General features: G+C 73.5%; 105 protein-coding genes, 3 tRNA genes and 1 pseudogene (2 of these 109 running past the window's edge). 38 read left to right on the top strand and 71 right to left on the bottom strand.

Features of this window, described 5'->3' with window-relative positions:
* Positions 1-942, top strand: partial view of a heavy metal translocating P-type ATPase gene (locus tag D1781_RS04010; RefSeq protein ID WP_119480953.1) — the final stretch only. 1,329 nt of this gene lie to the left of the window's left edge; 942 of the gene's 2,271 nt are visible here — the last part of the coding sequence; its start codon lies beyond the left edge, outside the window; its stop codon occupies positions 940-942.
* A 22-nt stretch (positions 943-964) separates the two neighbouring features.
* Here the strand turns inward: D1781_RS04010 and D1781_RS04005 are convergent, their stop codons facing one another.
* Genes D1781_RS04005 through D1781_RS03985 form a run of 5 tightly spaced genes read right to left on the bottom strand, consistent with a single transcriptional unit; the run spans position 965 to position 5,140 of the window.
* Entirely contained in the window at positions 965-2,554 is a 1,590-nt protein-coding gene (locus D1781_RS04005) for a copper resistance CopC/CopD family protein (RefSeq protein WP_119480952.1), read from the bottom strand.
* The gene (locus D1781_RS04000; protein WP_119480951.1) at positions 2,551-3,276 is read right to left on the bottom strand and encodes a YcnI family protein; all 726 of its coding nucleotides are present in this window, start codon (positions 3,274-3,276) and stop codon (positions 2,551-2,553) included. Before D1781_RS04000 ends, D1781_RS04005 begins: the two co-directional genes overlap by 4 nt.
* 41 nt (positions 3,277-3,317) lie before the next feature.
* Positions 3,318-3,944 carry a DUF5134 domain-containing protein gene (locus D1781_RS03995; protein ID WP_233551129.1) on the bottom strand — a complete coding sequence of 209 codons (627 nt, stop codon included), beginning with the start codon at positions 3,942-3,944 and terminating at the stop codon, positions 3,318-3,320.
* 15 nt (positions 3,945-3,959) lie between these two features.
* Positions 3,960-4,778 carry a M56 family metallopeptidase gene (locus tag D1781_RS03990; protein ID WP_119480949.1) on the bottom strand — a complete coding sequence of 273 codons (819 nt, stop codon included), beginning with the start codon at positions 4,776-4,778 and terminating at the stop codon, positions 3,960-3,962.
* Positions 4,775-5,140, bottom strand: coding sequence for a BlaI/MecI/CopY family transcriptional regulator (locus D1781_RS03985; protein ID WP_158589989.1), 366 nt, complete (start codon positions 5,138-5,140; stop codon positions 4,775-4,777). Before D1781_RS03985 ends, D1781_RS03990 begins: the two co-directional genes overlap by 4 nt.
* Positions 5,141-5,314: 174 nt before the next feature.
* Here D1781_RS03985 and D1781_RS03980 point away from each other — a divergent pair, with 174 nt between their 5' ends.
* Positions 5,315-6,238 (top strand): S1C family serine protease, encoded by a 924-nt coding sequence (locus D1781_RS03980; protein ID WP_119480947.1) that lies wholly within the window; start codon positions 5,315-5,317, stop codon positions 6,236-6,238.
* A gap of 10 nt (positions 6,239-6,248) precedes the next feature.
* Here the strand turns inward: D1781_RS03980 and D1781_RS03975 are convergent, their stop codons facing one another.
* Positions 6,249-6,674 carry a MarR family winged helix-turn-helix transcriptional regulator gene (locus tag D1781_RS03975; RefSeq protein WP_119480946.1) on the bottom strand — a complete coding sequence of 142 codons (426 nt, stop codon included), beginning with the start codon at positions 6,672-6,674 and terminating at the stop codon, positions 6,249-6,251.
* Between the two features lie 56 nt (positions 6,675-6,730).
* Between D1781_RS03975 and D1781_RS03970 the strand changes: the two genes are divergently transcribed.
* Complete coding sequence (locus tag D1781_RS03970; protein WP_119480945.1) at positions 6,731-7,681, top strand: quinone oxidoreductase family protein; 951 nt, start codon at positions 6,731-6,733, stop codon at positions 7,679-7,681.
* Here D1781_RS03970 and D1781_RS03965 read toward each other — a convergent pair whose 3' ends face one another.
* From D1781_RS03965 to D1781_RS03945, 5 genes are all read right to left on the bottom strand, one after another.
* On the bottom strand, positions 7,682-8,986 hold the full coding sequence (locus D1781_RS03965) for a D-arabinono-1,4-lactone oxidase (RefSeq protein WP_119480944.1): 1,305 nt from the start codon (positions 8,984-8,986) through the stop codon (positions 7,682-7,684).
* On the bottom strand, positions 8,983-10,203 hold the full coding sequence (locus tag D1781_RS03960) for a type III PLP-dependent enzyme domain-containing protein (RefSeq protein WP_119480943.1): 1,221 nt from the start codon (positions 10,201-10,203) through the stop codon (positions 8,983-8,985). The genes D1781_RS03965 and D1781_RS03960 overlap by 4 nt, the downstream gene beginning before the upstream one ends.
* On the bottom strand, positions 10,200-11,435 hold the full coding sequence (locus D1781_RS03955; protein ID WP_233550970.1) for an MFS transporter: 1,236 nt from the start codon (positions 11,433-11,435) through the stop codon (positions 10,200-10,202). The genes D1781_RS03960 and D1781_RS03955 overlap by 4 nt, the downstream gene beginning before the upstream one ends.
* Entirely contained in the window at positions 11,432-12,034 is a 603-nt protein-coding gene (locus D1781_RS03950; RefSeq protein WP_158589988.1) for a TetR/AcrR family transcriptional regulator, read from the bottom strand. Before D1781_RS03950 ends, D1781_RS03955 begins: the two co-directional genes overlap by 4 nt.
* Before the next feature lie 136 nt (positions 12,035-12,170).
* Complete coding sequence (locus tag D1781_RS03945; RefSeq protein ID WP_119480941.1) at positions 12,171-13,838, bottom strand: FAD-binding dehydrogenase; 1,668 nt, start codon at positions 13,836-13,838, stop codon at positions 12,171-12,173.
* 156 nt (positions 13,839-13,994) lie between these two features.
* Between D1781_RS03945 and D1781_RS03940 the strand changes: the two genes are divergently transcribed.
* Positions 13,995-15,377, top strand: coding sequence for a serine/threonine-protein kinase (locus D1781_RS03940; protein WP_147392031.1), 1,383 nt, complete (start codon positions 13,995-13,997; stop codon positions 15,375-15,377).
* A gap of 5 nt (positions 15,378-15,382) precedes the next feature.
* Here the strand turns inward: D1781_RS03940 and D1781_RS03935 are convergent, their stop codons facing one another.
* The gene (locus D1781_RS03935) at positions 15,383-16,291 is read right to left on the bottom strand and encodes a carbohydrate ABC transporter permease (RefSeq protein ID WP_119480939.1); all 909 of its coding nucleotides are present in this window, start codon (positions 16,289-16,291) and stop codon (positions 15,383-15,385) included.
* A 78-nt stretch (positions 16,292-16,369) separates the two neighbouring features.
* Between D1781_RS03935 and D1781_RS03930 the strand changes: the two genes are divergently transcribed.
* Positions 16,370-16,801, top strand: coding sequence for a TlpA family protein disulfide reductase (locus tag D1781_RS03930; protein ID WP_119480938.1), 432 nt, complete (start codon positions 16,370-16,372; stop codon positions 16,799-16,801).
* Positions 16,798-17,253: a DUF4395 domain-containing protein gene (locus D1781_RS03925; RefSeq protein ID WP_119480937.1), complete on the top strand. Its 456-nt coding sequence runs from the start codon at positions 16,798-16,800 to the stop codon at positions 17,251-17,253. Before D1781_RS03930 ends, D1781_RS03925 begins: the two co-directional genes overlap by 4 nt.
* On the opposite strand, the gene D1781_RS03920 is transcribed toward D1781_RS03925, so the two are convergent.
* Positions 17,237-18,445, bottom strand: coding sequence for an MFS transporter (locus D1781_RS03920; RefSeq protein ID WP_119480936.1), 1,209 nt, complete (start codon positions 18,443-18,445; stop codon positions 17,237-17,239). The two genes, D1781_RS03925 and D1781_RS03920, sit on opposite strands and share 17 nt — an antisense overlap.
* Before the next feature lie 66 nt (positions 18,446-18,511).
* Between D1781_RS03920 and D1781_RS03915 the strand changes: the two genes are divergently transcribed.
* On the top strand, positions 18,512-19,066 hold the full coding sequence (locus D1781_RS03915) for an LOG family protein (RefSeq protein ID WP_233550968.1): 555 nt from the start codon (positions 18,512-18,514) through the stop codon (positions 19,064-19,066).
* Positions 19,063-19,458, top strand: coding sequence for an NUDIX hydrolase (locus tag D1781_RS03910; protein ID WP_119480935.1), 396 nt, complete (start codon positions 19,063-19,065; stop codon positions 19,456-19,458). The genes D1781_RS03915 and D1781_RS03910 overlap by 4 nt, the downstream gene beginning before the upstream one ends.
* Before the next feature lie 61 nt (positions 19,459-19,519).
* Here D1781_RS03910 and D1781_RS17430 read toward each other — a convergent pair whose 3' ends face one another.
* A complete protein-coding gene (locus tag D1781_RS17430; RefSeq protein WP_158589987.1) occupies positions 19,520-20,395 on the bottom strand; it encodes an endonuclease domain-containing protein in 876 nt (291 codons plus the stop codon).
* 195 nt (positions 20,396-20,590) lie between these two features.
* Between D1781_RS17430 and D1781_RS17425 the strand changes: the two genes are divergently transcribed.
* Both D1781_RS17425 and D1781_RS03900 read left to right on the top strand, forming a co-directional pair.
* Positions 20,591-21,961 (top strand): sensor histidine kinase, encoded by a 1,371-nt coding sequence (locus D1781_RS17425; RefSeq protein WP_158589986.1) that lies wholly within the window; start codon positions 20,591-20,593, stop codon positions 21,959-21,961.
* Complete coding sequence (locus D1781_RS03900; protein WP_119480933.1) at positions 21,958-22,602, top strand: response regulator transcription factor; 645 nt, start codon at positions 21,958-21,960, stop codon at positions 22,600-22,602. The genes D1781_RS17425 and D1781_RS03900 overlap by 4 nt, the downstream gene beginning before the upstream one ends.
* Positions 22,603-22,684: 82 nt before the next feature.
* On the opposite strand, the gene D1781_RS03895 is transcribed toward D1781_RS03900, so the two are convergent.
* Positions 22,685-24,064 (bottom strand): GH1 family beta-glucosidase, encoded by a 1,380-nt coding sequence (locus tag D1781_RS03895; RefSeq protein ID WP_119480932.1) that lies wholly within the window; start codon positions 24,062-24,064, stop codon positions 22,685-22,687.
* Positions 24,065-24,165: 101 nt separating this feature from the next.
* On the opposite strand from D1781_RS03895, the gene D1781_RS18050 reads away from it, so the two are divergent.
* Together D1781_RS18050 and D1781_RS03885 are read left to right on the top strand one after the other, a co-directional pair.
* Positions 24,166-26,223, top strand: coding sequence for a TPM domain-containing protein (locus D1781_RS18050; RefSeq protein WP_119480931.1), 2,058 nt, complete (start codon positions 24,166-24,168; stop codon positions 26,221-26,223).
* Positions 26,224-26,297: 74 nt separating this feature from the next.
* Positions 26,298-27,047 carry a PspA/IM30 family protein gene (locus tag D1781_RS03885; protein WP_119480930.1) on the top strand — a complete coding sequence of 250 codons (750 nt, stop codon included), beginning with the start codon at positions 26,298-26,300 and terminating at the stop codon, positions 27,045-27,047.
* A gap of 179 nt (positions 27,048-27,226) precedes the next feature.
* Here the strand turns inward: D1781_RS03885 and D1781_RS03880 are convergent, their stop codons facing one another.
* The 5 genes from D1781_RS03880 to D1781_RS03860 form a co-directional block, all read right to left on the bottom strand.
* Positions 27,227-27,565, bottom strand: a complete 339-nt coding sequence (locus D1781_RS03880; protein ID WP_119480929.1) for a DUF3140 domain-containing protein — start codon at positions 27,563-27,565, stop codon at positions 27,227-27,229.
* Positions 27,565-28,392, bottom strand: a complete 828-nt coding sequence (locus tag D1781_RS03875; protein ID WP_119480928.1) for an aldo/keto reductase — start codon at positions 28,390-28,392, stop codon at positions 27,565-27,567. Before D1781_RS03875 ends, D1781_RS03880 begins: the two co-directional genes overlap by 1 nt.
* Positions 28,393-28,427: 35 nt before the next feature.
* Positions 28,428-30,254: a thioredoxin domain-containing protein gene (locus D1781_RS03870; protein ID WP_119480927.1), complete on the bottom strand. Its 1,827-nt coding sequence runs from the start codon at positions 30,252-30,254 to the stop codon at positions 28,428-28,430.
* Between the two features lie 14 nt (positions 30,255-30,268).
* The gene (locus D1781_RS03865; protein ID WP_119480926.1) at positions 30,269-30,466 is read right to left on the bottom strand and encodes a hypothetical protein; all 198 of its coding nucleotides are present in this window, start codon (positions 30,464-30,466) and stop codon (positions 30,269-30,271) included.
* Between the two features lie 108 nt (positions 30,467-30,574).
* Positions 30,575-30,892: a GlsB/YeaQ/YmgE family stress response membrane protein gene (locus tag D1781_RS03860; protein WP_407641654.1), complete on the bottom strand. Its 318-nt coding sequence runs from the start codon at positions 30,890-30,892 to the stop codon at positions 30,575-30,577.
* A gap of 110 nt (positions 30,893-31,002) precedes the next feature.
* On the opposite strand from D1781_RS03860, the gene D1781_RS03855 reads away from it, so the two are divergent.
* Complete coding sequence (locus D1781_RS03855; protein WP_233550966.1) at positions 31,003-32,097, top strand: NADH:flavin oxidoreductase/NADH oxidase; 1,095 nt, start codon at positions 31,003-31,005, stop codon at positions 32,095-32,097.
* A gap of 47 nt (positions 32,098-32,144) precedes the next feature.
* The gene (gene hrpA, locus D1781_RS03850) at positions 32,145-36,098 is read left to right on the top strand and encodes an ATP-dependent RNA helicase HrpA (protein WP_199706371.1); all 3,954 of its coding nucleotides are present in this window, start codon (positions 32,145-32,147) and stop codon (positions 36,096-36,098) included.
* A gap of 64 nt (positions 36,099-36,162) precedes the next feature.
* Here the strand turns inward: hrpA and D1781_RS03845 are convergent, their stop codons facing one another.
* The 8 genes from D1781_RS03845 to D1781_RS03810 form a co-directional block, all read right to left on the bottom strand.
* Complete coding sequence (locus D1781_RS03845; RefSeq protein ID WP_119480923.1) at positions 36,163-36,741, bottom strand: GNAT family N-acetyltransferase; 579 nt, start codon at positions 36,739-36,741, stop codon at positions 36,163-36,165.
* Between the two features lie 34 nt (positions 36,742-36,775).
* Positions 36,776-37,921: a GAF domain-containing protein gene (locus D1781_RS03840; RefSeq protein ID WP_119480922.1), complete on the bottom strand. Its 1,146-nt coding sequence runs from the start codon at positions 37,919-37,921 to the stop codon at positions 36,776-36,778.
* Positions 37,922-38,075: 154 nt separating this feature from the next.
* Complete coding sequence (locus D1781_RS03835) at positions 38,076-39,554, bottom strand: MDR family MFS transporter (RefSeq protein WP_119480921.1); 1,479 nt, start codon at positions 39,552-39,554, stop codon at positions 38,076-38,078.
* 197 nt (positions 39,555-39,751) lie between these two features.
* Positions 39,752-40,369 carry a TMEM175 family protein gene (locus tag D1781_RS03830; RefSeq protein ID WP_119480920.1) on the bottom strand — a complete coding sequence of 206 codons (618 nt, stop codon included), beginning with the start codon at positions 40,367-40,369 and terminating at the stop codon, positions 39,752-39,754.
* Between the two features lie 22 nt (positions 40,370-40,391).
* Entirely contained in the window at positions 40,392-40,919 is a 528-nt protein-coding gene (locus tag D1781_RS03825; protein ID WP_199706369.1) for a DUF1697 domain-containing protein, read from the bottom strand.
* 202 nt (positions 40,920-41,121) lie between these two features.
* Complete coding sequence (locus D1781_RS03820; RefSeq protein ID WP_119480918.1) at positions 41,122-42,582, bottom strand: peptide MFS transporter; 1,461 nt, start codon at positions 42,580-42,582, stop codon at positions 41,122-41,124.
* A 120-nt stretch (positions 42,583-42,702) separates the two neighbouring features.
* On the bottom strand, positions 42,703-43,392 hold the full coding sequence (locus D1781_RS03815; protein WP_119480917.1) for an esterase/lipase family protein: 690 nt from the start codon (positions 43,390-43,392) through the stop codon (positions 42,703-42,705).
* A complete protein-coding gene (locus tag D1781_RS03810; protein WP_147392029.1) occupies positions 43,389-44,132 on the bottom strand; it encodes an alpha/beta fold hydrolase in 744 nt (247 codons plus the stop codon). Before D1781_RS03810 ends, D1781_RS03815 begins: the two co-directional genes overlap by 4 nt.
* Before the next feature lie 82 nt (positions 44,133-44,214).
* Here D1781_RS03810 and D1781_RS03805 point away from each other — a divergent pair, with 82 nt between their 5' ends.
* Positions 44,215-45,543, top strand: coding sequence for an MFS transporter (locus D1781_RS03805; protein ID WP_119480915.1), 1,329 nt, complete (start codon positions 44,215-44,217; stop codon positions 45,541-45,543).
* Here D1781_RS03805 and D1781_RS03800 read toward each other — a convergent pair.
* The 4 genes from D1781_RS03800 to D1781_RS03775 all read right to left on the bottom strand — a co-directional run bounded on the left by D1781_RS03800 (position 45,533) and on the right by D1781_RS03775 (position 50,851).
* The gene (locus tag D1781_RS03800) at positions 45,533-46,030 is read right to left on the bottom strand and encodes a GNAT family N-acetyltransferase (protein WP_119480914.1); all 498 of its coding nucleotides are present in this window, start codon (positions 46,028-46,030) and stop codon (positions 45,533-45,535) included. The genes D1781_RS03805 and D1781_RS03800 overlap by 11 nt on opposite strands.
* A gap of 1,132 nt (positions 46,031-47,162) precedes the next feature.
* A complete protein-coding gene (locus tag D1781_RS03785) occupies positions 47,163-48,155 on the bottom strand; it encodes a ribonucleotide-diphosphate reductase subunit beta (RefSeq protein ID WP_119480911.1) in 993 nt (330 codons plus the stop codon).
* Positions 48,156-48,242: 87 nt separating this feature from the next.
* Positions 48,243-48,347, bottom strand: coding sequence for a ribonucleotide-diphosphate reductase subunit beta (locus D1781_RS03780; protein ID WP_119481719.1), 105 nt, complete (start codon positions 48,345-48,347; stop codon positions 48,243-48,245).
* Positions 48,348-48,352: 5 nt separating this feature from the next.
* Positions 48,353-50,851, bottom strand: a complete 2,499-nt coding sequence (locus D1781_RS03775; RefSeq protein WP_119480910.1) for a ribonucleoside-diphosphate reductase subunit alpha — start codon at positions 50,849-50,851, stop codon at positions 48,353-48,355.
* Between the two features lie 294 nt (positions 50,852-51,145).
* On the opposite strand from D1781_RS03775, the gene D1781_RS03770 reads away from it, so the two are divergent.
* Complete coding sequence (locus D1781_RS03770; protein ID WP_119480909.1) at positions 51,146-52,339, top strand: MFS transporter; 1,194 nt, start codon at positions 51,146-51,148, stop codon at positions 52,337-52,339.
* Positions 52,340-52,351: 12 nt separating this feature from the next.
* On the opposite strand, the gene D1781_RS03765 is transcribed toward D1781_RS03770, so the two are convergent.
* The 4 genes from D1781_RS03765 to D1781_RS03750 form a co-directional block, all read right to left on the bottom strand.
* The gene (locus D1781_RS03765; RefSeq protein ID WP_119481718.1) at positions 52,352-52,771 is read right to left on the bottom strand and encodes a pilus assembly protein CpaE; all 420 of its coding nucleotides are present in this window, start codon (positions 52,769-52,771) and stop codon (positions 52,352-52,354) included.
* A 75-nt stretch (positions 52,772-52,846) separates the two neighbouring features.
* Positions 52,847-53,191 (bottom strand): histone-like nucleoid-structuring protein Lsr2, encoded by a 345-nt coding sequence (locus tag D1781_RS03760; protein ID WP_119480908.1) that lies wholly within the window; start codon positions 53,189-53,191, stop codon positions 52,847-52,849.
* 200 nt (positions 53,192-53,391) lie between these two features.
* Complete coding sequence (locus tag D1781_RS03755; RefSeq protein WP_119480907.1) at positions 53,392-54,417, bottom strand: NAD-dependent epimerase/dehydratase family protein; 1,026 nt, start codon at positions 54,415-54,417, stop codon at positions 53,392-53,394.
* A 146-nt stretch (positions 54,418-54,563) separates the two neighbouring features.
* Positions 54,564-54,639: transfer RNA gene (locus tag D1781_RS03750), tRNA-Ala, on the bottom strand.
* Positions 54,640-54,729: 90 nt separating this feature from the next.
* On the opposite strand from D1781_RS03750, the gene D1781_RS03745 reads away from it, so the two are divergent.
* Positions 54,730-57,102 carry a glycoside hydrolase family 31 protein gene (locus D1781_RS03745; protein WP_119480906.1) on the top strand — a complete coding sequence of 791 codons (2,373 nt, stop codon included), beginning with the start codon at positions 54,730-54,732 and terminating at the stop codon, positions 57,100-57,102.
* 4 nt (positions 57,103-57,106) lie between these two features.
* Here the strand turns inward: D1781_RS03745 and D1781_RS03740 are convergent, their stop codons facing one another.
* From D1781_RS03740 to galU, 3 genes are all read right to left on the bottom strand, one after another.
* Positions 57,107-58,009 carry a hypothetical protein gene (locus tag D1781_RS03740; protein ID WP_119480905.1) on the bottom strand — a complete coding sequence of 301 codons (903 nt, stop codon included), beginning with the start codon at positions 58,007-58,009 and terminating at the stop codon, positions 57,107-57,109.
* An 86-nt stretch (positions 58,010-58,095) separates the two neighbouring features.
* Entirely contained in the window at positions 58,096-58,668 is a 573-nt protein-coding gene (locus D1781_RS03735) for a GNAT family N-acetyltransferase (protein WP_407641661.1), read from the bottom strand.
* Between the two features lie 84 nt (positions 58,669-58,752).
* Positions 58,753-59,643: a UTP--glucose-1-phosphate uridylyltransferase GalU gene (galU, locus tag D1781_RS03730; RefSeq protein WP_119480903.1), complete on the bottom strand. Its 891-nt coding sequence runs from the start codon at positions 59,641-59,643 to the stop codon at positions 58,753-58,755.
* A gap of 39 nt (positions 59,644-59,682) precedes the next feature.
* Between galU and D1781_RS03725 the strand changes: the two genes are divergently transcribed.
* From D1781_RS03725 to mscL, 3 genes are read left to right on the top strand one after another with little or no spacing between them, the layout of a single operon-like run.
* The gene (locus D1781_RS03725) at positions 59,683-60,294 is read left to right on the top strand and encodes a 5-formyltetrahydrofolate cyclo-ligase (RefSeq protein ID WP_119480902.1); all 612 of its coding nucleotides are present in this window, start codon (positions 59,683-59,685) and stop codon (positions 60,292-60,294) included.
* Positions 60,295-60,301: 7 nt separating this feature from the next.
* Positions 60,302-60,643: an FmdB family zinc ribbon protein gene (locus D1781_RS03720; protein ID WP_119480901.1), complete on the top strand. Its 342-nt coding sequence runs from the start codon at positions 60,302-60,304 to the stop codon at positions 60,641-60,643.
* A gap of 51 nt (positions 60,644-60,694) precedes the next feature.
* Complete coding sequence (gene mscL / locus D1781_RS03715; RefSeq protein ID WP_119480900.1) at positions 60,695-61,135, top strand: large conductance mechanosensitive channel protein MscL; 441 nt, start codon at positions 60,695-60,697, stop codon at positions 61,133-61,135.
* Between the two features lie 81 nt (positions 61,136-61,216).
* Here mscL and D1781_RS17420 read toward each other — a convergent pair whose 3' ends face one another.
* The 3 genes from D1781_RS17420 to D1781_RS17325 form a co-directional block, all read right to left on the bottom strand.
* Entirely contained in the window at positions 61,217-61,360 is a 144-nt protein-coding gene (locus D1781_RS17420) for a hypothetical protein (protein ID WP_158589985.1), read from the bottom strand.
* Positions 61,361-61,386: 26 nt separating this feature from the next.
* Entirely contained in the window at positions 61,387-65,133 is a 3,747-nt protein-coding gene (locus tag D1781_RS03710) for an AAA family ATPase (RefSeq protein ID WP_233550964.1), read from the bottom strand.
* A gap of 128 nt (positions 65,134-65,261) precedes the next feature.
* Positions 65,262-66,341, bottom strand: a complete 1,080-nt coding sequence (locus D1781_RS17325) for a ScyD/ScyE family protein (RefSeq protein WP_233550961.1) — start codon at positions 66,339-66,341, stop codon at positions 65,262-65,264.
* 198 nt (positions 66,342-66,539) lie between these two features.
* Here D1781_RS17325 and D1781_RS17855 point away from each other — a divergent pair, with 198 nt between their 5' ends.
* The gene (locus D1781_RS17855) at positions 66,540-67,118 is read left to right on the top strand and encodes a helix-turn-helix transcriptional regulator (protein WP_233550959.1); all 579 of its coding nucleotides are present in this window, start codon (positions 66,540-66,542) and stop codon (positions 67,116-67,118) included.
* A gap of 114 nt (positions 67,119-67,232) precedes the next feature.
* Here the strand turns inward: D1781_RS17855 and D1781_RS03700 are convergent, their stop codons facing one another.
* Entirely contained in the window at positions 67,233-67,598 is a 366-nt protein-coding gene (locus tag D1781_RS03700; protein ID WP_158589983.1) for a nuclear transport factor 2 family protein, read from the bottom strand.
* A 23-nt stretch (positions 67,599-67,621) separates the two neighbouring features.
* On the opposite strand from D1781_RS03700, the gene D1781_RS03695 reads away from it, so the two are divergent.
* Positions 67,622-67,696, top strand: a tRNA-Arg gene (locus D1781_RS03695).
* Positions 67,697-67,857: 161 nt separating this feature from the next.
* Here the strand turns inward: D1781_RS03695 and D1781_RS03690 are convergent.
* Positions 67,858-68,799: pseudogene (locus tag D1781_RS03690) on the bottom strand (tyrosine-type recombinase/integrase); the annotation flags it as partial.
* A 553-nt stretch (positions 68,800-69,352) separates the two neighbouring features.
* Between D1781_RS03690 and D1781_RS03685 the strand changes: the two are divergent.
* On the top strand, positions 69,353-70,693 hold the full coding sequence (locus tag D1781_RS03685; RefSeq protein WP_119480897.1) for a hypothetical protein: 1,341 nt from the start codon (positions 69,353-69,355) through the stop codon (positions 70,691-70,693).
* Positions 70,694-71,337: 644 nt separating this feature from the next.
* On the opposite strand, the gene D1781_RS03680 is transcribed toward D1781_RS03685, so the two are convergent.
* The 4 genes from D1781_RS03680 to D1781_RS03665 form a co-directional block, all read right to left on the bottom strand.
* Entirely contained in the window at positions 71,338-72,699 is a 1,362-nt protein-coding gene (locus D1781_RS03680; protein ID WP_119480896.1) for an L-fuconate dehydratase, read from the bottom strand.
* Between the two features lie 86 nt (positions 72,700-72,785).
* Positions 72,786-74,018: an ABC transporter substrate-binding protein gene (locus D1781_RS03675; RefSeq protein WP_119480895.1), complete on the bottom strand. Its 1,233-nt coding sequence runs from the start codon at positions 74,016-74,018 to the stop codon at positions 72,786-72,788.
* A 48-nt stretch (positions 74,019-74,066) separates the two neighbouring features.
* Positions 74,067-74,858 (bottom strand): carbohydrate ABC transporter permease, encoded by a 792-nt coding sequence (locus D1781_RS03670; protein ID WP_233550957.1) that lies wholly within the window; start codon positions 74,856-74,858, stop codon positions 74,067-74,069.
* A gap of 94 nt (positions 74,859-74,952) precedes the next feature.
* Positions 74,953-75,870 (bottom strand): carbohydrate ABC transporter permease, encoded by a 918-nt coding sequence (locus D1781_RS03665; RefSeq protein WP_119480893.1) that lies wholly within the window; start codon positions 75,868-75,870, stop codon positions 74,953-74,955.
* Positions 75,871-76,041: 171 nt separating this feature from the next.
* Here D1781_RS03665 and D1781_RS03660 point away from each other — a divergent pair, with 171 nt between their 5' ends.
* The gene (locus D1781_RS03660; protein WP_158589982.1) at positions 76,042-78,480 is read left to right on the top strand and encodes a glycoside hydrolase family 2 TIM barrel-domain containing protein; all 2,439 of its coding nucleotides are present in this window, start codon (positions 76,042-76,044) and stop codon (positions 78,478-78,480) included.
* Positions 78,477-80,741: a glycosyl hydrolase family 95 catalytic domain-containing protein gene (locus D1781_RS03655; protein WP_233551127.1), complete on the top strand. Its 2,265-nt coding sequence runs from the start codon at positions 78,477-78,479 to the stop codon at positions 80,739-80,741. Before D1781_RS03660 ends, D1781_RS03655 begins: the two co-directional genes overlap by 4 nt.
* Position 80,742: 1 nt before the next feature.
* Here the strand turns inward: D1781_RS03655 and D1781_RS03650 are convergent, their stop codons facing one another.
* The 4 genes from D1781_RS03650 to D1781_RS03635 form a co-directional block, all read right to left on the bottom strand.
* Positions 80,743-81,477 (bottom strand): FadR/GntR family transcriptional regulator, encoded by a 735-nt coding sequence (locus D1781_RS03650; RefSeq protein WP_119480890.1) that lies wholly within the window; start codon positions 81,475-81,477, stop codon positions 80,743-80,745.
* Positions 81,478-81,835: 358 nt separating this feature from the next.
* Positions 81,836-82,897 (bottom strand): hypothetical protein, encoded by a 1,062-nt coding sequence (locus tag D1781_RS03645; RefSeq protein ID WP_119480889.1) that lies wholly within the window; start codon positions 82,895-82,897, stop codon positions 81,836-81,838.
* Between the two features lie 194 nt (positions 82,898-83,091).
* A complete protein-coding gene (locus D1781_RS03640) occupies positions 83,092-84,333 on the bottom strand; it encodes an MFS transporter (protein WP_199706367.1) in 1,242 nt (413 codons plus the stop codon).
* 126 nt (positions 84,334-84,459) lie between these two features.
* Positions 84,460-85,140, bottom strand: a complete 681-nt coding sequence (locus D1781_RS03635; RefSeq protein WP_119480888.1) for an SDR family NAD(P)-dependent oxidoreductase — start codon at positions 85,138-85,140, stop codon at positions 84,460-84,462.
* An 86-nt stretch (positions 85,141-85,226) separates the two neighbouring features.
* Between D1781_RS03635 and D1781_RS03630 the strand changes: the two genes are divergently transcribed.
* The gene (locus D1781_RS03630; RefSeq protein WP_119480887.1) at positions 85,227-86,057 is read left to right on the top strand and encodes a helix-turn-helix transcriptional regulator; all 831 of its coding nucleotides are present in this window, start codon (positions 85,227-85,229) and stop codon (positions 86,055-86,057) included.
* A gap of 27 nt (positions 86,058-86,084) precedes the next feature.
* Here D1781_RS03630 and D1781_RS03625 read toward each other — a convergent pair whose 3' ends face one another.
* On the bottom strand, positions 86,085-86,312 hold the full coding sequence (locus D1781_RS03625; protein ID WP_119480886.1) for a hypothetical protein: 228 nt from the start codon (positions 86,310-86,312) through the stop codon (positions 86,085-86,087).
* Between the two features lie 49 nt (positions 86,313-86,361).
* Here D1781_RS03625 and D1781_RS03620 point away from each other — a divergent pair, with 49 nt between their 5' ends.
* Positions 86,362-87,234: an LLM class flavin-dependent oxidoreductase gene (locus D1781_RS03620; protein ID WP_119480885.1), complete on the top strand. Its 873-nt coding sequence runs from the start codon at positions 86,362-86,364 to the stop codon at positions 87,232-87,234.
* A gap of 6 nt (positions 87,235-87,240) precedes the next feature.
* On the opposite strand, the gene D1781_RS03615 is transcribed toward D1781_RS03620, so the two are convergent.
* A complete protein-coding gene (locus tag D1781_RS03615; protein WP_119480884.1) occupies positions 87,241-88,053 on the bottom strand; it encodes an alpha/beta fold hydrolase in 813 nt (270 codons plus the stop codon).
* A gap of 45 nt (positions 88,054-88,098) precedes the next feature.
* Here D1781_RS03615 and D1781_RS03610 point away from each other — a divergent pair, with 45 nt between their 5' ends.
* The gene (locus D1781_RS03610) at positions 88,099-88,785 is read left to right on the top strand and encodes a TetR family transcriptional regulator (RefSeq protein WP_119480883.1); all 687 of its coding nucleotides are present in this window, start codon (positions 88,099-88,101) and stop codon (positions 88,783-88,785) included.
* 275 nt (positions 88,786-89,060) lie between these two features.
* Complete coding sequence (locus D1781_RS03605; protein ID WP_147392026.1) at positions 89,061-90,083, top strand: GAF domain-containing protein; 1,023 nt, start codon at positions 89,061-89,063, stop codon at positions 90,081-90,083.
* Positions 90,084-90,108: 25 nt separating this feature from the next.
* Here D1781_RS03605 and D1781_RS03600 read toward each other — a convergent pair whose 3' ends face one another.
* The 4 genes from D1781_RS03600 to D1781_RS03585 form a co-directional block, all read right to left on the bottom strand.
* Entirely contained in the window at positions 90,109-91,056 is a 948-nt protein-coding gene (locus D1781_RS03600) for a nucleoside hydrolase (RefSeq protein ID WP_233550955.1), read from the bottom strand.
* On the bottom strand, positions 91,053-91,550 hold the full coding sequence (locus D1781_RS03595; RefSeq protein ID WP_119480880.1) for an HNH endonuclease: 498 nt from the start codon (positions 91,548-91,550) through the stop codon (positions 91,053-91,055). Before D1781_RS03595 ends, D1781_RS03600 begins: the two co-directional genes overlap by 4 nt.
* A 365-nt stretch (positions 91,551-91,915) precedes the next feature.
* A complete protein-coding gene (locus D1781_RS03590) occupies positions 91,916-92,545 on the bottom strand; it encodes a C40 family peptidase (protein ID WP_158589980.1) in 630 nt (209 codons plus the stop codon).
* Between the two features lie 346 nt (positions 92,546-92,891).
* Positions 92,892-93,584, bottom strand: coding sequence for a metal-dependent transcriptional regulator (locus tag D1781_RS03585; RefSeq protein WP_119480878.1), 693 nt, complete (start codon positions 93,582-93,584; stop codon positions 92,892-92,894).
* Between the two features lie 95 nt (positions 93,585-93,679).
* Between D1781_RS03585 and serC the strand changes: the two genes are divergently transcribed.
* Positions 93,680-94,804: a phosphoserine transaminase gene (serC, locus tag D1781_RS03580; protein WP_119481715.1), complete on the top strand. Its 1,125-nt coding sequence runs from the start codon at positions 93,680-93,682 to the stop codon at positions 94,802-94,804.
* Between the two features lie 50 nt (positions 94,805-94,854).
* Here the strand turns inward: serC and D1781_RS03575 are convergent, their stop codons facing one another.
* Both D1781_RS03575 and D1781_RS03570 read right to left on the bottom strand, forming a co-directional pair.
* A complete protein-coding gene (locus D1781_RS03575; RefSeq protein WP_199706365.1) occupies positions 94,855-95,433 on the bottom strand; it encodes a DUF3027 domain-containing protein in 579 nt (192 codons plus the stop codon).
* Positions 95,434-95,435: 2 nt separating this feature from the next.
* The gene (locus tag D1781_RS03570; RefSeq protein ID WP_119480876.1) at positions 95,436-95,816 is read right to left on the bottom strand and encodes a cold-shock protein; all 381 of its coding nucleotides are present in this window, start codon (positions 95,814-95,816) and stop codon (positions 95,436-95,438) included.
* A 114-nt stretch (positions 95,817-95,930) separates the two neighbouring features.
* On the opposite strand from D1781_RS03570, the gene D1781_RS03565 reads away from it, so the two are divergent.
* From D1781_RS03565 to D1781_RS03550, 4 genes are all read left to right on the top strand, one after another.
* Entirely contained in the window at positions 95,931-96,203 is a 273-nt protein-coding gene (locus D1781_RS03565; protein WP_119480875.1) for a hypothetical protein, read from the top strand.
* Between the two features lie 74 nt (positions 96,204-96,277).
* Positions 96,278-96,973 carry a response regulator transcription factor gene (locus D1781_RS03560; RefSeq protein WP_119480874.1) on the top strand — a complete coding sequence of 232 codons (696 nt, stop codon included), beginning with the start codon at positions 96,278-96,280 and terminating at the stop codon, positions 96,971-96,973.
* A gap of 64 nt (positions 96,974-97,037) precedes the next feature.
* Positions 97,038-98,726: a sensor histidine kinase gene (locus D1781_RS03555; protein ID WP_119480873.1), complete on the top strand. Its 1,689-nt coding sequence runs from the start codon at positions 97,038-97,040 to the stop codon at positions 98,724-98,726.
* 46 nt (positions 98,727-98,772) lie between these two features.
* Positions 98,773-99,060, top strand: coding sequence for a WXG100 family type VII secretion target (locus tag D1781_RS03550; protein WP_119480872.1), 288 nt, complete (start codon positions 98,773-98,775; stop codon positions 99,058-99,060).
* 133 nt (positions 99,061-99,193) lie between these two features.
* On the opposite strand, the gene groL is transcribed toward D1781_RS03550, so the two are convergent.
* The 4 genes from groL to D1781_RS03530 all read right to left on the bottom strand — a co-directional run bounded on the left by groL (position 99,194) and on the right by D1781_RS03530 (position 102,284).
* Positions 99,194-100,816, bottom strand: a complete 1,623-nt coding sequence (gene groL, locus D1781_RS03545; RefSeq protein ID WP_119480871.1) for a chaperonin GroEL — start codon at positions 100,814-100,816, stop codon at positions 99,194-99,196.
* Between the two features lie 195 nt (positions 100,817-101,011).
* On the bottom strand, positions 101,012-101,215 hold the full coding sequence (locus D1781_RS03540) for a cold-shock protein (protein WP_119480870.1): 204 nt from the start codon (positions 101,213-101,215) through the stop codon (positions 101,012-101,014).
* A 164-nt stretch (positions 101,216-101,379) separates the two neighbouring features.
* Positions 101,380-101,925, bottom strand: a complete 546-nt coding sequence (locus D1781_RS03535) for a LytR C-terminal domain-containing protein (protein WP_119480869.1) — start codon at positions 101,923-101,925, stop codon at positions 101,380-101,382.
* Between the two features lie 74 nt (positions 101,926-101,999).
* Positions 102,000-102,284: a DUF3263 domain-containing protein gene (locus tag D1781_RS03530; RefSeq protein ID WP_233550953.1), complete on the bottom strand. Its 285-nt coding sequence runs from the start codon at positions 102,282-102,284 to the stop codon at positions 102,000-102,002.
* A 140-nt stretch (positions 102,285-102,424) separates the two neighbouring features.
* Here D1781_RS03530 and msrB point away from each other — a divergent pair, with 140 nt between their 5' ends.
* On the top strand, positions 102,425-102,832 hold the full coding sequence (msrB, locus tag D1781_RS03525; RefSeq protein ID WP_119480867.1) for a peptide-methionine (R)-S-oxide reductase MsrB: 408 nt from the start codon (positions 102,425-102,427) through the stop codon (positions 102,830-102,832).
* A 210-nt stretch (positions 102,833-103,042) separates the two neighbouring features.
* Here the strand turns inward: msrB and D1781_RS03520 are convergent.
* Both D1781_RS03520 and D1781_RS03515 read right to left on the bottom strand, forming a co-directional pair.
* Positions 103,043-103,115: transfer RNA gene (locus D1781_RS03520), tRNA-Thr, on the bottom strand.
* A gap of 70 nt (positions 103,116-103,185) precedes the next feature.
* Positions 103,186-104,106: a DsbA family protein gene (locus tag D1781_RS03515; RefSeq protein WP_158589979.1), complete on the bottom strand. Its 921-nt coding sequence runs from the start codon at positions 104,104-104,106 to the stop codon at positions 103,186-103,188.
* A 229-nt stretch (positions 104,107-104,335) separates the two neighbouring features.
* On the opposite strand from D1781_RS03515, the gene D1781_RS03510 reads away from it, so the two are divergent.
* Complete coding sequence (locus tag D1781_RS03510) at positions 104,336-105,433, top strand: ABC transporter ATP-binding protein (RefSeq protein WP_119480865.1); 1,098 nt, start codon at positions 104,336-104,338, stop codon at positions 105,431-105,433.
* A complete protein-coding gene (locus D1781_RS03505) occupies positions 105,430-106,725 on the top strand; it encodes a DUF4032 domain-containing protein (RefSeq protein ID WP_119480864.1) in 1,296 nt (431 codons plus the stop codon). Before D1781_RS03510 ends, D1781_RS03505 begins: the two co-directional genes overlap by 4 nt.
* Positions 106,726-106,808: 83 nt before the next feature.
* Here D1781_RS03505 and D1781_RS03500 read toward each other — a convergent pair whose 3' ends face one another.
* The 5 genes from D1781_RS03500 to D1781_RS03480 form a co-directional block, all read right to left on the bottom strand.
* The gene (locus D1781_RS03500) at positions 106,809-107,648 is read right to left on the bottom strand and encodes an endonuclease domain-containing protein (protein ID WP_119480863.1); all 840 of its coding nucleotides are present in this window, start codon (positions 107,646-107,648) and stop codon (positions 106,809-106,811) included.
* A 199-nt stretch (positions 107,649-107,847) separates the two neighbouring features.
* A complete protein-coding gene (rlmB, locus tag D1781_RS03495) occupies positions 107,848-108,804 on the bottom strand; it encodes a 23S rRNA (guanosine(2251)-2'-O)-methyltransferase RlmB (RefSeq protein WP_119480862.1) in 957 nt (318 codons plus the stop codon).
* Positions 108,794-110,200: a cysteine--tRNA ligase gene (cysS, locus tag D1781_RS03490; protein ID WP_119480861.1), complete on the bottom strand. Its 1,407-nt coding sequence runs from the start codon at positions 110,198-110,200 to the stop codon at positions 108,794-108,796. The genes rlmB and cysS overlap by 11 nt, the downstream gene beginning before the upstream one ends.
* 10 nt (positions 110,201-110,210) lie before the next feature.
* Positions 110,211-111,350 carry a 2-C-methyl-D-erythritol 2,4-cyclodiphosphate synthase gene (gene ispF / locus D1781_RS03485; protein ID WP_233551125.1) on the bottom strand — a complete coding sequence of 380 codons (1,140 nt, stop codon included), beginning with the start codon at positions 111,348-111,350 and terminating at the stop codon, positions 110,211-110,213.
* On the bottom strand, positions 111,347-111,829 hold the full coding sequence (locus D1781_RS03480) for a CarD family transcriptional regulator (RefSeq protein ID WP_119480860.1): 483 nt from the start codon (positions 111,827-111,829) through the stop codon (positions 111,347-111,349). The genes ispF and D1781_RS03480 overlap by 4 nt, the downstream gene beginning before the upstream one ends.
* 165 nt (positions 111,830-111,994) lie before the next feature.
* On the opposite strand from D1781_RS03480, the gene D1781_RS03475 reads away from it, so the two are divergent.
* Positions 111,995-112,581, top strand: the 5' portion of a protein-coding gene (locus tag D1781_RS03475; RefSeq protein WP_119480859.1) for a hypothetical protein. The gene runs 25 nt beyond the window's last position; only the first 587 of its 612 coding nucleotides appear in the window; its start codon is at positions 111,995-111,997; its stop codon lies beyond the right edge, outside the window.

The raw sequence follows: 112,581 nt of genomic DNA, 5'->3' as shown, positions 1-112,581 counted from the left end.
GACAAGACCGGCACGGTCACGACCGGCGCCTTCACGGTCGCGGACGTCCGCCCCGTCGGCGACCTCGACCGGCACGGGCTGCTGCGCCTCGCCGGGGCGCTCGAGCAGGACTCGGAGCACGCCATCGGCCGCGCGATCTCCGGCGCCGCCGCGGCCGAGCTCGGCCGCCCGGAGCCCGTCGAGGGCTTCGAGGCGCTCAGCGGGCTCGGCGCCGCGGGCGTCGTCGGCGGCCGCCGCGTCGTCGCCGGCAACCGCCGCCTGCTCGTCGAGCAGGGCGTCGCCGTCCCCGCCGCGCTCGACGAGGCGGTGCTCGAGCTCGAGACCGCCGGGCGCACCCTCGTGCTCGTCGCGGTCGACGGCGTCGCCGCCGGCGTGCTCGGCCTCGCGGACGACGTGAAGCCGACGGCCCGGGAGGCCGTCGCGCAGCTGAAGGCGATGGGGCTGCGCACCGTGCTGCTCACCGGCGACTCGGCCCGCGCGGCCGCCGCGGTGGGCGCGGAGCTCGGCTTCGACGAGACGATCGCCGAGGTGCTGCCCGCCGACAAGGCGGCCGTCGTCGCCGACCTGCAGCGGCAGGGCCGGAAGGTCGCGATGGTCGGTGACGGGATCAACGACGCCGCGGCGCTCGCCTCCGCGGACCTCGGGATGGCGATCGTGACCGGCACCGACGTCGCGATGAAGTCGGCCGACGTGATCCTCGTCCGCGACGACCTGCGGGCCGTGCCCGACGCGGTCGCGCTGGCGCGGAAGATGCTCGGCACGATCCGCGGCAACCTCGTGTGGGCCTTCGGCTACAACATCGCGGCGATCCCGCTCGCGGCGTCCGGGCTGCTGAACCCGCTCATCGCCGCGGCCGCGATGGCGCTGTCCTCGGTGCTCGTGGTGACGAACAGCCTCCGCCTCCGCAACTTCACCCCGCACCAGGCGCAGCCCGAGGCCTGACGCCCGAGCGATTCCGCAGGGGCTACCAGACGGGCCAGGACACCGCCGCGGCGGTGCCCGCGGTGGTGCTGACCTCGGTCTGCAGGGTGAGGGTCCACTCCCCCGCGATCGGCAGGCCGGCGCCGGTGCTGCGCCAGCCGTCGCCGTCGCGACGGAAGGCGACGTCGAGGGCCGCGACCCCCTCCGTGCCGAGCGCCCCCTCGAGCGACCGGAGGCGGATCGGCCGGCCGCCCGCGTCGAGGGCGCGGACCCGGATCACGGCGGGCCCGCGGCGGGTGCGGTCGACCTGGACGACGAGGCGGTCGCTCCCCGCGGCGACCGTGCGGGTGACGGCCGGACCGTAGGTCTCCGCGGCCGTCGCCGTGGTGCTGAGCGCCCCGGTGACGGCGAGGATCGCGACGAGCCCCGCCACCTCGACCACCGCGGTCCGGCACAGGCGGGCGCGCGGCGGCACCCTCGCTCCGGCGACGACCCGCTGCGCGGCCGCCGCGAGCACGAGCACGAGCACGAGCAGCCCGAGCTTCGCGAGCAGCAGCACGCCGTACCCGGTCGACCAGAGCGCGTCGAGGGGCACCACGGTCGGGAAGGCCTGGACCTCCCCCGTCACGACGAGCACGGCGACGCACGTGTAGGCGACCAGCGACCAGCGCCTCAGGAGGCGGACGCCGGCGGCGGGCGCGCGGCGCACCCGCGGCAGCACCGCGGTCACGAGCACGACGAGGCCGCCGAGCCAGAGCGCCATCGCCGCCAGGTGCACCACCGCCGCGGGCACGAGCAGGGAGGCCGCGCCGTCCGTGGCGTGGCCGAGCAGCGCGATGGTCGTGAGCACGCCGACGCCGAGCACCCCCGCGATGCGCGGCCGCGGGGCGCGGGCGAGGGAGAGGCCGGCGAGCGCGCCGACGAGCAGCAGCCGCACGAGCAGCACCGCCCCGGCCGGGCTCGTGACCGTGTAGCCGAGGTCCTCGACGCGGAGCACGCCGGCCCAGCCGCCGCCCGACGCGCGGGGGCCGCGCAGCAGCAGGTCCGCGAGCGTCGCGAGGGCGAGCACGAGCAGCCCGGCCTGCGCGAGCCGCAGCACGCGCCGTCGCCGCTGCACGGCCGGCCAGAGGACCGCCGCCGCGGCCGGCGCGCCGACGCCGAGCGCCGCGCCGAGGTAGCCCGCGCCGATCGCGGCGCCGAGCGCGGGGTCGAGCGGCGACCCGAGGGAGACCGGGCCCTCCACCGCCTGTGCGTCGCGCCGCACCCCGAAGCGGAGCGAGCCCGAGACGACGTGGCTGTCCGCGGACACGACGCGGTAGGCGACCGTGTAGACCCCCTCCGGCACGGCGGCCTCGAGCGGCACCACGACGGTCCGCCCCTCGAGCCGCGCGCGGCCCGCGTCGACGCGCGCACCGGTCGAGGAGAGCACCGTCGTCGCCGCGGGCGGCAGCGCGATGCCCTCGTCGAACGTCAGCCGCACCGCGGCGGGCGCCTGCTCGAGCCGCGAGCCGTCCGCGGGGTCGCTCGACACGAGCACGGCGTGCGCGGACGCCGGGGCGGCGGGCAGGAGCAGCAGGGCGACGACCGCGAGCAGCAGTCCCCCGAGGACCCGCGCCGCCCGCGCGCCGATCACGCGCCGGATGCGCCCCTCCGGGACCGCAGCAGGCCGACGAGCCCGACGAGCAGCGCGGCCGCCGCGAGCACCACGGCGACGATGCCGACGGCGAGCGCCGCGGTGCTCGAGCCGGTCGCCTGCGAGGCCGACGCGGCCTCGGTCGCGGCGGGCGCGGGCTCGTCGTCCGCGGCGGCGAGCTGCAGCACGGGCGCCGGGTGCTCCGGCTCGGCGGAGCCGGTCGCGGTCTGGTTCCAGTCGACGACGCTGCCGTCGCTGTAGGTCTGCCGGGTCGGGAACTCGAGCCGTGCGACGTCCGGCAGCGGCCCCGCGGACACGGCGAACCGCTGGAACTGCCCGGGGCGGATGCCCTTGCCGGCCTCCGCCTTCCAGACGATGCGGGAGACGAAGGAGGTCAGCTGCCCGTCGTCCGTCTCGATCGGCTTCTCGAGCCTCGCCGTGCTGACGGTCGCGGTCCAGCCGGCGACGGGCTCGACGCTCGCGGACGCGATCGGCGTCCTCGTCGGCATCGTCACGGTCACCTCGGTGGTCGACGCGGTGTCCGACTCGGTCGGGACGCGGAAGGTGAGCACACCGTACCCGCCCCGCGTCGCGTCCTCCCCGTCGACGTGCACGTGCGCGGAGGCGGCGGTCGCCCCGACGAGCACGGCGCCCGCGGCGACGGCGAGCCCGGCGACGAGGCGCACGGCCGTGCGGCGGGCGGAGGTGCGGGGACGGGGCATGCGGGACTCCTCGGTTCGGGGACGGGGACGGGGACGGGGACTCAGGTGGCGAGCACGAGCAGGACGTAGGCCATGCCCGCGGCCATGGCGGTGGACGCGGCGAGGTCGGCGACCTCGAGCCGCCGCGCGGGACCGGCGGCCTCCCGGACGAGCAGCCCGGCCAGCCAGACCGCCGCGCCGACGAACAGCGTGCCGAGCGCGATCGACACGGCGAGCGCCCACGGCACGTCGCCGGTCATGACTGCGCCGGCGCCGTGGCTCATGCCGGCCATGCCGCCCATGCCGGCCATGTCCTCGTGGGCCGAGGGCGCGCCGGGGATCATCGCGACGGCCATCCAGACCATCGCCAGCATCATCCCGGCGTGGTACCAGAGGCCCGCGATGCGGCCGTGGGCGCCGTGCCCGACGCCGAGGCCGGCGTCCGCGGCGGGCCGGAACAGCGCGGCGCCGGCGTACCAGAACGCGCCCGCGGAGAACACGACGACCTGCGGCAGCGCGGGCGCGGCCCACGACCACGGCATGGCGACCATCGCGCCGCTCATCGCGAGGTGGAGGAGGTTCGAGACGCGGTCCGGCACGTCGCGGTTGGCCACGACGCGGCCGGCGAACCAGAGGGCGAGGACGCCGAAGAGGGTGGTGGCGACGGTCGCGGTCAGCGGCGTTCCCATCGTCACGCCGTCACTCTACAGTTTGTAGAGCAGACCTCCACCCGCGCGGGCACGACGGCGCGAGGCGTCCGGCCGCTGCTCGAGCCGGGCCGCGCGGATCTCGGCCCACTCGTTCGCCTCGAGGGCCGCCGTGCGTCGGAGCGCGCTCGCCAGCGTCCGCTCGCCGCAGACCCGCGCCGCGGCGTCGTCGGCCGCGAGCTCGACGAGCAGGTGGACGGCCTGGTCGAACGCCCGGGCGCCGAACAGGGCCGGGAGGCACATGCGGTTGAGCGCCGCGGTCCGCAGCAGCACGTCGTGCCGTCCGGCGAGGTGCGCCCGCTCGTGCTCGAGCACCGCGCGCAGCTCGCCCGCCGTCAGCGCGTCCGCGAGCGCGGTGGAGACCACGATGCGTCCCCCGTCCGCCGTCGAGCTGAAGGCGATCGGACGGTCGGCGCGGATGTGCAGCACCGGCACCGCGCCGAGCCGGTCGACCCGCTTCGTGCAGGCGGCGGCGAGGAGGTCGAGGTCGCGGATCGCCGCCTCCCGGCCCGAACGCAGCGGCTCCGCGCGGGTGAGCACGAGCGCGCCGGCGGCGCCGACGACCGCGAGCGCGCTCCACGCGAGCACGCCGGCGAGCCAGCCCGCGTCGAGCGGCTCCGCGTGCGCGGCGATCGCCAGCATCACGCTCCAGAGGACGGACGCGGCGATCGCCGCCGCGCCCGTCAGGAACGCGGTGCACCAGGCGACGAGCAGCAGGCGCGGCCGGCGCACGGCGGGGCCGCGGAGGCGGAGGAGGCGGGGCGCGCCGAGCACGCAGGCGGCGGCGACCGCGAGCAGGACCGCGAGGACGATCACGGCGCGCTCCCGCCGACCGCCCGCCGCAGCACGTCGAGGTCGGTCGCGTCGAGCTGCTCCGCGAAGGACATGAGGGCCGCGCCGCGGTCCGCGGACTCGAGCAGCGCCGCGAGCATCGACTCGGCCGCGACGCCGCCGGCGACGGCGCGCACGCGGAAGCGCGCCTCCCCGCCGTCGAGGCGCTCGACCGCGCCGGCCTGCTGCAGCCGCGTCAGCACGGTGATCACGGTCGTGAACGCCGGCTTCGGCTCGGCGTCGGGCCAGCGCTCGAGCAGCATGCGCGCGCTCACCGGCTCGCCCGCCTCGCGCAGCAGCGCGAGCACCGTCGTCTTCAGCTGCCCGTGCGCCCGTCGACCGACCACCCCGCACCTCCCGTGCTCTACGACTTGTCTAGCAGAGCCCGGGCACCCCGAGGCCCGCTGGTCGAGGTGCGAGCGCAGCGAGCCTCGAGACCGTCCCGCGCGAGCACCGGGCAGGAGCATCCGCCGTCGGCGAACCCGCGCAGGGGCGCTGGGCGGCGGGTCCATCCCCCCTGCATGACCGATGCGGAGGCGCTCGACGCCTACTCCGAGACGGTGATCCGGGTCGCGGACGCCGTCGCCCCCTCCGTCGCCGCGGTGACCGTCCGGACGGCACGCGGCACCGGCGCCGGCAGCGCGACCGTGATCGCGCCGGCCGGCCACCTGCTGACCAGCGCCCACGTCGTCGAGGGCGCCGACCGCGTGGAGCTCGCGTTCGGCGACGGCACCGAGGCGCACGCCCGCGTGATCGGGCGCGACCCGCTGTCCGACCTCGCGGTCCTCCGCTCCGACGACCCGACCCCATCGCCCGTCCCGTTCGGCGACGCCGCGCGGCTGCGGGTCGGCCAGCTCGTCGTGGCGCTCGGCAACCCGCACGGCCTCGCGGGCAGCGTGACGGCCGGGATCGTCTCCGCGCTCGGCCGCTCGCTGCCCACCCGGGCGGGCCGGGTCGTGGACGAGGTCGTGCAGACCGACGCGGCGCTCAACCCGGGCAGCAGCGGCGGCGCGCTCGCGGACAGCGCCGGGCGGCTCGTGGGGGTGAGCACCGCGGTCGCCGGGGTCGGCCTCGGGCTCGCCGTCCCGATCTCCGCGACGACGCTCGAGATCATCGAGGCGCTGCGGACCCGCGGCCGGGTGCGGCGGGCCTGGCTCGGCATCGCGGGCGCGCGGGTCCGCCTCCGCCCCGAGATCGCGGCCCGGGTCGGCGCCCCGCACGGCGTGCAGGTCGCGTCCGTCGTCGCCGGCAGCCCGGCCGCCGCCGCGGGCGCGCGGCCGGGGGACGTCGTCGTGTCGCTCGGCGGCAGCCCGGTCGCGACCGTGACGGACATCACCCGGCTCATGGTCGAGCGGACGATCGGCACGCGGCTGGAGATGACGGTCTGGCGCAACGGCGCCCTCGTCGACGTGGTGGTCGAGCCGCAGGAGCTCCGCGCGGCCTGACCGGACCGTCTCAGAACGAGACGGGGAAGGCCTCCTCGAGCGCCGCGCTCAGCGACGCCTTGGCGTCCGCGGACAGCGGGACGACGGCGTCCGCGAGCAGCCCGGACACGCGCTCGGCGATGCGCTCGGCCTCCCGCAGGCCCTCGGCGGTCAGCCCGACGCGCACGACCCGGGCGTCCCCCTCCTCGGCCGTCCGCTCGACGAGCCCGCGCTGCTGCGCACGGTCGACGAGGCCGGTGACGCTCGACCGGTCGAGCCCGAGCCCGGCCGCCAGCTCGGCCATCCGCGGCCGGCGGTCGCGCAGCGCGCCGAGGACGCGGAGCTGGCTGAGGGAGATCCCCTCCTCCGCGGCGACGCGCGTCAGGCGGCTCATGACCTCGAACGACATGCGCACGAGCGCGTCGCGCAGCGCGGCGTCCTCCTCGGAGGTTGACATGGTTGGGACTCCAAACTACTTTGATTGGGAATCCCAATCATACCCGAGAGGATCCCATGCACGCCGCCGTCGTCGACGACTTCCGCACCCCGCCCGCCTACCGCGAGGTGACGCTCCCCGAGCCGCAGGAGGGGCAGGTGCCCGTCGACGTCGTGGCCGCGGCCCTCCATCCCCGCGTCCGGTCCCAGGCCGACGGGTCGCACTACACGAGCACCGACGCGCTGCCGCTCGTGCCCGGCGTGGACGGCGTCGGCCGCGACCCCGAGGGCGTGCTGCGGTACTTCGTCCTCCCCGGCACGGCGTGGGGGTCGATGGCGGAGCGCACGCTCGTCGACCCCGCCCGCAGCGCGCCGCTCCCCGACGGCGTGGACCCCGTCGTCGTCGCCGCGGCGATGAACCCGGCGATGTCCTCCTGGCTCGCCCTGACCCGCCGGGTCGAGCGGACCGCCGGCGCCCGCGTCCTCGTGCTCGGCGCGACCGGCAGCGCGGGCCGGCTGGCGGTGCAGGTCGCGAAGCGGCTCGGCGCCGCGCACGTGACGGCCGCCGGCCGGAACCGGGAGGAGCTCGAGCGGCTTCCCGCGCTCGGCGCGGACGCGGTCATCGCGCTGTCCGACGAGCCGGACGCGGTCCGCGCCGGCCTCGCGGCCGCGGGCCGCGACCTCGACGTCGTCCTCGACTACGTCTGGGGCGGCACCACCGCGACCGCGCTGCGTGCGGTCGTGCCCGCGCGCCGGGAGGACGACCGGCTGCTCACCTGGGTCCAGATCGGCTCGGTCGGCGGCCTGGAGTCGCCGATCCCCTCCGCGGCGCTGCGGGCGATGAACCTCCGCCTCGTCGGCAGCGGGCAGGGGTCGGTCGCCCCGAGCGACGTCGTCGCCGAGCTGCCCGCGATCGCGACGGAGATCACGACCGGCGGGTACGACGTCCGGGCTCGAGCGGTGCCGCTCCGCGACGTGCGGGCCGCGTGGACCGCGAGCACGGACGACCGCCTCGTGCTCGTCCCCTGACTACAGCGGGCCGAGCACGTGGTCGAGGTGCCGGTTCCGCAGCAGCCCGCCCGGGTCGAGGCGGCGGCGCACGGCGACGAAGTCGTCGAAGCGCGGGTAGCGCTCCCGCAGCTGCTCGGCGCCCCGCGTGTGCAGCTTGCCCCAGTGCGGCCGGCCCTCGAAGCCCGCGAAGACCCGCTCCGCGATGCGGAAGTACTCGCGGCGCACGTCACGGGCGTAGCAGTGCACCGCCACGTAGCCGGTCGCACGGCCGGCGGAGGTGCTGAGCCAGGCGCTGTCGTCCGCGGCGGCCGCGCGCACCTCGACCGGGAAGGAGATCCGCAGCCGGCTGCGCCGCAGGGCCGACCGGAAGGCCTCGAACGCCTCCGGCAGCCGCTCGAGCGGGACGGCCCACTCGGACTCCGCGAACCGCACCCGGCGCGGGGAGGTGAACACCTCGTGCGACGGCGCCGACCAGTCCCGCTCGGCGACGGTCCGCGCGGCGAGCCGGTTGATCGCCGGCACGAGCACCGGCGCGCGCCGCCCGACCCGGCAGGTCAGCTCGAACACGCCGTTCGACAGCACCTCGTCGTCGACGAACCGCCGGAGCCGGGAGGCGCTCGGTCCGACGGCGTCGAGCGGCACCCGGGTGTTCGTCTTCGTCAGCGCGAGGTCGGTGCCGGGGAACCAGTAGAACTCGAAGTGGTCCGCCGCGGCGACGCGGTCGAGGAGGCCGTCGACGACGGCGTCGAGCGGCTCCGCCCGCTCCTCCGCCGCGAGCCCGAAGGCGGGCACGCACTGCAGGGTCACCGCGGTGACGACGCCGAGCGCGCCGAGCGAGACGCGGGCGGCGGGCAGCAGCGGGTCGTCGCCGGCGAGGTCGAGCACGTCGCCGCCCGGCGTCACCAGCTGCAGGGCGACGACCTGCGACGCGATCGGGCCGAAGCCGGCGCCCGTGCCGTGGGTGCCCGTGCCGATCGCGCCGGCGATCGTCTGCCGGTCGATGTCCCCGAGGTTCGACAGGGCGAGCCCGAACCGGCCGGCGAGCCGCGCCGTCTGCGCGATGGTCGTGCCGCCGCCGACCGTGATCCGGCCGGCGTCGCGGTCGACGCCGCGCAGGCCGGCCAGCCCGGTCGTCTCGAGCAGCACCCCCTCGGTCCTGGCCAGCGCGGTGAAGCTGTGGGCGGAGCCGACCGGGCGCACCGTCAGCCCGTCGCGGGACGCCTGCTGGAACGCCCGGGCGACGGCCTCCGCGGACCTCGGCCGCACCGTGCGCGCCGGGGTCGACCGGCTCGTGCGGCCCCAGTTCGTCCAGGTGCCCGTCATGTGAACGTCATCCCCTCGCCGCGGTAGGTCGGCCACTCACCCTGCCGGACCCCGCCGCGGACGAGCCGGTACGCCGCGAGCCGCTCCGCGGGCTCTCCCGACTTCGCGTGCCGGAGGACGACGCGGTCGCCGGTCCGCAGCGCGCCGCCGCGCAGCGGCGTCTGCACCTCCCCGGCCTGCTCCCGCGCCTCGTAGGCCAGCCGCGGCGGCCAGACCGGCAGCGGCCGCCGGTCGGGCCCGATCGGGCCGGACGCGATCCACCCGCCGCCCTCGACCGTCGCGAGCCCCGTCTGCGGCGTGCGCACGACCGACAGGAGGAAGGAGGCGGCGGGCGCCGGGCGGAACGTGCGGTACCGGTCGAACAGGTGCCCGGCGAAGAGGCCGCTGCCCGCGGTGAGCTCGGTGACGGACGAGTCGGTGATCGTCGACTCGATCGAGCCGGTGCCGCCGCCGTTCACGAACTCGAGCTCGGCGATCTCGCTCAGGCCGGCGACCGCCGCCTCGCGGCGCGCGAAGGCCTGGGCGGCGGAGCGCCGCTTCACCTCGGCGATCACCCGCTCGTGCGCGAGGTTCGCGCCGTAGCGGTCCACGACGCCCGCGATCTGCGCCTCGTAGCCCATGAGGCCGACGAGCCGGAAGCCCGCGCGGCGGGCGACCTCCCGGCCGAGCGCGACGGCCGAGGCGGCGTCGCGGAGCGGGGAGCGCCGCACGCCGAGGTGGCCGAGCACGGGCAGGTCGATCGACATGTCGAGGTCGATCGCGACCCGCAGCTCGGGCCGGCGGTCGGGCGGGACGACCGCGTCGACGACGTCGAGCTGGTCGACCGAGTCGACCATGAGGGTGATGCGCCGGGCCGCCTCCTCGTCGCGGGCGAGAGCCGCGATCGCGCCGCGGTCGACGGTCGGGTAGCCGAGCACCACGTCGTCGATCCGCGTCGCGAGCCGGAGGGCCTCGCGCAGGGAGTAGGCCAGCACGCCGTGCCAGCCCGGCAGCGCGAGGACCGCCTCGATCGCCTCCCGGACGCGGAGGGACTTGGAGGCGAGCCGGATCGGCGTGCCGCCCGCACGCCGCACGAGGTCGGCCGCGTTCCAGGCCAGCGCGTCGAGCTCGAGCACGCCGACCGGGGCGTCGAGGTCCGCCGTGGCGGCGATCACGCCCGGCCAGAAGCGGTCGGGGGCGAGCCACGGGGTCGCGGCCGACGGTGCGAGGAGCGTCATGCGACGCTCCGCACCCGCGCCACGGCGACCGCGCCGAGCAGGGACAGTACCCCGGCGCCGAGGAACAGCGCCGGGAAGCCGCCGAACCCGACGATGAGGGCGGCGCCGAGCAGCGGCCCGAAGGCCTGCGGCACCGCGAGGGCGACGTTCATGATCCCCAGGTCCTTCCCGCGGTCGGCCGGGTCCGGCAGCACCTGCGTCGCGAGCGCCTGGTCCACCGCGAGGAAGACGCCGTAGCCCGCTCCGAGCAGCGCCGCGCCGACGAGCGCGGTGCCGTAGGCGGGTACGGCGGCGAGCAGCACCGCGGCCGCCGCCTGCAGCACGGCCGCCGCCGCGACGAACACCCGCCGCCGGCCCGTCCGGTCGCTGGCCCGCCCGGCGACCAGGCTCGCCACGACGAGCGCGACCAGGTAGACGAGCACGAGCGGCACCAGGTCGTCCTCCGCGTGCCGGTCGCCGAGACCCTCCGAGAGGAAGTAGAGGAGCAGGCTGGTCCCGAGGGCGTTGCCGAGGTTCACGAGCAGCCGGCCGGCCAGCGTCCACGCGAAGTCCGGGTGCGTCCGGGGGTCGATCCAGAGCGACCCGGTGATCTGCGCGAGCCGGAGGCGGGGCCGCGCGTCCCGGGCCGGGGCGTCGGGCACCGTGACGAGCAGCGGCAGCACCAGCGCGACCAGGACGACCGCGACGACGGCGTAGGACCCCGCGCGGGGCAGCGCGAGCGCCTCGATCAGCAGCAGCCCGAGGATCGTGCCGACCGCCTGGGGCACCGACACCCAGGCCGACACGACGCCGCGCTGGGCGACCGGCACCTGGTCGGCGATCAGCGCGGTGAGCGCGGAGGAGACGGCGGCGAACCCGGCGAGGGCGACCGCCCACGCGAGCGCGACGCCGGCGAGGGAGTCCTGCACGCCGAGCAGCAGCAGGCCCGCGGCGAACATCGCGGTGCCGATCGCGATCCAGGGGCGGCGACGCCCGAACCGCGAGACCGTCGCGTCCGACAGCGCGCCGACGACCGGGAACGCGATCAGCGCGGCGACGCCCGCCACGGCGGAGACCCAGCCGAACCGCACGACGGTGTCGACGAAGCCGCGCTCGGCCCCGGTGTCCGCGACCTGCGTCGGCAGCAGCAGCTGGATCACGGTGAGCTGCCCGAGCCACACGCCGAGCCACGCGATCGCGAACCCGGCCATCCAGCGGGCGCCGACGCGCGCGGTCGGCTCGACCGCGATCACGGGCGCTGCTCCTGCACGAGCGCGAGCAGCGCGCGGGTGCCCAGCGCGAGGGCGCGGCGGGCGGCCGCCTCGTCGCGGTCGACGAGCCAGCGGGCGGCGACGCCGTCCGTCAGCACGAGCACGAAGCGCGCGACGTCCGCCGACGGCACCGTCCAGCGCACGCCGAACCGCTCCTCCGCGGCCGCGACGAAGCCGGCGACGGAGGCCGCGTAGTGCTCGTAGACGGTCGCGGCCAGGTGGTGCAGGTCGGGGGACGCCCGGCTGAACGCGACGACGTCCTGCAGGGCGATCTCGACCGCGGGCTCGGCCGCAGCGCGGTCGAGCCAGCCCTGCAGCGCGCCGCCCGCGAACTCGTGGAGCGTGCCCGCCTCGCCGACGGCCTCGGCGACGGCCGCGGCCTGCGCCTCGAGGATCCCGGCGACGAGCTCCTCGAGCATCGCGGCGTGCGAGGCGAAGACGTAGTGGAAGCTCGCGGTCGGCATGCCGGCCTCGGCCGCGATGACGCGGGTGGAGGCGCGGGCGACGCCGTCCCGGGCGATCACGCGCAGCGCGGCGGCGAGCAGCGAGGCTCGCCGGTCCGCCACCGCGATCCGCTGCACGGCGCCTCCTCCGCGTCGAGTTGGACACCCGTCCAAGTCGATGCACCGTACCGCCGGGATCCGTTTTGAAGGACTTCTCGGCGGCGCGCGCGAAGAACTCCTTCAGAACGGAATCGCTGCATCCGCGGAGCGCGGGTCAGAGCGCGGCGGCGAGGCTCCTGCCGACGGTCCGGCCGGTGAAGAGGCAGCCGCCGAGGAAGGTGCCCTCGAGCGCGTTGTATCCGTGGGCGCCGCCGCCGCCGAAGCCCGCGGCCTCCCCCGCGGCCCACAGGCCCGGCAGGGGCGCCCCGTCCGCGCCGAGCGCGCGCCCGTCGAGGTCGGTCTGGATCCCGCCGAGCGTCTTCCGCGTCAGCACGTGGAGCTTGACTGCCACGAGCGGCCCGTTCGCCGGATCGAGGATGCGGTGCGGGGTCGCGACGCGGGTGAACCGGTCGCTGCGCGCCCGCCGCCCGTTGTGGATCGCCTGCACCTGCGCGTCCTTCGAGTACGGGTTCGTGAGCTCCGCGTCCCGCTCCCGGATCTGCCGCTCGATGAGGGCGCCGTCGAGCGGGGCGTCCGGCGCGATCCCGTTCATCCCGGCGACGAGGGCGGCCAGGTCGTCCGCGACCACCCAGTCCGCGCCGTGCTGCTCGAACGCGGCGACCGGCGGCGTCGGCCCCTTCCCGAGCCGGGTGCGGATCAGCAGCGGCCAGTCGTGGTCCGTGAGGTCCGGGTTCTGCTCCGAGCCCGACAGCGCGAACTCCTTCTCCACGATCCGCTGCGACGCGACGAACCAGGAGTGGTCGTAGGGCTGCAGCGCCGGGTCGGTCCGCAGCAGGCGGAGCGTGCCGAGCGTGTCGTGCCCCGGCAGCCCCGGCGCGGGCAGCCGGCGCCCCAGCGCGTCGAACCACATCGACGAGGGGCCGGGGAGGATTCGAATGCCGTGGCCGGCCCAGATCGGGTCCCAGTTCGCGACGCCCTCCGTGTAGTGCCACATGCGGTCCTTGTTCACGACCGCGGCGCCGGACGCCTCCGCGATCGCGAGCATCCGGCCGTCCACGTGCGCGGGCACGCCGGTCAGCATGGTCGCGGGCGGCGTCCCGAGCCGCTCGGGCCACATCGCCCGCACCAGGTCGTGGTCCGCGCCGATGCCGCCGGAGGCGATGACGACGGCCTGCGCGGTCAGCGCGAACTCCCCGACCTCGCGCCGGTTCGTCGCGACGCCGCGGGGCGCGTCGTCGGCGGCGAGCACCGCGCCGCGCACGCCGACGACCCGGCCGCCCTCGACGACCAGGCCGTCGACCCGGTGGCGGAACCGGAACCCGAGGCGCCCGGCCGCGGCCGCGGCGGTCGCCTTCGCCGCGAACGGCCCCGAGACGCCGGTTCCGGTGCCCCACGGGAGGTGGAAGCGGGGCACCGAGTTGCCGTGCCCGCCGGCGCGACCGTCGCCGCGCTCCGCCCAGCCGACGAGCGGCGTGAGCCGCACGCCCTGCTCGAGCAGCCAGGCGCGCTCCTCCCCCGCCGCGAAGTCGACGAACGCCTCGCCCCAGCGCGCGGCCCACCGGTCCTCCCCGTCGAGGCGGTCCCACTGCGCGCTGCCGCGCCAGTCCTGCCAGGCGAGCTCGCGGGAGTCGCGGATGCCCCACCGCCGCTGCTCGGGGGTGTCGACGAGGAACAGGCCGCCGAACGACCAGAAGGCCTGCCCGCCCAGGTTCGCCGCGCCCTCCTGCTCCACGAGCAGCACGCGGCGGCCGGCCGCCGTCAGCTCCGCGCAGGCGACGAGCCCCGCGAGCCCGCCCCCGACCACCAGCACATCGGCGTCCATCCCGCCTCCTCGTCGACGCAGTGAGCGCAAGGCTGCCACGCATCGCGTGCACCCGGTGCGGATCGCGCGCGCGAAGGCCGGAACCGGCCGGGAAGGGGCTGGGGACCGCCTGCATGCGGGCCGCCCGGCGACACGCCGGACCGTACGGTGAGCGCGATGCGGGGAGCGGAGATGCCGGAGGTCGCGCAGGCGCGGGCGCTGCCGGCCGTGCTCCACGACCGCTACCGGCTCGGGGAGCCGATCGGCCGCGGCGGCGCCTCCGTCGTCCTCCGCGCCCGCGACGAGCTGCTCGGCCGCGACGTCGCCGTGAAGGTGTTCACGGCGCGCGCGACGGAGCCGGGCGACCTGCGCGCGCAGGAGGCCGAGGCGCGGATGCTCGCCGCGATGAACCACCACGGGCTCGTCACCCTGCTCGATGCGGGCATCGACCTCACCGTGCCCGAGGCGCCGCAGGTCTACCTCGTGCTCGAGCTCGTCGAGGGCGCGGACCTGCGGACCGCGCTCCGCTCGGGGCCGCTGCGCCCGCTCGACGTCGCCTACCTCGGCTTCGACCTCGCCGGCGCGATCGGGTACGTGCACGAGCACGGCATCATCCACCGCGACGTGAAGCCGGCGAACGTGCTCGTCTCGGGGCTCGGCACCGACCGGCCGCGGGGGAAGCTCGCCGACTTCGGCATCGCCCTGCTCCGGGCCGCGTCGACCCGGCCGCAGGAGCAGACGACCGGCACCGCCGCCTACCTCAGCCCCGAGCAGGTCGAGGGCGCGCCGCTGGGGCCCGCGACGGACGTCTACTCGCTCGGCCTCGTGCTGCTCGAGTGCCTGACCGGGCACCCCGCCTACACGGGCGCGATCGTGGAGGCCGCGCTGGCCCGCCTCGAGCACGCGCCCGGCATCCCGGACGCCGTGCCGGCCGACCTGGCCGCGCTCATCCGCGCGATGACGGCGAACGACCCCACCGCCCGGCCGACGCCCGGCGAGGTCGAGCTCGCGTTCCGGCGGATGGTCATCGACCGGCTCGAGGAGGAGGGCGGCGGCCGCGCCCGGATCCCGGAGGCGGAGCGCCTCGCCGCGCTGCGCCGCTACGACCTGCTCGACACCCCGCCCGACGGCGGCTTCGACCGCATCGTCTCGGTCGCCGCCCGCACCGCCGGCATGCCGGTCGCGGCCGTCGCGCTCGCCGACTCGGGGCGGCTCTGGTTCAAGTCCCGCATCGGGATCGCGTGCGCCGAGCTGGCCCTGCCGCTCGACGGCGTGCCGTCGGGCGGCCTCCTGCCGAGGCCGACGGTGCTGCAGGACGGCGGCGGCGCGGCGCACCCGCTCCCGCCCGTCGCGCGGGACGCGGGTCTCGCGACCGTCGTCGGCGTGCCCCTGCTCACCACGGACGGCGTGAACCTCGGCGTGCTCCTCGTCGCCGACCGGCGGCCCGCCGCCGTGGACCGCGCCGTGCTCGCGACGCTCGAGGACCTCGCCGCGCTCGTCGTGCACGAGATGGAGCTGCGGCTCGCGGTCCGGCGCGCGGTCCGCCTCCACCGGGACTGAGCCGCTCAGCCCTTCAGCGAGCCCGCGGTGAGCCCGGCGGTGATGCGCCGCTGGAAGACGAGCACGAGCAGCACGAGCGGCGCCGACGCCACGACGCCCGCCGCCATCGTCGCCGCGCCGCCCGCGAGCTGGCCGCTGAAGTTCGCGACGACGACCGTGACGGTGATCGTCGGCTGCACCGCGAGCACCGCGGCGACGATGTACTCGTTCCAGGTCGCGATGAAGGTGAGCAGCGCGACCGTGACGACCGCGGGGCCGAGGAGCGGCAGCAGGACGCGCCGCACCGCCTGCGCGCGGGTGCAGCCGTCGACCCGGGCCGCGTCCTCCAGCTCCCAGGGCGCGTCGCTGAAGAAGATGCTCAGCGTCACGACCGCGAACGGCATCGCGAGGGCGACGTCCGGCACGATCAGCGCCTGGAAGGTGCTCGCCCAGCCGATCGTCGAGAAGAACGCGAACAGCGGGGTCAGCAGCGTCACCTGCGGCAGCATCGACGCCGCGAGCACGGCGCCGACCACGACCCCGCGGCCGCGGAAGCGGAACCGCGCGATCGCGTAGGCGCCGGAGACGGCGAGCAGCATCACGATCCCGGTCGTGGCGGCCGCGATCCCGAGGCTGTGGACCAGGCCGGGCACCAGCAGGTTCCCGGGCCGGAACGCCTCCCGGTAGTTCGCGAGGGTCGGCGACGTCGGCCAGAGCGTGGTGGCGTAGTAGGACGCGGGCTGCCGGATCGACGCGACGACCAGCCAGTAGACGGGCAGGAGGCACCAGAGCGCGATCACCGCCGCCTGGAGCGCGGTGCGCACGTCCCGCGCCCGGCCGCGCCGCCGGCGCGCACGCGACCGCCCGAGCACGGCGCGCTCCGCGCCCGCGACGACGGGTCCCGCGGTCGCGCTCATCGCGGCGACCCCGGGCACGGCATCAGGCCGGTATAGCAGCGCGTCACGGACGGTCACACAGGCCGTGCCCCGCGCCGCGCTGCCTACGCTCGCCGCATGTCCCCCTGGGCGGCCGGTGCGGTGCTCCTCGCCGTCGTGCTGCTCGCGACCGGCCTCGGGCTGCTGTCCCGGGCGCGCGCCGGCCGGGCGAGCACGGGCTCCGGGCGCGTGCTCGCGCCGGAGGACGTCGGCGCCGCTGCCGCGTTCGGCGCCCGCGCGACGCTCGTCCAGCTCTCCACCCCGACCTGCGCGCAGTGCCCCGGCACGGCACGCCTGCTCCGCGACGTCGCGGCGCAGCACCCGGGCGTCGTCCACCTCGAGGTCGACCTCGCCCGCCACCCCGAGGTCGCCGACCGCTTCGGCGTCCTCCAGACCCCGACCACCCTGCTCGTGGACGGCGACCGCCGCCTCCGCGCCCGCATCGGCGGCGCGCCGCGGCCCGACCACCTCGACCGCGAGCTCGAGACGCTCCTGAGGAGGACCCCGTGACCGCCGACCGCCCCCGCATCGACCCGCGCGGCCCGCGCTTCGGCGCCGGCATCACCGCCGTGCTCCTGCTCGTCGACCTGTTCCTCGCCCTCACCGGTGCGCGCGTCGCGGCGACCGTGCTGCTCGCGGCGATCGCGGCCGTCTTCGCGTGGGGCGCGTTCGCCGGGATCGAGCGGCACCCCTATGGCGCGCTGTTCCGCCGCCTCGTGCGCCCGCGGCTCGCCCCGCCCGCCGAGCTCGAGGAGGCCGCACCGCCGACCTTCGCGCAGGGCGTCGGCTTCGTGATCACGCTCGTCGGCGTCCTGCTCGGCGCGTTCGGGCTCGGAGCCGGCGTCGCGGTCGCCGCCGCGCTCGCCTTCGTCGCCGCGTTCCTCAACGCGGTGTTCGGCACCTGCCTGGGCTGCCGCCTGTACGTGCTGCTGCTCCGGGCGCGGGTCATCCGGCCGGCGTAGGCGCGCCCGCGGCCCGCGGTCGGCGGAGGCGGAGCAGCAGGATCGGGAACGCCGCGAGCCACGGCACGGCCACGAGCCCCAGCAGCAGCGACGGGTCGAGCCCCGCGATCGCTCCGGCGACTGCTGCGCCGATCGCGGCGGTGACCGCGCGGGTGCCGGCCGCGACGACGAAGACCTGCGCCCGCACGTCGGCCGGGCTCTCCTCCTGCCGCAGCCGGAGCATCGCGGCGACGCCCGTCGCGTCGGGCAGCCCGGACAGCCCCAGCGCCACGGCCGTGAGCACGAAGGAGGGGCTGACGGCGGCCAGCAGCGTCAGCACGCCGGTCGCGGCGAAGCTGCCCGCCATCATCAGCCGCGGCGGCACCGCCGCGACACGGCGGGTGATCGCGGGCACGGCGACGAGCAGCGCGCCGGTCACGCCGCCGATCGAGAACGCGGTGAGCAGCAGGCCGCCCGCGCTCTCCGGCAGGCCGCGGTGCACCGCCACCAGCACCGCGACGACCGGCATCATGCCGCCGCCGAGCTGCACGATCGCGCCCGCGAGCACGACCCGGGCGAGCGGGCCGTGGGTCACGAGGTGCCGGGTCGCCCGCGCGACGCCGCGCGCGAGCGAGCGGGGGTCGGCCGCGCCGCCGCGTCCCGCGATCGGCAGCAGCTGGAGCAGCAGGCCGCCGGCGAGCATGATCCCGGCGAGCGCGAGCAGCGCGCCGGTCGCGGTGAGCAGCGCGCTCATGCCCGCGACGATCGCCGGGCCCGCGATGCCGGCGAGGTTGTAGCTGAGGGCGTCGACGGCGAACCCGCGCGCGTGGTCGCCGGGCATCGCCTCGTCCACCCATGCGGAGAGGCCGCCGATGAACACGGGCACCACGCAGCCGCCGGCGAGCAGCCCCACGACCACCATCGGCAGGGGCACCTCGCCGACGAAGGCCGCGAGCGCGAGCGCGGCCGCCATGACCGCGCTCGCGCCGAGCATGAAGCGCTTCGGGAAGGCGACCGCGTCCGTGAGGGCGCCGATCACCGGCGCCGCGACGACGCTCGGCGCGTTCAGGACGGCGATCAGCAGACCGCCGATCGCGACGCTGTCGAGGCGGGAGGCCGCCGCGAGCGCCAGCGCGACGCCCGCGCCGTTCGTCACGAGCCGGACGGGGATCGCCCCCGCGAGGTACACCGCCTCCGCCCGCCTGCCCGACATCCCTCCAGCCTTCCAGCGGGCACCGACGGACGGCCTGTGGAGCGTTCCTCGCCTACGATGCGCCGGGTGACGGAACGGTCGATCTCCGCGGTGGCGGTGTTCTGCGGGGCGCGCGACGGCGTCGACCCGCGACACCTGGAGGCGGCGTCCGCCGTCGGCCGGACCCTCGCGGAACGCGGCATCACGGTCGTCTACGGCGGCGGCGGCACGGGCCTGATGGGCGCCGTCGCGAACGGCGCGCTCGGCGCGGGCGGCACCGTGATCGGCGTGATCCCGGAGGCGCTGGTCGGGCCGGAGCTCGCCCACCCGGACCTCGCCGAGCTGCACGTCGTGTCCACGATGGCCGAGCGGAAGGCGATGATGGCCGACCTCGCGGACGTGTTCGTCGCCCTTCCGGGCGGCGCCGGCACGCTCGAGGAGATCGTCGAGCAGTGGTCGTGGGCCATGCTCGGCTACCACTCGAAGCCCGTCGGGTTCCTCGACGTGGTCGGCTACTGGTCGCCGATGCAGGAGCTCGTGGCGCACATGCACGAGCAGGGCTTCCTGTCCGACCACGGCGCGTCGATGATCCGCTTCGAGACCTCCCTGGAGCCGCTCCTCTCCGCGCTCGAGGGCGCGTGACCGCTCCCGTCATCCGCGTCGTGGCGGCGCTGATCTCGGACGCCGACGGCCGGCTGCTGCTCGTGCGCAAGCGCGGCACGGACCGGTTCATGCAGGCGGGCGGCAAGCCGGAGGCGGGCGAGACGCCGCGCGCCGCGCTGGTCCGGGAGCTCGAGGAGGAGCTCGGCCTCCGCGTCCCCGAGGCCGCGCTCGCCCCGCTCGGCGCGTTCACGACCGAGGCGGCGAACGAGGCCGGCCACCGCCTCGAGGCGGACGTGTTCCGGCTCGAGGTCGCCGAGCCCGTTGCGCCGCAGGCCGAGATCGAGGAGCTCGTCTGGCTCGCCCCCGAGGACGCCCGCGCCCTCGGCCCGCGCCTGGCCCCGCTGGCCCACCTCCTCCTCCCCTCCCCCTGAACCTTGCTCACGCTTCTGGACGCCGGATCGGCGCTCCGGCGTCCAGAAGCGTGAGCGAAGTTCAGCCGACGAGGGACTTCACGCGGCGGATCAGCGCCGCCGCCTTCGGGCCCCGGAGCTGGTCGGCCGTCACCCGGATCACGGTCCAGCCCTGCTCGCGCATCCGCTCGTAGCGCTGGATGTCGTACTGGAACTGCTCGCGCTCGAGGTGGTCGCCGCCCTCGTACTCGACCGCGATGCGTCGGTCGCGCCAGACGAGGTCCGGATGCACGACCTCGCCCGGCAGCGCGACGTCGGCGTTCAGCTCCGGCTGCCGGATCCCCGCGCGGGTGAGCAGGAGGCGGACCCGCGTCTCGCCCGGGCTCGCGCACCCGGGTCGGATCTCGCGCAGCGCCTTCCGCAGCCGCTCGCCTGCGGGCCGATAGGGCGTCTCCGCCGCGGCGCGCATCGCGTCGAGCAGCCCCGGGTTTCGCCAGAGCACCGCGTCGCCGAGCTCGATCAGCTCGTCCACGGTCAGCAGCGGCGCCATCTGCGCCCACGCCTCGTCCATCCGGACCACCGGCAGCCCGGCGACGTCCACCACGGGCGGTGCGATGCGGATGCGGTGCCCGGCCACGCCCCGCGTCGTCGGCGCGCGCCCCGGCATCACGACGGACACGTGGAGGTCGAGCTCCTCCTCGAACACGCGGGCCAGCGGCAGCCCGTGCAGCAGGCAGGCGGTCTGGTGGCTGAACGCCTGACCGGGCTTCATGCGGACGCGGTAGGCGGTGCAGCGCTCGCGGAGGGATCCGAAGGCGCTGACGATCTGCACCCCGTGGAAGGGCCGGAGGATGTCGCGGCGTCGGAGGCGGCCGGGTCCGACGCCCATCCGCTCGGCGTCCTCGCGGCTGAAAGCGCGGCGCTGCAGGTCATCCGGGAGGGATCGGGGCTCGGCCATGGCCCCGCATGGTGCCCGCACCGCGTCCTCGAGCGCCCGCGTTCTCCACACCCACCACTTTGCTCACGCTTCTGGACGGCGGTTCGGCGAAGCGGCGTCCAGAAGCGTGAGCAAGGTAGGGGTGGGGAGAACCCCACCACGAAGACGGTTGCGGGCAGGATGGGCCCAGGACGCGCCCGACGCGACGCTCGAGTCATGACCACCGCCACCATCCCCGCCCCCGTGCCGCCGACGCCCGTGCGCTCCTCCCCCTCCTCCCCCGGCCGCCGCTACGGCCGGATGTGGGCGCGGACGCCGCGCGAGCTCGGCTACCTCGCGCTCACCGCCGTGATCGGGCTCGTCGTGTCCGTCGTCGCCTGGGGCGTCGTCGGCGCCGGATCCGCCTTCATCGTGCTCGGCGTCGCGCTGCTGATCGCGCTGATGCTCGGATCCCGCTACCTCGGGATCTGGGACCTCCGCCGCCTCCGCTGGGCGGGCACCGCCCCGATCGCCGAGCCGACCTGGGACCGGCCGTTCGCCGGCAAGCGCCCGCTCCGCGCGATCGGCGACGTGATCGCGAACCCGCACTACTGGCTCTACGCGCTGCACGCCTCGGTCGTCACGCCGGTGCTCGCGCTCATCACCTTCGTGATCTGGTCGACCTGGCTCGGCACCGCCCTCGTCGCCGTCACGTCGCCCGCCTGGGCCACGATCCGGGTCGCGCAGGGCGTGCCGCTCTGGCGGGGCGAGGAGGGCGGCGGGAACGTCGTCGCCTACCTGCTCTCGGCCGCCGGCGCCGACCGCGGGGCGGCGGGCTGGGCGATCGCCGGCGTCACCGCGCTCGGCCTGCTCATGCTCGCCCTGCTCCCCTTCATCACGCGCGGCCTCGTGCTCGCCCACCGGGGCGCTGCCCGCCTGCTGCTCGCGCGCTTCGCCTCGGAGGACCTGCGCGGCGAGGTCGCCCGGGCCGACGCGGCCCGCCTCGCGGCCGTGACCGCGGAGGACTCGGCGCTGCGCCGCCTCGAGCGCGACATCCACGACGGCCCGCAGCAGCACCTGCTCCGCCTGCAGATGGAGCTCGCGACCGCGGAGCGACGCCTCGACGGCGCGAGCCCGGAGGCGGCGGAGTCCCTCGCCACCGCCCGCCGGCTCGCGGGCGAGACGCTCGACGAGCTCCGCGCCCTCGCGCAGGGCTTCGCCCCGCCGCTGCTGCAGGACCGCGGCCTGTCCGCCGCCCTCGGCGCGCTCGGCCGTCGCGGCGCCGTGCCCGTGGAGACCGCGATCGCGGTGCGGGGCGAGCTGCCCGACGCCGTCGAGCGGAGCGTCTACTTCATCGCCGCGGAGCTGACGACGAACGCGATCAAGCACGCGGGCGCCTCCCGCATCCGGCTCGAGGCCCGCACGGAGGAGGAGCCCCGCGTGCTCCGCCTCGTCGTCACCGACGACGGCCGCGGCGGCGCCGCGACCGTGCCCGACCACGGCCTCGCCGGCATCGCCGACCGGGTCGCCGGGCTCGGCGGCACCCTCGCCGTGGTCAGCCCCGTCGGCGGTCCGACCGTCGCCGAGGTGCGGGTGCCCCTCTCGTGACCGCGCCGCTCCGCGTCGTCGTGGTGGAGGACTCGACGCTCCTCCGGGAGGGGCTGGTCCGCCTCCTGGAGGAGGACGGGATCGAGGTCCTCGCCGCCGTCGGCGACGCGGAGCGGCTGCCCGCGATCGTCAACGAGCGCCGGCCCGACGTGGTCCTGCTCGACATCCGCCTGCCGCCCACGCACCGCGACGAGGGCGTGCAGGCGGCCGTCGCGCTCCGCCGCACCCGGCCGGACGTCGGCGTGCTGCTGCTCAGCCAGTACGTCGAGTCGACCTACGCGGGCGAGCTGCTCGCCTCCGGCGCCCGCGGCGTCGGGTACCTGCTGAAGGACCGCGTGACGGACCTCGCGCAGCTGCACGACGCGGTCGAGCGGGTCGCGGCCGGCGGCACGGTGCTCGACCCGACGCTGGTGGAGCGCCTGCTCCGGGCGCGCAGCGACCCGCGTCTCACCCCGCGCGAGCGCGAGGTGCTCGCGCTCATGGCGGAGGGCCGCAGCAACGCCGCCATCGCCGCCCGGCTGGTCGTCGGTCAGGGCGCCGTCGAGAAGCACGTGACGAGCATCTTCGGCAAGCTCGGGCTCGAGGAGTCGCCGGAGGCGCACCGCCGCGTGCTCGCCGTCCTCCGCTACCTCGACGCCTAGACCGGCGCTTTGCTCACGCTTCTGGACGCCGCATCGTCGACGCGGCGTCCAGAAGCGTGAGCAAATTGGGTGTCGCGGAGGGCTAGCCCAGCTCGCCCGTGCGGATGACCTCCGCGTACCACTTGGCGCTGTCCTTCGGGATGCGCTCCTGGGTGTCGTAGTCGACGCGCACGATGCCGAACCGCTTCGAGTAGCCGTAGCCCCACTCGAAGTTGTCCATCAGCGACCAGACGAAGTAGCCCCGCAGGTCGACGCCCTGCGCGATCGCGTCCTGCGCCGCGGCGAAGTGCCGGCGGAGGTAGTCGGTGCGCTCGACGTCGTGCACCGCGCCGTCCTCGACGACGTCGGGGAACGCGGCGCCGTTCTCGGTCACCATCTGCGGCAGGTCCGGGTAGCGCTCGTGCACCGACACGAGCAGGTCCGTGAGCCCCTGCGGGTCGATGTTCCAGCCCATGTCGGTGAGCGGCCCCTCGAGCGGCAGGAACTCGACGGCCTCCGACCCGGGCCACGGGTTCGCGTCGCCGCCGCCGTGCCCGTCGTTGCGGGCGGCGACCCCGTCGCCCTCGTGCAGCCGCACGCGGGAGGTGGAGTAGTAGTTGATGCCGATCACGTCGATCGGCTGGTTGATCGCCTCGAGGTCGCCCTCCTGCACGAAGGACCAGTCGGTGATCGCCGCGGTGTCGCCGAACAGGTCGGGCGGGTACGCGCCCTCGAGCATCGGGCCGAGGAAGATCCGGTTGCCGACGGCGTCGACGCGGCGCACCGCCTCCGGCCCCGTCGGGCCCTCCGGCCGGAACACGTGGAGGTTCAGGGTGATCGAGATCTTCGCGTCGGGCAGCACCGAGCGGATCGCCTGCGCGCCGAGCCCGTGCGCGAGGTTGAGGTGGTGCGCGGCCTGGAGGGCCGCGAGCGGCTCCGTCCGCCCGGGCGCGTGCACGCCGGCGCCGTAGCCGAGGAACGCGGCGCACCACGGCTCGTTCAGCGTCGTCCAGGTGTCGACCCGGTCGCCGAGCGCCTCCGCGACGACGCGGGCGTAGTCCGCGAACGCCTCCGCGGTCGAGCGGACCGTCCAGCCGCCCTCGTCCTCGAGCACCTGCGGCAGGTCCCAGTGGTACAGCGTCACGATCGGCGTGATGTCCCGGGCGATCAGCCCGTCGACGAGCCGCGAGTAGAAGTCGAGCCCCGCCTGGTTCACGGCGCCGCGGCCGTCGGGCACGATCCGCGGCCAGGCGACGGAGAAGCGGTAGGCGTGCAGCCCGAGGGACTGCATGAGGTCGAGGTCCTCGTCCATCCGGTGGTAGTGGTCGTCCGCCACGTCGCCGGTGTCACCGCCCAGCGTCTTGCCGGGCGTGTGGCTGAACACGTCCCAGATCGACGGCTTCCTGCCGTCCTCGTCCACCGCCCCTTCGATCTGGTACGACGCCGTCGCACTGCCGAACACGAACCCGTCCGGGAACCCCATCGATCGACCTCCTCGTCGTGGCCGATCCTTCCACCCTCCGCACGTGCGGAGCACATCGCCCGCTTGGAGGCGCCCACTACGATCCGGCAGCGGGAGGACGGATGCGACTGCACCGCGTGACGCTCGGCCTCGCCGTGGCGGCCCTGCTGACGGCGGGAGGCGCTTCGGCGGCGTGGGCGGAGGCGCCCGTCGACCTCGGGGCCCAGCAGCTCGTCGACGAGGCGGGCGTGCTCTCGGCGAGTCAGGAGACCCAGGTCCGGGACGCCATCGAGACCTACGACGACCGGACCGGCGCGGACCTCCGCGTGGTCTTCGTCAAGACGTTCGAGGACCCGACGGACCGCGACGCCTGGGCGGTCTCCACCGCGCGGCAGGGCGACTCGTCGAGCGAGGTCCTCGTGCTCGCCGTGGCGACGGAGGGCCGGCAGTACGGCCTCGCCCGCTCGAACGACTTCCCGCTCGACCGGTCCGAGATCCAGGGCGCGGCGCAGCAGTACCTCGAGCCCGCGTTCGGGCGCCAGGCCTGGGCCGACGGGGTGGAGGCGTTCGCCGGCGGCCTGAGCGGCGCCTCGGGCGGGACCGGCGACGGCGGCACGACCGACGGGGGCACGACCGGCTCGTCGACGGGCAGCGGCTTCGGCGGCGTGCTCGTCACCCTCTTCCTCCTCGCCGCGCTGGTCGTGGTCGTGATCGTCCTCGTCGGCATCGTGCGACGGCGGCGCCGCGCGGCCGTCGGGGCGGGCGGAGCCGGCTCCCCCTCGCCGCTCGGCCCGCCGCCGGTCGACCAGAAGGAGCTCGACCAGCGCGCGAGCCGGGCGCTGATCGCCCTCGACGACGACCTGACGACGAGCGAGCAGGAGCTCGGGTTCGCCGTGGCGGAGTTCGGCGAGCAGGCCGCGAAGCCGTTCTCGGACGCCCTCGGCACCGCGAAGCAGCGCGCCCGCGACGCGTTCGCGATCCGGCAGCAGCTCGACGACGAGATCCCGGAGACGCCGGAGCAGCGCCGCGAGATGACCGAGCGGATCCTCGCGCTCTGCGAGGACGCGGAGCACACCCTCTCCTCCCAGACCGCGGCGTTCGACGACCTCCGGAAGCTCGAGCAGCAGCTGCCGACCGCCGTGCCGGCCGCGTCCCAGCAGCAGCAGGCGCTGCGGGCGCGCAGCGCCGAGGCCGCGAAGGCGGTCGACGTCATCCGGACGCGCTTCGGCGAGGACGCGGTGCGGGGTGCGGCGGACGACCTGCAGCAGGCCGACGACCTGCTCGAGCTCGCCGGCGACGCGCTCGCGGAGGCGGGTCGCGCGGGCTCGGCCGCGGGCGGCGGCGCGGTAGCGCTCCGCAGCGCCCAGCAGGCGCTCGGCCAGGCGGGCACGCTGCTCGACGGGATCGTCGCGGCGCCGAACGAGTTCATGACGGTGAAGCGGCAGCTCGACGCGGCCGTGGAGGACACCCGGAACGACATCGCGGAGGCGGAGCGCGCCGGCTCGCGAGACAAGGAGCTCGTCGCGGCCGTCGCGGGCGCCCGCGCCGCGATCGAGACGGCGGACCTGCAGGCGCCGCCCGCAGGGCTCGCGACCGTCGAGCAGGCGAACGGCCGGCTCGAGCGGGCGATGGCGCCCATCCGCGACGTGCAGCAGCGCCGCGACCGCGCGGTCGCGACGCTCCCCCGCGCGATCGAGTCGGCGGACCAGGCCGTGCGCGACGCCCGCCGCTACATCGGCAACCGGCGAGGCGGCGTGGGCAGCGAGGCGCGCACGCGGCTGAGCGAGGCGGAGCGGGAGCTCGACCGCGCGATCGCGCTGCAGGCCTCTGACCCCGTCGACGCGCTCGGCTCCGCGCAGCACGCGCTCGAGCTCGCGAACACCGCTGCCGACCTCGCCCAGCGCGACATCGACGACTTCCGCGGCGGCGGGGGCTGGGGCGGCGGAGGCGGCTTCGGCGGCGGCCGCGGCGGCGACGTCGTCACCGGCGCCGTGATCGCCGGCGTGCTCGGCGGCATCCTCTCCGGCGGCCACGGCGGCGGCGGGAGCTGGGCCGGCGGCGGCTGGGGCGGCGGAGGCGGCTTCGGCGGCGGCGGCGGCTTCGGCAGCGGTGGCGGCGGCGGCTTCGGCGGTGGAGGCGGCGGGGGCGGCTTCAGCGGCGGAGGCGGCGGCTCCTTCTAGCCGCACGGCCCTGCGCCCGCCCGCGGGCGCCTTCCGGACGACATCACCCGAGAACACCGAGGAAAGGAACCCGAATGGTGAAGCAGTCGATCTTCGGCCGCATCTCGACCCTGGTCCGCGCGAACATCAACTCGCTGATCGACCAGGCCGAGGACCCGGAGAAGATGCTGGACCAGCTGGTCCGCGACTACACGAACAGCATCGCCGAGGCGGAGGACGCGGTCGCCGTCACGATCGGCAACCTCCGCATGCTCGAGCAGGACCACAGGGAGGACGTCGACGCGGCGGCCGACTGGGGACGCAAGGCGCTCGCGGCGTCGGCGAAGGCGGACCAGCTCCGCTCCTCCGGCAGCACCGCCGACGCGGACAAGTTCGACAACCTCGCCAAGGTCGCGATCGGCAAGCAGCTGCAGAGCGAGAAGGAGGCGAAGGACGCCGAGCCGACCATCGCCAGCCAGACCGAGGTCGTGAACAAGCTGAAGGACGGCCTGAACGGCATGCGCCAGAAGCTCGACCAGCTGCGGGCGAAGCGCAACGAGCTCGTCGCCCGCTCGAAGACGGCGGCGGCGCAGTCGCAGGTGCTCGGCGCGATGAAGTCGATCGACATCCAGGACCCGACGAGCGAGCTCGGCCGCTTCGACGAGAAGGTGCGGCGCGAGGAGGCGAAGGTGATGGGCCAGCAGGAGCTCGCCGCCTCCAGCCTCGACAAGCAGTTCGAGAGCCTCGAGGACCTCGGCACCCAGACCGAGATCGAGGCCCGGCTCGCGGCCCTGAAGCAGCCGGTCGAGCTCACGGCGACGCCGCTCCGCACGAACGACCAGTAGCCCGATCCCGTTTTGAAGGAGTTCTCGGACAGCGCGTCCGAGAACTCCTTCAAAACGGATCTAGCGTGGAGGGATGAAGCGCCTGCTCCTCCGCCTCCTGATCGTCGCGGCCGCCTTCGTGGTCGTCGGGCGGCTGCGCGCCGCCGAGGAGCGCGTGTTCGGCTGACCGCGCCCCGCCGCTACTTCAGCGGATCGTTGCCCCAGTTCATGAGCGAGTAGCGCCACTTCGAGTGCGCCTTGTCGTCGTCCGGGCCGCCCTGCGCCGCGTGGCGGTGCACGTAGCCGACGACCTTGCGCATGTGGGCGACGTCGTCGTCGGTCAGGTCGGCCTTCTTCGTCCGCAGGATCTCGACGATCCGCCGGCCGGAGGCGTGCCCGGTCGACTCCCCGTCCCCGCCGGTGTCGCCCACGGACTGCGACTCGTCGGTCGCGAGCCAGTCCTCGAGTTCCTTCGGCGTCATGTTGACGGCCTGCTGCCAGTCGTCCCAGACGTCGTCCAGGCCCTCCGCGGTCGCCATCAGAGCTCCTCGTGGGTGTCGGGGTCGGCGCCGCCGCCGCGCGAGAGCGCGGCCAGCCGGCCGAGCTCGTCGTCGGTCAGCTCGACGTCGAACACGTCGAGGTTCTCGGCCTGCCGGGCGGCGTCTCCGGACTTCGGCAGCGGGATGACGCCGATCGCGACGGACCAGGCGAGCAGCAGCCGGGACGTGCTCACCCCGTGGTCGGCGGCGATCGCGGTGACGACCGGGTCCTCCGCGAGGTCGGTGCCCTTGCCGAGCGGCGTGTAGCCCTCGGTGAGTACGCCGCGCTCCGCGTTGGCGGCACGCCACTCGTCGTGCGGCGTGTACGGGTTCACGAGGATCTGGTTGAGGACCGGCGTGACGCCGGTGTCGCCGATGATGCGGTGGAGGTGCTCCGGCGTGAAGTTCGAGACGCCGATCATCGACACGAGCCCGTCGGCGCGCGCCTCGACGAGCGCGCGCCAGGCCTCGGCGTAGAGGCCGCGCCGCGGGTTGGGCCAGTGGATCAGCACGAGGTCGAGGCGGTCCAGCCCGCTGCGGAACAGGCTCTCCTCGATCGCCTTCCGCGCGAGGTCGTGCCGGTGGTAGCGGCCCGGCAGCTTCGTCGAGTAGACGAAGGACTCGCGGGGCACGCCGGACTCGGCGATCGCCCGGCCGACGACCCCCTCGTTGTCGTAGTTGAAGGCGGTGTCGAGCAGGCGGTAGCCGGCGTCGATGGCGGTGCGCACCTGGCGCACGCCCTCGGCGCCGCGGAGGTCGTAGGTGCCGAGGCCGATCGCGGGCAGTCGCGCACCGTCCTGGCCGGTGAGGAGCGGGATGTCGGGCATGCCGCCAGCCTCGCAGCCCCGCCTCCGAGCCGGGTTCAGGCGTCGAGGTCCGCGGGGTCGGTGACCGGCAGCCGGCAGACGAAGTCGCGGCAGACGTAGGCGGTCGCGGCGCCGCGGGTGCTCGCGCGCCCCTCGAGCAGCTCGAACCCCGCGTCGGCGAACGCCGCCGCCGTCGCGTCGTCGACCCGGACGAAGACGGAGGAGGGCAGGCGGTGCGCGGCGTCGGCGAGCGGCCCGGGCTCCCCCACGACGACGACCTGGCGGATCGGCTCGGCCATCGCGATCCCGAGGCCGAGCGCGGCGCCGTAGCCGATCGGCCGGTCCAGCCCTGCGGCGGCGAGGGGGCCAGCGGTCGCGGCGGCGGCCTCGCGGTAGGCGGGGTCGGCGGTGAGCAGGTGGAGCCGCCACGCCGCCGACGCGATCGCGGTCGGACCGGACGGCGCCGCCCCCTCCGAGACGTCGGAGCCGCCCGCGATGCCGAGCGCGGCGAGCACCGGGTCGCCCTCCGGCGCCCGGAAGCGCCCGTCGTGCAGGCAGGCGTCGACCAGCTCGCGCGCGACGACCCCGAGGTCGGGGCGCCCGGCGGCCAGCGCGAGCTCGAGCAGCCCGTCGGCGAGGTCGCCGTGGTCCTCGAGGGTCGCGACCGCGGTGGAGGGGCGGCCGTCGAGGCTCGCGCGCAGCAGGCGCCCGTCCCGCCGGTTGGCGGCGAGCAGCGCCTCCGCCGCCTCGACCGCCAGCGCGATCCAGGAGGGCTCGCCGAGCCGGTCTCCCGCGGCGGCGAGCGCGCCGATGGCGAGGCCGTTCCAGCCCGTCAGCACCTTGGCGTCGACGGCGGGCGGCGGCTGCGCGGCCCGGGCAGCGGCGTCGAGCGCGTAGTAGCCGCCCTCGCTGCGGCGCCCGTCGACGTCGCTCTCCGAGTCCTGCGCCGAGCCGAACGTGCCGTCGGGCTGCCGGAGCACGCCCTCGAGGAAGCGGACGACCCCCGCCGCGGTCTCGCGGTCCCCGATCTCGGCGTAGGCGCGCAGGAGCAGCGCGTTGTCGGTGAGCATCCGCTCGTAGTGCGGCTCGGTCCAGTCCCGGCGCACGGCGTAGCGGAAGAAGCCGCCCTCGACCGGGTCGCGCAGCGCGGAGTCGCGCATCCCGGCGAGCGCCCGCTCGGCGACGCCGCGGGCGCGGTCCCGCACCGCCGCGTCGACGAGCGGCGACCGCCCGACGGCGAGGAGGGCGAGCAGCAGCGGCGCCACGGGGAACTTCGGGGCGCCGCCGAAGCCGCCGTGCTGCCGGTCCTCGTAGCCGGCGAGCTCGTCGACGGCCCGCTCCAGCCCCTCGGCCGTCACCGGGGACGCGGCCGGCTCGGCCGCGACGGCCTGCGCGAGCGCCGCGGCGAGGCCGGCCGCGGACGCCTCGACCTCGCCGCGCCGGTCCGTCCAGGCCTCCCGCACGGCGTCGAGCACCTGCCGGAAGGAGGGGTGCCCCGGGACGGGCCGAGGCGGCGAGTAGGTGCCGGCGTGGAACACGCGGCCCTCCGGCGTCATGAAGACGTTCAGCGGCCAGCCGAGGTTCGGCGTGAAGGCTCCGGCGGCGGCGAGGCACGCGGCGTCGACCTCGGGATGCTCCTCCCGGTCGACCTTGATCGACACGAACCCCGCGTCCATCACCGCGGCGACGTCGGGGTCGCTGAACGTCTCCCGCGCCATGACGTGGCACCAGTGGCAGGTGGCGTACCCGATGGAGACGACCACGGGCACGTCCCGCTCGCGAGCGGCGGCGAACGCCGCGTCGCCCCACGGGTACCAGTCGACGGGGTTGTCGGCGTGCGACCGCAGGTACGGGCTGACGGCGTCGCGGAGGCGCTCAGCCATCGGCCCGCCCCCGCCTACTCGACGTCGTCGCCGCCGGAGATCTCCGGTCCGGCGGGGTCGCTGATGTCGATCGGGCCCCCGTCGTCCTGCGCGTCGACCGCGGCGGACTCCTCGTCGAGCTCGGACTCCAGCTCGGCCTGCGCGTCGATCGGGGTGGCGTCGGGGTTCGAGCCGAACTCGGGGCCGGGCCCCTGCGGGGTGCTGTTGCTCATGCCACTGGTCTACCGGGCCCGGATGGGAGGGCGCCCGCCGCGGCCGCAGGCTGCGACGACGAAGGGCTCCGATCCGTCCGGATCGAAGCCCTTCGTCGTGCGTGCGCGTCAGACCGTGCGGCCCGACCGCCCCTTGACCGCGCCCCAGATCAGCAGCGCGATGATCGCGCCGATGATCGAGCCGATGATCCCCGACGGCTGGAAGAAGCCGTCCTGGAGGTCCTTGCCGAAGATCAGTGCGCCGAGGAAGCCGCCGATGAAGGAGCCGATGATGCCGAGCAGGATCGTTGCGCCGATGCCCATGCTCTGTCGACCGGGGACGACAGCGCGTGCGATGAAACCGGCGATGAGGCCGACGACGATGGCGGCGATGATGGTTCCGAGGATGCCCATTGCGTTTTCCGTCCTTTCGAGACGGTTAACCATCCCGAAGGTTGCTGAACTGTTCCTGAGTGCCGACCGGACGCCTTCTTGGAGACGGGTCGACTACATGAACGAATCGGAATAGTGGAATGCGGTCCACTGTCGGTTTCCGGGTGACCGATGCCGCGCTCTTCCACCCCGTCCGAATCCGCGACCTCACGGTGCCGAACCGCATCTGGGTCTCGCCGATGTGCCAGTACTCGGCTGACGGGCGCGACGGGCTGCCGACCGACTGGCACCTCGTGCACCTCGGCTCCCTCGCCCGCGGCGGCGCCGGTCTAGTGATGACGGAGGCGACCGCGGTCAGCCCGGAGGGCCGGATCACGTCGTGGGACCTCGGGATCTGGGACGACGCGCAGCGGGACGCGCTCGCGCCGATCGTCGACTTCGTGCACGCGCAGGGCGCGCTCGCCGCGGTCCAGCTCGCCCACGCGGGGCGCAAGGCGTCGACGTACCCGGAATGGCTCGGCCACGGGTCCGAGCCGGTGGAGGAGGGCGGCTGGGTCCCGGTGGCCCCCTCCGCGCTCGCGTTCCCGGGCTACGCCGAGCCGCAGGCGCTCGACGAGGCGGGCATCGCGGGGGTCGTCGCGGACTTCGCGGCCGCGGCGCGGCGGTCGGTCGAGGCCGGCTTCGACGTGATCGAGCTGCACGCCGCGCACGGCTACCTGCTGCACCAGTTCCTCTCCCCGCTCGCCAACCGGCGCACGGATGCCTGGGGCGGCTCGCTCGAGAACCGGGCCCGCCTCCTGCTCGACGTCGTCCGCGCGGTCCGCGACGCCGTCGGCGAGGCCGTCCCCCTGCTCGTCCGCTTCTCCGGCACGGACTGGGCCGACGGCGGCTGGACGATCGAGGAGACGCAGACCGTCGCCGGCTGGGCGGCGGCCGCCGGCGCGGACTGGTTCGACGTCTCGAGCGGCGGCACGACCCCCGACGCCCGGATCCCGGTCGGTCCCGGGTACCAGGTGCACCTCGCGACCGCGGTGCGCGACGCGACCGGGCTGCCGGTGAACGCGGTGGGCCTGATCGAGACCGCCGAGCAGGCGGAGGAGATCGTCGCCTCGGGCCGCGCCGACGCCGTGATGCTCGCGCGCCCGCTGCTGCGCGACCCGCACCTGCCGCTCGCATGGGCCCACGAGCTCGGCGCGGACGCGCCGTGGCCGGTGCAGTACCGCCGCGCCCGGCCCCGCCGCGCGGCCTCCCGGGTCTGAGCCGCGCGGCCGACCGCGCGGGAGGGAGCCGTCAGACTGGTCTCCCCATGTCTGACACGACCGCACGCCCCGCGACGCCGGTCCTGCCGACGATCGCCTTCCCGCCCGAGCTGCCCGTCAGCGCGATGCGGGGCGAGATCGCCGAGGCGATCGCGGGCCACCAGGTCGTGATCGTCGCCGGCGAGACCGGGTCGGGCAAGACGACGCAGCTGCCGAAGATCGCCCTCGAGCTCGGACGCACCTCCATCGCGCACACGCAGCCGCGGCGGATCGCCGCGCGCACCATCGCGGAGCGCATCGCGGAGGAGCTCGACGTGCCCCTCGGCGGGCTCGTCGGCTACTCGGTCCGGTTCACCGACACCTCGGGACCCGACACCCGGATCCGGCTGATGACCGACGGCATCCTGCTCGCGGAGATCCGTCGCGACCGGGAGCTGCGGCGCTACGACACGATCGTGCTCGACGAGGCGCACGAGCGCAGCCTCAACATCGACTTCCTGCTCGGCTACCTGAAGCGCCTGCTCCCCCGCCGCCCGGACCTCAAGGTGATCGTGACGTCGGCGACGATCGACGTCGAGCGGTTCGCGGAGCACTTCGCGGAGGCGGACGGCACGCCGGCGCCGATCGTCGAGGTGTCCGGCCGCACGTACCCGGTCGAGGTCCGCTACCGCCCGCTCGTGATCGAGGACGCGGGAGACGACGAAGAGGACCCGGACGTCGGGACGACCGAGGACCGCGACCTCGCCACCGGGATCCAGGAGGCGCTCGACGAGCTCGAGCGGGACCTGCCGGGCGGCGACGTGCTCGTGTTCCTCTCCGGCGAGAGCGAGATCCGCGACGTCGCCGACGTGCTCCGGGGGAAGTACGCGGGGCGCGCCCGGCCCGTCGAGGTGCTCCCGCTGTACGGCCGCCTCTCCGCCGCCGAGCAGCACCGCGTCTTCGAGCGCAGCACGGTCGCCGGTGTCGACCGCCGCATCGTGCTCGCCACGAACGTCGCCGAGACGAGCCTCACGGTCCCCGGCATCCGCGCGGTGATCGACGGCGGGACGGCCCGCATCTCCCGGTACTCGGCGCGCTCGAAGGTGCAGCGCCTCCCGATCGAGGCGGTGTCGCAGGCGTCGGCGAACCAGCGGTCCGGCCGCGCGGGCCGCACGAGCGCCGGGATCGCGGTCCGGCTCTACTCGGAGGAGGACTACGGCAAGCGCCCCGAGTACACCGACCCGGAGATCCTCCGAACGAACCTCGCCGCGGTCATCCTGCAGATGCTCTCGCTCGGGCTCGGGGAGATCGAGGCGTTCCCCTTCCTCACCCCGCCGGACTCCCGCGGGGTGCGGGCCGGCCTCGACCTGCTGCGCGAGCTCGGCGCGGTGCAGGAGGCGCGAGGCGGCCAGCCCGCGACGCTCACGCGGACGGGTCGGGACCTCGCGCGCATCCCGATCGACCCGCGGTTCGGCCGGATGCTGCTCGAGTCGAAGCGCCACCGCGTCACGCGCGAGGTGATCGTCGTCGTCGCCGGCCTCACGGTGCAGGACCCGCGCGAGCGCCCGGTGGAGCAGCGCGCGCAGGCCGACCAGCTCCACGCCCGGTTCACGGACCCGACGAGCGACCTGCTCGGGCTGCTGAACCTCTGGAACCACCTCGAGGAGCAGCAGCAGGAGCTGTCCTCCTCCGCGTTCCGCCGCCGCTGCCGGGCCGAGTTCCTCAACTTCGTGCGGATCCGCGAGTGGCAGGACCTCGTCCGCCAGCTCTCCGGCATCGCGCGCGACGTCGGCCTCGAGGTCGCGCCCGCGCCGAAGAAGGCGGAGCGGGCGGGCGACGCCGCCCCGGCCCGTCCGGCCCTGCCGGGGGACGCGATCCACAAGAGCCTCCTCGCCGGCCTGCTCTCGCAGATCGGCGTGCGCGACGAGCGGACCGCGCAGCCGCAGAAGGGCCGCGACGGGCGCCCGGTGCCGCGTCGCGGGTCGAACGAGTTCATCGGCGCGCGCCAGCTGCGCTTCGTCGTGTTCCCGGGCTCCTCGCTCGCCAAGCGGCCGCCGCGGGCCCTCATGTCGGCCGAGCTCGTCGAGACCTCCCGGCTGTTCGCCCGGATGAACGCGGCGATCGACCCGGCGTGGGCGGAGCCGATCGCCGGCGACCTCGTGAAGCGCACCTACGGCGAGCCCCGCTGGGAGCAGCGGCAGGGCTCGGCGGTGGCCGATGAGCGGGTGACGCTGTTCGGCGTCCCGATCGTCGAGAAGCGCCGGGTGCAGTACGCCCGGCTGAACCCGGCGCACGCCCGCGACCTCTTCCTCGAGCACGCGCTGCTCGGCGGCGAGTGGGCGCCGCCGCCCGGCGCGCTGTCCGAGTTCGACCGGGCGAACCGCCGCCTCCGCGCGGAGCTCGACGAGGAGGCCGAGCGGACGCGCAGCCGCCCGGTCGACGACCAGCGGATCGTCGACTTCTACGACGACCGCGTGCCCGCCGACGTCACGGACGTCCGCCGGTTCGAGACCTGGTGGCGCGCGACGCGGCAGGAGGCGCCCGACCTCCTCACGATGCGGCGCTCCGACCTGCTCGACGAGGAGGCGCAGCCCGAGGTCGACGAGCGCGACTTCCCGCCGACCTGGCAGCAGGGCGACCAGCGGCTGCGGCTCGCCTACCGCTTCGCGCCGGGCGCCGCGGACGACGGCCTCACCGTGCGGGTGCCGCTGCCGCTGCTCGCGACGCTCTCCCCCGCCGGCTTCGACTGGCTCGTGCCCGGGTTCCGGGAGGAGCTCGTCGCGGCGCTGCTGAAGACCCTGCCGAAGGCGATCCGGCGGCACGTCGTGCCGGCCGCGGACTGGGCGAGGCGCCTGCTGCCGGAGCTGCCGGCCGGGCCGGAGACCGGCGCGGAGCCGGGCCCGCTCGTCGACGCCCTGGTCCCCGTCATCCGCCGCGTCGCGGGCGTCGCCGTGACGCCGGCCGACTTCGACCTCGACCGGCTACCCGCGCACCTGAAGCCCGCGTTCGCGGTCACGGAGGCGCCGCGCGGCCGTCGCGGCGCACCGCGCGAGGTCGGCCGCGACACCGACCTCGCCGCGCTGCAGGCGCGCTTCGCCGACCGCGCCCGCACCTCCGCCGCCCGCGTCGTGGCCCGCCCGGCACCCGGCACCGCGCCCATCGAGCGCACCGGCATGACGACGTGGGACCTCGACGAGCTGCCGCGTGTGCTCGACACCCGCGCGGCCGGCGGCGTCGTCCGCGCCTACCCCGCGCTCGTCGACACCGGGTCCGCGGTCGACGTGCGGCTGCTGGCGACCCCGGAGGAGCAGCTCGCGTCGACGCGCGCCGGTGTGCACCGCCTCCTCGTGCTCGCGACGCCCTCCCCCGCCGCGTACGTCCGCGACCACCTGTCGGGCGCGGAGAAGCTGGCGCTCGGCGCGAGCCCGTACCGCAGCACCGACGCGCTGTTCCAGGACTGCTTCGACGCGGTCGTCGACCGGATCCAGGCCCGGGTCGCGGAGGACGGCGCGGCGTGGGACCGGGCGACGTTCGAGCGGATGCGCGCGACGCTGGCGGCGCGGGTCGTGGACGACCTCTTCCAGGTCGTCGGCGCCGCGGCCGCCGCGCTCGCGGGCGCCCGGGAGGCGGACCGCGCGATCCGGCAGGCGACGAGCCTCGCGCTGGTGCCCGCGCTGACCGATGCGCGCGCCCAGCTCGACGCCCTGATCCATCCAGGCTTCGTCCGCGTCGACGGCGCGGACCGGCTGCCGCGCCTCGCCGTCTACACGGCGGGCATCGTGCACCGGGTCGAGCGGCTGCCCGAGCAGGCGAACCGCGACCGGGTGTGGATGACGGAGGCGCAGACCGCGCAGGCGCTCTACCTCGAGGCGGGCGGCGCGCTGCCGCTCCGCCCGGGCCTGCGCCCCGGGCTGGTGCACGCGCGCTGGCTGCTCGAGGAGCTGCGGCTCAGCCTGTTCGCGCAGCACCTCCCGACCGCCGAGCCCGTCTCCCTGCAGCGCATCCGCAAGGCCCTCGCCTGAGTCCGTGAATTCCGTTTTGAAGGAGTTCTCGCGCGAAGCGCGCGAGAACTCCTTCAAAACGGAATCAGGGGAGGAGGGTGAGCCAGCGCTCCGTCACGGCGTAGCCGAGGCGCGCGTTCATCGCGAGGCTCGCCGCGTTCTCGTCCGCCCCGCCGGTGCCGAACACCTGCGCGCCCTCCGCCGCGAGCGCCAGCACCGATGCGGCCTTGACCGCCTCCGCGAGCCCGCGCCGGCGGTGCGACCGCGCGACGGCGGTGAAGTCGGTCTCGGCGTGCTCCCCGTCCCGATGGATCGCGGTGATGGCGACGACCTCGTCGCCGTCCCTCGCGATGAAGAAGCGGGTGCCCCGGGCCCGGAGCGCGGCGAGCGCCGCGGCGTCGTGGAGGGCGGGCGCCGTGGCCGGGCCGCCCGGGTAGTCGTCGCGGACCGCCGCCTCCAGCGCGGCGATCCCGGCATCCGCGTCGGGCCCGGCCTCCGCGACGCGCAGCCCGGCGCCCTCGGCGGCCGCGACCAGCCCGGACAGCAGCGCGGTGTCGACGGCTCGCAGCCGGGCGCCCCACGACCGGTGCGCGACCCGCCAGCCCTGCTCGAGCAGCGCCGAGGCCCTCGAGTCGTCCTCGCGCAGCACCGCCGGTTCCGTCACCCGACGATGCTCGCAGGCCGGGCGCTGCCGACCCTCAGTGCGCCGCGAGCTCGGGCGGGATCCCGGTCGGCGGCGCGTCCGCGCCCGTGATCTCGGCCTGCGCGAGCAGCGCGAGGTCGCGGAGCACCGAGAGGTCCAGCCCGCGGACGTCGCGCGGCTCCGGGTCGTAGACGCAGAAGGAGCCGATCCGGTACCCGTCCGCGGACTCGATCGGGTGGGCGATGTAGAACCGGATCGGGTGCGGGCCCTGCACGAGCGGGCTCTCCCGCAGCACCGGGTCGAGCCGGGCGTCGCTCACCACGGTGGGCTCCGCGCGCGTGATGGTCTGGTTGCAGAAGGAGTGCGCCCGCGGGTTCTCGCCGCGCTCGGCGCCCGCGACCGCCATCTTCCACTGGCGGTCGTGGTCGATGAAGTTGATCTCCGCGCTCTCGGTGCCGAACGCCGTCCGCGCCAGCTCGACGAGGTCGTCGAGGCGCGGGTCGGGTCCCCGCCCCACGATCCGGAGGTCGTCGAGGGCCCGCTGGCGCTCGGCCTCGTCGTCGGGCCGGTCGCGGAGCGCCGCCGCGGTCCCGGCGGCGCCCTGCGCGTCGAGGCGCCCGACCGAGTCCGCGACCTCCTCCCCGAGGGCGGTCGCCCACGCGCGGTCGTGCGCCAGCGGGTCCTCGGCCGGCTCGACCGTGCGGAAGCGGACGCGCGTGGAGCCGAGCCGCCCGACCGCGGACCGCAGCCGGTCCTCCGGCGCCGCGGAGTGCCGGCTCCGCGCGGGGGCGGCCACCGGCGGCGCGACGACGACGACCTCGGTCGCGGCGGCCGCGTCCTCGATCACCTCCTCGAGCAGGTCCCCGACCCGGGCGAGGGTCCGCGGGCGGCGCGCGCTGTCGAGGTCCTCGCCGAGGGCGACGAGGACGACGTCGTACCGCCAGAGCCGCCAGGTGCGGAACACGCCCTGCACGGCCCGGAGCACGGGCGCGAGGTCGGAGAGCACGTCGAGGTCGACGCCGTGCCGCGTCGTCAGCCACATGCGGTCCGCGGCCCGCTCCGCGAGCGTGCGGCCCTCGACCTCGCCGAGGAGGTGGTCGCGGTCCCCGATCAGCAGCACCTTGACCGGTCGCGCGCCGTTGTGGTGCAGGCGCTGCATCGCCAGCCGCGTGCTGCGGCCGGTCGGCGGGTTGCGGTCCACGGCACCTCCGCGGTCATGATGCCGGGTCGACCCGCCGCGGGCCTGAGGAGTTCACCCCTTGCCGCGGGAACCGGCCCCTCCCTGCACGAAGTGCTCACGCTTCGGGACGCCGGATCGGCGATCCGGCGTCCAGAAGCGTGAGCACTTCGGGGGGTCAGTGGCCGACGGGGACCGGGCCCTCGGAGGGGACGCGCTTCACCATCGTGGCGACCGCGATCGCGATGACGAAGACGCCCGCGCTGACGAGGAACGCGAGGCGCGTGCCCGCCGCCTCGGCAGCACCCGCACCGCCCGCGCCGTCGAAGCCGGCAGCGCCGATCGCGAGCAGCGTCACCGCGAGCGCCGTGCCCGCCGCACCGCCGACCTGCTGCACGGTCGCGAAGATCGCGCTGCCGTAGGAGGTGAACCGGCGCGGCACCGCGGAGAGGCCCGCGGTGAAGACCGACGGGAGTACCGCGGCGAGGCCGAGGCTCAGCACCACGTGACAGATCAGCACCCGCCAGGCGGCCGTCGTCTCGGTCACCGTGCCGAGCGCGATCAGGCCGACCATCGCGATCGCGAGGCCCGGCAGCAGCAGCGGCCGCGGGCCGAACCGGTCGTACATGCGGCCGACGACCGGGCCGAGCAGCCCCATGGTGAGACCGCCGGGCAGCACGAGCAGCCCGGTCTGCAGGGCGCTCAGGCCGAGCACCTGCTGCAGGTAGATGGGCAACAGGATGGCGCTGCCGAGCAGGCCGAGGAACGCGAGCGCCCCGGAGACGACGGAGGCGGTGAACACCCGCGAGCGGAAGACGCGCAGGTCGAGCAGCGCGTTGTCGGTGCGCTGCAGCGCGCGCTGCCGCAGGAGGAACAGCCCGAGCGAGACGAGGCCGGTCGCGACGGGCACGAGCACGGCGACGAGCGAGATGCCGTCCTTGGAGGACGCGCCCTCGCCGACCGCGTTCAGGCCGTAGACCAGGCCGCCGAAGCCGATGGCCGAGAGCGGGATCGACACCCAGTCGATCGGCACGCGGCGGGTCTCGCCGAGGTTGCCGATGAGCCGCAGGCCGATGACGAGCCCGGCGGCCGCGATTGGCAGCACGCACCAGAAGATGAAGGGCCACGGCAGCGCGCTGAGGATCAGGCCGGACACGGTCGGGCCGATCGCGGGCGCGACCGAGATCACGATCGAGATGTTGCCCATCATCGCGCCGCGGCGCGACTCGGGGACGATCGTCATGACCGTCGTCATGAGCAGCGGCGTGATGATCGCCGCGCCGACGCCCTGGATCACGCGGGCGACGAGCAGCACCGAGAACGTCGGCGAGAGGGCCGCGAGCAGCGTGCCCGCGACGAACGAGCCGAGCGCGATGGCGAACAGCGTGCGCGTCGTGAGCCGCTGGATCAGGAAGCCGCTGACGGGGATGACGACCGCCATCGTGAGGATGAACGCGGTCGACAGCCACTGGCCCGTGCTGGCGTTGACGTCCAGGTCCTTGATGAGCACCGGGATGGCGACGCTCATGATCGTCTCGTTCAGGATCACGACGAACGCGGAGACGAGCAGCACGGCGATCGCGGTGGCGTCGCGCCGGCTGAGGCGGTCGGTGCGGTCGGCGGCCGCGGTGGAGGGACGGTCGACGGTCTCGGTCATGCAGACCTCCGGGGAGCTCGGGGGCGGCGTCCTTGACGGGCTCCCCACGGGAGCCGGGACGACAGGGGCGGTGCACGATGCACCGGCCCCCGACGAGTCACCGGGTCGTCAACCTCAGCGACCGCATCAGCATTCCATCCCCCTCCGACAGCGGGCAATCGGTTGCGGCGCGCCGGGCGGCGATCGTCACCGGATGTTCAGCGTCGCCGGAGCCGTCGTTCCACGAGGTCGCCGAGGCGCCCGGTGAGCACGAGGACGAGCAGCGCGAAGTAGTTCACCTGCGGCAGGAGCGTCCCGATGACGAGCGCCAGCACGAACCCGATCAAGCTGCTGACGGAGCCGGCGAGCCGCTGGCGCGACGCCGTGTCCCGGCCGTCCGTGAGCTCGGGGTGCCGGTGCACGCGCCACGACAGCGCGGTGAGGAACACGCCGCTGACGGCCATGACGCCGATGTAGGCCGCGATGACCCCGGGCTGCTCCCGCGGATCGGTCTGGTTCGTGAGCGCCGTCGCGGGCGGCAGGAGCACGACCGTGAAGAGCCAGAAGACGGTGAGCACCACGAGCGGCCGGTCCCAGCGGACGACGTGCTCGAAGATCCGGTGGTGCCCCCACCACAGGCGCGCGATGACGAAGAAGCTGATGGTGAACCCGACGAGCACCGCGACCTTGTCGTCGAGGTAGCCCTCGAGCCCCTTCTCCGCCACCTCCCGCGTGATCTCGGTCAGCGGCAGGGCCAGCAGCGTGATCGCGATCGCGACGACCGCGTCGACGAAGGTGACGAGCCGGTCGACGCTGCGCCCCCGCTCCGCCTCCACGCCCCCAGCATGGCGGAGCGGGTCAGCCCGCCGCGACGATCTTGTCGAGCGTGTTGACGTTCCGCGTCGTCACGACGCCCGACTTCTGCCAGCGGCCGAAGCGCTTCCCGAACGGGCTGTCGAGCGTGCGGCCCTTCGGCACGTCCCAGTAGAGGACGCCGTCGCCGCGCGCCACCTGCTCCTCGGCGGGGTCGAGCCCAGCGGCCGCGTCGCCGAGGTCGGCGAGCGCGCGGTCGTCCCCCGCGAAGACGACGTAGGCGTGCCGGTCGTCGGTGCGGGCGAACGGGTAGCCGTCGACCGCGGCGCGCACGACCGGCAGGCCCACGACGATGACCGCGACGTCGAACCCGAAGCGCTCGCGGATCACCGCCGAGACACCGTCGGCGATGCGCTGCGGCTCGTCCTCCGCCGCGGTGAGCAGCACGTTGCCCGACGCGAGCACGGTCCGGACGTCGGTGGAGCCCGCGGCCTCGAGCGCCGCGCGCAGGTCCGCCATCGCGAACCGGACGCCGCCGACGTTCACGCCGCGCAGCAGCGCCACTGCCCGCATCACGCCGCCTCTCGAAGAAGGCCGGGCCGGTCGTCCAGGTGGACGCCGGCCCGGCTCGACGCGCGGCCTTGCCCCGCTCGGTCGATGACTAGATCGAGACGACCGAGGTGGAAGGCGCGTCGATGGTCATGGATGAATCTGCCATGCGCATCACCTCCTCGGCACCAACACTGCGCCTCGATCGCCGCGGAAGCAAGCGCCCTCACCGCACGCCGCGCATCAGCCGGACGACGGGGCGCGCGATCGCGAGCAGCACGGCGCCGGCGACGACGGCGACGAGGCCGAGCACCAGGAAGTACGGCACCTCGTTCTCCGGGTCGTAGAAGGTCGCGAGCAGCCCGGAGGCGGAGGTGCCGAGCGCGACGGAGAGGAAGAACAGGGCGACCATCTGCGTCTGGAAGCGCTCCGGGGCGAGCTTCGTGGTCACGGACTGCCCGACGGGCGACAGCAGCAGCTCCGCGAGCGTGAACACGAGCAGGATCGCGACCAGCGCGAGCAGCGGCGTCCCGTTCCGGCCCGTGCCCGCGAAGGGCAGGAACAGGAGGAACGCGAGCCCCATGATCGCCGTGCCGAGCGCGAACTTCACAGGCGTCGACGGCTGCCGGTCGCCGAGCCGGGTCCAGAGGGCCGCGAAGACGCCGGACAGCAGGATGATCATGATCGGGTTGATCGACTGCGACCACGAGACCGGCATCTCCCAGCCGAACAGGCTCCGGTCCAGCCGCTGATCCGTGTAGATCGTGACGACCGTGAACTGCTGCTGGTACAGCGACCAGAAGACCGTGCTCGCGAGGAACAGCGGGATGAAGGCGACCACCCGCGACCGCTCGTGCGCCTCGAGCGGGCTCGCGAGGATCACCGCGAAGTAGCCGACGGCCGCGATCAGCGTGACGACGATGACGACCGTCGGCAGGTTCGCGGGCGTGATCGCGCCGACCAGCACGGCGACGACGACCGCGATCACGACCACCGCCGCGATCGCGCCGACGATCGGGAGCCGGCCGGCCGGGAGGGGGTTCGGCACGTCCTGGGCGCGCTCGGGGAGGCGCTTCCGGCGGATCACGTACTGGACGAGGCCGGCCGCCATGCCGACCGCGGCGAGCCCGAACCCGAAGTGGAAGCCGAGGGAGGTCTGCAGCAGCCCGGTGAGCAGCGGGCCGAAGAACGCCCCGAGGTTCACGCCCAGGTAGTAGAGCGAGAAGCCCGCGTCGCGCCGCGGGTCCTCGCGGCTGTACAGCGTGCCGACGATCGTCGTCGCGGTCGCCTTCAGCCCGCCGGAGCCGAGCGCGATCAGCACCAGGCCGACGCCGACGCCCGCGACGCCGGGGATCAGGGCGAGCGAGACGTGCCCGAGCATGACGACCGTGGCGCTGATGAAGAGGGTGCGCTCCGCGCCGAGCAGCCGGTCCGCCACCCACGCCCCGAGGATCGTGGCGAGGTAGACGCTGCCGCCGTACGCCCCGACGACGCCCGCCGCCACGGACTGCGGCACCCCCAGGCCGCCCTGCGCCGCGGAGTAGTAGAGGTAGATGAGCAGGATGCCCTGCATCCCGTAGAAGGAGAACCGCTCCCAGAGCTCGACGCCGAACAGCGTCGAGAGCTCGAACGGCTGGCCGAAGAAGGTCCGGCCGCTCGGCCCGCGCCGCCCGGTGTCCGTGGTCATCCCGGCATGGTGGCGCCCCGACCTCCCCGTCCGCTGGTCGGGCGTCTGCCGGTCCGCCCGCCGCGCCCTCCGCTGGTCGAGGTGCGAGCGCAGCGAGCCTCGAGACCACGCCGCCGCGAGTCAGGGCGTGGCGGCGAACCGGTCGAGCGCGGCGAGCACCGCGGGGTTCCGGAGGATGCGGAAGTGGCCGCCGTCGTCGATGCGGCGGTTCTCCGCGGCGCCGGGCAGGCGCGAGCCGCCGGGGATGTGCGGGTCGAAGCGGGCCCACACGGAGGTGATCCGGTCGTTCACCCGCAGCTCGGCGGCGAGCCGCAGCGTCGTCGGGTCCTTCGGCGAGAACGCGTGCAGGCTCGGCAGCGGCAGGTACCTCGCGTACACCGACCCCGAGAACGGCGTCGAGATCGCGAACATCTTCCGCACGCGCCCGCCCGCGGCGTGCTCGAGCATCACGTCCTTGCCGATCAGGCCGCCCTTGCTGTGGGCGACGATCAGGACGTCCTCGAGGTCGTGGTCGGCGAGGTACGACGCGACGACGTCCGCGCTCGCGTCGACGGTCGCACCGTTCGTCCGCAGCGCCGTCACGGCGTGCACCGGGTGCCCGGCGGCGTGGAGGCGCTCGATGAGCGGCAGCAGGAACCGCCACGTCTCCCAGATCCCGGGCAGCACGACGACGGGCCGCATCCCGGGCCGCCCGTCGAGGTAGTCCGCCGGGTCGTGGTGGCGCAGGAGCGGCCCGACCTGCCAGCGCACCGCGGCGACGTAGTCGAGCGCCCACCAGGTCAGGATCGTCCGGACGCGCAGCGGCCTCATCGTCGCGCCCCGAGCGGCGCGGTGAGGATCGCGGAGGCGACGGCGCGGGGGTGCGTGTACTGCGCGTTGTGCACGGCGCGGGGCACCTCCACGAGGCGGCCGACGGCGAGCCGCGCGGCGAGGCGGCGGGCCCACGGGCGCCGGCAGATCGGGTCGTCCGCGCCCCGCAGGATCATCGTCGGCACCGTGATCGCGGCCGCGGCGGCGTCCGTGTCGTACTCGAGCATCGACGGGAGGGTCGCGAGGTAGCGGCGCGGGCCGCACTTCAGGTACTCCGAGAACACGGCCCGGTTCGCGCCGGGCGTCTCCCCCAGCACGTCCTGCGCGAGGCGGAGGCCCTGCATCAGCACGCTCCGCTCGTCGGGGTCGGTGACGGCGCCGATCACGACGACCCGCTCGACGAGGGCCGGTACGCGGAGGGCGGCCTCCAGCACGACCTGCGTACCCATCGACTGCCCGACGAGCACGACCGGGCGGCCGATCCGCTCGAGCAGCGCAGCGACGTGCCCGGCGTGCTCCTCCACGCTCAGCACCTGCGCGGGCTTCGGCGCGTTCCCGAAGCCCGGCAGCTCGACCGCGTGGACCGGCCCGTGCTCGGCGAGCAGCGGGATGAGCCGGAGCCAGTACGAGAGCCCGACGCCGATCCCGTGCACCAGCACGAACGGGCGGCCCTCGTCAGGGCCGAAGCGGTAGCGGAGCATGGTCGCGCCGTCCCGCTCGAGGCGGTCGGGGTCGGGCACGGGCGGCACGGTGGACGAGCGTAGGTGGGCGCTGCGGCGCTCCCTGCGAGTCCGCCCATCCGGGGCTTCCTAGGCTCGGACGGTGAGTGACGGCGCCTTCTCCCCGAGGTACCGCACCGCGACCACCGGCGTCTTCGCCCTCGGCTTCCTGATCGCCTTCGAGGCGCTCGCGGTCACCACTGCGATGCCGCTCGCCGCGCGGGACCTCGACGGGAGGTCGCTCTACGCGCTGACCTTCTCGGCGTTCGCCGCCGCGGGCGTGATCGGCAACGTCGCCGGCGGCGCCTGGAGCGACCGCAGCGGCCCGCGGCGCCCCCTGCTCGCCGGCGTGGGCCTGTTCGCGGTGGGGCTGCTGGTCGCCGGCACCGCCCTCACCATGCCGGTGCTGATCGTGGGGCGGACGCTGCAGGGCCTCGGGGCGGGCGCGATCGGCGTCGCGCTCTACGTGCTCGTCGCCCGCGTGTACCCGGAGGCGCTGCACCCGCGCGTCTTCGCGCTGCTCGCCGCGGCCTGGGTGCTGCCGTCGCTGGTCGGGCCGTTCGCGGCGGGCGCGGTCGCGACGTTCCTCACCTGGCACTGGGTGTTCCTCGGCATCGTCCCGCTCGTCGCCGCCGCGACCCTGCTGCTGCTCCCGCAGCTGCGCGCGGATGCGATGCCCGGCACCGGCGCCCCGCTCCCGCTGGCACGGATCGGCTGGTCCGCCGTCGCCGCGGCCGCGCTGCTCGCGATGCGGCCCCTGCTCGACGTGCCCGTCGCGGGACCGGTGCTCGCGGTCGCCGCCGCGGTGGCCGCCGTGCTCGCGCTCCGTCCCCTGCTGCCGCGGGGCGCGCTCGTCGCGGCCCGCGGGCTGCCGGCGGTGATCCTCGCCCGGGGCGGCTTCAGCGCCGGGTTCGCCGCGGCCGACGCGTACCTGCCCTACTCGCTGATCGCGCTGCGGGACGTCTCCCCGGTCGTCGCGGGCGGCATCACCACCGTCGGCGCGGTCTCCTGGGCGGCGGGCTCCGAGCTGCAGAGCCGGCTGAGCGGCCGCCTCTCCGACCGCCGCTGCATCGGGCTCGGCGCGGTCTCGTTCTTCACCGGAGCCGTGCTGGTCGGGGCGGGCACCGCCGCCGGCCTCGTCCCCGTCCTGGTCGTCGGCTGGCTGCTCGCCGGGCTCGGGATCGGCACCGCCTACCCGCGGCTCAGCACGTCGACGCTCGCCCTGTCCTCCCCCGAGGAGCGGGGCCGCAACAGCGCCGCCCTGCAGATCGGCGACGGCTTCGGCAACGGGCTCGCGCTGACGGTCGTCGGCGTCGTCACCGCGTTCGCGCCGGACGCGCAGTTCGCCGGCGCCTTCGGCCTCGCCGCGCTGCTCGGGCTGCTCGTCCTCGTCGTCGCGCCCCGGACCGCGGCGGGGCCGCTCAGCCGCTGACGCGCCGGAGGTCGAGCTTCATCCCGACGTGGGAGGGGACGAAGCCGAGCCCCTCGTAGAACCGCCGCGCGTCCTCGCGGCGGGCGTCGGTCGTCAGCTGGACGAGGCCGGCGCCGCGGGCGCGCGCCTCGTCGACCGCCCAGCGCACCATCGTCGAGCCGAGCGCCGAGCCGCGGGAGCCGGCCGCGACGCGCACGGCCTCGATCTGCGCCCGCAGCAGGCCGCCGCGGGAGAGCCCGGGCAGCAGCGTGAGCTGCAGCGTCGCGGCGACCGGACCGTCGACCTCCTGGACGACGAGCAGCAGGTGCGCGGGGTCGGCGTCGATCGCGGCGAACGCGCGGAGGTACGGCTCGGGATCGGCCGGGTCCTCGCGGTCGCGGCCGATCACGTCGTCGGCGAGCAGGGCCGCGAGCGCGGGCACGTCGTCCACGACGGCGTCCCGGAACACGAACGTCCGGTCGCCCAGGAAGACCTCGACCGCGCGCATCGGGTCGATCCGATCACAGCGAAGGATGGGATCCGCCGGGGATGCACGGAGTGCGCGCCCCCAGTCCGCGGGACGTCCGGAGACGGCAGCGCCGCCGCCATGCGGCGTCCGCACGCCTCATGCCGAGCGGGATTGGGGAGGGCAAGCCCGCAGGACTCCAAGTTGCACGCCACGCGACGAAAAAGTTGCAATATTGGGCGGGCAGGCGTCAGTCTGTCGCCACGTCCCGTCGTGCTGTGACCGCCGAGTCGCTCGGCTACACACAGATGCAAACGGCGGCCCGAGCTTCCGCCCGAGCCGCCGCCTGACCCCATAGGAACTACGCCGTTGCCGCGGTGTTGATCTTCAGGAGCCGGAATGCACACTCGCCCTTGCGGTCGATGCACGGCGGGAACGTGTCGCCACGCAGGTGCGTGCTGACGGTGCCGTACTGGTCCACCCATGCGCCGTCGAACGGGACGCGCTGTCCCGTCTTCCAGGTGCCGTTAGGACCGAGCGGCTGGTGCCTTGACTTCGCCAACCAAATCACCTCCTCTCAAAATCGGAGACCATGATGAGCTTGATCGAGTTTCCGCTGGGGAGGACCACGACTCCGTCGCAGGTCGCGGAGTGCGCGTGCGGTTCGGTCTGGTTCCAGCCGGTCCGGCACGAGGTGGCTGGCGGGCCCGTCCCGGGCGCGGTCCAAATGACTCCGGACGGCCTGCGGATCATCGCCTTCGCCGGCGAGATGCAGTGCGCGGAGTGCGGGAAGCACTACTAGCCCCGTCGCGAGACGCGCGGGGCTGAACCGGGACGACCGCTTAGACGGTTGACCGATCGGCATCGGTCCGCTGGCGCTTCATGCTCGGGGAGTGCCCTTCTCGAGATGGACAGAGAGTTGTGGTGTGCCCCCGACGCTAGCCAGCGGGGCGAACAAGGCTTCGGAGACACGCCGACGAAAAGAAGGCCGGATTCGCATCTGCGACATCCGGCCTTCTCGAAGCTGGTCAGCGGTCACCACAACTCGCTTCCCCGACGTGTCGAGTCTATCCACGAGCCGATGGGTACCCCGCTTGGAGCCTGAGGGCGTGTCGACCGGCAGCGCCGCCGCCACCCGGTGCGGGGTGGGCGGCGGCGGCGCGTCCGACCGGCCTCAGCGCGAGGAGACCGCCGCGGAGGCGTTCGACTCGTACGAGGTGTTCGTCGACTCGAAGAAGTTGACGAGCTGCAGCGTGTCGTTCGCCGTCGCCATCCACTTCGCCGGGTTCGACACCTTGTACTCGGCCTCGAAGCCGAGCTCCTCGAGCCGGCGGTCGGCCAGGTACTTGACGTACTGGTTGATGTAGTTCGCGTTGAGCCCGAGGATGCCGCCGGGGAGCAGGTCGCGGTTGTACTGCTCCTCCATCGCGACGGCGTTCAGGATCATCTGGCGGATCTCCTCCGCGAACTCCGGCGTCTGCAGGTCCTCGTTCTCCTCGAGCACCGTGAGGATCAGGTTGATCCCGAACTTCAGGTGCAGCGACTCGTCGCGGACGATCCAGTCGACGAGGGAGCCGAAGTTGCGCAGCAGGTTCCGCTGCCGGAACGACAGCGCGACCATGAAGCCCGAGTAGAACCAGATGCCCTCGAGGATCACGTTGTAGGCGACGAGGTTCCGCACGAAGTCGCGCTTGCCCTCGGTCGTCGTGATGTCGAGCGTCTGCTCCGACATCCGCTTGATGAACTCGACCTCGAACTGCTCCTTGGCCGCCATCGACGGGATGTCGACGTGGGAGTTGTAGGCCTCGTCGCGGTCGATCGGGAACGTCTCGAGGACGTACTCGAACGACATGCAGTGGTTGGCCTCCTCCCACATCTGCTTCGCGAGGTAGAGGTGCGCCTCGGGCGCGTTGACGTACGGGTAGACGCCGAACGCGAGCGCCTTGTTCACGAGCAGCTCGCTCGGGTTGAAGTAGCTCATGAGGAACGTCACCGCGTGGCGCTCCTCGTCGGTCATCCGCTTGAAGTCCGCGATGTCCTCGCCGAGCTGGATCTCGTTCGGGAACCACGTGTTCGCGACCGCCTGCTCGTACAGGTCCATCGCCCACTGGTACCGGACCGGCTTCAGCAGCAGACCCTCCTGGATCCCGGTGCCGAGAATGCCCATCGTCTCTGCCCTCTTCCTCTTCCTCTTGCGTGGTGTTCGGTGCCGCCGCCCGGATCGGGCGGCGGCACCGCGCTCAGTGCCTGCCGCCTACTGGCAGCTGTCGCACTGCAGCAGGTCCATCGGGTCCATCGGCACGCTGTACCCGCTGATGAAGTCGGTGCCGTCGACCTGGTCGCCTTCGTCGTCGAACATCGCTGTCACTCCCCCTTGTTGACGTCGGTGCTGCGCACCGGCGATCCGAGTCCGCCGAAGCCCCGGCGAGCGGGGCCGGCGGGCGCCGCCGCAGGCTGCGGCGCGCTCGCTCCGAAACCGCGACGACCGTTGGACGCCCCCGCGCCCTGGTCGATGGTCTCGGCCTTGTTCACCCGCACGGTCGACTGCTCGGCGGTGTGCCGCGGCTTCATGTGCAGGTAGTAGGTCGTCTTGACCCCGCGCTCCCAGGCGGCGGAGTAGATCGACATCATGTCGCCGAGATCACGCGTCTCGAGGTACATGTTCCGGCTGATCGCCTGGTCGATCCACTTCTGCGCCCGGGCGGCGACCTCGAGGAAGGCGTACGGCGAGAGCTGGAAGCTCGTCTTGTACGTCGCCTTGATGTCGTCCGGGATCTCCGCGATGTTCTGGATGTCGCCCTGGCTGCGCAGGATCGCCTCGCGCACCCGCTCCCAGAGGCCGGCGCCCTGCAGGGTCGCGACCAGGTTCCGGTTCACCTCGAGGAACTTGCCCGACGAGGTGGCGCGGCTGAAGATCTGCGAGAACTGCGGGTCGAGGCCGGGCGTGGTGCCGGCGACGAGGCCGATCGACGCGGTCGGCGCGATCGCCATGAGCGTCGCATTGCGCATGCCGCCCTTGACCCGGGCGCGCAGCGCGTCCCAGTCGAGCCGCATGGTGCGGTCGACCTGCACGGGCACGCCGCGCTCCGCCTCCGTGATCGCGATCGTGTCGAACGGCACCATCCCCTGGCTCCAGCGCGAGCCCTGGAAGTTCGGGTACGCGCCGCGCTCCTGGGCGAGGTCGACCGACTCCTCGATCGCGGCGTAGGAGACGTGCTCCATGACCTCGTCGATCAGCGCGTAGGCCTCCTCGCTCTCGTAGGAGAAGCCGAGGCGCTCGACGACGTCGGTGAAGCCCATGACGCCGAGGCCGACCGCGCGGTTCTGCTCGTTCGAGTGGTCCGCCTCGTCGACGGAGGAGATCGTGATGTCGATCAGGTTGTCGAGCTGGCGGATCGCGCTCTTCGCGCTGGCGTGGATCTGCTCCCAGTCGAAGCCGAGCTTCCCGTGCTCGTCCGTCACGAGGTGGCGCGAGAGGTTGATGGAGGCCAGGTTGCAGACCGAGACGTTGTCGCGGTCCTGCGGCAGCGTGATCTCGGTGCAGAGGTTCGAGGAGTGGATCGTGCCGGTGTTGTTGTTCAGCGCCCGGTTGTTGATCGTGTCCTTCCACGTCAGCCACGGGTGGCTCGTGGTCTGCAGCGCCATGAGGATCGCCTTGAACTGCTCGCGGGCGCCGATGCGCTTGAACGCGCGCAGCCGGCCCGCCTCCGCCTCCGCCACGTAGTGCGCGTAGCGGTCGGAGAACGCCTTGCCGGTCAGCTCGTTGAGGTCCGAGACCTCCAGCGGGTCGAACAGGTACCACGCGTCGTCGTTCTGGACGCGCTTCATGAACTCGTCCGAGATCCAGACCGCGGTGTTCGCGGTGCGGGTGCGGCGGTACGGGTCGCCGGAGTTCTGGCGCAGGTCGAGGAACTCGGGGAAGTCGAGGTGCCAGTTCTCCATGTAGAAGCAGAGGGCGCCGAACTTCTTGCCGCCGCGGGAGACCGCGCGGAGGATCGAGTCGATCGTGTGCATGAACGGGATCGGCCCGGTCGAGGTCGTGTTGTTCGACCGGATCGGCGAGCCCTGCGCGCGCAGCTTGGTGACGGAGAGGCCGATGCCGCCCGTGCCCTTCGTGAGCCACATGACGTCGCGGGTCGTCTTCGCGATGTGCTCGATGTCGTCCTGCATCTCGAGGACGAAGCAGTTGGAGAGCTGCGGGTACTTGGTGCCCGCGTTGACCAGCGTGGAGCCGGCCGCCAGGTAGTCGAGGCGCGACATCTTGTCGTAGAAGCCGAGCGCCGCCGTCGTCGGGTCCGCCTCGTTGAGCGAGAGGCCCATCGCGATGCGCATCCAGAAGTACTGGGGCACCTCGAGCGGCTCGCCGTTGCGGGCCTTGATGCCGTAGCGGTTGTTCAGCGTGACGACGCCGATGTACTTCAGCAGCTCGTCGTGCGACGGGTCGAGGGCCGCGGCGAGGCGGTCGAGGTCGAACATCGAGCCGAGGCGCGGGTCGAGCAGGTCCTCGGCGATGCCGCGCTCGATCGAGGTGCGGAAGTGCTGCGCGTGCAGCGACCGGATCTCCGCGTCGTCGGCGTAGTCGCCGAGCACGCGCTTGTAGATCGTCTTCAGCAGGAGGCGGGCGGCCACCGTGTCGAACGCCGGGTCGTCCTTGACGTTCTGCAGCGCGACCTGGATGACGGCCTCGTCGAGCTGCTGCGTGGTGATGCCGTCGAAGAGCGTGAGCTCCAGCTCGGAGGCGATCTGGGTCACCCAGGTGATGTTGGGGTCGAGACCGGCGCTCGCGTGCTCGATGGCGAGGTTGATCTTGTTCGCGTCGTACGGCTCGCGCGTCCCGTCCCGCTTGACCACCGTGATGCCCATGAACGCCTCCTTCTCGCTGTCCGCCGCACTCGCGTCGGACGCCCGTCGGCGGGGTGCTGATCCGCACTCCCCCTCGACCGGGGGATCACTATATGTCGGGGTGGGTGTGCGGAAGCAACCCAAGATGTTGTGGAATTCGTCGGCGTGTCCTCCACAGGTGATACCGCGGGGCTGTGGAGAACCGGGCTGCGCCTGGGGAGACGGTAGGGGGTCGCACCGACATCGGCCCCGGACCTGCGCGGGCCCTACGCTTGTGGGGTTGTGAGCAGCGGCGGTGGCGGGTACGGGGAGCTGATGCGCACCCGCGGCGTGCTGCGCATCATCGCGGCGCAGCTGACGGCGCGCTTCCCCTCCGGCATGCTCTCGCTCGGCCTGCTCTTCCACGTCGAGGGCCGCACGGGCTCCTACGGCGTCGCGGGCGTCGTGCTCGCGGCCCTCAGCATCGGGCAGGCGCTGGCCGGCCCGGCGACCGGTCGGCTGATGGGTCGGCTCGGCATCCGGCCCGTGATCGTCGTGACCACCGTGCTCTGCGCCGCGGCCGTCGCGTCCATCGCGGTGCTCGACCTGCCCGCGGCGGGCACGGTCGGCCTCGCGCTCGTCGCGGGCCTCACCTTCCCGCCGATCACCTCGGCGGTCCGCACGATCTACCCCAAGCTCGTCCGGGCCTCGCTGCTCGGCCCGCTCTTCTCGCTCGACGCGTCGCTGCAGGAGCTGATCTGGATCGGCGGGCCCGTCATCGTGACGTTCCTCGCCACGGGCGTCAGCACGACCGTCGCCCTGCTCGTGTCCGCCGCCCTGCTGATCGGCGGCGGGGCCTGGTTCGCCGCGTCCGGCCCGGTCGGGCGCGTCCGGATCCCCCGCAGCAAGCGCCGGTTCGGCGTCGTGCTGCTGAAGCCGCAGGTCGCGCTCATGACGCTCGTCGGCTTCCTCGTCATCGCCTCGTGCGCGGCCATCGAGGCGAGCGTCGCCGGGGCGTTCGGGGACGGCGACCCGACGAGCGGCATCGTGCTCGCGATCTGGTCGCTCGCCTCGCTCGCCGGCGGGTTCGTGCTGGGGCGCCTCGCGATGCGGCCGTGGTCGCTCGCCCTGCGCCTCCTGCTCGTCGCGGTCGGCGCCTCCCTCACGCCGTTCCTGCCGGGCTTCCTCGGCCTCACCTCGGCGCTCGTGATCTCCGGCTTCGGGCTCGCCCCGGCGCTCGGCATGATCTCCGCGATCGTGTCGAGCTCGGTCCGCTTCAGCGACACCGCGGAGGCGTACGGCTGGACGAACACCGGCCAGCTCGTCGGCGTCGCGCTCGGCGCCGCGCTCGCCGGGCAGGCGCTCGACGCGTTCGGCGCACCGGTCGCCTTCGCGTGCGGCGCGGGGCTCGCGGTGCTCGCGTCGCTGGCGGCCGCGGCGGGCATGCCGGTGTTCCCGGACCTCAAGGGCAAGGACGCCGGCCCGGCGCCCGACACGGCGCCGATCGCGCTGCCGCCCAGCGCGGGCTGAGCGCGCCCGCGGTCAGGCCGAGGCCTCGACCTCCGCGAGCACGGCCATCGCGTACGCGTCCTCGGGGGTGTCCGCGAGGTGGGTCATCCGCTGCCCGAGGAAGGTGCAGGTGACCCGCCAGCCGCCGTGCTCCGCATCGCGCTCGAGCCGTTCGAAGGTGCCGCGCAAGGCCGCTCGCAGCTGGTCCTCGCGGGGCAGCCACAACGCCTCCTCGATCGCGACGGAGTCGAGCGCCCACTCGGTGGTGCCATTGAAACCAAGGACGGTCCCGGTCGGATAGGCGTGCGCCTCGATCGTCATGTCGCTCACCGTGAAGGCGTCCGTGCCGGTCGACTCCATGTCCTGCGAGAGGAATTGGAAGCGGTCGCCGGCGGTCGGCCGCCAGACGAGCCCCGCTTCACGCAGTCGAAGGGCGAGCGGCCGGGAGATCATCGCCACAGGATAAGCCGACCCCGAATGCACGAAAGCGGTGGGCGCCCGTCGGGCGACCACCGCTTTCGAATCCGATCAGTGCGCGGCGTTGTACGCGGTCTGCACGTCGGCCGGGATGCGGCCGCGCGACGAGACCGTGTGGCCGTTGGCGTTCGCCCATTCGCGGATCGCCTTCAGGTCGCCCTTCGGGGCGCGCGGGGCGGACGAGGAGGACGACTTCGCGCGGACGGCGACATCCGCCTTGCGCGCCGCGTTCACATACGGCGAGAGCGCCGCACGGAATTCCTCGGCGTGGTCGGTGGTGAGGTCGATCGTGTAGCTGACGCCGTCGAGGGAGAAGCGCACGCTCTCCCCCGCGCCGTCCTCGATCGGCTGCTGCGTGAGATCGTCGACGAGCTGCACGATGTATTTCTGCGCCATGGCGGGTTGGGTTCTCCTGGTTCGCGGCTTGGGTCGCGCAGAATGCGCGATAAAGGCACTGTACAGGGAATTGCGCGGGAAATCCTTCTTTTCCTCGCATCCGCGCGGCGGATTCTTCGAGAAGTCGTGGAGAAGGGCGGGATTCGCGATCGGAATGGCGGAGATCGTGGTCGGAAGTCCCCGATCTCCGCCGATCCGTCTCAGCGCCTCGTGCCGCCCAGATGCGGTGAGCCGGGGACCGTCCTGCGGTCGGCGACGCCGCGCACCGCCTCCTCCAGCGCGTCGACCGCGTCGACCGTCGGCGCCCAGCCGAGCTCGCGCCGCGCGCGCTCGGTGGACATCACGGGCACCGACGTCGAGATGTCGATCCACCCGGGGTCGGCGGCGACGAGCCGCAGGTGCCAGGCAAGCCAGACGAGCCCGCGCAGGGGCGCGACGCGGATCGGCAGCCACCGCGCCTTCAGCACCCGAGCCACCTCCTTCGGCCCGACGACCGGCTCCCCGGCGATGTTGAAGGGGCCGCCCGCGTGCTGCAGCACGACCCGGGCGAACGCGTCCGCGAGGTCGCGGGCGTGCACGACCTGCGCGACCGTCCGGGGCGGCATCGGCAGCACGAGGAGGGGCACGCGGCCGAGCCACCGGACGGGCACGAGACCGCCCGCGAAGAGGGCGCGGAGCTCCTCCCCCACGTCGCCCTGCATGACGAGGCCGGGCCGCAGCCGGGTGACGACGACGTCCGGGTGCTCCTGCTCGAACCGGTCGAGGATCCGCTCGTCCACGGCCTTGTGCCGGGCGTAGTGCGAGCTGTGGAGGCCCCCGGTGGGCCAGGTCTCGTCGACGCGGCGCACCTTCGGCCCCGGGCTGTACGCGCCGACGGACGACGCCACGACGACCTGCGGGACGCCCGCGGCCGCGACGGCGGCGAGGACGTGCTTGAGGCCGCCGATGTTCACGGCCGCCATGCGCCGCTCGTCGTGGTTCGGCTGGAGCAGCCAGGCGAGGTGGATCACCGCGTCCGCGCCGGTGAAGGCGAGGGTCAGCGCGGCGACCGACGAGGCGTCGGCGACGTCGACCGCGGTCCAGTCGACGCCGGCGTACGGCTCGCCCGCGTCGGCAGGCGGCACCTGCCGCACCACCCCCGCGAGCTCGACGCCCTCCTCCTGGTGCAGACGGCGGAGGATCGCCGTCCCCACGTTCCCGGTCGCTCCGACGATGACCACGCGCATGCGCGCCACCGTAGGGCGGCCCTCATGCGCACTCGCCCCGTTCGGAGCACTCCCCCGGCCATCCCCCAGGCCGCGAGGCCTGCGCCCGCCGGCGGCACCGCCCGGGAACGCAGAAGGCCGCTCCGGACGGAGCGGCCTTCTGCGACTGGTGGACCCTAGGAGATTCGAACTCCTGACCTTCTCATTGCGAACGAGACGCGCTACCAACTGCGCCAAGGGCCCGAGTGCCCGTCGAGAATAGCACCCGCCGGACCCCGGTCCCGGACATCGACGCGCTCCTAGGATCGAGCGCACCCCGATCGAGAGGCCGGCATGGACGCCCGTTTCCGCATCCCGCTCTCCCCCGTCGCGGATCCCGACGCCGTCGTGCGGGGCGACCGGTACCGGATCACCGTGCTGACGGAGGGCCTCCTGCGCTTCGAGTGGGCGGAGGACGGCGTCTTCGAGGACCGCGCCTCCACCTTCGCCCTGCACCGCGACCTGCCCGCCCCCGCGTTCCGCGTCGTGGACGGCGACGAGGTGCTCGAGGTCGTCACCTCGCGCCTCCACCTCACCTACGACCGCCGCCGGCCGTCGGCGAGCGGCGTGAAGGTCGACGGGCTCGGCGGCCTCACGAGCTGGCACAGCACCTGGCGGTTCGGCGACCCGGACCGGAGCCTGCGCGGCACGGCCCGCACCCTCGACGACGCGGACGGACGCGTGCCGCTCGGCCCCGGCGTCGTCGCGGAGGGCGGCGTCGCGGTGCTCGACGACTCCGGCTCGTTCCTGCTCACGGAGGACGGCTGGGTCGCGCCGCGGCCGGAGGGCGACCGCGTCGACCTCTACGTCTTCGCCCACGGGCACGACTACGCGGGCGCGCTCGCCGACCTCTACGCGGTGTCCGGCCCGCAGCCGCTGCTGCCCCGCTGGGCGCTCGGCAACTGGTGGAGCCGGTACCACCGGTACTCGGCCGACGAGTACCTCGCGCTGCTCGACCGGTTCGACCGCGAGGGCGTGCGGTTCAGCGTCGCCGTCATCGACATGGACTGGCACCGCGTGGACTCCGTCCCGCCCGAGTACGGCAGCGGCTGGACCGGGTACAGCTGGGAGCGGTCGCTCTTCCCCGACCCGGAGGGGTTCCTCGCGGACCTGCACGCCCGCGGTCTCCGCGTGACCCTGAACGTGCACCCCGCAGACGGCGTCCGCGCGTACGAGGACGCGTACGCCGAGATGGCGCGGGCGCTCGGCCGGGATCCGGAGGAGCGGCTGCCGATCGCGTTCGACATCACCGACCCCGCGTTCCTGGAGGCCTACTTCGACGTCGTGCACCACCGGCTCGAGGACGAGGGCGTCGACTTCTGGTGGCTCGACTGGCAGCAGGGGCCGTACTCCCGCGTCGCCGGCATCGACCCGCTCTGGATGCTGAACCACTTCCACTTCCTCGACTCCGGGCGGGACGGCCGGCGGCCGCTCACGTTCTCCCGGTACGCGGGGCCGGGCAGCCACCGCTACCCCGTCGGCTTCTCGGGCGACACGGTGATCAGCTGGGCGTCGCTCGACTTCCAGCCCGAGTTCACGGCGACCGCGTCGAACATCGGCTACGGCTGGTGGAGCCACGACGTCGGTGGGCACCTCTGGGGCGTCCGCGACGACGAGCTGACGCTGCGGTGGGTGCAGCTCGGGGTGTTCTCGCCGATCCTGCGCCTGCACTCCTCGAACAACCCGTTCCTCGCCAAGGAGCCGTGGGCGTTCCCCGCCGAGACGCGGACGGCGATCGACGACGCGCTCCGCCTCCGGGTCCGCCTCGTGCCCTACCTGCACACGATGAACCGGCGCGCGGCGGAGGACGGCCTGCCGCTCGTGCTGCCGCTCTACTACGAGGCGCCCGGCGAGCCGGCCGCCTACCGCACGCCGAACGTCTTCCGGTTCGGCAGCGAGCTCGTCGTCGCGCCGATCACGACGCCCCGCGACCCCGGGACGCTGCAGGGCGCGGTGACGGCCTGGCTGCCGCCCGGGACCTGGATCGACATCGCCACCGCGGTCGTGCACGAGGGCGGGCGCACCGTGCGCCTCCACCGCGACGACGCGACGGTCCCCGCCCTGCTCCAGGCCGGCGGGATCCTGCCGCTCGCGGCGGAGCACGAGACGGACGCGGCCGCGAACCCGACGCACCTCGAGGTGCTCGTCGCGCCCGGCGCCGACGGCGCGTTCGTGCTCGTCGAGGACGACGGGACCGGGACGACGCCGGGCACAGTGCCGACCGTGCGGACGGCGCTCGCGTGGGACCAGGCCAGCGGGACCCTCACCGTCTCGCCCGCCGACGGCCCCTCGGGGATCGTGCCGGAGACGCGGACGTGGACCGTGACGGTGCTCGGCCTGCCCGCGGACGCGGCCGTGCAGGTCGACGGCGCCGCGCACCCCGCGACGGCGCCCGATGCCGGCCGGATCAGCGTCACGACCACCCGGGACGCCGCGGCCGGCTTCACGGTGTCGGTCGGCGCGGACCCGCGCCCGACGACGCAGGAGCGGGACGCGCGGGTGTTCGCGCTGCTGAACGCCGCGCAGCACCCCTACGAGGCGAAGGCGGCGCTGTGGCGCGTCGCGACGGCCCCGAGGAGCACGGCGTCGCGGCTCGCGGAGCTGCAGGCGATGGACCCGCCGGAGCCCCTGCTGTCCGCCCTGACGGAGCTGCTGACCGCGCTCTGACGCGTCAGGCGGAGCGGCGGCGGCGGAGGACGCCGTCGAGGTCGGTCACGACGGGACCGCTCTCGTTCATCGCATCGACCGCGTCGACCGGGCGCCGGTCGAGCGCCGCGACCTCCGGGGCGGCGTGGGCCGCCCGCAGCGCCTCGTCCGCGCGCTGCGCGGCGGCGCGGAGGGAGGCGGCGATCGCGATGTCGTCGCGCTTCGGCGGCGTCGGCGCGACCGCGCGCTCCTGCTCGAGGTAGCGGGGCTTCGGCAGTGGCACGGGCGTCCACGTCGGCCGGGCGGGCTCGACCGCCTCCTGCCACTCGGTGAACGTGCGCGTCTCCTCCGGCACGACGACGGCCTGGTCGACCGCCTCGACCGCGCGGTGCGCGGCCGCGACCGTCGACGCGCGCTGCAGCAGCGCGACGGCGAGGAACGACACGACGACGCCGGCGACGAGGAACTCCCAGCCGCCGCCCGAGGCGATGTCGCTGACGCCCCAGCCCGCGATCGTCACGCCGACCACGAGCACGTTCGTGGCGAGCACGCGCGACCGGCGGAGCCGCACGGCGGCGACGCCCGACACCGCGGCGGCCCGGCTGCGGGGCTCGCGGGGCGCTCGCCCGGACCGGGCGAGCTTCCGCTCCGCCTTCGCCGCGCGGGGCCGCGCGACGGACTCGGCGCGGCGAGCGGACTCGCGCAGCGCCCGGTGCTGCTCGGCGACGCTGCGGGCGGAGACCTCCGCGCGCACCTCCTCCGGCACCTCGGCGGTCTCGGCGAGCACCCGCAGGGTCTGCTGCAGCCGGACGGCCGTGCGCTCGGTGCGGAGGTACTCGCGCCGCCGCAGCCACGTCGGGGTGAGGTAGAGGAGCCAGAGCACGGCCGCGAACGCGATGATCGCGCCGCCGCCCAGGCCTGCTGCCATGGGCACGACGGTATGGCCGACGCGCTATCACGTGCGGCAGGCGGCTCCGGCGTGTCGCGGCGCCCCCAGAGCGGGCGCCGCCGGGGTCAGGGGAAGGGCGTCGCCGCGAGCCGTCGGTCGGCCTCCGGCACGTCCGCGGCGTGCTCCGGCACGCGCCCGGACTGCCAGCGCCGCAGGACCCCCTCCGGCACCTCCTCCGTCACGAGCCCGAAGCAGTAGTGGTCGCGCCAGTCGCCGTTGATGTGGATGTAGCGCCGCTTCAGGCCCTCGTACCGGAACCCGAGCTTCTCCACGACGCGGAGCGACTTCGCGTTCTCCGGCCGGATGCAGATCTCCATCCGGTGCAGGCCGAGCGTCTGGAAGCAGTGGTCGGTCGCGAGCGCGACCGCGGTGGGGGTCGCGCCGATCCCGGCGAAGCGCTCCGCGATCCAGTAGCCGATCGTGCCGGAGGAGAGCGAGCCGTAGGCGATCGACGTCACGTTCAGCTGGCCGGCGAGCTCGCCGTCCACCTCGATCACGAACGGCAGCCCCTGGCCGGAGCGCGCGTTCTGCTGCAGCGCCCGGATGCTCGCGCGGGTGTCGAACCCGACCGAGCCGCGAGGGCTCGTCGCCTCCCACTCGCGCATCCAGGAGCGCCCCTCCACGAGCTCGCGCTCCATGGGCCGGGCGTCCCGGAGGCGGATGGGGCGGATGCCGACCCTGCCGGAGCGCAGGGCGGGGACGGGAACGACCACGTGCCGGTCTCAGTCGAGGCCGGCGACGAACTCGGACAGCCAGGGCCGCAGCTCCGGCCCGAGGTCGTCCCGCTCGGACGCGAGCTGCACGATCGCCTTGATGTAGTCGATCTTGTCGCCGGTGTCGTAGCGGCGGCCGCGGAACACGACGCCGTAGACGCCGCCCGTCCAGGCCGCGCCGGCCATCTCCTCGAGCGCGTCCGTGAGCTGGATCTCGCCGCCCTTGCCGGGCTTCGTGTGCTCGAGGATCGGGAAGATCTCCGGCTTCAGCACGTAGCGGCCGATGATCGCGTAGTTCGAGGGCGCGTTCTCCTTCGACGGCTTCTCGACGAGACCCGTGATCCGCACGACGTCGTCCTCGTCGGTCGCCTCGACCTTCGCGGCGCCGTACAGGTGGATCTGGTCGGGGTCGACCTCGAGCAGCGCGACGACGGACGCGTTGCGCTTCCCCGACTCCTCGATCATCCGCTTGAGCAGCGGGTCGCGCTCGTCGATCAGGTCGTCGCCGAGGAGCACCGCGAAGGGCTCGTGCCCGACGTGCATGCGCGCCTGCAGCACCGCGTGGCCGAGCCCTCGCGGGTCGCCCTGGCGGAAGTAGTGGATGTCCGCGATGTTGGTCGACTCGCGGACGCGCTGGAGCTTCGCGTGGTCGCCCTTGTTCTCGAGCGTCGCCTCGAGCTCGTAGACGCGGTCGAAATGGTTCTCGAGCGCGTACTTGTTCCGGCCCGTGACCATGAGCACGTCGTTGAGGCCGGCGGCGACCGCCTCCTCGACGACGTACTGGATCGCGGGCTTGTCGACGACCGGCAGCATCTCCTTCGGCATCGCCTTGGTCGCAGGCAGGAAGCGGGTCCCGAGACCGGCGGCCGGGATCACGGCCTTGGTGATGTGGTACGCCATGGGCTCAGGCTATCCGGACGCACTTCTTAGAATCGGGCCATGACGGACGATCTCGCACCCCAGAAGCGGGCACTGCGCGCGGAGCTGCGGGAACGCAGGCGGAATCTCACCCGCGACGAGCGCGCCGCGGCCACCACCGGCATCACCGAGCAGCTCGTGGCGCTGGTGCGGAAGATCGACGCGCGATCGGTCTCCTGCTACCTGTCCGCGCAGGACGAGCCGAACACGCGCGAGTTCGCGAACTGGGCGAGGGACGCCGGTATCCGGGTCCTGTTCCCGATCACGCGGACGGACGGCCTGCTCGACTGGACCACCGCGACGGACGACGAGGAGGAGACGCTCGGCCTGTTCGGCACGCCGGAGGCGGTCGGCGAGCTGCTCGGGCCGATCGCGATCAACGACGTCGACCTGATCGTCGTGCCCGCCGCGGCGGTCGACGGGTCCGGGATGCGGCTCGGCTGGGGCCGCGGCTACTACGACAAGACCCTCGGCTCGATGGAACGGTGCCCTCCGGTGTACGCGGTACTCTTCGATTCCGAGCTCGTGGACGAGGTGCCCCGGGAACGTCATGATCAGGCCGTCGACGGCGTCGTGACCCCGACGAGGACCGTCGAGTTCTCCACGCGCTCGCCCCGCCGACGAAGGATCTGAGCCGACCATGCCCGTGTACGCCTACAAGTGCCGCGACTGCGGGACCCCGCTCGAGGTGCACCAGGACTTCAGCGACGCCCCGCTCACCGAGTGCCCCGTCTGCGGCGGCGCGCTGCGCAAGCAGTACGGGTCGATCGGCGTGACCTTCAACGGCTCCGGCTTCTACCGCACCGACTCGCGCGCGGGGTCGGGCGACGGTGCGAAGCCCTCCGGCGACGGCGCCAAGAGCGACTCCTCGTCGTCCCCGACGGCGCCCGCGAAGAGCGACTCGGGCTCCGCGAAGCCCGCCGCCTCCTCGAGCTCGTCGTCGAGCTCCTCGGGGTCGAGCTCCTCGGGGTCGAGCTCCTAACGTCCCGCGCCGTTCCCGCCCGGAGCCCGGCCCGCTGCTAGACAGGCGGGCATGAAGGGTTTCAGAGAGTTCATCCTCCGCGGCAACGTCATCGACCTGGCCGTGGCGGTCGTGATCGGCGCCGCGTTCACGGCCATCGTCACCGCGCTGGTGAACTTCATCTTCCAGCCGATCATCGGTGCGCTGTTCAACGCGAACGACCTCAGCAAGGCGCTGATCGTGACGATCCCGACCGCGGCCGGCGGCACGGCCGCCATCAAGTTCGGCGCGTTCCTCGCGGCGGTCATCAACTTCGTCATCATCGCCGCGGTCGTCTACTTCGTCTTCGTGCTGCCCGTGAACTCGATGCTGAAGCGCGCCTTCCAGAAGCCCGCCGAGCCGGAGGCCTCGACGCCGGCGCCGCCGACGGAGCTCGACCTGCTCGCCCAGATCCGGGACCTGCTGGAGGGCCGGCAGAAGGTCGGCGACACCCGCATCCTCAACCAGGACTGACTCCCCGCCAGCGGGGCCCTCCGCTGCAGATCGGTCGGCGCGCTCGGCCGGACCAGCAGCGGAGGGCCCCGTCAGGGCGGGTCAGCCCCAGTGGGGCGGCTTGTCGGCGCGGAGGCGGGCGTCGTTCGGGCCGTCCGCGTCGCCCCAGGCGCGCGGCTCGTCCTCCTCGGCCCGCTCCCCCGCGGACGGCGTCGGGTCCGAGCCCGGCGCGGGCTCGGTGCGCACGCGGCGGTGCCGTCGACGCGGCTCGGTCAGGTCCGCACCTCGACGATCGGCATCGTCGTCGTCAGCGGCGACGGCTCCCGGGCGCCCAGGGCGATCGCGATCCGCTGCGCGATCGCGTCCGGGTCGCTGAACAGGTCGAAGCTGTGCACGCGGAGGTAGTGCCAGCCGAGCCGCTTCAGCAGCTCGGGGCGCAGGCGCAGCCCCTGCCGGAGGCTCCTGCCCTGCAGCGCCGCGTCCGTCTCCACGGTGATCGCCCGCGCGCCGTGCGAGGCGACCAGGCCGAGCTTCTCGTGGTACCCGAGCGCGACCTGCATGCCGAGGGCCCGGAGGCGCCGGGCGAGGTCGACGAGCATCGCGTCGCGGTCGTCGTCGATCGCGTCGTCCGCGATCCGCCCCTCCGCGTCCGCGAGGAGGCGCCGCAGCGCGAGCACGCCGGCGGGCATCCGGTCGCCGTCGAGGTCGTCGGGCCGGAAGCAGGAGACGATCGCGAGCGACCGACGGGCCCGCGTGACGGCCGCGGCGAGCAGGCGCTCCCCGCCCGGCTTCGCGAGCGGCCCGAGCTGGGAGAGGGTGCGCCCGTGCGGGGTCCGCCCGAAGCCGATCGACAGGATCACCCGGTCGCGGCTGTGCCCGACGGCCTCCGCGAGGGTGACCACGATGAACGGCTCCGCCTGGTCGCGGGTGAAGAACTCGGTGACGTCGCCGCGGCGCACGAGCGCCTTCATCACGGCCTGCTGCACGCGGATCGCGTGCTTCGCGCTGCCCGAGATGACCATGAGCGACTCGCGCGGGCGGGTCGCGGCGTGGTCGAGCACCCGCTCGACGACGCGCTGCACCTCGGGATCGGTCGCCTCCACGGCGCCCGTCTCGGCGTCGGGCAGCCCGTGCCCGTTGTCGACGTAGTCGAGCACGAGGCTGCCGTGGCCGAGGAACGTGCCGGCCCACGGGACGCTCTCGATGCGGCCGTCGTAGAAGCGGCGGTTCACGAGCTCCGCGAGGTCCTCGCCGCCGGCGCGGTAGGAGGTCGTGAGCTCGACCGTCCGCACCAGGTCCGCGATCCGCGAGAACACGCTGTCCGCCTGCCGCTCGTCGAGGCGCTTCTGCGTCTCCTGCTCGGGCTCCGTCTCGCGGATCGCGATGTCGAACGGCATCGGGGTCTGCGTCACCGGGTCGCCGAACACGACGACCTGCTTGGCGCGGCGGAGCGCGCCGAGGCCCTCCGCGAAGCTCAGCGCCCCGGCGTCGACGACGACGACCGTGTCGAACGTCACCTCGCCGAGCGCGTGCACCTCGTAGGGCGGCGCCAGCCAGACCGGCGCGAGCAGCTTCACGAGGTGCGGCGCCTCCCGGTGCAGCACCTGCGGGTCGTCGACCTTCTGCTGCAGCAGCTGCTTCAGCGCGTCCGCCTCCGGCCCGCGGTCGGCGAGCGCGAGCCGCCAGGCGTCCGCGAGCTGCCAGGCGAGCCGCTTCGCGTTCGCGCCCGCGTGCGCCTCGTCGACGAGCCGGAAGTCCTGCTCGAGCCGGTCGAGCACCGTCGTGTTCGCGCCGAGCAGCGCGGGGTCCTCGGCGAGCAGGCGCTCGAGCACGCTCTTCCACCACGCGAGCTCCAGCTCCGCGCCGACCCGCTCGGGCGGCACGTGCCGGCCCGCGAGGTCCTCGAGCAGCGGCGCCAGGTCCTGCGCCTTGAGCCGCGCCATGACGGCCTGCCGGTCCTGCAGGTTCTCGAGGACGTCGGAGTCGGCCGCGAGCGCCGCGAGCCGGTCGCCGAGCCCGTCCACCGGCTCCTGCAGCAGCGAGTCGGGCGTGCCCGTGAGCCCGAGCGGCTCGTCGAGGGCGGCGAGGTCGGCCGACACGGCCTGGTACTCGGTCCACACGTCGGTGATGCCGGGCGGCACGTCGGGCGCGACGCCGCTCGTGACGAAGCGCTGCCAGAGCACCCGCTGCTGCTGGATGCGCTGCAGCGACTCGTGGAGGTCGACGACGTGCACGCCGGGCCGCAGGTACTCCTTCGCGAGCCGCTTGAGCCGGCGGCGGTTCACCGTCGACATCTCGCGGGAGTCGCGGCGCGGGCCGGTCGCGATGATGAGCTCGCCGAGGGACCGGTCGAACACGGCGGGCTGGAAGCGGTCGAGCGTCTCGCGGATGTCGAGCAGCAGCTTCAGGTAGACCCCGAGCTCCGCGACGGTGCCGAAGGCGCGGAAGCGGGACCCGGCGATGAGCGCGTCGGCGCGCTCGAGCAGCCGCGGCACCTCGGTGCCGTGCAGTCGCTTCGCGAGCTGGTGGGCCTGGGCGGCGCCCTGCCCGTCCGCGAACACGGCGCCGTACCAGGGCGAGTCCATGGGGCCGACGCGGAACTCGCCGAGGGAGGCCGCGCGCAGCAGGTCCTCCTGCACCGCGCCCCGGTCGGTGGCGAGCGCCTCCATCGCCCTCGTCGACAGCCGGGCGGTCGTCGCGGGCGGGCTGGGCAGGAGGGCGAGGCGGGAGAGCTCGCCGAGCGCGTCGAGCACGCTGACCCGCAGCACGGGGTCGCGGCGGCCGAGCGCGGTGCGGTAGTCGAGCAGCACGGAGCGGAGGCGGGTGAGCGCCTCGTCGACCTCGCCGGTCTCGGCGGGCTGCGCCTTCTCGTTGCGGGAGATCGCCTGGATCAGGTCGCGACGCACCGTCCGGCCGGACGCGGTGAGCCCGGGCAGGCCGATCTCGGCGAGCCGGTCGGCGACGGCCTTCAGCGTCGCGTGCCGCGGGCTGACGACGAGCACCCGCCGGTGCTGCGCGACGAGCGCGCCGAGCGCGTTCACGATCGTCTGCGTCGCCCCCGTGCCGGGCAGCGCGTGGACGGCGAGGTGGTGCCCGGCGGCGATCTCGGCGACCGCCTGCTCCTGCTCCGGGTCCGCGTCGAGCAGGGCGCCGTCGAGCATCGGCGGCCGCTGGTCCTGCGGGATCACGTCGACGCGGTCCGCCGCCCCGGTGATGCGGGCGACGGCGGTGGGGTTGCCGGCGACGGCGTCGATGACGGGGTGCGAGAGGTCCTTCGCGTCCGCGAGCAGCGCCGCGCCGACCTCGTCGAAGGAGGAGATGAGCAGCCGCGGCTGCACGCTGAAGCGCTGGAGGTGGCTCGTCAGCTCGCGCAGGCGGTCGATGACGGGCTGCGGCTTGAAGGCGCCGGCGGAGAGCGCGAGCGCGACGAACTGGGCGGGGTCGAGCTCGATGTCGTACTGCTCGCGCATCGCCGCGACGAGGCCGGGGTTCAGCTGCAGCGCGCCCTTCAGGCGCAGCTCGAAGTCGCGGCCGTACCGCCGGATCGCGAGCGGCCGGAGCAGGACCGGACCGCGGAAGTCCTGCTTCTCGAAGCGCCACTCGGCGAGGCCGATGGCGAGGTGCATCGCGTCGATGCCGCGGGTGGCGGCGAGCTCGACGGCCTTGGCCGTGAGGGTGGACGCGGCGGCGCTCGCCGTGCGGAAGGCGAGGTCGTCCCGGATCAGGTTCGACAGCAGCGTCGTCTTGCCGGTGATGAACTGCGCGAGCCCGGAGGGGTGCGTGGTCGACAGCTCGATGCGGGTGCGGACGGAGTCCTCGAACCGGATCAGCGGGGAGACGCCGCCGACGTGGGCGAGCTCGTCCCGCCAGCGGTCCCAGGCGCCGACCGCGCCGTTCACGGGCGTGAAGCGGCCGTCCCCGACGCTGACCGCGTTCGGCGCGGTGGCCAGCCCGGTGCCGGTCGCGACGCGGGGACGGGCGCCCGGCGCCTCCCCCTCCGTCTCCTCGGCATACAGCACGCTGCCACTGTAGGTCGGGGGCTCCGGCCGCCCGGGGCCGCCACGCCGCGGCGTGGCGACGCGCGGAACGGCCGCGGCACGGGAGACTGTCCGGTCCCCCGCGCCGCGGCCGCGAGCGCCTCCGCGGGTCAGCGGATCACGAACACGTGACCCGGGCCCTCGCCGCCGATGACGGCCGGCGCGGTGGACGCGTAGAGCTTCCCGTCCGCCCACTCGACCGCCGCGGCCCCCGGCAGGTCGACGACCTTCCGCGGGCCGTGCTTCCCGGGCGTGAAGACGCCCTGGCCGAGCTGGACCACGTAGATCCGTCCGCCGGGCGAGACCGCGAGGTTCGTCGCGCCCGCGAAGCCCGTCGCGATCCGGACCGGGCCGTGCCGGCCGAGGCGGTAGACGCTGCCGAGGCCGCCCTCCCCGCCGGGCAGGGTGGTCGCGTAGACGTGACCGTTCCGGACCTCGACGTCGGTGGGGACGGCCTCGAAGCGGTAGACGATCCCCGCGCACGCGGGCACCTTCAACGACTCCGCGAGCGCCGGAGTGATCGTCACGGGCTGCGGGGGCAGCACCGCGACGGTCGAGATGCGGCCGTGCTTCGACACGCGCAGGACGTCGTTCCCGCCCGCATCGGCGACCAGCCACGACCCGTCGGCCTGCGCCGCGACGGCGTAGGGGTGCGAGTCCTTCTGGCCCCGGTAGGTCAGGGGCACCGGCTGCTCGGCGTTCGCCAGCTGCTGCGTGCAGGCCGTGCTCACCGTCCACGGCTTCACGGCGCCGTAGGTGACGTGCCCGTCGGGGTTCTTCAGCCGCTCGTACCGGCCGAGGTTCACCCGCAGGACCTTCTTCCCGTGCTGCAGCACCGTCAGGTAGGTGTTGCGGTGGTCCGCCTCGGTCGTCGTGTACGCGATGGTCCCGTGCCGGGCGTCGACGCCGGCGAGGTCGCCGCTCGTCTCGGGGTTCGGCGTCGCTGCGGGCCCCGTCGCGATCGGCACGGGGTTCCCGAGCCGGAACAGCGCGGACTTCGCGCTGTCGGCGACGTAGACGCGACGGCCGTCGACCGCGAGCTGGAGCGGGGCGATGTAGTCCCCGGGCAGCTGATGCGGCTGCGGGTGGTGGTGCACCGGGGAGGCGGCGGCGCTGCCGATCCCGGTCATGGCGGCGAGGCCGGTCCCCGCCACCAGGGCCGCCGCGACGACCCTCCTGATGCTCCGCACTGGTTCCTTCTTCCTCGAGGGAGGCGCGGGGCGCGCGCCCGCGAGCACCCTGCTCCCGGGCCGGGCGGGATGCATCAGGGAAATCACGCATTCCGGGGGCGCGGACCCTCGGGACCCCCGTCGTCCAGGGCTTCCGGCCGGCGGGGCGCGGGAGTACGGTGCGAGCCGCCACCACCCCGAACCCCCGGATGCCCGCCGATGCCGCAAGCCGTGTCCCCCGACGTCACGCTGACGGACGTCCGCGCGCTCCTGGACGGCGTCGTGGCGCTGCACGACGTCGCCGACCTGCCGGCCCTGGCCACGCGGGTGCCGCGCTGGACGGCCGACCTCATCGCCCACGACGCGATCGACGTCATCGGCGCCCTCCCGGTCGAGGGCGACCGCGGCGGCGCCTCCCGCCTCGAGCACCGGCTCGCGATCCGGACCGCCGGCGGCGGGCAGGCGCTCGTCGGCCTGCTCCTCGGGCGGCGGCTGCGCGGGTTCTCGCCGCGCGACGTCGCGCTGGCCGGGATGCTCGGCCCGCTGCTCGGCGCCGCGGTCGACCACGTGCGGCTCCGCGCGGCGCACCGCGATCAGCGTGCCGCGCTCGCCGTCCTGACGCACCGCGAGCGGGAGGTGCTCGCCCTCGTCGCCGACGGGCGCACGAACCGCGACATCGCGGACGTGCTCTTCATCGAGGCGCGCACCGTGGAGAAGCACGTGGAGCACATCCGGACGAAGCTCGGCGCCCGCAGCCGTGCGGACGCGGCGGCGCGCTGGGCCCGCGCGACGGTCTGACCCGCCGACCCCGTCGGCCTCCGCCTCCTCCGCTGGTCAGGTGCGAGCGCAGCAATGGGCCCCGCGGCCGGTGTTCCGGGCGAGGGACTCGAGGCCACCCCGCACCGCCGCCGATCAGTGCGTCGCGGTCCCCTGGTGGAACCGGAGCCGCCACTCGCCGTCGATCCGCTGCCACACGGAGCTGCGGTTGGCGACGTGGACCGCGTCGTCGTCGGGGTACGTCGTCTCGCTGCGGTAGGTGAGCAGCGCGACGTCGGGGCCGAGGTCGCGGATCCTGAGATGCGGCAGCGGCAGCACCGTCTCGAACGCCTGCGCCTCCGCCGCCATCGACGCCTCCCGCGACCAGTGCCGGCCCGAGCGGCCGAACTCGTCGAAGTCGTCCGCGTACACGCGGGCGAGGTGGTCGCGGTCGAACCGCGTCCCGGGCCGCCACAGCGACTCCTCGAGCGCGGTCAGCCGGGCGACGTCCTCGGGGTCCACCCCTCTACACTGCTCCTCGTCCCGCCTCTGTAGCTCAATGGAAGAGCAGTTCCGTCCTAAGGAAACGGTTGGGGGTTCGAGTCCCTCCAGGGGCACCACTCTGCATGCCTGGTTCTGCCGCGTAGTTCCGGGGATCTCGGGTTGAAGCAGACCATTCAGATCGGCCTCGTGACTGCGGTCTGACTGCAATTGCGGCCGCTCTGGCGTGATCAAGAGCGCTCGCAACGGCGTCCAGATCGTCCTCGAACAGATCCGCGTAGGTGTCGAGCGTCATGGCGGCCGACGCGTGCCCGAGCATCCGCTGCACCGCCTTCACGTTCGCACCGGCGGATATGGCGAGGCTGGCGGCTGTGTGCCGCAAGTCGTGGATGGCGAGCCGCGCAGGGAACGTCGGATCCGCTGCGACGGCGCGCTTCCTCGCTCCCGCGAACCAGCCGTCCTTGTGCGTCGGAGTGGGTAGGTAGTCCCGACCCGCCCCGAAGACGAGATCGCCCGGCGCCTTCCTCGCGCATTCGAGCCGGAGCCGGGCGGCGAGGAAGTGGGGGAACGCGACGCTCCGGGAGTCGTGGCTCTTCGGCGTCCCAGGGATGATCCGCCCTGCCACGTTGACCGCGTTCGCCCGCACGAGGACGCGCTCCCGATCGAAGTCAATGCTCTCGACCCGAAGGGCGACTGCCTCTCCCCAACGCAGCCCGGTGTAGGCGAGCAGGAGCACCATCGCGCGGTGTTCCCGCGCCTCCTTGGCAAGGGCCTCGACCTGCGCATGGGTGAGGTAGCTGCGGTGCTTCCTGCTCTTCCTCGGGAGGGCGATGTTGCGAGCCGGGCTCATCGCGATCCGTCGATCGTTCACCGCCCGCGTTAGGACCCCAGCGAGCACCCCGTAGGCGCGGATGACAACCGTCGCGCTGCGGTGCCGGGTGAGCCCCGCCACCCAGTCCTGAATCTCGCTCGGCGTGATCGATCCCACGGGGCGATCTCCCCAGACCGGCTCGACATGGATCCGCCAGGCGGTCTGCAGGACGTGCAACGACGACGGCTTGAGGTGCGCCTTCGCCGCAAGCCACGCCGGCCCGATTTCGGAGACGGTAATGCGCGACGCGCGACCGTCGATCCAGGTGCCGCCCGCGAGCTGCAGCTCGGTCTGCGCCAGGAACACCTGCGCCTCGCGCTTCGTCCGGAAGCCGCGCTTCGTCGTCGACATCCGGTCTGACTTTCTGAACTGGACCTTGTACCGACGCCCGTCCGCCGTCTCATACGACTCGATGCTTCCCACCGTCCGCCCCCTCAGCGCTCGACCCCTACTGCCGCGATCAACGACTCACTCCGACAGCACCATCCCTAGTCGCTGCTGCCCCGTCACTGCTCCTCCTCGTGTGCTCGCATCACAACACCATCCGGACCTCCTCCCCAGCCCTGTCCTCCCTATCCCTTCCTCTTGTCTTGCCCTGTCCTGGCCTGCCACCTGCACTCCCGAACCACCCCTGCACAACGCTTCATTTCAAGTTGTGTGGGGGTGGTTCGGGAGCCGCGTCCGCGGAGGTGGCAGGCCAGGACAGGGCAAGACGCACGGAACCCCTCGCAAGACCCCACGCACCCGACGAGGCACTTCGCGAGGGATTTGGCGATCCGGACGACGCGGGGAACCTTCAAGACGCCGAGGCGCAAGTCGCGACCGACACAGCGGTCCCTGCCTAAAGACCGAGCCCTGTTCGCAATGAGATAGCGACCATCGCGGGCCGCATACGGTGGCACGCATGACAGATCCGCCGCAGGCCTCAGCCCCCGACGAGGCGCACGACGACGAGACCGCGCATGTCTTCGAGTTGACGCCTGGGCAGCGGCTCGTCGGCCTCGCGAGCCAATTCGAGACGAGCCAGCACGAGCTCCTCCGTCTGGTGTCGTTCGTCGAGCGCCAGCGGGAAGTCATCGATGATGCGAGAGCGCGGGCGCGCGAGGCCGTCCGTGCCCATCAACCCGCGATCGACGACGAAACGTTCGATCGATCCTGGGATGCACTTCAGGAAGCCCGGGAGGTCCGTCCGGGCGATCTCGAGGCGGGTGAGCCGGCGGAGGTCACGTCTGTCGCTCTCGACCGCCTCTTCGCGTCCCTGCCGCAGGGCTACAGCTTCCGTTACATCGCCACGATCCTGGGCGCTCACTTTGAGAGCCCAGGCACCTCTGTGCTCTTGTCGTCGCTGTTGGGCGCGCTGATCGCGGACTTCGAGGTGCTCCTCGCCGGCCTCGTGCGGGAACTCATCGACCTTCACCCCGGGCTGTTGTCCACAAGCGATCGCCAGTTCGCCTGGAAGGACGTCATCGCATACGAGTCCTTGGACGCGTTCAAGGAGAGTGTGGTCGAGAAGGCCGTCGACTCTCTGCTTCGTGAGAGCTACGTCGAGCAGATGCGCTGGCTCGAGACCAGGGCGCACGTGACGCCACCTCCGATCGCGACGGACCTGACGACGCGGGAGGTCCTGCAGCGCCGTCACGTCCACATGCACAATGGCGGCAGGGTGTCCGCGCCGTATCTCGAAAATCTGCGAGGCCTGAGGCCCGAGCCGGAACTCGGCACGCTGCTTCCGGTTTCAGCCGACTACCTGCGAGATGCAGCCGACAGATTACTCATCGTCACCCTGACGATCACGGCGCGCATCGCCTACTCGGTTATGAAGGACCCGGAAGAGGTCGAGCACGTCGAGCGCTTCCTGGGCGACAGTCTGTACCGGCTCCTTCAGCAGGCGCGACACCGCGTAGTTGATGGCGTCAGCCGCGAGGTCAACAGCAGCCCGTTTCAGAGCGGATACACCGCCTTGGTCGTCAAGGTGAACGGGTGGCTCGCCCTCAAGAGGCTCGGCCGCTTCAGCGAGTGCGAAGCAGAGGTGAGGGCTTGGGACACATCCGCGCTGGCGCAGGAGTTCGCCCTCGCGCGGTTCGCGCTCCTCGATGAGACCGCTGCCGCCTACGAGATCGTTCAGAGGATCAGAGGCACTCCGTCACTGTCCGTCGAGTTCTGGCTGTCCTGGCCGCTCCTCGAGGAGCTGAGGACCTACGAAGAGGGGGTCAGGAATACCGGGACGACACCCGACGCTGAGTGATACGTTGGCGATCCAGCGTAGGAAGGCATCGACCATGTGCAACCCCGTAGGCAAGTAACCACAGCTTCGACGAGCGGCCGGCCCTGGAAGGGTCGGCCGCTCGTGCGTTCCGGGCGGCCACGACCACCCGCACAGGACGGCCCTGCATCGCCGCGGACATCGAGGACCTCGAGCGGGCCTGACTCGCCGTGCGCTTGACGCACATCGCAACGGTGAGCGCTCCCTCGAAGGCCCAGTGGTTGTCCCGCGAAGCAACCGGCGCACGACGTGGACTAGTTCGCCGGCGTCTACGCGCATCCGTCAGAGGTCGCGTCCCGCGGCGTTGCCAGGACCGACTCGCAGAGGTCGTAGGCGATGAGGGGAGCGCATGCGGCGATGAACTCGGGACCGGCCGCTCGTCGTCTCGTCGGGCTCGCTCCACGGTGCTGAAGTAGCGGGTGACCTGCTGGGCTTCGACGGCCACTGCATCGCGCGCCTGTCCGGGACCTCGGTCAACGGGAACGAGGGTGGTCAATCCGAGGGATGACAGGATCGGAAGGGATGCCGCGTCCCCAGGTCGTCTGCGGCTCGGGGGCGACGATCGCGCCGAGTTGCCCGGGCACTAAGCCGCGCGCGGCCAGGAGCCGGGGCCGTGCGATTGGCGTTCAACGCGCTGCGAGCAGTCCACCGCGCGAAAGGGCGGGGAGTGCTCGGCTCGCGAGCGCAGCTCCTTCGCCGGCCCAGAAGTCTCCGTTGGGGAAGGAGTAGGCCGTCAGCGTCGACTCGTGCATCTCGGCCGAGTAGCCGGGGGCCGTGGGCAGCTGGTAGGCGCCGTCCTCGACGATGCAGGGCTCCACGAAGTGCTCGTGGAGGTGGTCCACGTACTCCGTCACTCGCCGCTCAAGCGAGCCCGATACGGCGACGTAGTCGAAGATCGACAGGTGCTGCACCAGCTCGCACAGGCCGACACCGCCGGCGTGCGGGCAGACGGGGACGTCGAACTTCTTCGCGAGCAGGTAGACGGCGAGCACCTCGTTGACGCTGCCGAGGCGCGCTGCATCGAGCTGGCAGAAGTCGATCGCTTCGGCCTGGAAGAGCTGCTTGAACAGCACGCGATTCATGCCGTGCTCCCCCGTCGCGACTCCGATCGGTGCGACTGCCCGTCGGATCGTGGCGTGACCGAGCACGTCGTCCGGGCTGGTCGGTTCCTCGATCCAGAGCGGCTTGAACTCGGCGAGTGCTGATACCCACTCGACCGCCTGCGGGACGTCCCAGACCTGGTTCGCGTCGATCATGAGAGCGGCGTCCCAGCCGATGACCTCGCGCGCGATGGCGAGGCGACGTCGGTCCTCATCGAGGTCGGCGCCGACCTTGAGCTTGATGTGCCGGTAGCCCGCGTCGACCGCCTCCTGGCAGAGCCGCCGCAGTTTCTCGTCCGAGTACCCGAGCCATCCGGCACTGGTGGTGTAGCAGGGGTACCCCGTCGCGTCGAGCTCGGCGATCCGTGATGCCCGCGTCGGCTCGAGGTCCTGGAGCATCGCGATCGCCTCGTCGCGCGTGAGCGCGTCCGAGAGGTAGCGGAGGTCCGCGGCGTCGACGAGCTGGGTGGGCGTCATGTCGCTGAGGAGCCGCCAGAGGGGCTTCTCAGCCCGTCGGGCTGCGAGGTCCCATACGGCGTTCATGACCGCCGCGAGTCCGAGGTGCTCCACGCCTTTGTCCGGCCCGAGCCACCGCAGCTGGCTGTCGGACTGCAGGTCGCGATACGTGCCGCCGAGGTCTTGGACGACCGCGTCGACGTCTCGACCGAGAAGGGGGCGTCCGCGAAGCTCCGCTGCGCTGACGCACAGGTCGTTCCCTCGCCCGATGGTGAACGTGAACCCGTACCCCGCCAATCCGGGCTGGTCCGTACGGACGACGACGTAGGCGGCGGAGTAGTCGCCGTCCTTGTTCATCGCGTCGGACCCGTCCGCGGACAGGGAGGTCGGGAATCGGACGTCGTAGGTATCGATCGCGGTGATCGTGGGCATGACTCTCCTCGGGGCTGGTGGCAGCGGCCACGAGCGGGGCGCCGCTGAGGTGGCGGCGCCCCGCTGGGGTGGTTGAGATCGCTGGACTACTGCGCGGTCGGCGCGGCGCTCAGCGCCTTCGCGAACGCGTCCGACGGGTTCGTCTTGTTCTTGACCGCGTCGATCATCGCGTTGTTGAAGACGGTCTGGGTCGTGATCGACGCCGGGCCGGTGGTGACGGTCGGCGCGTCCTTCGCGATGCCCGCGAAGACCTGCGCGGTGACCTGACCGCCGAAGTAGGACTCCGGCTCCTTCATGGCAGCCATCGAGTAGGACGCGGGGGTCGAGGGGAAGAGTCGGTCCGTCTGGTACCCGCTCGCCTGGTTGGTCGCGTTGGTGAGCCAGATCGCGATCTTGGTCGTGACCTTCGGGTCCGCGTTGGTCTTGAACACGGAGAGGTTCGATCCGATCTGCGAGGACGAGCCGCCGGGGGCGGTCGTCACCCGCCACTGGCCGGAGCTGTTCTGCGCGGACGAGCTGAGCAGGGTCGCCTCGTAGGCCGGGCCGACGAATCCGACGAGCTTCCCCTGCGAAGCGCCGGCGCTCCAGTCCGACTGGTAGGGCTGCGCGTTCAGGCACAGCCCCTTCTGCCCGAAGGTGGTCGCGTCGATGAAGCCCTGCTTGTTGACGGCGGAGCCGGGGTCGAGCTTCCCGTCCGAGCTGTAGTAGAAGTACCCCTGCCCGAAGGTCTTCGGGACGTAGACCGAGGAGTCGGGCGAGTCGCAGACGAAGGCGCCGAGCTTGTCCTTCGTCGTCTGGGCGACCTGCTCGTACCCGTCGAAGGTCGAGACGAGCTTGCCGACGTCTGCGGGGTCGGTCGGCAGCCCTGCGGCCTTGAACTTGTCGACCCGGTAGAAGAAGCCTTCGGGACCGATGTCGATGGGGATCCCGATCTGCGCGCCGTCGTCGCCCTGCGCTGCCTTGACCTTCCAGTCGAGGTAGTCGGACTTCACGCTCGCGAAGCCGTATTTCGAGACGTCGACGATCTTGCTCTGCGCGCTTCGGAGCGGTTGCGTGTTGGCGACGGCGATGTCCGGGACACCCGAGTTCGCGCGCAGTGCGGACGTCAGCTTCGTGTCGACGTCGGGTGTTTTGACGAGCTTGATGGTCACGTCTGGGAACTGCTTCTGCACGCCCTTGATGGACGCCGCGGGAAGCGAGTTCGGTCGGTACCAGATGGTGACGGTCTTTGAGTCGCTGCCTCCGGAGGAGCAACCGGCGAGTGCTGCGATCAGCGCCGCGGCGGCGCCCATGGCGGCGGCCGTTCTGATTTTGGACATGGTCGTGCCTTTCGAGGTGGATGGGATGGTGCGAGGGAGGGTGAGCGGTCAGCCCTTGACCGCGCTACCGGCGACGTTGTCGAGCACGGTGCGACGGAGGGCGAGGAAGAGTGCGATGAGCGGCAGGGTGGCGACGAGCGTGCCGGCCATGACGACGGAGTAGTCGACGTTGCCGTAGTTCCCCTTCAGCTGCTGGATCGCGATCGGCAACGTGTACTGAGCCGGATTGCCGAGGACGAGCAGGGGCCACAGGTAGTCGTTCCAGGTCCACATGATCTGGAAGATCCCCAGCGCGACGAGCGACGGTCGGATCATGGGGAGGACGACGGTCCAGTACGTGCGGAGGAATCCCGCACCATCAATCGCGGCCGCGTCGATCACCTCGTCGGGCACTGCCGAGACTGCGGCTTGGCGCATCCAGAAGACGCCGAAGGCGGACACGGCGGACGGGATGATCAGCGGCCAGAACGAGTTCAGCCACCCCAGTCCGGCGTAGATCTGGTAGCTCGGCACCAGCGCGACCCCGGTGGGGAGCACGAGGGTCACGAGCACGAGGCCGAACAGCCGGTCCCGACCCGGGAACCGTCGCTTCGCGAAGACGTAACCGGCGAGCGATGCCAGGAACAGCTGGATCGTGGCAGTCAGCGCCGTCAGCCAGATGGAGTTGAAGAACGCCTGCACGAACGTGGTGTTCGCGAGGACCTGCCCGAAGTTGTTGAAGAACTCCGGCCCCGGGATCAGGCGCGGGGGAAAGGAGAAGATGTCGCTCGTCGAGCTGGTCGCCATGACGACGAGCCAGTAGAACGGGAAGGCGAACAGCACGAGTCCGATGGCGAGCACGACGTGCGTCGCGACGAGGTTCGGCCGGATGGGGCGGCGGCGGGTCCGCGTGGATGTGCCGCGCGCAGAACCCGTTCGGGTGATCGATGTCATCTCAGTCCTCCAGCCCGCGTCGGGTGAACCTGAACGAGAGCGCGGCGATCGCGAGCAGGATGATGAAGACGGCCCATCCGATGACGCTGGCGTATCCGAGATCCGGCGTCACCGCGGTCTGTGCGGTCGCTGCGCCGGGGCCGCCGAGGTACTGGTACTGCAGCAGCATCATCGTGAGGCCGCCCCGGTCCGGACCGCTTCCGCCACCGAAGAGCAGCTGTGGTTCGGTGAAGAGTTGCAGGCCGGAGATGGTGCCGGTGAGGGCGACGAAGATCACCGTCGGTCGGAGCACGGGAAGCGTGATCGAGCCCAGGATCCGGACAGGCCCGGCGCCGTCGAGCCGCGCCGCCTCGTACAGGCCGGTATCGATCGCGGAGATGCCGGCCATGAAGATCAGCAGGAAGTAGCCGAAGCCGCGCCAGATGATCATCGCCGCGATGACGATCCGGATCCCCCATGGGTCGGTCAGCCATTGGAAGGTCGGCAGCTTTGCGGCCTGCAGCAGCACGTTCGTCAGACCGAATCGGTTGCTGAACACGGCTTGGAACACGACTGCCACGACCACGAGCGACGTGACCTGGGGCAGGAAGAATGCGGTCTGGTAGAGCCCTCGGGCGCGCAGCCTCGGCTGGGACAGGAGGACTGCCGCGATCAACGCTCCGATGATGACCGGGATCTGGCCCATCGCGAAGATGAGGAACGTGTTGCCGGTCGCGTACCAGAAGTCGTTGGAGGCCACGAGACGCTGCCACTGCGCGAGCCCGACGAACTTCGAATCGCCGATCCCGTCCCACTGCTGCGTCGACAGGTACAGCGCGTAGATCAGCGGCACGATCGAGAACGCGGCGAAGAGCACGAAGAACGGCGAGATCGACAGGTACTCGCGCCAGTGCCTTCGCACCGCTGCTGTTTCAGTCATCGTCGACCCTCCTCAGACCGCGTCGTCCTTTCGGATGGTAGGCAACTCCGCTCACGCAGTCAAACAAGACGTCTGATGTCTACGGTCACGATCTGGTGAAATTTGCGCAAATCCTGCTTCGATGCCCGAGAGACGTAGGATGACTTCACCGTCTTGCGAACTGGAGGCACTGTGGCCACGCGCATCATCGAGGGACAGAACCGCGACTGGCGGTTCCGATTCGGCAGCCAACCCGCCGACCGACGGGCCGACCAGGCGGACGATGGATGGCTCGACGTCGGGCTGCCCCACTCGTTCGCGGTGCCAGCCGACCTCGACACGACGTTCTATGTCGGCGCCGGCAGCTACCAGCACGACCTGGAGATCCCGGAGTCCTGGAAGGGCAAGCGGATCGCGCTGCGCTTCGGCGGCGTGTTCCAGCACCTGGCGGCCTTTCTCGATGGCCGGCCGGTCGGATCCCACGCGGGCGGTTACTCCGAGTTCGAGCTCGACCTGACGCGTTGGGCGATGCCCGGACGGCACCTGCTTCATCTCGAGGTCGACAACGAGTGGGACGCCGAACTGCCCCCTCGCGCAGGCGAGCACGTGTTCAACGGTGGCGTCTACCGCGACGTGTCGCTCGTCGTCACGGACCTCGTGCACATCGCGCCCTACGGCGTGGCCGTCTCCACCCCGTCCGTGTCGGCCGATCGCGCGACTGTCGTCGTCACCGTCGCGATGGAGAACGACTCCGCGATCGAGCAGTCGGTCGAGGTCCGCTGCACCATCGAGCATCGCGGCTCCACGCAACGCGCATCGACTCGCATCGACCTCCCCGCGGTGGGCCGTGGGACCGCATCCGTCTCGTTCGAGATCGAGCAGCCGGAGCTGTGGCACCCCGACGACCCGGTACTCCACGCCGTGACCGCAGAACTCCTGCGAGACGACCTGGTGCTCGATGAGGACAACGATGAGTTCGGTCTGCGGTGGTTCGAGTTCACGGCCGACCGCGGCTTCTTCCTCAACGGCGAGCACCTCTGGCTCGAGGGGGCGAACGTCCACCAGGATCACGCCGGGTGGGGGGACGGCGTCACCCACGCGGCGATCGCGCGCGACGTCGCCCTCATCAAGGCGGCCGGGATGAACTTCATCCGCGGCTCGCACTACCCCCACCACGAACAGTTCGCCCGCGAGTGCGACCGTCAGGGCGTGCTCTTCTGGTCGGAAGCGCCGTTCTGGGGAACTGGAGGCGAGACCGTCGAAGGGTTCTGGACGGCGAGCGCATACCCGATCCATCAGGAGCAGGAGGAGCGGTTCGAGCGCAACGTCCTTGCCAGCCTCGAGACGATGATCAGGACCAACTTCAACCGCCCCAGCATCATCGCCTGGTCCATGGGCAACGAGGTCTACTTCAGCGAGCCAGAGGTCCTCGAGAAGGCCAGGACGCTCACCTCGAGGATGGTCGCACGATCCCGCGAGCTGGACCCCGGACGACCTGCAGCCGTCGGCGGCGCGCAGCGCGGCAACCTCGATGTCCTCGGCGATGTCGCCGGCTACAACGGCGACGGGGCCGCGCTGTATCCGGACCCCGGGTTCCCGAACATGGTGACGGAGTACGGCAGCGTCGTGGAGGACCGCCCAGGTGAGTCACTGGCGCGATACACGGACGGCACCGAGGTGCCTCACTCTTGGCGGTCCGGCGTCGCCCTGTGGTGCGCCTTCCACCACGGGAGCATCTTCGCGGGCATGAGCCACATGGGCTTCATCGATCACCGTCGGCTCCCCCTCCGCTCCTACTTCTGGTACCGCGAACGTCTCACCGGAGAACCCGCCCCCGCGCCCAGCACCACGGCCCCGGCGGCTGCGCTCTCGATCCAAAGCGACAGGCCGACCATCCGCACCGACGGCACCGACGACGCGCGGCTGATCGTCAGCGTGCTGGATGGGAGCAGCAGTCGGACACGGGCGCCGCTGGAGGTCCAGCTCCGCGTTCTCGAGGGGGACGGCCGATTCCCGACGGGACGGGAGCATCGGATGGTCGCTGACGACGACTCGCTGCTCGACGGCCTCGGAGCGGTCGACCTGCGCGCGTACTTCGCCGGACCGATCCGCGTCGTCGCGACCGCCCCCGGCCTGCCGGACGCCGAGCTGCTGATCGAAGCCATCGGCGGACCGCAGTGGGACGACCGTCCTCTGCGGTTCCCCTCCGGCCCCCCGACGCGCAGCGGCGTCCCGCGAACGGCGGACTCCGCGAACCTCGCCGCCCGTCGTCCTGTCTTCGCGAGCGGCACCGCTCCGAGCAGGAGCGCTGCGTGGGTGACGGACCCGAACACCGCAGCAGGATGGACTGCACCCGACCAGACGCCGGGCCACTGGTTGATCGTCGACCTCGAAGGCCCTCGACGGTTGAACACGATCTCGGTCGGCGCCCTCGGCAGCGCACCGGTCACGATCTCGACGTCGCCCGCCCTCCGCCACGAGGGCTACGAGGCGGTCGGCACCGACCGGGTCGACGAGCTCTCGCAGCTGCGGATGGTCTTCCCCGAGCGCGAAGCTCGGTACATCCGCATCGAGTTCCCCGAATCACCCCTCGAGGTGCTGACGGTGGCTGCATTCGAGGACCGGTCGTGAGCGCAGAGCGCCCCGGCCGCAGCTCCTTCGTGAGCACGAGCACTGCGGACAGATGGGACGAGGGGGTGATCGTCGGGAGCGGTCGCGTCGGCGCGCTCGTCTGGGGCTCGCCGCGAGAGCACGTCGTCTCGATCAGTCACGAACGGTTCTTCCTGCCCGTGCACCCGCGCCCGCTGCCTCCACCGCTCGCGGACGTGCGCGGAGCCGCTCGCGCGGCGCTGATCGACGGGGACGCCGCTCGAGCAGCACGGATCGTCGATGACGCCGTCGCCGCGGCGGGCTACGACCGCTTGATCTGGACCGATCCGCTCGCGCCCTGCTCGGAGCTCCGGGTCCGCTTCGGCGACCACTCGTTCAGCGGCTATCGACGCGCCGTCGACCTGGAGAACGGTGCCGTCGCGCTGCACTGGTCCGACAGCCGAGCCGAGATGCGAGTCCGGGCGCCGCGAGGGACCCAGTCAGTGCTGGTCGAGGTGCGTTCGCAGGTCGAGACCGCGCTCGAGCTCCGGCTCGGCATGGCGACGGACAATCACGCCGACCTTCCCGGCGCGGTCGATTACGCCGACCACGTGCGAGCCGAAGTGGATCAGGACCCGGCCGGGCCGCGGTTCAGCGTCTTCAGCACCGCGCCTGGCGCTTCCGACATCGGCTCGACGACGACCTTGCGACTTCCTCCGGGATCGCAGATCGAGCTGCAGCGGGATTCGGTCGTCGCGCGATTCGATCTGCGGCCGGACGAGTGGGCCGCGCTCGAACTCGACGTCGCCGTCTCTGGCGTGGAGCAGGATCCGTCCCTCGACATCGGCGACCACGCCGCGCTGCTGCGGGCGTCGTGGCTCGACCTCCACTCCGGCGTGAGCGAGGACGTCCCGACTGAGCATGTTCTGCACGGCGCCGGCCAGGACACCGCGCTGCTGCGTGGACTGATCGAGCTCGCCTACGCGGCCGGGCGGTACACCGTGATCGGATCCACCGGAGAGCTCCCCGCCACGTTGCAGGGCGTGTGGCAGGGAACGTGGGCTCCGGCGTGGTCGGCCGACTACACGCTCAACGGGAATGTGCAGAACGGCGGTGTCGCGTCACTGATCCCGACGGGGACCCCGCAGCAGATCCGCGCGCTCATCCGACTCCTCGTCCCGCACCTCGACGACTACCGCGTCAACGCGAAGCAGCTCTTCGGCTTCCGAGGAGCGCTCCTGCCGAGTCGCATGAGCAGCCACGGCCTCGCCAACCACTTCAACGGCGACTTCCCCCACGAGTTCTGGATCTCGTGCGGCGGCTGGATCCTGCGCATGCTGGCCGACGCCGTCCTCGCCACCGGCGACCGCGACCTCGTCGACGACGAGACCTGGGAGCTCGTGCTGGAGATCCTGCACTTCTACGAGGACCTGGTGGCCGAGGGCGTCTTCGCGCCGGCGTACAGCCCCGAGAACACGCCCGCGGGCTCCGCGACGCCGCTGAGCGTCGACCCCGCCATGGACGTCGCGGTCGTGCGCGACGCCGCCCGCGCCGCACGGATCCTCGCCGAGGCGCGTGGCGAGACGCCGCCGCATCTCGAGATCGAGCCGCGGTTCCGCGTCGAGCAGGGGCGCCTTGCCGAGTGGTCCGGCGCGGGACAGCCGGACCGGCTTGCGCATCGCCACGTCTCGCAGCTCTACCCCCTCTGGTACGACACCGATCCCGCCTTCGAAGCGGGTGAACTGCGGTCCGCGGCCGGTCGACTCGTGAAGGACAAGATCGCGTGGCGGGCGATGGACCCCACGGCGCCTCCCGGGAACATGGAGATGGCGTTCGGGCTCACGCAGCTCGGGCTCGCGGCGACTGCGCTCGGCGATGCGGACTCGGCCGAGCAGTGCGTGCGATGGCTCGCCGAACTACACACTCGCCCCTCGATGACCACGACGCACGATGCGGGCGTCATTTTCAACGTCGATGCCGCCGGCGGTCTCCCCGCAGTCGTGGCATCCATGCTCGTGCGGTCTTCGCGGGATCGGATCGACCTCCTGCCCGCGCTTCCGGCGACCTGGCCGGGCGGCGCCGTCGGCGGGCTCACCACCCGAACGGGACTCGTCGTCGAACGACTCGAGTGGAGCACGACGGGGCTGCAGGTGCTGCTCGGCGGCGAGGAGCAGTCGGACTGGGTGAGAAGTCAGCCCGTCCGGCTACGCCTCCCGCGCCCAGTCGCGGTGGACGGTCAGGCGGTCCGGGAGATCCGTCTTCCGTCAGGACGCGAGCATCGATTGGATCTCACTTGGGCCTGAATTACCGGGACGTGGTCAGACCGTCGAGGCGGACACGATCCTCGACCAGTGTCAGGTGGTAGTTCATCATCATGCGAGCGCGATCGGGGTCGCGGTCGCGCAGCGCCTGAAGGATCGCGAGATGGTCGCGGTGCGCCATCCGCGTCTGGTCTTGATGCCGGAGCCCTAACCACAGTCGGGCTCGCCAGGTCCGGTCCGCGAGAACATCGATGAGCGCCGCGAGCGAAGCGTTACCAGCCCCCAGGGCGATCACGTGATGGAACTCGACGTCCGCATCGAGGATCGCCTCCTGGTCCGCGTCCGTGGGTTCATCCACGACCCCGGCGATCCGATCAAGAATCGCTGCGGCGGTCTGAATCTGGTCATTCGTCATACGGAACGCAGCGCGTGATGCCGCCTCCGCCTCCAGCACCCGCCGGACGAGATGAAGGTCGTCCTGATGCTCCGCGCTCTGCAGGTCGAGGGCGAATCCAACCGGCGCGAAAAGCACCGACGAGTCCAGGGACGTCACAAAGGTGCCATCTCCCTGGCGGGTCTCGAGCACCCCCAGTACGCAAAGAGCGCGAACACCCTCTCGAAGCGAACTCCTCGAGACACCGAACTCCGTCGCCAGCTCGGCTTCGGCAGGTATCCGTGACCCCGGCCCGATCCGCCCGCCCCGGATCATGGCTCGGATGCCATCGACGACGACTTGGGACTGCGCGTTTCCGCCGCCGACTGCTGCTCGTCCGGCCATAGTGAACGGCAGTCTACGAGCCCCCCGATGCCGGGGAGGAGCCTGCGGACCGTCGCGTCCCGACGCCCTCGTCACCGGGTGAGGGCCGCCACGGGTCCCCCTGCTCATCTACTCGACCGGCCTCGCGGTCGCCATCGTCGATCGCGCGGGCCGCCCTTCGCGGTCGGCTCATCCCGTGACTGCATTTTGACTGCAACCCGGGCGGATCGAGCGCCGCACTACCGACGTCCCGTGACCCGAGATCCGCATGAACACGCGGATCTGGGCATGTCCATCCGCGCTCACGCGGGCGGAGTTCGGGTTCGAGTCCCTCCAGGGGCACCGATCGGCGTCGTGCGCTCGACGCCCGGTGCGCGGCTCACCGCCCGACGAGCACCTGCGGCTCGCCGTCGACGGTCTCGAGCGCGAGCAGGCGGTGCTCGCGCCGCTCCGCGACGACGATCCGGCCGAAGGCGAGCACCGGGGCGTGGAACGGGTCGTAGACGCGGTCGGAGAGCGTCGTCGCGCCAACCGCCGAGCGCTGGGAGAGCCGCCCTGCCGGGCAGGCCCGTCCGTCGATCCGGAAGCCCTGCGTGATGCCGAGGAAACCCTCGGCGGTCGCGACCTGCGTGGTGGCGCAGGACTGCGGGACCCCGGGGGGCGGCGCGAGCACGGCGCGGGTGCCGCCGGGCAGCCGGAGGACGAGCGCGCGACGTCGCCGGTCCGCGCCGACGGCGTCGCAGGCGAGCAGCCGGGCCGACGCCGTCGAGCAGGTGATCTCCCCCTGGGGCGGGTCGCCCGGGTTGAGCGTGCGCCAGGCGCCGCCCTCCCACGCGCGGAAGCGGATCCGTCCGTCCGGCGGGTGGTCGCCGCCGTCGCCCGCGGTCGAGTAGGCGACGACGCCGCTCTCGCCCGTGATCACCGTGTACGGCGCGCCCTCCGGGAACGGGATGCCGAGGTCGATGCGCTGCCCGGAGGTGCTGACGCGCTCGAGCCGGTCGACAGGGGCGAGGTTCGTGTCCACGCCGCCGCCGCGACGGACGGTCGTCGCCGTGACCCAGCTCGCGTCCGGCCCGAAGCCGACGACGCTCGCGTGCGGCGCGAGGAAGGCCGTGCCGGTGCGCCCCGACGCGGGCAGCCGCCACCGCATCGCCAGCGGTCGGTCGCCCGGGTTGCCGAGTGCATCCGACGTCGCGAATCGGGGCGCGCGGGCGAGCCGGAGCAGCAGCGGCTCGTCGCCCAGCAGCGAGACGGCCGCTTCCCGCGGGACGGCGAGGACGCGACCGCCGCGGTCGAGCAGGGCGCGCTCGCGGCGCGGGTACGGGAGGGCGTCCGCCGCGACGGGCACGCGGTCGTCGCGGGTCGTCCACGCGTAACGCAGCCAGGAGTCCGAGCCGGCGATCGCGCCGTACCGGGCGAGCGGGGACGGCGCCCGCGGCACGGCGTCGCCCTGGGCGGTCCGGTCACGACGGCCGCGTCCTGCGACGGACCCCGGAGCAGGAGTCCCGCGGCGGTCAGCGCTCCGACGAGCACCAGGACCAGCAGGGCGGCGACGGCGACCGCTCGCCGACCGCTGGTCCGCATGGCGCCTCCCCGTGCCCGGTCACCCTACGCGCGGGCGCGGGCCGGCCGCGATCAGCCGCGGACCGGGAGGCGGGGCTCGCGCCCCTCGCCCGGCAGCGCCGCCGCGGCCGCCTTCCCGCTCCGCTGCACGACCACGAGCGCGCCGAACACGACGAGGGCGAGCGCGGCGCTGGTGGCGCCGACCGCGATCGGCGCGAGCTCCTCCAGCGGCCCCGTGAGCGCCGCCGCGGCGACGGCGGTGCCGACCGCGGTGCCGAGGTTGAAGGCGGAGGGGGTCAGCGCGCTCGCGAGGGTGGGCGCGGACCCGCCGAACCGGATCGCGAGGTAGCCGAGGATCGGGTTCGCGGACAGGCCGGCGAGCCCGAGCACGCCGAACACGACGAGGGTCGGCACGGGCATCGTCGACACGGCGCCGAGGGCGATGACCGCGGCGAGCGTGACCGCCATGGCGCCGAGCACGGTCGCGGTCGGCGCGGCGTCGCCGAGCCGACCGCCGAGCAGGGTGCCGGCGAGCGCGCCGAGCCCGAACAGCACCAGCGCCAGCGGCACGGCTGTCGCGGGCAGCCCGGTTCGGTCGGTGAGCAGCGGCGAGACGAAGCTGAAGACGGACAGCGTGCCGCCCGCGACCGCCGCGCACGCGAGGAGGACGAGCCACAGCCGGCCGGACCGCAGCGCGACGAGCTCGTCGCGGACGCGGGTCGGCCGGTGCGCGGCGCGGTCGTGCGGCACCAGCCGCGCGATGACGACCGCCGCGAGCGCCGCCAGCACGGCGAGGGCCCAGAACGGGCCGCGCCATCCGGCGACCTGCCCGGCCAGGGAACCGAGCGGCACGCCGACGACGTTCGCCAGCATGCCGCCGGCGCCGATCACCCCGAGCGCGCGGCCGCTCGCCGCGGGCCCGGCGGCGTCCGCGGCGACCAGCCCCGAGATGGCCCAGAACGCGCCCGTCGCGACCGCGGTGAGGAAGCGGGCGGCGAGCAGCAGCACGAACGACCCGCTGAGCGCGGCGACCACGTGCCCCGCGGCGAAGACGAGCAGCGCGAGCACGAGCACCGACCGCCGCGGGAGCCGGAGGGTCGTGAGCACCATCACCGGCGTGCCGACGATCATCCCGATCGCGAACCAGGTGATCGCGAGCCCGGCCTGCGCGACGCCGATGTCGAAGTCCGCCGCGACCTCCGGCAGCAGCCCGGCGACGACGAACTCGCTCGTCGCCATGAGGAAGGTGCCGACGGCGAGCACGACCGCGACGAACGGCAGGCGGGCCCGGACGGGCGCTGCGGCGGCGGTCACGAGGCTCCTTCCGGACGCGACGACGCCCCGGCGGGTGCCGGGGCGTCGACGTCGACGGGGACGGGGCTCCTGGCCGCGTCCGCAGGCGTCCAGGGTCGCACCCCGCGCTGGACGCGGGGCCCGCGGTCAGAACGGGATGCGCCCCGTGCGGTCGTGGAACTCGCCCGTCGGACCGTCGGGGCCGAGCAGGGCCAGCGCGACGGTCGCGTCGGTCCCCTCCGTCACCGTCTGGTGGCCGCTGTTCCCGTTCAGGTCGGTCGCGGTGTACCCGGGGTCGGAGGCGTTGATCCGCATCCCGGGCAGGTTCTTGGCGTACTGCACGGTCAGCGTGATCACCGCCGCCTTCGACGCGGGGTACGGGATCGCGGGCACGGGGTGCTCGTCGCGGCCCGGGGTCGCGAGCCACCGCGGCCAGCCGACGCCGGACGCGACGTTCACGACCACCGGGTTCGACGACCGGCGCAGCAGCGGGAGGGCCGCCTGGGTCACCCGGACGACGCCGAGCACGTTCGTGTCGAGGACGGCGGCCATCGCGGCGGCGTCGAGGTCGTCGACGCCGAAGGAGGTGCCGATGATCCCGGCGTTGTTGACGAGCACGTCGAGCTCGGGCAGGCCGGCGAGCGCGGCGTCGACGGACGCCTGATCGGTGACGTCGAGCTGCACGACGCGGGCGCCGAGCGCCCGCGCCGCGTCGCCGCTGCCCGGGTCGCGCATGCCGGCGTGGACGGTGTGGCCGGCGGCGATGAGGCGCCGCGCGGTCTCGAGTCCGAGGCCCTTGTTCGCCCCGGTGATGAGTGTCGTGGTCATGCCCCGAGCCTGCGGCCGCCGCCGCCCGGCACCGTAGGCACTGCCGGTACCACCCCGACGCGACCGCCGGGGTGGACGATGGGCGCATGGACGAGTTCGGGACGGTACTGCGCGCCTGGCGGGACCGCATGCGACCGGAGGAGGCTGGGCTGCCCGCCGGGCCGGGTCGGCGCGCGCCGGGCCTCCGGCGCGAGGAGCTCGCGGCACTCGCCGGCGTGAGCGTCGAGTACGTCGTCCGCCTCGAGCAGGGGCGGGCGCAGCACCCCTCCCCGCAGCTGCTCGGCGCGCTCGCCCGGGCGCTCCGGCTCACCGAGGCGGAGCGCGACCACCTGTTCCGGGTCGGCGGCGCGGCGGTGCCCGGCCCGCGGGACGTGCCGCGCCACGTGCCGCCCGGCGTGCAGCGGGTCGTGGACCGGCTCGGCGACGTGCCGATGGCGGTGCTGTCGGCGTCGTGGGACCTGCTGCGGTGGAATCCGCTGTGGGCGGCGATCGGCGGCGACCCCGCCGAGGTGCCGGCCGCCGAGCGCAACGTCGCGTGGAAGCACTTCACGGAGGGCCACGACCGGATGCGCTTCGACGAGCAGCACGAGGAGGACTTCGCCCGCGACCTCGCCGCGGACCTCCGCGACGCCGTGGGCCGCTACCCGGACGACCGCCGGCTCGCCGCGCTCGTCGCGCGCCTCCGAGCGGCGTCGCCGGACTTCGCCCGCCGCTGGGGCGAGGCGCACGTCGCGCAGCACCGGTCGAGCAGGAAGACGGCGACGCGCACCCCGGTCGGCCCGATCGAGCTCGACTGCGACGTGCTGACCGCCCCGGGCGGCGACCTGCGCATCGTGGTCTACACCGCGGCGCCGGGGTCGGAGGACGCGTCGAAGCTCGACCTCCTCCGCGTCGCGACGGGGAGCGCGCTGGTCTGACGGCGCTGGTCCGACGGCGCGGGTCGGTCAGCCGCCGAACCACGACCGGCCGACGGGGCGGTCCTGCCGGTCGGGCTGCCGCGCCGCGCGGCGGACGGTGCGCGCACCGGCCACGAGGGCGACCGCGACGAGCGTCCAGGCGACGGTGCGGGCGAGGAAGTCGTCCGTCTGCAGGGCGTAGACGAGCGCCCCGAGGCCCAGGACGGCCTGGAGGACGAAGCCGTAGAACAGCCCCTCCCACGGTGCGCCGCGCATGCCGGGGACGATACGCCCGGGATGTCCGGGCGCCGCGCAGAATGAGCGCATGACGTCACTGGGGACGGTGTTCCAGCCCACGTTCGCGCCCGAGGCGCTGCTCGACGCGGCCCGGCGGGCGGAGGCGGCCGGCCTCGACGAGCTGTGGGTCTGGGAGGACTGCTTCAAGGAGAGCGGGATCGCGACCATGACCGCGGCGCTCGCGGCGACCGAGCGCCTCCGGGTCGGGGTCGGCATCCTGCCCGTGCCGCTGCGGAACGTCGCCCTCACGGCGATGGAGATCGCGACGATCGCGCGGCTGTTCCCCGGCCGCGGGCGCTTCGGCGTCGGGCACGGCGTGCTCGACTGGATGGGCCAGGCGGGCGCCCGCGTCCCGTCGCCGCTCACGCTGCTGCAGGAGTACGTGCCCGCGCTCCGGCGGCTGCTCGCCGGCGAGGAGGTCACGGCCCTGGGCCGCTACGTCCGGCTCGACGGCGTCCGCCTCGCCTGGCCGCCGCAGGACGCCGTCCCGGTGCTCGTCGCCGGGGAGGGCCCGAAGACGCTCGCCGCGACCGGCGCGGTCGGCGACGGGACCGTCCTCGTGCCGGGCATGACGCCGGAGCGCGTGCGAGCGGCGGCGGACGCCGCGCTGGCGGCGCGCCGGGCGGCGGGTCGCGAGGGCGCGCACGAGGTCGTGGTCTCCGTCTTCACGGACTTCGGTCCGGGCGGCGCGGCGCGGATGGAGCCCGAGTTCGACGCGTGGGGCATGCAGGGCGACCGCCGCTTCGCGGCGACGGGCGGCGACGACGAGATCGAGGCGGTCGTGCGGAGCCTCGCGACCGCCGGAGCGACGACGGTCCTGCTCCAGTCCCGCTCGCACGAGCCGGACCTGCCGGCCTTCATCGACGGGGCCGGCAGGATCCGGGCTCGACTCGCGGGCTGATCCGCCTCAGGCGGCGAGGAAGTCCGCGAACGGTGCGACGAACGCCGGTCGCGCCACGTTGATCGCCTCGTGCGCCGCGCCCGCGATCCGCAGCGACCGCGCGCGGGGCATCGCGGCCGCGAGCGCGTCGCAGACGCGGCCGAAGGAGGCGGCGCTGCGGGCGCCGGCGACCAGCAGGGAGTCCGCCGTCACGCCCGCGTACGCGCTCGCGGGGCCGTCGTGGGCGATGATCTGCCCGACCTCGGTCACCGCGGTGGGCAGCCCCTCGCCCATCCGCCGGCCCACCGGCGTCCGCAGCAGGACGCGGCAGATCGCGATCCGGACGGGCATCGGCAGGCGCGCGAGCGCGGCGTCCGGGTCGGCGCCCTCGCCGGCGAGCGCCATCGCCCGCGGCACGTCGCCCGCAGCGACGGCGGCACGGAAGGGCTCGAACCACGCCGTCGGCGTCGACCCGTCGATGGACACGGCCGGGTCGTAGAGGGCGAGCCGCTCCACCGGGAGCCGCAGCGCGGCGCGGAGCGCGACGAAGGCGCCGCCACTGTGCGCGAGCAGGCGACGCGCCCCGGTGGCCTCGAGGATGCGCGCGAGGTCGTCGACGTCCACCTCGACGTCGTGCCCGGGGCGCAGGGGCGGCGCGCCGACCCGCCCGCGCCGGTCGTAGCGGTGCACGGTGCAGCGCTCGCCGAGGACCCGGGCCAGCCGTCCGTACTCGCGCGAGTCGATCCCGCCGCCGTGCAGGACCACGACGCCCGGCCCGGTCCCCTCGGTCCGGACCAGGAAGGCGCCGCCCGCGCCGTCGTCGACGAACCGCTCCTCCATGCGCTCCTCCAACCGTGAACAGGGTTCGCAGTTTATGCTGCAGCGATGGATGACGCCAGCCCGGGGGCGGAGCGCCGAGGGACCCGCGGCCCCCGGCCGTCGCGGTCGAGGACGGAGATCGTCGACGCGGCCGTGGCGCTCGCGGACGCCGGCGGGACGCCGGCGCTGACCCTGCGGGCGACGGCGCGCACGGTCGGTCTCGCTCCCGCGGCGCTGTACCGCTACGTCGCCACGCACGAGGAGCTCGTCGAGTCCGCCGCGGACCGAGCGCTCGAGGCCCTTTCAGTCCCGTCGCCGACCGGCGACCGGTCGGCCGACCTGGTCGCGCTCGCGCGGGCGCAGGTCGCCGTGCTGCGACGACATCCGTGGCTCATCGACCTGCTTCCGACGCTGCGCCCGGGCCCCGTCGCGATCGAAGTCCTCGACGCCGGCCTCGGGATGCTCGACGGGACGCCGGGCGGCGGCGCGCAGCACCTCGAGACCCTGGCGCTGCTCACGGGCGTCGCGAGCCTGTTCGCACGATCCGCGATCGAGCCGTCGCCCCGCACGATCGCCGCCCTGCAGGCCGCGGCGGCCACGCACCCTCGCCTCGCCGCCGCGTTCGCGCAGCCAGGGCGGGCGTCGGCCGAGGAGGACCTGCTCGAGCGCACGGTGCGCGCGCTCGTGGGCGACCTGCCGGCCGCGGAGCGCGGACCCGACGACGGAGCCCGTTCCACCACCCTGCACGATTGACAGTACGCAACTGCACGCATCGTCGTATCCAGGCGCAGCCGTCCCGGCCTACTCTCAGCAATACCCCCGGAGTGGCGGGTGCCGGGCACAGTGGTGGGTCAATAGCGTTTTCACTGGCACCTGCACTGGGGATGACGATCCTCCACAGCACCGCACACCGCCGCCTCGCGCCCCGGCACGGATGACGGCCCCGAACTCCCGCTCACGAAAGCGACGACGTGACCGTCCTGCCGATCTCCTCCGTCCGCACCACCCTCTCCGACAGGAGCCGCTCGATGAAGTCCTCCGCCTCGGGTCCCCGCCCGTACCGCGTGGTGCTCGTCGGCGACGGGTCCGTCCTCAACGAGGCGCTCTCGACCGAGGTCGCCCGCAGCCTCGCGGAGCGGACCGGCCACGGCGTCGACGTCGAGGTGCTGCCCGCGGCGCCGCTCGCGGACGCCGCCGCCGGCGCCCTGCTGCCCGGCCGCGACCTCGAGCGCATCGACGCCGTCGCCGTGCTCATCGACCCCGACCGCTGGCGCCGTTCGGTCGCCGCGACGGCGGAGGGCGTCGGGCTCCTGCTCGAGCAGCTCCGAGGCCGTCTCGTCGCCGGCTCGTCGGTCGTCGTCGTCGTGCCGCCCGCCATGGCGGCCGGCCTGGACCCGCGCCGCGTCGACGAGATCGCGGAGGCGCTCGAGACCGCGGTCGACTCCCTCACGCCGGTCGTCCGCCTCGAGGACGCCCCGGAGGACGCCGCTTCGGCATGGGGCGCAGCGGTCGCCGCGGCGACCGCGTCCGGGCTGATCGACCCGATGGTCGGCTTCCTGCCCGACGACCACTACGACGAGGACCTCCGGCTCGACGCCGTCGATCTGCTCCCGCCGCGCGACGGCCTCTGGGTCGCGCGGTTCCAGCAGTTCGTCGACGAGGCGCGCGAGCGCTACGGCACGTCCTCCGCCGCCCTCAGCATCATCGACGCGGACCACGCCCGGTACGGCGTAACCGCCGGGTTCCCGAACAAGGTGATCAAGCGCGGCCAGACGCTCTGCAACCGCACGATCCGCACCTACGGCGGCGTGATCGTCGGCGACGCGTCCCAGGACCTCCGGTTCGAGGGCTACCCGGACGTCCGCAGCGGCGACATCCGCTTCTGGGCGGGCTACCGCATCGAGTCGGAGGACGGCGCCCCGCTCGGCTCGCTCTGCGTCTTCGACGCCGAGCCCCGCGACGTCGACGACGCCGACCTCGTCGTGCTCCGCGACCTCGCGATCGCGCTGCAGCGCTCCCTCTGGGAGCTGCAGCGGGCCTCGGCGGCCTGAGCCGGCCGCCGGGCCCGCCCCGGCATCACGGCAGGCGGAGCAGCTCCTCCGCCAGCACGTCGCCGAACCCCTCCGGCAGGTCGAGCACGACCCGGTGCCGGGTGCCGGGCTGCGGCGGGTAGCCGATGAAGCGGCTGCGCAGGTCGACGAGCGTCTGCCCGCGGCCCGGCCCGTCGGTCGCGTCGACCTCGATCGGCACGACCGGTGCGAGCGTCGGCGTGACGAGCCCGAGGGCGATCGCGGCGGCGAGCGGGTCGTGCAGGGCGCAGGACGGGCGGCCGAAGATCGGCGCGTAGTAGTCGAAGTACACGCCGAGCATCGCCGCGAGCGCGCGGGCGGAGGCCCCGCCCGACGCGAGGTCGGAGCGGTGGTTGTCCTCGAACCGCGCCTCCATCGTCACGTCGAGCCCGACCATGGTCACCGGCCATGCGGCGTCGAAGACGGCCTGCGCGGCGACCGGGTCGTTGATGATGTTCGCCTCGGCGACGGCCGTCACGTTGCCGGGCACCCGTGCGGCGCCGCCCATGACCACCACGTCGGCGACGAGCGACGGCAGGGCCGGCTCGAGCCGGAGCGCGAGCGCCAGGTTCGTCAGCGGGCCGACCGCGAGCACGCGGAGCGCGCCCGGGTGCGCGTGCGCGAGCCGCACCAGCATCTCGGCGGCGGACTCCGCGACGGGCTCGCCGACGTGCGGCAGCTCGACCCCGCCGATGCCGTTCGCGCCGTGCACGAAGTCCGCGCCGCCGGCGAACAGCCCGTCGATCGGGTCGTGCGCACCGACCGCGACCGGCACGTCGGGCCGGCCCATCAGCGCGAGGAGGTCGAGCGTGTTCCGGGCGCCGCCCGCGGCGGACAGGTTCCCGCTCACGCTGCCGATCCCCTTGAGGTCGGCCCCCTGCGCGACCAGCAGACCGAGCGTGAGCGCGTCGTCGATGCCGGTGTCGCAGTCGAGGTACCAGGGCGCCCCGCTCACGCGGCGGTCGCCAGGTACTCGTGCCACTCGGGCTGCGGGCGCTCCACGCCCCGCACCAGCCAGGTCGTGCCGTGCGGCATCTTCGGCGTCGTCCTCAAGGTCCATCCCATCTCCGCGGGCGTCCGGTCGCCCTTCGTGTTGTTGCAGGCGAGGCAGCAGGCGGCCAGGTTCTCCCAGCTGTCCGCGCCTCCCCGGGACCGGGGCAGCACGTGGTCGATGGTGGTCGCCGACTTGCCGCAGTAGCAGCAGCGGAACTCGTCCCGACGCAGCACGCCCCGGCGCGTGACCGGCACGCGCTTCAGGCCCGGCATCCGAACGTAGCGGGTCAGGATGATGACGCTCGGCCGCTCCCAGGAGCCGGAGGTCGCGAAGACCGGGTGCGACTCATCGGCCGAGACGACGGTCGCCTTCCCGTTCAGCACGAGCACGAGCGCCCGTTTGAAGGACACCACCGCGAGCGGCTCGTATCCGGCGTTGAGGACCAGGGTGCGCATGGGCGTTCCTCTCGAAGCGGCCTGCACGGCTTGCAGGGGTTCGAACGGGGCCGGGTCCGCCGCGGGCGCGGCGGGCTCCGGTGCGCGGGCCGGGCGGGAGCCGCCCGGGGACGAAAAAGGGCGCCGTCCGACGGACGACACCCTGTTCCTCGCGCACCGCTGACGGTGAGACGCGCCGATGGTGGTCGACGCTGCGGGAGCGGACCGGCGGCAGGCCGGCGGACGTGGACCGTCCGTACCTGCGCTCGTCCATCTTCGGATCCCTCCGCCTGGGCTTCGAGCGCCAGGCTAAGGGACGACGGCAGGGAGGCGTGCGCCGAACGGCAAGTGGAACCGGACCGTAACGGTCCGTTCACACGCGGCGCTCAGATGCCGAAGCGGACGAAGTGGACGTCGCTCGTCCACAGCTTCTGCACGCGGACCCGGGCGCCGGGGTACGGCGCGTGCAGGATCATGCCGTTGCCGGCGTAGAAGCCGTCGTGCGAGTCGTCGTTGAACACGACGACGTCGCCGATCTGCGCGTCCGCCGGGGCGATGTGCGTGCCGATCTGATCCTGCGCGTGCACGGAGTGCGGCAGGCTCACGCCGTACTGGGCGTAGACGAACATGATGAAGCCGGAGCAGTCGAAGCCGCTCGGGTCCGCGCCGCCGAAGACGTAGGGCACGCCGCGGTACTGCAGCGCGGTGCTGAAGACCGCGTCGAGGCTGAAGGCCGGGTGCGCCGGGTTCTTCAGGAAGTCGGCGGCGCTCGGGCCGGTGTAGGACGCGAACTGGGTCGCGTAGGCGCGGCGCAGCAGCGTCGCGGACGACGTCGCCTTGAAGGTGTCGCGGTCGAGCTCGGCCGCGACGACGTCCTTGCCCGCGACGAACTCCTGGTCGCCGCTCTGCTTCGCGAGCTGGCGGCCGGAGACGAGATCGGTCTCGCTCGTGCGGTTCGGGTTCGTCGCGTACGAGGGCAGGGCGAGCGTCGCCACGAGGCCGGCGGCGAAGGTCATGACGAGCGCCGAGAGCACGATCCTCGACCGGGAGCGGCGCATCGGCCGTGCCGCTGCGGCGGGCGCTGCCGTCGTCGGGGCCGGAGCGCGGCGAGCGCCCCTGCCGTCCGGTCGGCCGTCCGTGCGCGGCGAGCGGCTCGCCGCGCGTCGCATCGATCTCGGCTCGTCCAGCCCCGGCGTCCCGCCCACGCGCACCCCCTGCACCGCTCGGCCCGGGAGCGAGTGCCCCCGGAATCAGAGGAACGGTAACGAAGCGCTCACGATCGACCGGCGCGACGCGCGGGAAGACCTTCGACTTCAGATCGAAGGATCTCCTCCTCGAGACGGAGGCGTCGGCGCGGCGCGGTCAGCGCTGGACGAAGACGTGCACCGCGACCTCGGCGGGGAGGTCGAGCGCGTCCTCGAAGCCGTCGACCTCGAGGCGGACGCCGCGCGCCGTCGGCGACGCGGTCGCGGTGGCACCGGGCAGCACGCCCGTCGCCTTCAGCTCGCCGAGGAGCTCGGGGTCGAACTGCGCCGGCTCGCCGAGGCGGCGGATCGTGACCCGCACCGGGCCGCCGTGCGTCTGCACGTGGGGCACGAGGGAGACGACGCCCTCGAGGAAGCGGAGCGACGGGGAGGCGGCGAGGTCGTCGAGCGACGGGATCGGGTTGCCGTACGGCGACTCCGTCGGGTTGCCGAGCATCTCGACGAGCCGCTCCTCGACCTGCTCGCTCATGACGTGCTCCCAGCGGCACGCCTCCTCGTGCACGAACTCCCAGTCGAGCCCGATCACGTCGCTGAGGAGGCGCTCCGCGAGGCGGTGCTTGCGCAGCACGTGCACGGCCTTCGTCCGGCCGGCCTCGGTCAGCTCGAGGTGCCGGTCGCCGGAGACGACGACGAGCCCGTCGCGCTCCATGCGCGCGATCGTCTGCGAGACGGTCGGACCGGAGTGCCCGAGGCGCTCGGAGATCCGCGCCCGGAGCGGGACGATCGCCTCCTCCTCGAGGTCGAGGATGGTGCGCAGGTACATCTCCGTGGTGTCGACGAGATCCGTCACCGCAGCGCTCCTCTCCGGACGGTCCCTCAGTCTACGGGGGCGGGGCGACGGGCCCGGCCGCGCCGCTCCCCGCGTCCGAATAGGCTCTGGTGACCGTGACGGACCCCAGCACGACCCTGCAGATCCCGGCCGCCCTGCTGCCCGCCGACGGCCGCTTCGGCTGCGGCCCGTCCCGGGTGCGCGACGCGCAGGTCGAGGCCCTGGTCGCCGCCTCCCGGACCCTGCTCGGCACCTCCCACCGGCAGCGCCCCGTGCGCGCGCTGGTCGGCTCGGTGAAGGCCGGGCTCGCGTCGCTGCTCGGGGCGCCGGAGGGCTACGAGGTCGTGCTCGGCAACGGGGGCTCGAGCGCGTTCTGGGACGCCGCCGCCTTCGGGCTGATCGAGCGCCGCAGCGCGCACGGCACCTGGGGCGAGTTCGGCGCGAAGTTCGCGAAGGCGGCGAAGGCGCCGTGGCTGCGCGGCCCGGCCGTCGCGGAGGCGCCGGCCGGTGCGCGGACGGAGCTCGAGGTCGTGGACGGCGTGGACGTCTACGCCTGGCCGCACAACGAGACCTCGACGGGCGTCGCCGCGCCGGTGCGGCGCATCGCCGCCGACGGGGCGCTCACGGTGATCGACGCGACGAGCGCCGCGGGCGGCATCGACTTCGACGCCGCGGAGGCGGACGTCTACTACTTCGCCCCGCAGAAGAACCTCGGCTCGGACGGCGGCCTCTGGCTCGCCCTGGTGTCCCCCGCCGCGATCGAGCGGATCGAGCGCATCGCGGCGTCCGACCGGTACGTGCCCGAGTTCCTCTCCCTGAAGGCCGCGCTCGACAACTCGCGGCTCGACCAGACGCTGAACACGCCCGCCCTCGCGACCCTCGTGCTGCTCGACTCGCAGCTCGCGTGGATGAACGAGCAGGGCGGCCTCGCCTGGGCCGCCGGACGCGCGGCGACCTCGTCCTCCCTGCTCTACCGCTGGGCGGAGGGCGTCGACTACGCGACGCCGTTCGTCGCCCGCGCCGAGGACCGCTCGCCCGTCGTCGTCACGATCGACTTCGACGGCGTCGACGCCGCCGCGGTGGCGAAGACGCTCCGCGCGAACGGCGTCGTCGACACGGAGCCGTACCGCAAGCTCGGGCGCAACCAGCTGCGCATCGGCACCTTCGCCTCGGTCGAGCCGTCGGACGTCGAGGCGCTCATCGCCTGCGTGGAGCACGTGGTGGCGGCGCTCCGCGCCTGACCGCGCCTCCGTCGACCGATCCGGCGGCCGCCCGTGAGGGCCGCTCCTCGTCAGAGCGAGCGGTCCTCCTCGGCGGGCCGCGGCGCGCGGTCGTCGTCGTCCGCCTCGTCGGGCTCGGGATCCTCGTCGTCGACGTCGCCGGTGTCCTGCTCGGCCTCCTCGGGCGACAGCGCGCCCTCGAGCTCCGCGTCGTCGAGCTCGTCGAGGCCGTCGTCGTCGGCGAGGTCCTCCTCGTCGAGCTCCGCGTCGTCGTCCTCGCGGTCCTCGTCGTCCTGGTCGTCCTCGGCGGTCTCGTCGTCCGCGACCTCGCCGGGGTGCCGCTCGTCCGGGTGCTGACGGCGCCACTCCGCGAGCCGCTCCGCCCACGGCACCCAGGGCGGCGCGAGCAGCGCACCGTCGCCGGGCAGCAGCTCGACCTCGAGCACGGTCGGCTCGACGCCCTCGAGGTCGGAGGTCGAGACGACCCAGGACCAGCCGGTGTACGCGGCGAGCGTGCAGGCGAACCGGAGGTCGACGACGCCGGGCTCCGGCCGCTCCGCGCCGATCAGGTCGCCCACCTCGGCCGGGTCCACGACCTCGCCGAGCGCGGCGCGCGCCAGCGCAGCGCGCTCCTCGTCGGTGATCGGCACGATCAGTTGTCGAAGTCGTCGGCGACGCGGCGCAGCAGCGCCGCGATGCGGGAGCCGTGCGCGCCGTCCGGGTACTTGCCCCGGCGCAGCTTCGCGCCCTCGCTGTCCAGCACCTTGATGAGGTCCTCGATGCGGGCGGCCATGTCGTCCGGCGACGGCCGCGACATGCGCTGCAGGCTCGGCGGGTTCTCGAGCACGCGGACCGAGAGCGCCTGCGATCCGCGCTTGCCCGCCGCGACCCCGAACTCGAGCTTCGTCCCGGCCTTCACGACGGCGCCCGCGGGCAGCGCGGACGCGTGGAGGAAGACCTCCTGGCCGTCGTCGGCGGTGATGAAGCCGAAGCCCTTGCTGTCGTCGTAGAACTTGACTCTGCCGGTGGGCATGGTGACCTCGTGTGGACTGGGCTCGTGCGGAACGGGACGGTTCGGGCCGGAATCGGCCGACCCATCCTAACCGGGGCCGATCCGCGCACCGTCGGGCCGGTAGGCTCGCGCCCCGTGGAGCAGGCCCCGGAGACGCCCCGCGCGCAGCGGGTGCTCGCCACGCTCGCGTTCACCCTGATCGGCGTGTCCGCCGCCGCCGTGATCGCCCTGCTGATCCTGCAGGCGGCCGGCGTGCCGAGCAGCGCGTTCCGCTCCGGCGGCCTGCTCGTGCTCGCGCTCGTGCCGCTGCCCGGGCTGACGATCGGGCTGCTGCTCGTGGTGGCGCTGTTCGTCGTGCTCGCGGTCCGTCGTGCACGTCGCCAAGGCGTTCAGCGCAGTCGTCGCTAGTCCTCGCCGGACGCCATCACCGCGCACGACGAAGAGTCAGGAAGCGCTCAGGAACCGCGCAGAGAATGGCCGCCATGGCCTCCGAGCAACCGCGCATCCTCATCGTCGACGACGAGCCGAACATCAGGGACCTCCTCACCACGAGCCTGCGCTTCGCGGGCTTCGCGGTCCGCGCCGTGAGCAACGGCGCGCAGGCGATCTCCGCCGTGCTCGAGGAGGAGCCCGACCTGATCATCCTCGACGTGATGCTCCCCGACATGAACGGGTTCGGCGTCACGAAGCGGCTCCGCGCGTCGGGCTACACCTCGCCGATCCTGTTCCTGACGGCGAAGGACGACACCGAGGACAAGATCACGGGCCTCACGGTCGGCGGCGACGACTACGTCACCAAGCCGTTCAGCCTCGACGAGATCGTCGCGCGCATCAAGGCCATCCTCCGGCGCACCATGCACGCCGAGGAGGACGCCGTCATCCGCGCGGGCGAGCTCACCATGGACCAGGACACGCACGAGGTCACCGTCGGGTCCGAGGCGATCGAGCTCTCCCCCACCGAGTTCAAGCTGCTGCGCTACCTGATGCTGAACCCGAACCGCGTGCTCTCGAAGGCCCAGATCCTGGACCACGTGTGGGAGTACGACTTCAACGGCGACGCCGGCATCGTGGAGTCCTACATCTCGTACCTGCGGCGCAAGCTCGACGCGCACTCCGCGGAGCCGATCATCCAGACCAAGCGCGGCTTCGGCTACATGCTGAAGGCGGCGAAGGTCTGAACCGCCGCGGCCGGGGGGCCGTGCAGCGCGCTCACCGCCTCCCCCGCGCAGAATGACCCGCACCATGCGAGCGACCGTCGGGGAGTGGTGGAACGGGATCTCGCTGCGCGCGAAGATCACCGGCGTCACCGTCCTCGTGCTGACGCTGGGCCTCGTGGTGTCGGGGTTCGGCGTGATGACGGTCCTGCGCAACTACCTGATCACCGACGCCGACCGGCAGATCACGCAGACGCTCCGGACGGTCACGACCGAGACGGCGCAGAACGACGAGGTCGCGACCGCGACGCAGTTCGTGTTCGCGCACCTGCGCGGGGACGGTTCGACGATCCAGACGAACCCGCGCTGGGAGGAGTTCTCGCCCGCGATCCCGAGGATCGACGCCGCGAACGTCGACCGCTTCGAGCAGCCGTTCACCGTCCGCAAGGGCGACGCCGCGGCGTTCCGCATCGCCGCGAGCCGCCTCGACGACGGCACGGTCGCGGTGCTCGGCATCCCCCTCGAGAGCATCAACCGCCTCATCGCGCAGCTGTTCACGCTGTTCTTCGTGTTCGGCATCGCCGTCGTCGTGGTCGGCGGGGTGCTGACGCGGCTGCTCGTGGGATCGACCTTCTCACCGCTGAAGCAGGTCGAGCGGACCGCTGCGGCGATCGCCGACGGCGACTTCGGGCAGCGCCTCGGCTACACGACGCCCAACACCGAGGTCGGGCGCCTGAACCGGTCCCTCAACCGGATGCTGAACCGGATCGACGGCGCGCTCGCCGACCGGGCGCGCACGATCGACCAGATGCGCCGCTTCGTGGGCGACGCGAGCCACGAGCTGCGCACCCCGCTCGTCTCGGTCCGGGGCTACGCGGAGCTGTACCGGATGGGCGCGCTGCAGTCCCGGGAGGACGTGGCCCAGGCGATGGACCGAATCGAGCGCGAGGCCGTGCGGCTCGGCGCGCTCGTCGCCGACCTGCTGGCGCTCGCACGGCTCGACGAGGCGCGCGAGCTGAAGCGCACGGTCGTGGAGCTGCTGCCCCTCGCGCACGACGCCGCCCTCGACGCCCGCGCGCTCGCGCCGAGCCGGCCGATCCGGGTGATCGGCCACGACCCCGAGCAGCCGACCGGCGCCGTGGAGATCCTGCGCCCCGTGTCCGACGAGACGGGCGAGTCCGACTCCGGCACCACGTCGAGCCGGCTGCTCCGCCGGACCGTGAGCTCGGACGCGGCGAGCGTCACCGGCTCGCTCCGCCTCGCCTCCGCCCGGCTGATGCGCGCGCGGCGCCGCGCCCGCGACGGCGCCGTCGACGACGCGCCCGCGCCGATGTCGACCGGCACGGCCAAGCCGGTGGTGTTCGCGGAGGAGGACAAGCTGCGGCAGGTCCTCGCGAACCTGATCGGCAACGCGATCCGCTTCACGCCCGACGGCTCCCCCATCGAGATCGCGACCTACGGCGACAAGGCGCGCGGCGTCGCGGTGCTCGAGATCATCGACCACGGCGAGGGCATCCCGCCGCAGGTGCGGGACAAGATCTTCCAGCGCTTCTGGCGCGCCGACTCCTCGCGCACCCGCGACACGGGCGGCAGCGGCCTGGGCCTCGCGATCGTCGCCGCCATCGTCAGCGCCCACCAGGGCACCATCGGCATCTCCGAGACCGCCGGCGGCGGTGCGACCTTCCGAGTCGCGCTTCCCCTCCTCCCCACCGAGGAGGAGGACGCCGGAGCGGATCAGGACGAGCCGGCCGACCGGGAGCAGCAGGCCGCGTCCTAACGTGCCGTCCGCGACCGGGACCCGCCCGGTCGGTCAGGAGGCAAGCATGACCCGGTTCACCGTCGACAGCGACGCCGTCGACTCCGCCGCGGGCGCCATCGCGGCGACCGTCTCCCGCCTGCAGAGCGAGGTCGCCGCGCTGCACGGGCAGCTCGACGCCCTGCAGGGCGTCTGGACGGGCGGCGCGGCCGTCGCGTTCCAGGGCGTCGTCCAGCAGTGGCGGACGACGCAGACCTCCGTCGAGCAGGTGCTCGCGTCGATCGACCGAGCGCTCCGCGTGGCGGGGCAGCAGTACGTCGAGACGGAGCTCGCGAACGCCCGCCTCTTCGGCTGACCCCGCCCTCCGCGCCCCGCTTGTCGAGGTCCGAGCGCAGCGAGCCTCGAGACCGCTCGCCCGCTCCGAGAACGACGGAAGGGCCGCACCCCCTGACGGGAGTGCGGCCCTTCCTGGACTCGCTGGGGCTGGATCAGAAGTCCATGCCGGCGCCGGCGTCGGCGCCCACCGGGGCGGCCGACTTCTCCGGCTTGTCGGCGACGACGGCCTCGGTGGTGAGGAACAGGCCCGCGATGGACGCCGCGTTGAGCAGCGCCGAGCGGGTGACCTTCACCGGGTCGTTGATGCCGGCGGCGAGCATGTCGACGTACTCGCCCGTGGCCGCGTTCAGGCCGTGGCCGACGGGCAGGTTGCGCACCCGCTCCGCCACGACGCCCGGCTCGAGACCGGCGTTCAGCGCGATCTGCTTGAGCGGCGCGTCGACGGCGACCTTGACGATGTTGCCGCCGGTCACCTCGTCGCCCTCGAGCTCGAGCTTCTCGAACGCGGACTTGCCGGCCTGGATGAGCGCGACGCCACCACCGGCGACGATGCCCTCCTCGACGGCGGCCTTCGCGTTGCGGACGGCGTCCTCGATGCGGTGCTTGCGCTCCTTGAGCTCGACCTCCGTGGCCGCGCCCGCCTTGATGACGGCGACGCCGCCGGCGAGCTTGGCGAGGCGCTCCTGGAGCTTCTCGCGGTCGTAGTCCGAGTCGGTGTTCTCGATCTCGTTGCGGATCTGCTGCACGCGGCCGGCGATCTGCTCGGCGTCGCCCGCACCCTCGACGATCGTGGTCTCGTCCTTGGTGATGACGACCTTGCGGGCGTTGCCCAGCAGGTCGAGCGTCACGTTCTCGAGCTTGAGGCCGACCTCCTCGGAGATGACCTGGCCGCCCGTGAGGATCGCGATGTCCTGCAGCTGCGCCTTGCGGCGGTCGCCGAAGCCCGGGGCCTTGACGGCGACGGACTTGAAGATGCCGCGGATCTTGTTGACGATCAGGGTCGCCAGCGCCTCGCCGTCGACGTCCTCGGCGATGATGAGCAGCTGCTTGCCGCTCTGGATCACCTTGTCGACGATCGGCAGCAGGTCCTTGATGTTCGAGATCTTGCTGTTGACGATCAGGATGTACGGGTCCTCGAACACCGCCTCCTGGCGGTCGGGGTCCGTGACGAAGTACTGCGACAGGAAGCCCTTGTCGAAGCGCATGCCCTCGGTCAGCTCGAGCTCGGTGCCGAAGGTGTTCGACTCCTCGACGGTGACGACGCCCTCCTTGCCGACCTTGTCGATCGCCTCGGCGATGATCTCGCCGATGGCCTCGTCGCCGGCGGAGATGGACGCGGTCGCGGCGATCTCCTCCTTGGTCTCGACCTCCTTGGCGGCGGCGAGCAGCTCGCCGACGACGGCCGCGACGGCCTTGTCGATGCCGCGCTTGAGGCTGATCGGGTCGGCGCCGGCGGCGACGTTGCGGAGGCCCTCGCGGACCAGCGCCTGGGCGAGGACGACCGAGGTGGTCGTGCCGTCACCGGCGACGTCGTCCGTCTTCTTCGCGACCTCCTTGACGAGCTCCGCGCCGATCTTCTCGTACGGGTCGTCGAGCTCGATCTCCTTGGCGATCGAGACGCCGTCGTTCGTGATCGTGGGGGCGCCCCACTTCTTCTCCAGCACGACGTTGCGGCCACGGGGGCCGAGCGTGACGCGCACGGCGTCGGCGAGCGTGTTGAGGCCGCGCTCGAGACCGCGGCGGGCCTCCTCGTCGAAAGCGATGATCTTCGCCATAGGTGTTTCTCGTCCTCCCTGGACGGTGACAACTTTCGGACGGCGTGCGTGCCGCACGGTCACCACGCCTGGCACTCGATGAGACCGAGTGCTAAAGCATTCTGGCAGTCACCCTGAGGGAGTGCAAGCGCGCCGGAGGGCGTCCGCGGCAGGCGGACACGGCGTCCGGCGCGACCCGAGGAGGTCGGCGGAGGCTCAGGCGGGGCGGACGGCCTCGGCCTGCGGGCCCTTCGAGCCGGTGCCCACCTCGAACTCGACGCGCTGCCCCTCCGCGAGGGAGCGGTAGCCGTTCATCTCGATGGCGGAGTAGTGGACGAACACGTCCTGACCGCCCTCGTCCACGGTGATGAAGCCGTAGCCCTTCTCGGCGTTGAACCACTTGACGACGCCACTTGCCATCGGGTGCTGCTCCCTGCCTCCTGCGGGGTGTCCCCCGCTCGCGTGACCGCAATCTAGCGACGGCGAGGAGCGCCGCGGGAGGTCTGCGCGGCCCCGGTCACGCATCTCAACACGCCCGTAACCGCGCCGTAACACGCCGGTCGCGTGCCCGCGTCGACGAGGGGTCAGGCGGCCTTCGCGAAGTCCGCGCCGAGGACGACGGTGAGGCGCTTCTCGCCCTGCACGTCGAACCGGTCGGACCGGACCGGCGCCTTGCCGATGCCGAGCGACTTCGCGAGGCCGAGCGCGGCGCCGAGCTGCGACTTCTCGCCGTAGTAGACGGTCGAGACCTTCACGTCGGTCGAGTCGGCGTTCGCGGTGGAGCGCACCTTCCATCCGTCGGCGCGCGCGGTCGAGGCCGCGTTCGCGGCGAGGCCCGTGGTCGCGGTCGCGTTCAGCACGACGACCGTCGCGGACGGGTCGACCGTCGCGGCCGGCGCGGCCGCGGCGGAGGTCGTCGTGCCGCCCCCGGTGTCGCCGGTGGCGGAGACGCGCTGCTCGATCGTGCCGAGGCCGAGGACGCCGAGCCCGACGAGCACGCCGGTGGCGAGCGCCGCCCAGGCGAACGTCGCGAACCCGCGGCGCCGCACGGGCGCCCGGTGCGCGCCGACGCGCGCGAGGTCCAGGGGGACGTCGTCGAAGCGGTCCCTCGGGGTCGTGCCTCTGGCCACTGTGCTCCGTGCTCCTCGGGTGCGCCCGTCTCGTCCCGCCGGACCGGCGACCACCGGCACGGCGCCCGTGGCGCTCAGCTCGAGTGCCGGCGCAGCAGATCGGCGCGCCGTACCGTTCGGGCGTCGCGGAGGCGCTGGAGGCGCTTCACGAGCATCGGATCCTCTCGCAGGGCGGCGGGCGTCTCGATGAGCGCGCCCAGCACCTGGTAGTAGCGGGCGGCGGAGACGCCGAACTCCTCGCGGATGGCCTCCTCCTTGCGCCCTCCGCGGCGCCACCAGGCGCGCTCGAAGGCGAGGATCTCGAGGTCCCGCGCGGAGAGCTCCGGCTCCCGGCCGGCGGGGTTCACGGTGTCGTCCACGTCGTGCTCGATGTCCTTCCCGTGCAGCCCGCACCCCCCGCGTTCGGGGGAATAGGAGGGATGCTAGGAGGGCTGACTCCTCCGGAGGCGGAACCGGAGCGCCGTGTCCGCCATGAGAGTCATCAGGAGAGGGGCCTGCGATGCCGTACGAGGTGACGAAGACGGAGTCGGAGTGGAAGGCCGCCCTCGACCCCGACGAGTTCAAGGTGCTGCGCGAGGCCGCGACGGAGCGGGCGTGGACGGGCGCGCTGCTCGACGAGCACCGCGACGGCCTGTTCCGCTGCCGCGCGTGCGACGCGCCGCTCTTCCGGTCGACGACGAAGTTCGACTCGGGCTCCGGCTGGCCGTCCTTCTACGAGCCGGTGTCGCCGGACGCGGTCGAGCTGAAGAGCGACCGCACCTGGGGCATGACCCGCACGGAGGTGCTCTGCGCGCGCTGCGGCTCGCACCTCGGCCACCTCTTCGACGACGCCCCGCAGACCCCGACGGGCGACCGCTTCTGCATGAACAGCATCAGCCTGAGCTTCGACGACACCGCGAAGGCCTGACGCCAGGAGACCACCCGCATCGGTGATCTCGAGGCTCGCTCCGCTCGCACCTCGACCAACGGGGAAGAGGCAGCAGCAGAGGCGGGCGATGCGACCACGCACCCCTCCCGCACGAGGCGCCCACGGCGCCGTCAGCCGGCACGCCCGTGCAGGGCGTGCCGGTACGGCACAGACTTCGATCCGCCCGCGGATCGAAGGCCATGAACGCCGAGCCGAGAGACGGGTTCGAACCGACGACCTACCGCTTACAAGGCGGTTGCTCTACCAGCTGAGCTATCCCGGCGTGCGGCCAGTCTACGAACGAGGAGCCGCCGCCCCGGCGGGGACGGCGGCTCCTCGGCCCGCTCAGCGGGTCACTTCGTGGCGCTGGGGCTCGGGGTCGCGCTGGCGCTCGGCGCGGGGCTGGCGCCGACCGTGCCGCCGACCTGGGTGACGAACGCCCCGAAGTCGGTCTTGCCGTCCCAGTACTGGCCGTTGACGATCAGCGTCGGGGTGCCGGCGCCCTGCCGGCTCGACGGGAACTTCACGTCGGCGAGCGGGCCGCCGTTGCTCGTGAACTCGTCGGTGCGGGCGCCCACCCAGTTCTTGAACTGCTGGTCGCGGATGGCCTGCTCGATCTTCGGCATGTTCGTCGCGCCGGCCTGCCGGGCGATCTCGATGAGGCGGTCGTCGCTGAGGCCCGCGCCGCCCTCCTTGGGCTGCACGTCGCTCTCGTACATCGTCGTGTGGAACTTGTAGAAGGCCTTCGGCGAGTAGTTCGCGACCGCGGCGGCCGCGTTCGCGGCCCGGGTCGAGTAGTCGCCGTCGGTGAAGTTCCGGTCGAGGATCGCGACGGGGTGGTACTGGATCACCGCGGCGCCGCTCGTGACGAGCTGCTTGATCTGCGAGCCGTACGTCTGCTCGAACTGCTGGCAGATCGGGCAGCCGAAGTCCTCGTAGGCCTGGATGAGCACGCGGCCGCCGCCGATGGTCGGCCGCGGCGTCGGGGTCGCGTCGCCGGCGGGGGCGGCGGTGCTGATCGCGGTGAGGTCCTCGCCCTCGAGCGAGATGCCGCCGGTCGCCATGTTGCGCGGGCCGGGCCCGGGCGGGCGGACGGAGTTGACGATGATCACCGCCACGACGGCGACGATCGCCACGATGACGACGCCGATGGAGAGCTGCAGCACCACCCGGTTCCGCTTCTCGCGTCGCTGCTGGCGGACGCGCTGCTCGCGCGCCTTCTCCCGGGCGGCGTCGCGGCGCTCGTTCTTCGACGCTCTCGGCGCGTTGCTCATGGATCCCTCCTGCGGCCGCCTCCGGGCGGGCACGGCGAGGCATGGTATCCGGCGCTCCCATGGCCGGAGCGGCGCCGCCCCGCAGGTCCTTGTGCGGTTCATAGGCGCGGCCGCCCCCGGCAGGAGGCCGTGCCATACTGTGCCCGTCCGGCGACGGAGCCGGACATGACCACTGGTCATCCTCACTACGGATCGTCCGGCACGTACCTGCCGGTGAAGGAGAACAGCAATGGCAACCGTCACGTACGACCACGCGACGCGTCTCTACCCCGGTGGCACCCGCGCCGCGGTGGACTCCCTGAACCTCGAGATCGCCGACGGCGAGTTCCTGGTCCTCGTCGGTCCCTCCGGCTGCGGCAAGTCGACCTCCCTCCGCATGCTCGCGGGGCTCGAGGAGGTCAACGACGGCCACATCTACATCGGCGAGAAGGACGTCACCGACATCCCGCCGAAGGACCGCGACATCGCGATGGTCTTCCAGAACTACGCGCTGTACCCGCACATGACCGTCGCCGAGAACATGGGCTTCGCGCTCAAGATCGCCGGCGTCGGCAAGGACGAGCGCGCGTCCCGCGTGCTCGAGGCCGCGAAGCTGCTCGACCTCGAGCCCTACCTGGCCCGCAAGCCGAAGGCCCTCTCGGGCGGTCAGCGTCAGCGCGTCGCCATGGGCCGCGCGATCGTCCGCCAGCCGCAGGTGTTCCTCATGGACGAGCCGCTGTCGAACCTCGACGCGAAGCTGCGCGTGCAGACGCGCACGCAGATCGCGTCGCTGCAGCGCCGCCTCGGCGTCACCACGGTCTACGTCACCCACGACCAGACCGAGGCGCTCACGATGGGCGACCGCATCGCGGTGCTGAAGGACGGCATCCTCCAGCAGGTCGGTTCGCCGCGCGAGCTGTACGAGCGCCCGAACAACGTGTTCGTCGCCGGCTTCATCGGCAGCCCGGCCATGAACCTGTTCCCGGCCGACCTGGTCGACGGCGGCGTCAAGTTCGGCGAGTACCTGATCCCGCTGACGCGCGAGACGGTCTCGGGCTCGAGCGGCAAGCAGGTCACGATCGGCGTGCGTCCCGAGGACCTCGAGGTCTCCGGCACCCAGGGCGACGGCCTGCCCGTCGTCGTGGACCTCGTCGAGGAGCTCGGCGCGGACGGCTACCTCTACGGCCACGCGGAGGTGAACGGCCGCCGCACCGACATCGTCGCGCGCGTCGACGGCCGCCAGCACCCCGAGGTCGGCGAGACGGTCTTCCTGCACCCGCAGCAGAACCACACGCACGTGTTCGACGTCGAGTCCGGCGCACGCCTCTCGGCCGCCGTCACGGCTTGAGCGACTCGTTCGGAGACACGCTCTCCATCACAGCGGCGACGGTCGACCCGGCGCTGCTGGACCTGCCGTGGAGCATCCCCCTCGAGCAGTGGACCGCCGAGCACATCGCGGCCCTGCCGAAGGGGATCTCCCGGCACGTCGTCCGCTTCGCGAACCTCTCGGGGTACGTCGTCGCGGTGAAGGAGACCTCGGAGGAGCTGGCTCGACGCGAGTACGACATGCTCCGGACGCTCCAGCGTCTGGACGTGCCGTGCGTCGAGCCGGCCGCCGTGATCTCCGGGCGGCTCGACGAGAACGGGGACGCCCTGGCGACCGTGCTGGTCACCAGGCATCTCCGCTTCTCGCTGCCGTACCGGGCGCTGTTCTCGCAGACGCTGCGCCCGGAGACGGCGACCCGGCTCGCCGACGCGCTCGCGCTGCTGCTCGTGCGGCTGCACATCGTCGGCTTCTTCTGGGGCGACGTGTCGCTGTCGAACACGCTGTTCCGGCGTGACGCGGGCTCCTTCGCCGCCTACCTCGTCGACGCCGAGACCGGGAAGCTGTACACGGGCGGCCTGTCGAAGGGGCAGCGCGAGAACGACCTCGAGGTCGCGCGCGTGAACATCGCCGGCGAGCTGATGGACCTCGCCGCCGGGGGCCACGTCGACGAGGACCTCGACCCGCTCGTCACGAGCGAGCGGATCGTGTCGCAGTACCGGATGCTCTGGAACGAGCTGATGGGCCGCGAGTCGTTCGCCTCGTCCGAGCGCTGGCGCATCAACGAGCGCGTCGATCGCCTGAACGCGCTCGGGTTCGACATCGAGGAGCTCTCGATCCGCACCGGTCAGGGCGGCAACGAGGTCGTCATCCAGCCGAAGGTCGTGGACGCCGGGCACCACACCCGGCGCCTCCTGCGCCTCACCGGGCTGGACGCCGAGGAGAACCAGGCCCGGCGCCTCCTGAACGACCTCGACCAGTGGCGGCAGCGGTTCGGCCGCGACCAGATGGACGAGGAGATGGCGGCCCACGAGTGGGTCGCCGGCGTCTTCGAGCCGGTCGTCCGCTCGATCCCGCGCGACCTGCGCGGCAAGCTCGAGCCCGCGGAGGTGTTCCACCAGGTGCTCGAGCACCGGTGGTTCATGTCGCAGCGCGAGAACCGCGACGTCCCGCTCGCCGAGGCCCTGAACTCCTACGTCGACGAGATCCTGCGCCACCGCCGCGACGAGGCCGCCCTCCTGGAGCCCCTCACCGGCTCCGTGACGACCCCGATCCGCGTCTCGCAGGGCCCCGAGGACTGGCGCACCCTCGTCTGAGCGATCGAGCAGGACGAACGCGCTCGAGCAGGACGTCGAGGCGGTTCTGGTCCTGCTCGAGTGACGATGTCCTGCTCGATCGCTCAGGGCTGTGCGAGCGGGGCGTGCTGGGCGATGACCGCGCGGATCGTCTCGATCACGAACTCCCACTCGTAGACGACGGTGGCGTAGGAGAACTGCAGCACGAGTCGACCTCCGCGCATGATCCGCGCCACCCGCTTCCGGTCCCGCGTGAACGCCTCCTCCTGCGCGTGGACCTGTCGGCCGTCGATCTCGATGCCGAGCCACCCGTCCAGCTCGAGGTCGAGCCGGTACCGCTCGCGGAGGGTCACCTGGATCTCGGTCGCGATCCCGCTCATGCGGAGCCGGTAGCGGGCGATCGACTCCGTCCCGGACTCGCTCCGCGCGTCGAGGTGGTCGAGGAGGTGGTGGACGCGCTCGGGTCCGCGTCGGACCACGACCTCGAGCCGGTTCGGGCTCATCAGGCGCCGATACAGGATCGAGTCGAGGATCGCGACGAGGTGGTGGTTCGGCTGGCACTCGAGGGCGTCCGCCAGCGCGAGCTCGATCGGCGCGACGGCGAACGCGGAGCCGGTGCGCCCGCTCTTCCCGTGCCAGTGCCGGAAGACCGAGGCGCCCTGGTCCCGGTCGGCTGACCGCCTCCCCGACGCGTGGCTCGGGAACAGCACGTGCAGGCCGCCGTCCGGCGGGAACCACGCGCCGTGCAGCTGCAGCGCGGAGACGCAGCCGAGGCGACCGCCCATCCGCATCGCCAGCACGGCCTGCTCGGGCGTGCTGGACGTGGCGTACCAGCCGCCGATGACGCGGAAGAAGTACCCCGCCTCGATCGACGCGCGGATGCTGGCCGTCGTCTCCCCGGCCGCGTACAGCTCCCTGGTGGTGAAGAACGAGAAGGCGCCCATGGCCGGGCATGGTGCCCGAGCCCGAGCCGCCGATGCGGCGAGCGCGAGGTCAGGAGCTCGGGCGCGCGGCGAACGCTCCTGGGGAGGGAGGGATCGCGCCTCCGCTCGCTCCGAAACGATCGAGCAGGACCTCGTCACTCGAGCAGGACGGCAGGGCCCCGATCGTCCTGCTCGGGCGAGGAAGTCCTGCTCGATCGCTCTACTCGGAGGCGGCGCGGGTCGTCGCGATCGCGTAGAGGGCGATCGAGGTGGCCACCGAGGCGTTCAGGGACTCCGTCCCGCGGCCGATCGGGATGGAGACGATCTGGTCGCACAGCTCGCGGACGAGGCGGGACAGGCCCTGGCCCTCGCTGCCCGCGACCACGAGGAGCGGGCGGTCGCTGAGCTCGAACGCCGGCAGCGCCACGTCGCCGTCGCCGTCCAGGCCGACCACGAAGACGCCCTGCTGCTTGTACGCGGTCACCGTCTGCGCGAGGTTCGACGCCATCGCGACCGGCACCCGCGCGATCGCGCCCGCGGAGGCGCGCCACGCGGCGGGCGTCACGCCCACCGACCGGCGCTGCGGCAGGACGACGCCGCTGCCGCCGAACGCGGCGACGGAGCGGATGATCGCGCCGAGGTTGCGCGGGTCGGTCACGCCGTCGAGGGCGACGACCAGCGGCGTCCCCGGCTTCTGCAGCAGGTCCATCGGGTGCGCGTACTCGTACGGCTTCGTCGCGAGGGCGATGCCCTGGTGCAGCAGGTCGCCGCCGGTCAGGCGGTCGAGCTCCGGCCGCATCACCTCGAGCACCGGGATGTCGCGGTGGTTCGCGATCGAGAGGATCTCGCGGATCCGGTCGTCGACCTCCATCCGGGCGGCGACGTAGACCGTGGTGGCGGGGATGCGCGCCCGGAGCCCCTCGAGCACGGCGTTGCGGCCCGTGACGAGGTCCTCGGTCGACGCCTTCTTCCGCGGCGCCGGCCGCCGCCCGGCGTCGCCGCCGCGCTTCGCCGCCGACCGCTCGGCCAGCTGCCGGCGCTTGTGCGCGGCGTGGTACTCGCGGTCCTCCGCCTTCGGGGTCGGCCCCTTGCCCTCGAGCGCCTTGCGCCCGCGGCCGCCGGAGCCGACCTTCGTGCCCTTCAGATTCGGCGTGCGCCGCCTGGCGTCACCGGCCATCGATGCTCCACCTCGTCCCGTCCCCTGTGTCGGTGAGGGCGATGCCGGCGGCCGCCAGCTCGTCCCGCACCCGGTCCGCCGCCGCGAAGTCGCGCGCCCGGCGGGCCTCCTGCCGTTCCTCGATCAGCCGCTCGACGAGCGCGCCGAGGGCCTCGCGGCTGCCGTCATCCTGCACCCCCGCGCTCCACGCGGGGTCCGCGGGGTCGATGCCGAGCACGCCGACCATCGCCCGGACCGCCCCGAGCGCCTCCCCCGCCGCCTGCAGCTCCCCGGCGTCGATCGCCTGGTTGCCGCGGCGGATCGTGTCGTGCAGCACGGCGAGGGCCTGCGGCACCCCGAGGTCGTCGTCCATCGCCGCGGCGAACGCGGGAGGCACGATCGCGGGCGCGGGCGGCGCACCGGCGTCCACCGCCCGCTCGACGAAGCGCTCGATGCGCGCCACCGCCTCCTCCGCCTCCACGAGCGAGCCGGCGCTGTGGTCGAGGTCGGAGCGGTAGTGCGCGGCCTCGAGCGCGTACCGCACGACGACGGGCCGGGCCGCGCCGAGCAGGTCGGCCGCGAAGACGGAGTTGCCGAGCGACTTCGACATCTTCTGGCCGGCGACGGTGACGAGGCCGTTGTGCACCCAGAGCCGGGCGAACGGCGAACCGGCCGACGTCGACTGCGCCAGCTCGTTCTCGTGGTGCGGGAAGCGCAGGTCGAGCCCGCCGCCGTGGACGTCGAACTCCGACCCGAGGTACCGCTCCGCCATCGCCGAGCACTCGATGTGCCAGCCCGGCCGGCCGGCGCCCCACGGGCTCGGCCACGAGGCGGACTCGGGCTCCTCCGCCTTGCGGCCCTTCCAGAGGGCGAAGTCGCGGGGGCTGCGCTTCGCCCTCCCCTCGCCGTCGCCGGCCACGAAGTCGTCCCCGGTCTGCCGGGTGAGCACGCCGTAGTCGGGCCAGGAGGCCACGTCGAACCAGACGTCGCCGGACCCGTCCTCCGCCGGGTACGCGTGCCCCGCCTCGACGAGCCGCCCGATGAGGGCGATCATCTCGCCGATGTGGCCGGTCGCCCGCGGCTCGTACGTGGGCTCCTGGATGCCGAGCGCCCGGTACGCGGCGGCGAACTCGAGCTCGACGCGGTAGGCGTGCGCCCACCACTCGCTGCCCGCCTTCGGTGCGGCGTCGAGGATCTTGTCGTCGATGTCGGTGACGTTGCGGATCAGGGTGACCGCGAGCCCGGAGTGCGCGAGCCAGCGCCGCATCACGTCGTAGGAGAGCGCGCTGCGGAGGTGCCCGATGTGCGGGGAGGACTGCACCGTCGGCCCGCAGACGTAGATGCCGACGCGACCCGGGACCACCGGGTCGAGCTCGCGGAGCGCCTGCGACCGGGTGTCGTAGAGCCGGACGGTCACGGCCTCGATGCTACGGGAGGCGCGGTCCGACCAGCGCGGTCGCGACGGCGGCGACGCCCTCGCCGCGGCCCGTGAGACCGAGCCCGTCCGTCGTGGTGCCGGCGACGGCGACGGGCGCCCCCACCGCGGCGGTCAGCAGCGCGACGATCTCGTCGCGGCGCCGGCCGATGCGCGGCCGGTTCCCGACCACCTGCACGGCGACCGAGACGGGCGCGAGCCCCGCCTCCGCGAGCAGCGCGACGGTCCGGGTGACGAAGTCGACGCCCGGCCGCCCGGCCTCCTCGGGCCGGTCCGTCCCGAACCGCGCACCGAGGTCGCCGAGACCGCCGGCGGAGAGCAGGGCGTCGGCGATCGCGTGGCAGACGACGTCGGCGTCGCTGTGCCCGGCGAGGCCGGGCTCCCCCGGCCACTCGAGCCCGCCGAGCCGCAGGGGGCGCGAGGCATCGACCGCGTGGACGTCGATGCCGATGCCGGTGCGCGTCGCGACCGGGCGCGCGAGCAGCTGCTCGGCGCGACGGAGGTCCCACGCGGTCGTGATCTTGAACGCGTCGGGGTCGCCCGGGACCGTCGACACCGCGCCGCCGGCGGCCGCGAAGACGGACGCGTCGTCGGTGTGGCCCGTGCCCGCGGAGGCGTACGCCGCTCGGAGCGCACCGGCGGGGAAGCCCTGCGGCGTCTGCACCGCCGCGAGCCGCGACCGGTCGAGCGTGGCGACGACGGCGGAGCCGTCGACCTCCTTCACCGTGTCCGCGGGCGCGAGGGCCGGCACGACGCCCGCGCCGGTCGTCACGACCGCGGCGCGCACCAGATCGAACAGCGCCGAGGGCGTCAGCGGCCGGGCCGCGTCGTGCACGAGCACGACCTCGTCGTCCGGCACCTCGTCGAGGGCGATCGCGACGGACTCCTGCCGGGTCGCACCGCCCGCGACCACGGCCACGCGGTCGGCGTCGGCACGCGCGCGGACGAGGCCTCGGACGCGCTCGAGCTCCGCGACCGGCGCGGTGACGACCGCACGGTCGACCTCGGCCGCGAGCACGCCGTCCAATGCCAGATCGAGCATGGACCGGCCGCCGACCGGCACGAGGGCCTTCGGCACGCCGAGCCCCAGCCGCACGCCGCTCCCGGCGGCGACGACGACCGCGACGGTCAGGAGGCGAGCACCTCGTCGAGGACGGTCGACGCCTGGTCCTCGTCGGTCTTCTCGGCGAGCGCGAGCTCGGAGATCAGGATCTGCCGCGCCTTCGCCAGCATGCGCTTCTCGCCGGCGGAGAGGCCGCGGTCCTGGTCGCGGCGCCACAGGTCGCGGACGACCTCCGACACCTTGATGACGTCGCCGGACGCGAGCTTCTCGAGGTTCGCCTTGTACCGACGGGACCAGTTGGTGGGCTCCTCGACGAACGGGGTGCGCAGCACCTCGAACACGCGGTCGAGGCCCTCCTTGCCGATGACGTCGCGGACGCCGACGAGGTCGACGTTCTCCGCGGGCACCTCGATGGTCAGGTCGCCCTGCGCCACGTTGAGCTTGAGGTAGACCTTCTCCTCGCCCCGGATCGTGCGCTTCTTGACCTCGACGATCTTTGCCGCCCCGTGATGGGGGTAGACGACCGTCTCTCCGACCTCGAACTGCATGCGCATCCTTCCGAAAAGCGGCCTCCATCCTAGCACGGGGCGGTTCCTCGGGCTTCGGGGGCGGTGCGGCCGCCCGGCTCCGCGAGGAGGGCGTCCGCTAGGCTGCCCGGCGATCGGGCCGCGGGATCCACCTCATCGCGGCGCGACCGGACGAGAGGGTTTGCAGTGAAGATGCGAGTCGCGGCATCCGTCGCGGTGACCGTGCTGGCGACGACCGTCCTGGCCGGCTGCCAGTTCATCACCCCGCAGCAGACCGCGCGCTCCTACACCCCCTCCGACGGCGTCAACGGCAGCGTCGGGAACGTCGAGATCCGCAACGTCTTCCTGATCGACGGCGCGGAGGACACCGCGTCGCTGATCGGCGTACTCACGAACAGCGGCAGCTCCGCCGAGACGGTCACCCTGCAGTGGACGGGCGCCCAGGGCGCCGAGACGAAGCAGGTCACGGTGCCCGGCGGCGGGCTGCTCTCGATGTCGACCGACTCCGCGACGCCGTCCGCCTCCGTGCCCGGCGCGGGGACGGCCGTGATCCTCGAGGACGTCCAGGCCACGCCCGGCGGGCTGTTCCCGATCACCTTCTCGGCCTCCTCGAAGGACGAGGACCTGCGGGTGCCGGTGCTGATCAACAGCTTCTCGCAGTACGCGACCCTCGCGCCGACGCCGACGCCGACCCCCACGAAGACCCGGCGCACGCCGCTGCCGACCGACTCGGCGAGCGCCGGGGCGACCGACGGCGCGGAGCCGACGCCGAC

The organism is Amnibacterium setariae, assembly GCF_003581425.1.
Lineage (GTDB): Bacteria > Actinomycetota > Actinomycetes > Actinomycetales > Microbacteriaceae > Amnibacterium > Amnibacterium setariae.
Note: the sequence above shows the minus strand (reverse complement) of the source record. Positions and strands in the feature narration are given on the sequence as shown.

Coding starts and splice junctions, on each gene's coding strand:
- D1781_RS03970 (WP_119480945.1), top strand. CDS start 6,731: ATGCACGCCGCCGTCGTCGACGACTTCCGCACCCCGCCCGCCTACCGC.
- D1781_RS03615 (WP_119480884.1), bottom strand. CDS start 88,053: ATGGAGGAGCGGTTCGTCGACGACGGCGCGGGCGGCGCCTTCCTGGTC.
- D1781_RS03960 (WP_119480943.1), bottom strand. CDS start 10,203: ATGACGCTCCTCGCACCGTCGGCCGCGACCCCGTGGCTCGCCCCCGAC.
- D1781_RS03510 (WP_119480865.1), top strand. CDS start 104,336: ATGGCAACCGTCACGTACGACCACGCGACGCGTCTCTACCCCGGTGGC.
- D1781_RS03895 (WP_119480932.1), bottom strand. CDS start 24,064: ATGGGGTTCCCGGACGGGTTCGTGTTCGGCAGTGCGACGGCGTCGTAC.
- D1781_RS03940 (WP_147392031.1), top strand. CDS start 13,995: ATGCGGGGAGCGGAGATGCCGGAGGTCGCGCAGGCGCGGGCGCTGCCG.
- D1781_RS03755 (WP_119480907.1), bottom strand. CDS start 54,417: ATGCGCGTGGTCATCGTCGGAGCGACCGGGAACGTGGGGACGGCGATC.
- D1781_RS03980 (WP_119480947.1), top strand. CDS start 5,315: ATGACCGATGCGGAGGCGCTCGACGCCTACTCCGAGACGGTGATCCGG.
- D1781_RS03885 (WP_119480930.1), top strand. CDS start 26,298: ATGGTGAAGCAGTCGATCTTCGGCCGCATCTCGACCCTGGTCCGCGCG.
- D1781_RS03735 (WP_407641661.1), bottom strand. CDS start 58,668: ATGGAGCGCGAGCTCGTGGAGGGGCGCTCCTGGATGCGCGAGTGGGAG.
- D1781_RS03865 (WP_119480926.1), bottom strand. CDS start 30,466: ATGAGCAACAGCACCCCGCAGGGGCCCGGCCCCGAGTTCGGCTCGAAC.
- D1781_RS03725 (WP_119480902.1), top strand. CDS start 59,683: ATGACGGACGATCTCGCACCCCAGAAGCGGGCACTGCGCGCGGAGCTG.
- msrB (WP_119480867.1), top strand. CDS start 102,425: ATGCCGTACGAGGTGACGAAGACGGAGTCGGAGTGGAAGGCCGCCCTC.
- groL (WP_119480871.1), bottom strand. CDS start 100,816: ATGGCGAAGATCATCGCTTTCGACGAGGAGGCCCGCCGCGGTCTCGAG.
- D1781_RS03635 (WP_119480888.1), bottom strand. CDS start 85,140: ATGACCACGACACTCATCACCGGGGCGAACAAGGGCCTCGGACTCGAG.
- D1781_RS03665 (WP_119480893.1), bottom strand. CDS start 75,870: ATGACTGAAACAGCAGCGGTGCGAAGGCACTGGCGCGAGTACCTGTCG.
- D1781_RS03920 (WP_119480936.1), bottom strand. CDS start 18,445: ATGTCGGGCAGGCGGGCGGAGGCGGTGTACCTCGCGGGGGCGATCCCC.
- D1781_RS03835 (WP_119480921.1), bottom strand. CDS start 39,554: ATGACCGAGACCGTCGACCGTCCCTCCACCGCGGCCGCCGACCGCACC.
- D1781_RS03500 (WP_119480863.1), bottom strand. CDS start 107,648: ATGGGCGCCTTCTCGTTCTTCACCACCAGGGAGCTGTACGCGGCCGGG.
- D1781_RS04000 (WP_119480951.1), bottom strand. CDS start 3,276: ATGCCCCGTCCCCGCACCTCCGCCCGCCGCACGGCCGTGCGCCTCGTC.
- D1781_RS03595 (WP_119480880.1), bottom strand. CDS start 91,550: ATGCGCACCCTGGTCCTCAACGCCGGATACGAGCCGCTCGCGGTGGTG.
- mscL (WP_119480900.1), top strand. CDS start 60,695: ATGAAGGGTTTCAGAGAGTTCATCCTCCGCGGCAACGTCATCGACCTG.
- D1781_RS03815 (WP_119480917.1), bottom strand. CDS start 43,392: ATGAGGCCGCTGCGCGTCCGGACGATCCTGACCTGGTGGGCGCTCGAC.
- D1781_RS03650 (WP_119480890.1), bottom strand. CDS start 81,477: ATGGCCGGACGAGCAGCAGTCGGCGGCGGAAACGCGCAGTCCCAAGTC.
- D1781_RS03680 (WP_119480896.1), bottom strand. CDS start 72,699: ATGCCCACGATCACCGCGATCGATACCTACGACGTCCGATTCCCGACC.
- hrpA (WP_199706371.1), top strand. CDS start 32,145: ATGTCTGACACGACCGCACGCCCCGCGACGCCGGTCCTGCCGACGATC.
- D1781_RS03610 (WP_119480883.1), top strand. CDS start 88,099: ATGGATGACGCCAGCCCGGGGGCGGAGCGCCGAGGGACCCGCGGCCCC.
- D1781_RS03800 (WP_119480914.1), bottom strand. CDS start 46,030: ATGCGCGCGGTCGAGGTCTTCCTGGGCGACCGGACGTTCGTGTTCCGG.
- D1781_RS03630 (WP_119480887.1), top strand. CDS start 85,227: ATGGACGAGTTCGGGACGGTACTGCGCGCCTGGCGGGACCGCATGCGA.
- D1781_RS03675 (WP_119480895.1), bottom strand. CDS start 74,018: ATGTCCAAAATCAGAACGGCCGCCGCCATGGGCGCCGCCGCGGCGCTG.
- D1781_RS03570 (WP_119480876.1), bottom strand. CDS start 95,816: ATGCCCACCGGCAGAGTCAAGTTCTACGACGACAGCAAGGGCTTCGGC.
- D1781_RS03765 (WP_119481718.1), bottom strand. CDS start 52,771: ATGATCTCCCGGCCGCTCGCCCTTCGACTGCGTGAAGCGGGGCTCGTC.
- D1781_RS03550 (WP_119480872.1), top strand. CDS start 98,773: ATGACCCGGTTCACCGTCGACAGCGACGCCGTCGACTCCGCCGCGGGC.
- D1781_RS03590 (WP_158589980.1), bottom strand. CDS start 92,545: ATGACCTTCGCCGCCGGCCTCGTGGCGACGCTCGCCCTGCCCTCGTAC.
- D1781_RS03880 (WP_119480929.1), bottom strand. CDS start 27,565: ATGGCGACCGCGGAGGGCCTGGACGACGTCTGGGACGACTGGCAGCAG.
- D1781_RS03620 (WP_119480885.1), top strand. CDS start 86,362: ATGACGTCACTGGGGACGGTGTTCCAGCCCACGTTCGCGCCCGAGGCG.
- D1781_RS03930 (WP_119480938.1), top strand. CDS start 16,370: ATGTCCCCCTGGGCGGCCGGTGCGGTGCTCCTCGCCGTCGTGCTGCTC.
- D1781_RS03945 (WP_119480941.1), bottom strand. CDS start 13,838: ATGGACGCCGATGTGCTGGTGGTCGGGGGCGGGCTCGCGGGGCTCGTC.
- D1781_RS03745 (WP_119480906.1), top strand. CDS start 54,730: ATGGACGCCCGTTTCCGCATCCCGCTCTCCCCCGTCGCGGATCCCGAC.
- D1781_RS03870 (WP_119480927.1), bottom strand. CDS start 30,254: ATGGCTGAGCGCCTCCGCGACGCCGTCAGCCCGTACCTGCGGTCGCAC.
- D1781_RS03780 (WP_119481719.1), bottom strand. CDS start 48,347: ATGTTCGACGACGAAGGCGACCAGGTCGACGGCACCGACTTCATCAGC.
- D1781_RS17425 (WP_158589986.1), top strand. CDS start 20,591: ATGACCACCGCCACCATCCCCGCCCCCGTGCCGCCGACGCCCGTGCGC.
- D1781_RS18050 (WP_119480931.1), top strand. CDS start 24,166: ATGCGACTGCACCGCGTGACGCTCGGCCTCGCCGTGGCGGCCCTGCTG.
- rlmB (WP_119480862.1), bottom strand. CDS start 108,804: ATGGCCGGTGACGCCAGGCGGCGCACGCCGAATCTGAAGGGCACGAAG.
- D1781_RS03825 (WP_199706369.1), bottom strand. CDS start 40,919: ATGCGGGCAGTGGCGCTGCTGCGCGGCGTGAACGTCGGCGGCGTCCGG.
- D1781_RS03515 (WP_158589979.1), bottom strand. CDS start 104,106: ATGAGCAACGCGCCGAGAGCGTCGAAGAACGAGCGCCGCGACGCCGCC.
- D1781_RS03740 (WP_119480905.1), bottom strand. CDS start 58,009: ATGGCAGCAGGCCTGGGCGGCGGCGCGATCATCGCGTTCGCGGCCGTG.
- D1781_RS17855 (WP_233550959.1), top strand. CDS start 66,540: ATGCCGCAAGCCGTGTCCCCCGACGTCACGCTGACGGACGTCCGCGCG.
- D1781_RS03775 (WP_119480910.1), bottom strand. CDS start 50,851: ATGGGCATCACGGTGGTCAAGCGGGACGGGACGCGCGAGCCGTACGAC.
- D1781_RS03625 (WP_119480886.1), bottom strand. CDS start 86,312: ATGCGCGGCGCACCGTGGGAGGGGCTGTTCTACGGCTTCGTCCTCCAG.
- D1781_RS03975 (WP_119480946.1), bottom strand. CDS start 6,674: ATGTCAACCTCCGAGGAGGACGCCGCGCTGCGCGACGCGCTCGTGCGC.
- D1781_RS03860 (WP_407641654.1), bottom strand. CDS start 30,892: ATGGTTAACCGTCTCGAAAGGACGGAAAACGCAATGGGCATCCTCGGA.
- D1781_RS03785 (WP_119480911.1), bottom strand. CDS start 48,155: ATGGGCATTCTCGGCACCGGGATCCAGGAGGGTCTGCTGCTGAAGCCG.
- D1781_RS03875 (WP_119480928.1), bottom strand. CDS start 28,392: ATGCCCGACATCCCGCTCCTCACCGGCCAGGACGGTGCGCGACTGCCC.
- D1781_RS03560 (WP_119480874.1), top strand. CDS start 96,278: ATGGCCTCCGAGCAACCGCGCATCCTCATCGTCGACGACGAGCCGAAC.
- D1781_RS03995 (WP_233551129.1), bottom strand. CDS start 3,944: ATGGGAACGCCGCTGACCGCGACCGTCGCCACCACCCTCTTCGGCGTC.
- D1781_RS03480 (WP_119480860.1), bottom strand. CDS start 111,829: ATGCAGTTCGAGGTCGGAGAGACGGTCGTCTACCCCCATCACGGGGCG.
- D1781_RS03820 (WP_119480918.1), bottom strand. CDS start 42,582: ATGACCACGGACACCGGGCGGCGCGGGCCGAGCGGCCGGACCTTCTTC.
- D1781_RS03965 (WP_119480944.1), bottom strand. CDS start 8,986: ATGACGGGCACCTGGACGAACTGGGGCCGCACGAGCCGGTCGACCCCG.
- D1781_RS17430 (WP_158589987.1), bottom strand. CDS start 20,395: ATGGCCGAGCCCCGATCCCTCCCGGATGACCTGCAGCGCCGCGCTTTC.
- galU (WP_119480903.1), bottom strand. CDS start 59,643: ATGGCGTACCACATCACCAAGGCCGTGATCCCGGCCGCCGGTCTCGGG.
- D1781_RS03605 (WP_147392026.1), top strand. CDS start 89,061: ATGAAGTCCTCCGCCTCGGGTCCCCGCCCGTACCGCGTGGTGCTCGTC.
- D1781_RS03770 (WP_119480909.1), top strand. CDS start 51,146: ATGCGCACCCGCGGCGTGCTGCGCATCATCGCGGCGCAGCTGACGGCG.
- D1781_RS03760 (WP_119480908.1), bottom strand. CDS start 53,191: ATGGCGCAGAAATACATCGTGCAGCTCGTCGACGATCTCACGCAGCAG.
- D1781_RS03540 (WP_119480870.1), bottom strand. CDS start 101,215: ATGGCAAGTGGCGTCGTCAAGTGGTTCAACGCCGAGAAGGGCTACGGC.
- D1781_RS03720 (WP_119480901.1), top strand. CDS start 60,302: ATGCCCGTGTACGCCTACAAGTGCCGCGACTGCGGGACCCCGCTCGAG.
- D1781_RS03685 (WP_119480897.1), top strand. CDS start 69,353: ATGACAGATCCGCCGCAGGCCTCAGCCCCCGACGAGGCGCACGACGAC.
- D1781_RS03555 (WP_119480873.1), top strand. CDS start 97,038: ATGCGAGCGACCGTCGGGGAGTGGTGGAACGGGATCTCGCTGCGCGCG.